We start from the raw sequence: 115,343 nt of genomic DNA on the forward strand, positions 1-115,343 counted from the left end.
GTTTTGCAGTCATGGGAGTTTTAACAGCAATAGAGTTCTAGGATATTTTACGAATGCAATTCTGGATAATTAGGGGCAACAAAACCGATACGAATCGACAGTAAAAAAAACGCCGCCGGGCATTTTTCGTCAGTCCCGGCGATTATTTTCTGCGGCTATGGTGAGCCGAGGCCAGTGGCGTCGGATGTTTCAGATTTCCCAGATCGGCAGTATGTGCGCTAGCAGTTTCATAGGCATCGACAATCCGGCCGACCAAGGGATGGCGTACTACATCGGCGCTGGTGAAACGATTGAATGCAATGCCGCGCACCTCACTCAATACCTGGCAGGCATCGACCAGGCCGCTGCGTTGTCCGCGCTGCAAATCGATCTGCGTGACATCGCCGGTGATCACGGCTTTGCTGCCGAAGCCGATCCGGGTCAGGAACATCTTCATCTGTTCCGGCGTGGTATTTTGCGCTTCATCCAGAATGATGAAAGCATGATTCAGCGTGCGGCCCCGCATATACGCGAGCGGCGCAATTTCTATCGCCTGTTTTTCAAACATTTTTTGGGTCCGATCGAAGCCCAGCAAGTCATACAAGGCATCGTATAAAGGACGCAGGTAGGGATCGACTTTTTGCGCCAGATCGCCCGGCAAGAAACCCAGACGCTCGCCGGCTTCTACCGCCGGACGGGTCAGGATGATGCGCTTGACTGCATCGCGCTCCAAAGCATCGACCGCGCAGGCCACCGCGAGATAAGTCTTACCGGTACCTGCAGGGCCGATACCGAAGGTGATGTCATGCTCGACAATCGCTTTCAGGTATAAATTCTGATGCGGCGTACGTCCGCGCAAATCGCTGCGACGGGTTTTGAGTATGGGGCTCTCGACATCCTCCGGCTCTTCTGCCTCTTCGGGCAGCTCTAATACTTCAGCCACCTTAACCAGCTTACGCGGCTTTTTTGCCTGATCTGTTGCGCTCGCCGGATCGCCGCCGACATCGGCAAGGGCCTTGGCAATAGCGTTGGCGCGTTGTTCTACCAGCGCTAACTGCACTTCATCGATCGAGATGATTTTTTTCGCCCTGACATAAAAATGTTCGAGCATCTCCAGCGCGCTTTGCGCATTGCTGCCGCTGACGATAAATTTGTCGCCGCGCCGGAAAATACTGACATCCAGAGCCGCCGAAATCTGGCGCAGGTTTTCATCCAGAGGCCCGCACAAATGGGCGAGCCTGGTGTTATCCATCGGTTGCGGGATAAAGTGCAAAACAGGCACTGGCGTTTTTGGTTTCATTAATTTTCTATCGGTTCGGCAACAAGTTCGCCACGCAGCGAGTAATTGTAAGACTCGGTAATCCTGGTGTTGACCAATTGGCCGATCAGGCTGGCAGGGCCGGCGAAGTTGACCACCCGGTTATTCTCGGAACGGCCTTGCAACTCGTTGACATCCTTGACCGACGGGCCTTCCACCAGAATGCGCTGTAGCGTGCCTATCATGGCATTGCTGTATTTCTTGGTATTGCTATCGATCACGGCTTGCAGTTGTTGCAGGCGTTTCAGCTTGAGTTCATACGGCGTATCGTCAGCCAGATTGGCGGCTGGCGTACCGGGGCGCTTACTGAAAATAAAGCTGAAGCTATTGTCAAAACCGATGTCGTCGATCAGCTTCATCAAGGCATCGAAATCTTCCTGGGTCTCGCCCGGGAAGCCGACGATAAAGTCCGATGAAATCGAAATATCGGGACGCACCGCACGCAGGCGGCGCAACACCGATTTGTATTCAATCGCGGTATAGCCGCGCTTCATGGCGGACAAGATACGATCCGAGCCATGCTGCGCCGGCAAGAATACATGGTTCGCAATCTTCGGGATCCTGGCAAATGCATCGATCAGACGCTGATTGAATTCCTTGGGATGACTGGTCACGAAACGGATGCGCTCGATCTGCGGGAACTCGGCGATGTATTCCAGCAGCAACGCGAAATCGGCAATTTCGCCGTCTTCCATGCTGCCGCGATAGGCGTTTACATTCTGGCCCAACAGGGAAATTTCCTTGACGCCCTGCGCGGCCAGGCCGGCGACTTCCGCCAGCACGTCGTTGAACGGACGCGAGACTTCTTCACCGCGGGTATACGGCACCACGCAATAACTGCAATACTTGCTGCAACCTTCCATGATCGACACAAAGGCCGTCGCGCCCTCGACCTTGGCCGGTGGCAAATGATCGAATTTTTCTATCTCGGGGAAACTGATATCGACCTGCGAACGACCGCTGGTGCGGCGATCGTTTAATAATTGCGGCAAGCGGTGCAAGGTCTGCGGACCGAACACCACATCGACATACGGCGCACGCTTGATAATCGCCGCGCCCTCTTGCGAAGCGACGCAGCCGCCGACGCCGATGATCAGGTCCGGCTTATCGCGTTTGAGTTCGCGCAGGCGACCGAGATCCGAGAACACTTTCTCCGAAGCCTTCTCACGCACGCTACAGGTGTTGAGCAGGATGACATCGGCATCTTCTGCACTGTCGGTTTTGATCATGCCTTCGGCGGCGTGCAACACGTCATTCATCTTGTCCGAGTCATACTCGTTCATCTGACAACCGAAGGTTTTAATAAATACTTTTTTTGGCATAAAACTTAATTCTTTTTAATGTGCGCTGAGATCGGATTTTTAGCTAGGCGATGTATGTATCCACAAAAAATCTTCTTATCAAGCGCATTAATTCTGCTTAATTTGCTTGCTGATATCTTGCCTGGCTTCTTCCGTTGTCAAAATCCAGATACGCTCAATCTCGCCGTAATCGTTTGCCAGATAATTGATCGTCAGGGTGGCCGATGGCAAGGTCGCCGGCAATACCAGCAAACCCACTTCATCATAGATCCGGGTCGAAGGCTGGGTTCTGCGGATTTTGCCGTCAATCACTATATCAGGGTAAGCCGAGGCCGTTAACACGCCGCGCTTGGTTCCGGCAGGAAAAGCACGCGGATCGGCATGAGCGACGCCGACGGTCAGGCTTAAACCAAGCAACAGCAACAGCGCGCAGTAACGTCGCAGTACGAGCATACAAGCCATACGATTACCTCCTTCAAAATAGACAAACAAATCAACAACTTATGCAATATCTGCAAGGTCTTTTGAGGGCGCAAGTTTAACACATGCGGGCCGAAGCGCTGAACGGACTCACGTTAGGCCGACTTATTTGGCATAATGCCCCAAATAATTGTGGAATCCTGATGCACACTCGCTCTCCCCGCGCCGCTACGCGCGCATTCGATACCCGCCATTTTCGTCAAGCTTTGTCGCAGTTTGCGACCGGCGTGACCGTCATTACAACGCGCCTCGGCGACGGGACTTTCCTGGGCTTGACGGCCAGTTCGTTCAATTCAGTATCGCTTGATCCGCCGCTGGTGCTGTGGAGTCTGGCGCATAGCGCGACCAGCATGCCGGTATTTAGCGGCAATTCGCATTATGTGGTGAACATCCTGTCTGCCGAACAAGCCTGGCTGGCGGAACAGTTCGCCGGCAAGAAAAAAGACCGTTTTGAAGGTGTCGAATACAGCTTGTCGCGCACCGGTCATCCGATTTTAGTTGGTGCATCGGCGTGGTTTGAGTGTCATAATCGCAGCCGCTATCCCGAAGGCGACCATGTGATCTTTGTCGGCGAAGTCGAGCATTGCGAGTTCACGCCGCAAGCGCCGCTGGTCTTCCACTCGGGTCAGTTTTTAGCGCCTTCCAAATAATTTTCTGAATCTTATGACCGCACCACTCACCGATCTCATCGGTTATCTCGCTGCCTGCATGACCACCAGCGCCTTTATCCCGCAAGCATGGCTGACCTGGCGACGCAAACGCGCTGAAGGCGTATCGCTCGGCATGTACGTGATCCTGGTCGGCGGCATTGCGATGTGGCTGGCCTACGGTTTGATGCTGCATGCACTGCCTATCATCATCGCGAATTTTATTACCCTGGTGCTGGCGATTTTTATTCTGGTGATGAAGCTGGTGTATAAATAAACTGTTTAAAAACTGCTTAAAAAAATAAACTACTTACACCGGCTTCTTCAGCAACTTCTGCAATACATCCCTGGAATCAAACGCTGCGCGGCGCAAGCGATCATTCACGCCTTGCCAGGCGTTGTCGTCGGGCAGCATTTCGACCAGGATCACATCGGCATGAGCATGATCCAGCTCGCGCAAACCCGCATACAGGTCGTGCGCATAGGCAGCCGGATCCGCTGCCAGAATTTTCAATCCCGCTAATGCCGGTACAGTTTGTGAACGATGGTCGTGGTAGCGCATCACGGCAACTTTTTTACCGGCATCCAGCAACTGCTGCACGGTGTTTTCCAAGACCGCATCGGCCACCAGCAGCACCGGTGTGTTCGGCGCGTAGTGCGCATCGAGCGTGCCGGATGCGCGCGGCGCGGCAGCGTCCGGCGCAGCGATCGGTACTCCCAAGACCGCGCTCAATTGGGCCGATGAAATATGCCCCGGCCGCAGCAATACCGGACCGTGGGTCGCCAGCCGCGTCAGGTCGACGATGGTCGATTCTATCCCGACCTCGCTCTGCCCGCCGTCGAGTACCGAGGCAATCATGCCGTTCGCGATTTCAGCCGGAAATTCATCGTGCACATGCTGCGCCATGGTCGGGCTGACGTGGCCGAATTTATTCGCAGATGGCGCAGCGACGCCGCCTTTGCCTTGTTTAAAAGCACGCAATACAGCCTGCGCTACCGGATGCGAGGGACAACGCACCCCGATCGAATCCTGCCCACCGGAAACGGCGTCAGGAATATGCGCGGCACGCTGCAAGATCAAGGTCAGCGGCCCGGGCCAGAAGGCGGCAATCAGTTGATGCGCTTCTGCCGGAATATCTTTGGCCCAATAGCCGATGTCCGCTTCCGGCGCCAGATGCACGATGACGGGATGGTTCGCCGGACGTCCTTTAGCCGCATAGATCGCTGCGACCGCCGCCGGATTTTCAGCGTCGGCACCCAGTCCATACACGGTCTCGGTAGGGAATGCGACCAGTTGTCCGGCCGCGAGTTGCTGCGCGGCGAGGGTAACCGGCTGCGCGATTGATTGGGATAATTCCGGACTTCCGTTGTTACTCATGCGTGGTGATTCATATCGGTTGAATGTTTCAATATCGGCGCTGCTCAGACAGCAATCCCAAGGATCGCGCAAGCCTGTGCCAGCGTCGCTTGTGCTGCATCCAGTGTTTCGGCAACAAAGGTAATATGGCCCATTTTGCGGGCAGGCCGTGCTTCTGCCTTGCCGTATAAATGCAGGTGCGCGCCCGGCAGGGCCAGCACCTGATCCCAGGCCGGTTCACGCGGTGTGCTGGCATCGCCTGCAAACCAGATATCGCCGAGTATATTCAGCATCACGGCGGGCGAATGCTGGCGCACTTCGCCCAGAGGCAATTGCGCGAGGGCGCGGACTTGTTGCTCGAACTGGCTGGTGATGCAGGCATCGATGGTGTAATGGCCGCTGTTGTGCGGACGCGGCGCCATTTCATTCACGACCAGCGAGCCGTCTTGCAGCACGAAAAATTCTATGCACAGCACGCCGACGTAACCGAGTTCCGCGATGATGTCGAGCGCTGCCTGTTGCGCGGCATGGGCAACGCCATCGCTGAGATTCGGACTCGGCACCGTGGTGGTAAACAAGATGCCGTCGCGGTGGACGTTTTCTGCAATCGGATACACCACGGCCTGGCCATCGACACCGCGCGCCACCAGTACGGAAACTTCATACGCTAGGGGCAGCATTTTTTCCAGCACGCAGACCTGACCGTTCATGCCCGCGAAAGCGCTCGCCAGTTCGTCGCGCGTGCGCACCCGTACCTGGCCTTTGCCGTCGTAGCCCATGCGTACTGTTTTTAAAATGCCGGGGAATAGATTTTCGCTGGCACTGGCAACCTCAGCCGGACCGGCGATCCTGCAATGCGGCGCCGGGAACACGCCGGTATGCGCAGCGCAACGGGTGAAAAATTCTTTCTCCTGCAAGCGGTCCTGCGCAACCGAGACGCACCCGCCGGCCGGAGCAACGAAGCCATGTTGCGCCAGCATCGTCAGACTATCTGCCGGAACATTCTCAAATTCTGTGGTCACGGCGCGACTGAGTTTGCTCAAGGCGACCAATGCATCCTGGTTGTCGTAAGCGGCTTGCAGATGATGCTCGGCGACCTGGCCGGCCGGACATCCGGCCTCAGGCTCCAGCACGGCCACCTGATAACCCAGGGACTGCGCGGCATGCGCGAACATGCGCCCGAGCTGACCGCCGCCTAAAATGCCCAGGCAACTTTGATCGGTGTTCGGCAGCAACGGCTGACGCGGGTGTGGTTGGGTATCGATAGTCATGATGTCAAACTGAAAGCGGCGCGCCCCTTGTACGGGCAAATAATCGCGCCGGATATTACGGGAGAAAACAGATACTCCCCATAAAATTGATAAAAACTGGCTTAATCCGCATTACTCTATTGCCGTATTTAAAAATACTCACTAGGAGTATCTTTATCAACGCTATTCGTCGGCAGGACAGTGCGAGCACAATGCTGACGCATCAGGCAATGTGTGCAGCCACGCCAATTACACCGGCAATACCATGTCGCGTGCGACTTGCGTTTGCCTGAGGCGGAAGTCGATCAGCTTTTGCGCCAAGGTCTCATCGGTGGTCGCCAGCATCGCAATCGCCGCCAGGGCGGCGTTCGCGGCACCGGCTTCACCGATCGCAAAAGTCGCCACCGGAATCCCTTTAGGCATCTGCACTATCGACAGCAAAGAATCTTCGCCGCGCAAATACTTCGACGGCACCGGCACGCCCAATACGGGCACAATGGTTTTGGCGGCGAGCATGCCGGGCAAATGCGCGGCACCGCCGGCACCGGCGATGATCGCACATACCCCACGTGCACGCGCGGTTTCGGCATAACGGAACATCTCGTCCGGCATGCGGTGCGCGGATACCACTTGCGCTTCAAAAGCGATGCCGAATTCTTTCAGCACCGCAACCGCATGTTGCATCACCTCCCAATCGGAAGAAGAACCCATGACGACACCGACCAACGCTGGAACAACTGCGGGAAGGACTGCGGCTTGATTTGCTTGCGTCATGATCAGGCCTTCAAGCTCTCACCGGTCAGGCGCTCCAGCGCTTCGCGGTATTTGGCAGCGGTTTTTTGCACAACGTCGTCAGGCAGATTTGGGGCCGGCGCGGTCTTGTTCCAACTGGTGATCGTTTCCAGATAATCGCGCACGAATTGCTTGTCGAACGAGGGCGGCGAGATGCCGGTGGCGTAAGAATCCGCAGGCCAAAAACGCGAAGAATCCGCCGTCAACACTTCGTCCATCAGATGCAATACGCCGTCGTCGTCGAGGCCGAATTCAAACTTGGTATCGGCGATGATGATGCCGCGCGTGGCGGCATAATTCGCCGCTTCGGTATAGAGCTGAATACTGATGTCGCGGATCTGGGCAGCGAGTTCCTTGCCGATCAATTCTTCAGTTTTGGCATAGCTGATGTTCTCGTCATGCGCGCCCATCTCAGCCTTGGCTGCCGGCGTGAAGATCGGTGCGGGCAACTTCGCCGCCTGCGGCAAACCCGCAGGCAAAGTAATGCCGCAAATCGCCCCGCTGTCCTGATAATCTTTCCAGCCCGAGCCGATGATATAGCCGCGCACCACCGCTTCGACCATGATCGGTTTCAGGCGCTTCGCCACCACCGCACGGCCACGCACCTGCTCAACTTCATCGGCGGCAACCACGGATTCCGGGGCGATGCCGGTCAGATGATTCGGCACGATATGACCGAGTTTTTCAAACCAGAAATTCGCCATCTGATTCAGCACCCGGCCTTTATCGGGGATCGGTTCATTCATGATCACATCGAACGCCGACAAACGATCGCTGGTAACGATCAGGAGTTTGTCTTCGCCGACGGCGTAGTTGTCACGGACTTTGCCGCGACCTAACAGCGGCAAGGAATGCAGAGTGGAATTGATTTGCGTCGTCATCATATTTACTTTTTAAAAGTACGCAGGGCGCACTGCGCGCCCCGTCTTTTTGAACTCAATAAAATCGTTGCTAATTTTGCTTAACATCACATGCCCATTAATCTTAGGCCCATCAAGTAAGCCTGAATTAATTCCCTCTCCCGCTGGCGGGAGAGGGAATGCAGCCTGGAGAACAGAATTAGTCAGATTTACTGCACATGACTTAATAACTAACTTACGTTTCCGCTGCAGTTGCTTAAGCAGCGACTTATTTCACCAACTGAGCCAGGCTACCTTTTTTGTATTGCTCCGCAACTTTTTCCAGCGGAACCGGCTTGATCTTGCCCGCCTGGCCTTCGCAACCGAAAGACAGGTAGCGCGCCTTGCAGACCAGTTTGGCGGCTTCGCGCGCAGGCTTCAGGTAATCGCGCGGATCGAACTTGCCCGGATTTTCAGCCAGGTAGCGACGGATTGCGCCGGTCATCGCCAGGCGGATATCGGTATCGATATTGATCTTGCGCACGCCATGCTTGATGCCAATCACGATTTCTTCGACCGGTACGCCATAGGTTTCTTTCATGTCGCCGCCGAATTGACGAATTTCTTCGAGCAATTCTTGCGGTACCGAAGAAGAACCGTGCATCACCAGATGCGTGTTGGGAATCCTTGCGTGGATTTCCTTGATGCGGTCTATCGCCAGGATATCGCCGGTAGGCTTGCGTGAAAACTTGTAGGCGCCGTGCGAGGTGCCGATCGCAATCGCCAGCGCGTCGCACTGGGTCAGCTTGACGAAATCGGCAGCCTGATCGACGTCGGTCAGCAATTGCTCGCGGGTCATCTTGCCGTCGGCGCCGTGGCCATCTTCCTTGTCGCCCATCATGGTTTCCAGCGAACCGAGCACGCCGAGTTCGGCTTCCACCGTCACGCCGATAGAGTGTGCGAACTTCACCACTTCGCGCGAGACTTCCACGTTGTACTCATAGCTGGCGACGCTCTTGCCGTCTTCCATCAGCGAGCCGTCCATCATCACCGAAGTGAAGCCGGATTTGATCGCCGCCATGCAAACTGCCGGCGACTGGCCGTGATCCTGGTGCATCACGACCGGGATGTGCGGATAGGCTTCAACCGCGGCTTCGATCAGGTGGCGCAGGAAAGCTTCACCTGCGTATTTGCGGGCACCGGCCGAGGCCTGCATGATGACCGGCGCGCCGACTTCATCGGCGGCTTGCATGATGGCGGTGACCTGCTCCAGGTTGTTGACGTTGAAGGCTGGCAAACCGTAGCCGTTTTCGGCGGCGTGGTCCAGCAATTGACGCATGGATACGAGAGGCATAATAAAACTCCAGAAGTACGATTAAAAATCTTTGCCGCTAATTGTCATCATCTAGTTGCCACCGATTTTGACGATCTTCAGCGCGTTAGTGCCGCCTATCTGCCCCATAGGTTCGCCCCAGGTAACGACGATCATATCGCCTTTACTGACAACACCGTTTTCAAGCAGGATATTCTCTGCCGATTTGAGCACAAGCTCACGATCATTAGAATGCGGCAAAGTATACGTTTGTACATTGCGATACAGAGCTACTTTGCGTTGCGTCGCAATGCTAGGCGTCAGCGCAAATAAAGGAATATCGATATTGTGACGGCTCATCCATAAAGCGGTAGAGCCGGATTCGGTCAATGCCACAATCGCTTTCACCCGTAAATGGTAAGCCGTGAACAGGGCGCCATAGGCGATCGACTGGTCGATGCGGGTGAAGGTTTGGTTCAGGAAATCCGCATCGAGCTTGCACTCCTGGAATTTCTCCGCTTCCACGCAAATCGCCGCCATCGCCTCGACCGTTTCGACCGGGTATTTACCGGATGCGGTTTCGGCGGATGTCATGACGGCATCGGTGCCGTCGAGCACCGCATTGGCAACGTCGGATACTTCGGCGCGGGTCGGTACTGCATTGACGATCATCGACTCCATCATCTGGGTCGCGGTGATCGCCAGCTTGTTGGAAGCGCGCGCCATTTTGATCATGCGTTTTTGTAAGGCGGGCACCGCCGCATTGCCGACCTCTACGGCCAGATCGCCGCGTGCCACCATGATGCCGTCCGACGCATCGAGGATTTCCTGTAGCAGCGGAATCGCTTCAGCGCGCTCGATCTTGGCGATCATCATCGGCTTGTGAGCGTAGGCTTCGCCCGCGATATTCGCCAGCTGACGCGCCATTTCCATGTCGGTCGCATTTTTCGGGAAAGACACGGCCACATAATCGGCCTGGAACGACATCGCGGTCTTGATGTCTTCCATATCCTTGGCTGTCAGGGCTGGTGCAGTTAAGCCGCCGCCTTGACGGTTGATGCCCTTGTTATTCGACAGCTCACCACCGATTTTGGTGATGGTATGAATTTCATTGCCGATGATTTTTTCAACGACCAGGACGATCAGGCCGTCATTCAGCAACAGCACATCGCCAGGCTTGACGTCGCGCGGCAAGGCTTTGTAATCGAGGCCGACGCGTTCCTGGTTGCCGAGCGTGCAGTCGGCATCGAGAATGAATTTGTCGCCGTTGGCGATCTCGATTTTGCCGTTTTCAAACTTACCGATACGGATTTTCGGGCCTTGCAGATCGGCCATGATCGCGATCTCGCGACCGCATTCCGCTGCGGCCTGACGGACCAGCGTGGCGCGATCGATATGATCCTGCGCCTTGCCATGCGAAAAATTCAAACGGACAACGTTGACGCCTGCCTGCAGCATGCGTTTTAGAATCGCTAACTCAGTAGAAGCTGGGCCTATCGTTGCAACAATTTTGGTTCCGCGTGACATCTGGTCTCCTGATATTTTTTATATTAATAACTGCTAGAACTGCTTTTTTACTGCGCTGCACGTTGCAACAGGATCTCTACCGCTGGCAATGTCTTACCTTCCAAAAACTCCAGGAAAGCGCCGCCGCCTGTCGAGATGTAGCCGACTTTATCGGTGATGTGGTACTTGGCAATTGCCGCCAGGGTATCGCCGCCGCCGGCAATCGAGAAGCCCCTGGACTCCGCAATCGCATGCGCCAATACCTTGGTACCGTGACCGAACTGATCGAATTCGAATACGCCGACCGGACCGTTCCAGACGATGGTGCCGGCTTGTTTGATTTGTTCCGCCAGGGTCGCTGCGGTGACCGGACCGATATCGAGGATCATGTCGTCGGCTTCGACGTCAGCGACGGCTTTGACAGTGGCCACGGCGGTGGGAGAAAATTCTTTGGCACAGACCACGTCCGTCGGGATAGGCACCGATGCGCCGCGCCTGGCCATCATGTCAATAATCGCTTTCGCCTCATCGACCAGATCGGCCTCTGCCAGCGATTTACCGATCTTCAGACCGGCGGCCAGCATGAAGGTATTCGCGATACCGCCGCCGACGATCAGTTGGTCGACTTTGTCGGCCAGGGATTTGAGGATGGTCAGTTTGCTCGACACCTTGGAACCGGCGACGATCGCCACCAAAGGACGGGCCGGTTGACCAAGCGCCTTGCCAAGCGCATCCAGCTCGGCGGACAGCAAAGGACCGGCACAAGCGACTTTCGCATATTTGGCGATGCCGTGGGTAGTGGCTTCGGCACGGTGCGCGGTACCAAAAGCGTCGTTCACATAGACGTCGCACAGGGCTGCCATTTTTTGCGCCAGGACGTCGTCGTTCTTTTTCTCGCCTTTGTTGACGCGGCAGTTTTCCAGCAAGACGACCTGGCCGGCAACAACATCGACGCCAGCCAGCCAATTTTGTTTCAGCTCCACTGGCATGCCCAGCAACTCGGACAAACGTACTGCCACCGGTGCCAGGCTATCCGCAGGTTTGAACTCGCCTTCGGTAGGACGCCCCAGATGCGAAGTCACCATCACGGCGGCGCCTGCTTTTAATGCCTGCAAAATCGCCGGGACTGAGGCGCGGATGCGGGTATCTTCGGTGATGTTGCCGCTATCGTCCTGCGGCACGTTCAAATCTGCACGGATAAATACGCGCTTGCCCTGGAGTTGGTTGGCGGCGATCAGGTCGCTGAGTCGATTAAATTGCATGGAGGTGGCGAATGAATGAGGTGGGAGAAAAAGCTAAGTCCCGTATTCTACCAAACACCCGTCCCGGACTACACCGTTTTTAGCAGGTTTTGCTTGAAATAGATGTGCATTTTACAATCCCAGGCGAATGTAGGTATATACCGCCATGCCAAAGAAAATAGTCAGCAACATATTCCGCTTGACCAGAAAAAACGCAGTCGCCGCCAGGCCTGCCAGCAATTTGGGATTCTCGATGCTGAACGCAATATGGCCGTTATTCATCAGCAAGTCCGGCACGATAATCGCTGCCAGGGCGCAGGCAGGTGCGTAGCGCAGTGCTTCCTGCACCCTTTTTGGCAAATTTATATGGTGCCCCACCAGCCAGAATGAACTTCTGGCAATGAAGGTCGCGACTGCCAGCAAGACGATCACCAGCCATATTTCTGCGTCACTCATGTGCGTCTCCGTTATCCTGTGTGCCGGCATCCTGCTTCCTGGACGCCCTGGCTTCCAGCCATTCTTCGGATGCCATCGCCGCCCCCATGCCAAGCACGACCGCCACCAGCAAGCCTAGCTTATAAGGGAAATTCACCAGCAACAGCGCCACCACGCCCGCCACTGCGACGCCGGCCATCGCCGCCTTATTCATCACCAGCGGCAGCATGATGCATAAAATAGCCAGAGTCCCGGCAAAACCCAGCCCCCAACTCATCGGCACCTGGCTGCCAAGCAAAATGCCCACCACGGAACCAATTTGCCAGGACGCCCAGTTCGGGATGATCAAACCTTTGAGGTAAGGCAATTTACCTTTTTCATGACCAAAACCGGGAAAACGCTGTATGAACAAGGCCACCGAAATATCGCCGGAAAAATAACCGAGGTAGGCCCGCGTACGCCACGGCAAATGCGCGAAGTGCGGCGCCAGAATTGCGGAAAAAATCACAAAACGCAAATTCACCACCAGAGCAGTGGCAAAAATCACCCAGGCCGGCGCATGTGCCACAATCAGCGGCAACGAGGCCAATTGCGCCGAACCGGCAAACACCAGGAAAGTCATGCCCAGCGCCTGTGGCACGGTAAGGCCCGCCTTGATCATGGCAACTCCCACCACCAGTCCCCAGGCGCCTATGCCAAACAGACTGGGGATGCCTACTGTAAATCCCTCTCGGAAAGCGGCCTTATCGGACTCGAAACTCATGAATAGCTTTGGAAATGCAGGAAAGTTGCCCATTTTACCGATGAAAGTGAATCGCTGCTGCCGCACGCCCTGCGCAATCCGTTAAAATCACGCTAAACCAAGATACTTCAAGCTACCCAAAAGAGATAACCGGAGAAATTCATGTCAGCTACCAGCACCTCAAACAACAACCTCGTCGAACTGCAGGCCAAGGATTTGCCAGCATATTGTCCGAATCCCGCAATGCCGCTGTGGTCTTCGCATCCGCGCGTGTACCTCGATCTGTCGCACGGCGGTTCAGCGACCTGCTCGTATTGCGGCACCCAATACAAGCTGGCGCCGGGCGCGGTCATCAAGGGACACTGAAGTAATTCACACAGGTTTCCGCATTAGGCGATATCCGTTTTATATGGGAGTATAGGCAGTTAAGATCGAATTTACCTTATGCAACTTGCGGCATCAGGTGAATTTACCAACTACTCCCACCCAGTATCATTAATATTCGCGACCCAATCAGTTTCAACGGCACACAGCCCGGAAGACATCCATCATGGCAGCAAAAACGCAGCTCAACGGCAGCGCCGACGAAGTAGAAAGCGCCTTTTACGACGCCATCAGTCGTGCCGACCTCGATGCTTTGATGGCGCTGTGGGCCGAGGACGAAGAGGTTGTCTGCATCCATCCCGGCTCAACCAGACAGATCGGCCATGCTGCGATCCGCCGTTCCTGGGAAGCGATTTTCGAGCGCGGCAGCGTGCATATCCAGCCGGTGCAATTGCATGCGACACATAATCTGATGACAGCGGTACACAGCATCATCGAGGAAGTCCATCGCACCAACGATGGCGCGCAAGAAGTCCATATCCTGGCGACCAATATTTATGTCAAAACACCGCATGGCTGGCGCATCGCCATGCACCATGCGTCTGTGGCAGCGGGCAAACCACCGATTGATTCATTTAAAGCAAGCGTATTGCACTGATCGTTTTTATTTATGCACTACATCGCACCACGATGGCTGCCTTCCGGCCATCTGCAAACCATCTACCCCGCGCTGTATATCAGCAAACCTGAAGTCGCATTCCGGCGCGAACGCTGGGATACGCCGGATGGCGATTTTATCGATGTCGATTTCGTCGATGGCGCCATCGATCAACCCTTTGTCGTGATGTTTCATGGATTAGAAGGATCCAGCGACAGTCACTATGCACGAGCCCTGATGGCATTGCTACAGGAACAAGGCTGGTCCGGCGCGGTGCCGCATTTTCGCGGCTGCTCGGGCGAACTGAATCAGGCGCCGCGTTTTTATCATTCAGGCGATGCGCAAGAAATTGCCTGGGTTGTGCAAAAACTGCATCAGCAATTCCGCGCTCGCCAGGGCAGCGGCAAATTTTATGCTTCCGGCGTCTCGCTCGGCGGTAATGCCCTGCTACGCTGGCTAGGCGAATCGCCGCAGCAGGCCAGCATCGTAGACGCAGCATGCGCAATCTCGGCACCGCTCGATCTGGCGCAAGGCGGCGCGTCGCTATCGAGCGGCTTCAACATGGTGTATACCAAAATGTTTCTAAAAACCTTGAAGCCCAAGTGCCTGCAAAAACTGCATCAGTTTCCGGGTTTGTTTAATCGCGATGCCATGCTGAACGCAAAAAATCTCTATGAATTCGACAATGTCGTGACGGCACCTTTACATGGTTATCTCGATACCGAGGATTATTGGAACCGCGCCAGCGCCAAGCATGTACTTGAAGATATCCGTGTACCGACCCTGGTGATGAATGCACAAAATGATCCTTTTTTGCCGGGGCAACATTTACCCCGCAAAGCATCGAAGCATGTCACACTCGATTATCCGAAACACGGCGGTCACGTTGGCTTTGCGGTTGGCAGCTTGCCGGGCAGCATTCGTTGGCTGCCGCAAAAAATCTTGCATTTCTTTGAACAAGATCGATAAGGCTCATAACGAAGCTAATGAGGAAAGTGCCGCATGGATGAGATCGTCAAAGCCGCTATCGCCAAATGGCCGAATGTACCGCATTGCTATGGCTGGCTGGGGCTCGATGCGCGCGGCCACTGGCGCATGCGCGATGAGCGCATTCAGGCGCTCGGGCAGCCGGGCGAGAAGATCACCAATCCGGCTTTACTGGGCTTTATCAACCGCAATTATCAATGCGACGATGAAGGACGCTGGTATTTTCAAAACGGCCCGCAACGCGTGTATATCGAACTGGAAGTCACGCCGTATATCGCCCGCGTCACACCGCAAGGTCTGGTGGTGCAATCAGGCGCAGTGCTGACCGATTTGCAGCATGTTTATCTGAGCCAACACGGTGCATTGTTGTTTGAAAACGCGGACATATTGGCGCAACTGGATGACAGGGATATGGCAATTTGCCTGGAGTGGATGCAACTGGATGACCGGCTCGTCAGCGATGACGCACTACTTGCCTGGCTGGATCATTCCACAGAAAAAACAACGTCATTATATTTACATCCGCCGGCCCAGGCTGCCGTGCCGATACAGAAATCTGAAGCAGCCGATTTGATGAAAAAGCGCGCTTATATTGCATCGCCGGCACAGGCTGAGGTCAGCGCAAAAACCGTGTGATTCCGGCGACCGCACAATCCACCCAAGCGATCTGCGCGCCAGAATTAATGAGAGACCGCAGCCTTATTTGCGATTTTTCTCATCCTTCAGTTCTTCCTTATGCTTTTCTTTCCATTCCCGCTCTTTCGCATCAATCACGGCCTGCTCGTAATACTGCGCATCCGGCGCACGACGAGCGATATCGAGTTGCTGCAAAGCAGCCGGCAACGCGCCATTCAGCGCATACGCCTCTGCCAGCGCAATATGCTGCAATGCCTGCTTGCCTTGCAGTTCATAAACCTTGCCTAACTGATTTTGCAGCTTGGGCTCCTGCCGGTAAAGCTGTACCTGATCGCGTAAAAAGCGCGCTGCATCCTCATTACGCTGCGCGGCCAATAAGGCATCCACATATTGATACACAATGCCGCGCGACAATGGCAATTGCTGCATGGTCTGCTCTGCCAACTTCACCGCCGCATCATATTGCCTGCTCGCCAGCTTGATATCGATATCGAGACTGGCAAACATACTGGTCGTTTTTAGCGCGGTTTTTTGTTTCGCAGAAGACGCAACCTGCTTGACGACTTTATCGAGCAATTCTTGCGCCTTCCCATACTCTTTTTGCTTGTAGGCCAAAAACGCCTGTCCATAACGCGCAGCCAGCTTGCCATCTTCCTGATCGGTCTTCAACTGCGTATCGAAGAAAGTTGCGGCATCCATATAACCTTGCGGCGTATCGGTCTGCAGCACGCGCACCCGCGCTTTGGCCAATGAGAACTCCAGGCTATCTACATGCTGTTTATAACGCTGATCTATCATGCGCGCCTGAATGTCCGCCATCCTCTCGCTGGTCAAAGGGTGGCTACGCAAATAAGCGGGCGCAGTGTCATTGTAATTACGCGTCGCAACTTGCAGGCGACCGAAGAAAGACACCATGCCGGCCGTATCAAATCCCGCATCCCGCAAGATCTGGAAACCGACACGATCCGCTTCGCGCTCCGCCTCACGGCTAAAATTCAATTGCCGCTGTATCGCCACGCCCTGCCCACCGATTGCCAAGGCCATCGCGGCATCCGGACTGGATTTTGCGGCCAATGCGGCCAGGATCATGGCCGCGATCGGGATCAGGGAATCGACCTTTTGACCGCCTATCATGCGTGCGATATGCCGCTGTGCGACGTGACCAATTTCATGCCCCATGACCGAGGCCAGTTCGGATTCCGATTGCGTCGCCAAAATCAAGCCAGAATGAAACCCGATGAATCCGCCAGGAAAGGCAAACGCATTCAAGACCGGATCACGCACTGCAAAAAATTCAAAGTTATACATCGCCTCGCCGCGCGCATCGGGACGCGTTTCCAGCATCAGATTGCCCAGTCGATTCAGGTATTCGGACACAGGCGCATCATCCATATAATCGGGATCACGCCTGACACTTTGCATGATCTGCTCACCGAGTTTGCGCTCCATCAAGGGCGATAAATCCTGCCGCTCCGTATCGCCAAGCGTGGGTAAATTCTGCGCCAGGGTAAGCGATGGTGCGATCGAAGCAGAAAAAAAACAGCTCGCAGTCAGTACCGCGAGACGCATGATTTTCAGTGGGGATGGTGGGAGATTCAGTTTCACAGTGCTATGATACTTCGCTATTCAATTTGTTCCCGGATTGTTTTCAAAACAATCCTGCGCAGATCTGGCCGGCATTTTTGTTGCTGCGTATAGTTTCTATCACTTCAGTTTTTTAATTTTCTCGCTATGACAAACGACAACTCCAAAGGATTGACCCATTTTGACGCCACTGGTCAGGCACATATGGTCGATGTCGCAGAAAAAAAGGATAGCCATCGCATTGCCATCGCCAGCGGCACTATCCGCATGAAAGCAGAAACGCTGGCAATCATCACCCAGGGCACGGCAAAAAAAGGCGATGTACTCGGCATCGCACGGATTGCCGCCATCATGGCCGCGAAACGCACCAGCGACCTGATTCCGCTATGTCATCCACTGGCGCTGACACGCGTTGCGGTCGATTTTAGCATCGACACGGACCAGCACAGCATCAGCTGCACCGCACAAGTCGAGACAGTAGGCAAAACCGGAGTAGAGATGGAGGCATTGACAGCGGTACAGGTAGGCTTGCTGACCATCTACGACATGTGCAAAGCCGTCGATCGCGGCATGGTCATGAGCGATATCCGGGTGTTGGAAAAACACGGTGGCAAGTCGGGCGATTGGGTCAGTCTGATCGACGCGTAAATTAACTCAGCCGCCACGACCAACTGGACAACTAAGGCGCATCACGCGGCGGCATCGCTTTGAAAATCGCCGCATACCGCGCATCCAAAGCCGCCTGCGCCTTCCAGTAATCATAGTACTCAGGGTACACAATCGGATGCAGGCGCTGCAAAGTCAACATGGTCCTGCTGGCTTTTTCAGGTTGACCGTTCAGCACATAAATTTCCGCCAATTTATTTAAGAAATGCGCATATCCAAAACGTTGACTAGTATGCTCGGCCAAGGAAATGTCAGAATCTAGCATTCTTTCATGAACCCTCAATTTACTAAACTTAAAATAATCAAAAAATTGAGGAAATGCCGTAAAACGAGGTTGATCCATCGCCTTTGTGTCGACCTGATAACCCATTTGCTCCCTTCGCATGACTTTAAACCCGAAAGAGACTCTCTGATAATCTAAGGTAACAAGCGCAAGTACAGTACAAGACAACATGAATCCAGTAGCGATGGGCCACTGTTTTACTATAACGCCAGTTGATGGCCAGCGTTGCTGATGAACCATGCCCATCAAAACGCCAATTGGTATAAGGAAGTAGGCATACCACAATGGAAATTCCACGAGACTATGTATAAATGCAGCAGCGAAAAACAAAGTGGCAAATCTTCCAGCAATAGTAATTTTGTTCATTAAAGAAGATTTAACGTACCACAATGTAAGGAACAAAAAAATTAATACCGTTGCAGGCCATCCCAATTCAGCTGCAAAATTCAAAAGAAGGTTGTGCGAATGCTCTGCATAAGTAGCTGCACTAAAGTCGGCCCCTATTCTTACCTGCTCTGCAGTAAATCCAAACCAGCCAATACCAAACCATGGATGTTGAGATGCCATACGCCAAGCTTGCTGCATCAAAACCATACGCTCAGAACGTCCACTTACATGCTCTTCTAGTGATCCACTTGTAAAACCAAGAAAATGCGACAAACTTGGCAAACTTATCACAAAACTGATATATATTAATACCATACAAAGCAAAAATTGTTTGTGGATTAGTCGATCCCCCTCTACTCTGAATAAACTAATTAGTCCGAAGATCGGGACAATTAACCAACCAATTCGTGACTGCGTCAGAGCTAGCCCCCATAAGATTACGGATACAAGCAACCCACTAGCCCATTTACTGAGCAATTGACGATGATATAGCCACCAAATGGAAGCAAGAGAAAAACATAATAACAATGCCAATTGATTTGGCTGAGCTACATTTGCATAGGGACGCATAAAGGGTTGCGCATCCCTTGAGATAAACATCACAAAAGGAATGGCATTAATGCCCATCACTTGCATCATTTCCATGACAACAGACAATAACCCGGCAAGCAAATGTGCGGCGGAAACTGCAAGGCAAATAGCGTCAATACCATTATTCTCTTTTGCATACGTAGCTCCGACAATGATCGCTAAACCAAACAGGAAGAAATACATAAATGGAAGCATCAGATCATTCGGGAATATCACAAACCCAAAAAGGATTTGAATCAATACAAAAAAAGCAATCCCAAGTGGCAAAAATAATAATTTAGGAAAAATTAGGACTGACTCTTTATTTTTAGCAAGATAACCAAATAAAATCAACAAACCAAACACTGTTAGCACATCGTGATAATAAGTTCGATATGGGTGAAAATGGAAAGGGTGAATGAATGACGCGAACAAAAAAAATGAGAAAGTTAACAAAATATTTTTAACTTGCTTTTTTGATAGCATAATAGATATCTAATAACGTGAGATTTAATAACCGAAATCAATATAGCATGAGGAGTTAAATTTTTTTAATCCTAAGCATTTAAGTGATGGGAACTATTTAGCGTTAGAAAAATTAGGTGACCATTATTTGTCAATCATGACGCAAAACGACAGTAGTATAAAATTTTTGTCTTAAGATAGCCCTTAAAAATGCGTGAAGTTGCTTAGGTTATTTGTTTTTTACAAAAATTTAATCTCGCGAGAGCCACTAAGTTCACAAAACGCACCCCATAAATTCTGGCATGCGATTTGCTCTTTAAAAATTGCAGTAACACACTTTGTTTTATTACATAACTGGAGTTTGACATGAATACACAAAAATCTAGCCTACAGCTTAAAGCATCAAAAGGTTTCACTCTGATTGAATTGATGATTGTCGTTGCTATTATCGGCATTTTGGCTGCGGTCGCATTGCCGCAATACAGTAACTACACCTCACGTACTCGCGCTGCAGCATCAAAACAAGAATTGGATCCAGTTAAAACTGGCGTTGCATTATGCCTACAAGAAACAGGCACGCTCACTGGCTGCAATTCTGGTTCGAACGGCGTTCCAACCGCAGTAGCATCCAAAAATCTTACGACAATTGGCTCCGTTACCAACGGTGTTATTAGTATGACTGGGGGCTCCACAACGGCAGCAGGTGCAAATCATACAATTATTGATACACCGACATTTTCTTCAGGTAACGCTGTTATGACCTGGACTGAGTCCGGCACAATTTGTGATCCAGTACGTGGCTTGAAACCTGGTCAGGGCGATTGTCCATAAAAACAGTAATGCTTTACTAAATTAAAGGGTCTTTTTGACCCTTTAATTTCATCGAAAGCAATCAAGTAACCCGCATTTATGCTTCTCTTTGCGGACTAAAACTAGTTCTAGCTTTAGTTTAAACAAAAAATTCACTTGTTCTAAAAGTAGATATAAGCCTTTTATCTTATATTTAACCAAATCGAATTCCTAAAGACGCGGTTTTTACTAATTTCATTGAAATAAATAATTTCAATTTAATCATGAGAAAGAATATTCAAGCCAGCTTAATACATTTATCTGTCAGCGTTTCAATTGTTTCTTTGGTTTTATTGTTTACGTTACTTGTATGCTATCCAACTCCCTATTTTCACGCTATGGGTGTCAAAAATATTTTGGTTATTTTGGCAATCGCTGATATTACAATCGGCCCAATAATAACGTTGATCATTTATGACCCGTTGAAACGTTTAATTAAATTTGATTTAGCAGTAGTTGCAATACTTCAATTGATAGCACTTGGATATGGTGTGTCTACCATACTAGCTGGCAGACCCGTTTATGTAGTCTATTTTGAAGATAGATTTATCCTGGAGTCAGCTTTCGATATTCCTAAAGTCGAATTAGACAAAGTTAATACCTCAATGCTTCCATTCACTGGTCCCCGAATTGTTGCTGTGCAACTTCCAAAAGATAAAACGAAACTAAAGAGTTTAATTCAAGAAGGTGCTAGCCAAAGTAAATGGCTTCCCCAAATGCCAAGTCTTTTTATTCCTTATGCATCTGTTGCAGAAAATGTAAAATCCAAACTAAAAGAACTAGATGAGTTGCGTTTTTCACAACCAACAGAAACGCTAGACAGCATGGAAGAAGAAGTAACAGAGGCATTAACCATTAACATGCTAAAAAGGGAGGAAGTCGGCTTTATTCCCGTAGAAGGCCAAACTACCAATCTGACAGCTCTGATCAAAAAAAGTGATGCAAGCGTTATCCGCATAATAGTGGTTGATCCTTTTATCAAAAAGACCTCTAAAAATTTGAATATTAATTGAATTTCTCAATTATCAAAAATCTCTTTCAGCATCTATCTTAAAAAATTAAAAATTGTTTTTAACCGTTATCAAAAATAAATTTCATTTTTGTCCCGGATAAATCAAGCATGTCATTGTTGGCAATTTGTTGTGGTTTAAGATCAATTTCAATATTATTAATTTTGGGTTTTGACATTCCGTCGACATGTGCAATAAAGTAATTCGGGCCTTGCTTTGTTATCGCGACAACTTGCACCCCTGGGCTACCGATCGTTGTAACAGGTTTAGTCAAGTGCAACTCCCTGCCGGCATTTGAGCCATTAATTACTTTAATTTTTGCAGAGGTAGTGAAATTAGGGGGTGTGACAGAAGTTTGTGCAGGTAGCGTGGGAGTAACTCCAATTATTGGAATTACTTCAGAAGTAAATCTCAACTTGTACTTACCAACATCAATCACATCCTCATTTTGCAATAAATGCTTCTTGATAGGTTGACCATTCACCATGGTGCCGTTGGTACTGCCTAAATCCAGGACAAATGAGCCGTTTGAGGTTGTGTCGATAGCAGCGTGCTGGCCGCTGACGGTTAGGTGATCAATCGCTATATCGTTGGTGGGACGTCGTCCGATTGTCAACCGCGGTTTAAGGATAGTGAGTTCTTTTTGGACCAGACCGTTAAAAGTGACGACAATTTTCGCCATAGTGTTCTCTTTAAAAAAACCTGATTAAAGTGAGTGATCTATTTTGACAGGATATAATTTTTTAGCGATTGTGATTCTAGTTTGGAGATCTTCATCAGAATCACGGAAATATTGTCGCGACCACCCTGCTCGTTTGCGCTATCAATAAGAACTTTGCAGCACAATTTTAAATTATCCGCATGCTGGCGTATCAGGTGATGGATTTGATCATGATTGAGCATATCGGTCAATCCATCGGAGCACAGCAAGTAAATATCGCCCTCTTCCATTGCATGCTCATGTATTTCTACCTCCACATCATCTTGGGCGCCGACGGCTCTGGTAATGAGATTTTTTATTGGTGAATGCTGAGCGTTCTCTTGACTGATCAGGCCTGCATCGATTTGCGCCTGCAACACCGAATGGTCGTGGGTGATCTGCAGCAGTTTGTCCGATCTGTATCGGTAAGCGCGGGAATCCCCGACGTGCGCAACCAATAATTTGTCGTAATGACAAAAAGCAACTACAACGGTTGTTCCCATGCCGATGAACTCTGCATTGTCTTGCGCTGCGCCCCATACCTGATGATTGGCTGAATCAATAGCATCTTTAATCCAGCGCATGGCGATCGAAGTTTTGTGTCCAAATAGGGACGAAAATGTGGAGGATTTTTTGCGCAATAGCTGCTGCTTAATGCTGTCGACCGTCATTTTGCTGGCCACTTCGCCAGCGTTGTATCCACCCATACCATCGGCCAGCACTGCGAAATCAGCTTCCGCGCATATTTCTATGGCATCTTCATTATGCGCTCGTACTAGTCCCGTATCCGAGAGGCCCGCAAACTCTAATACGCGTTGAAATGACATGGATATAAAATAGTTAAAAATCAGGCTGTGCGTTAAAGATAGGGAGCATTTATTAGCACTGAAAATGTTGTCAGTAAGCCTGTTGGACTAAGCTTAACACCAACCAAAGAAATTGTTGCGTAAAGATAAGTAATTCCCAACATTGTCCTACTCTGTTAATTGTTATCGCAAGAAATTTCCAGTAGTGCGCATTTCTGTCACTGATGAACAACATCGCCATCACCTGATCGCATTTCAATGCTTGCAATTGATTAAAACGATTTAGCTAATCCAACTATAGAGTGCTGTTATCAATTGCCAGATCATTCTATAAATTGATTTGGACGATTTTCCACATTTGATTATAAAAAAAGGGAGAGCTAAGCTCCCCCCTCTTTTTTCTCAAGCTTTTCAGATTACAGCATGGCTTTCAGCAAACGCGCCATTTCTGACGGGTTCTTGGTTGCTTTAATACCGCATTCTTCCATGATGTCGAGCTTCGCTTGTGCCGTATCGGCGCCACCGGAGATCAACGCACCGGCGTGGCCCATACGCTTGCCCGGAGGGGCCGTCACACCGGCGATAAAGCCGACCACCGGTTTTTTCATGTTGTCACGTATCCAGTAAGAAGCATTGGCTTCGTCAGGGCCGCCGATTTCACCGATCATGATGACGGCGTCAGTATCTGGATCATCATTGAACATCTGCATGATGTCGATGTGCTTCAGGCCATTGATCGGGTCGCCGCCGATACCAACGGCAGAAGACTGACCCAGACCCAGTGCAGTCAATTGACCCACTGCTTCATAAGTCAGTGTGCCGGAACGGGAAACCACGCCGATACGGCCTTTACGGTGGATGTGACCTGGCATGATGCCGATCTTGATTTCGTCTGGCGTGATCAGGCCGGGGCAGTTAGGGCCGAGCAATTTGGTCTTGCTGCCGGACTTTGCCATACGGTCTTTCAACATCATCATGTCACGGACGGGAATGCCTTCAGTAATGCAGATTGCCAGATCGAGGTCGGCTTCTACTGCTTCCCAGATGGCCGCGGCTGCGCCTGCCGGCGGCACATAGATAACCGACACGGTGGCACCAGTGGCGGCTTTTGCTTCAGCAACGTTTGCGTAGATTGGAATGCCTTCGAAATCTTCGCCGGCTTTCTTTGGGTTAACACCGGCGACGAAACAGTTTTTACCGTTTGCGTAGTCGCGGCACATGCGTGTATGGAACTGGCCAGTTTTGCCAGTGATACCTTGGGTGATGACTTTTGTGTCTTTATTGATCAGGATGGACATATCTGTTCCTTGCGATTATTAAGCTTTAGCAGCGGCGGCAACAACCTTCTGCGCCGCTTCTTCCATCGTGTCAGCCGCGATGATAGGCAGGCCGGAGTCAGCCAGCATCTTCTTGCCGATGTCTTCGTTGGTACCCTTCATGCGCACTACCAGCGGCACTTGCAGGGAAACTGCCTTGGATGCAGTAATCACGCCTTCAGCGATCACGTCACAACGCATGATGCCGCCGAAAATATTGACCAGGATTGCTTTCAGGCCGGGATTTTTCAACATGATCTTGAAGGCTTCTGTCACCTTCTCTGCCGTCGCACCGCCGCCTACGTCGAGGAAGTTGGCTGGTTCGCCGCCGAACAGTTTGATGGTATCCATGGTTGCCATGGCCAGACCGGCACCATTCACCAGGCAACCGATATTGCCGTCGAGGGAGATATAAGCCAGGTCAAATTTGGAGGCTTCGATTTCAGCTGGATCTTCTTCATCCAGATCGCGATAGGCAACGATTTCCGGTTGACGGAACAAAGAGTTAGAGTCGAAATTGAATTTCGCATCCAGTGCAATCACTTTGCCAGAGCCAGTCAGGATCAAAGGATTGATTTCCGCCAGGGAGCAGTCAGTTTCCATGAAGGCTTTGTACAAACCTTGCAACTGTACGCGCGCATCAGCGATGGAGCCTTCAGGCACACCGATTTTACGGGAGATGTCGTCAGCTTCTGCATCTTGCAGACCATTGGTTGGGTCGATTGCCAGGTTGTGGATCAGTTCTGGATGTTTTTCTGCCACTTCTTCAATATCCATACCACCTTCGCTGGAGGCCATCAAGACCACGCGCTGGCTGATACGGTCAGTGACCATACTGACATACAGTTCTTTTTTGATGTCTGCGCCTTCTTCGATCAACAGGCGACGGACCTTCTGACCTTCTGGACTGGTCTGGTGAGTGACCAGTTGCATACCCAAAATGGCAGTAGCATATTCACGCACTTGCTCCAGGGATTTAGCCACTTTAACGCCGCCGCCTTTACCGCGACCGCCTGCGTGGATTTGCGCTTTGACAACCCAGACCGGGCCACCCAAGGTTTCAGCCGCTTTCACGGCTTCATCTACGGACAAGCATGGAATACCGCGTGGCACTGTCACTCCGAATTTACGGAGGATTTCTTTACCCTGATACTCATGAATTTTCATACGACTTCCCTTCAGACACTGAGGTATTAGTTAATAAGTAAAACAACACAAAAACAAACTAGCTGGATGATTTTGCATCAGCCGACGCTTTTAAAGCCGTCGACCAACGCGGGTAATACTGCGCAACTGCCGGCCCATCCAGGCGCAGCGCATGGCAACGATTGAGTTGAAACGGTTGTTGTGTTTGCTCAGAGGCACTGGCGCCATCCCGGGTATCGATCACATCGCCGGCAAATGCCTGAACTGCGGCAGTCGGTAAAATTTGGGCTAACTCAGTGATATGCGTACATCCGTTGATACCAGACAGTCTTTCTTTTACGCCTTGTCGAAATTGCATAAACAAATTGAGACCGATCAATTTTTTATAATCAGGCACTATCGTGTTGCAAAATCCTGGATAAGGTACTGCATCGGAAACAGCAACGGCATCGACGATCGTCAGATTGGTATCAATCGTGATACGCAGACTAAGGTCGTGCAAAGCGGTACCCACAGGGCGAATGCCCGAAGCAAGCTTGATATCGCGGGTCTTGGAATCGGTGATATGGGCGTCGAGATCCCACAATCCGTCATCGCGAGCGAATGCGTCGATCTGGATTGAGCGCGTATGCTTCAGCGCACGTCCGATAGTTGTTGATGGTAAGGGCATAATGCCTACTGGCGGCTATTTCAGAATAAAGAGCCACAATTGCGTGTCGTTACCGCAGCTTCTACGATAACAGCCGCTCCTGCGGCCCTGCAAAAAACCACAGAAGTGTAGCACAAGTGGCTCATCAAACCGGGTTTACCGCAGCATTTACTATATAGATAGTTGAATTATTTCTGTAGATGGCCTACATATTCATAGATAAATTGACCATACATTAGAGAGATTTATACGATTAATTATCCAGTTCATCCTCTCTAGGAGCGCGCATTGCCAGTTGAATCGCTTTTTGCGAAAACCCCCGTTGCTGTAAAAACCGGGCTTGCTTAGCCTTTTCCGCATGATCTATTGCTTTATCAGGGAATTTTCTATGGAGTATCTCAATCGCTCTATCCGTTTCCGTCACGCTCAATGCACTTTTGATCCGTGCGATTTCCTGGCTATCCATCTGATGACTTTGCAATTCGGCCAGAATACGTTGATTACCAAACCGGGCAATACGACGATTTACCAGAGAATCAGAGAAACGTTCAGCAGATAAATACTTGGCAGCTTCCAGCGTATCCAATAAAGCCGCGACATCGTCACCATCTTGCGCATACCGTTCCAGCTTGCGCGCCAATTCGATACGGCTATGCTCACGCATCGACAAATACCGGAGCGCCCTTGCTTTCAAGCTGATTTGCAGTTTAGGCATAAATTCAGATGATCAATAAAAAAACGCCGGCACATTCATGAAGAGTGGATCCGGCGTTCTGGCTGCAAATTTGCAAAGCATTAAAATTAGCGAAGTGAATGATCAAAATCGTTAAGCGCTTAACTTAGCTTAGTTTCATTCGGCAGCTGGCGGCAACAAAGGAACATTCAAATGTGCGCGAACTTTATTCTCAATCTCGCGCGACAATTCTGGCCGCTCTTTCAGGTAAGTACGTGCATTATCCTTACCCTGACCTATGCGTTCGCCGTTATAGCTATACCATGCGCCAGCTTTTTCAATAATTTTGGCATCTGCTGACAAATCAAGAATTTCGCCTTCGCGTGATGTACCTTCACCGTACATGATGTCGAAATGCGCCTCTTTAAATGGCGGTGCGACTTTGTTTTTCACCACCTTCACTTTGGTTTCATTACCGACCACTTCATCGCCCGATTTGATCGAGCCGGTACGGCGAATATCCAGACGAACTGAGGCGTAGAATTTCAATGCGTTACCGCCCGTTGTGGTTTCAGGGCTACCGAACATCACGCCAATTTTCATACGGATCTGGTTAATAAAAATCACCAAAGTGTTGGTACGCTTGATACTGCCAGTTAATTTGCGTAAAGCCTGAGACATCAGACGCGCCTGCAAACCTGGGAGCGAGTCGCCCATGTCGCCTTCAATCTCGGCGCGAGGCGTCAATGCCGCGACCGAATCGATCACCACCAGATCAACGCTGCCGGAACGTACCAAGGCATCCGTGATTTCCAGCGCTTGCTCGCCGGTATCCGGCTGGGAAATCAGCAAATCAGATAAGTTGACACCCAACTTCTGGGCATAACCGACGTCCAACGCATGCTCAGCATCAATAAAGGCACAAGTACCGCCTAATTTCTGCATTTCGGCAATGACTTGCAAAGTCAGCGTCGTCTTACCAGAGGATTCCGGACCGTAGATTTCAACGACACGGCCGCGCGGCAAGCCGCCGACGCCCAGAGCCACGTCCAAACCCAAAGAACCGGTCGATACCACCTGAACTTCTTCTACCACCTCACCATCGGCCATCCGCATAACGGAGCCTTTGCCAAACTGCTTCTCAATCTGTGCCAGTGCGGCAGCCAATGCTTTGCTTTTGTCAGAGCTGGAATCGGATTTTTTGTCGTCCATGATTTCTTTCGGGAATGTTACGCCTGGTTGTCGTTTACTTAATCTTACTACCTGAGAATCGATAAATTCTCTGTTTTTATTCAGCCTGGCCATACTGTATAAAAAATCAGTGATTTATGCAAGCATGTTTTTAATATTCTTGATTTCGGTATATGGATCAAGGAGTTTGCCGAAATTGTCTGAAAAGAATACACAATAATTGTCGATTTTCGTTTAACTCTGAATTTTTTCCAGCTAACTCTGAATTCCCGACACATATAGCGAATTGTCTGTTCGCATACGAAAATTAAAAAGTCCAGATTGGGTATGAAGAAGTGAATATTTATTGAGTTTGCAATAAAATCCGTCGATGCTAAATAAGCCTTTAGGGCATTGCGCCCCCATCGGGGCCAGCGCTTACAAATCGTGGCACTTTTCCAAGAAAATACGTAAGCAATTCAATCGTCCGGTCGAACTAAAGGGGGGCTGAAAAACTGAATCCCTACTAGAAGGCCTGCGAGAAGACATCGGCTAGTCAAATGGCGGCGGCGCAAGGAGTAGCGCCCACACATTGAGTATGAGGACGACCTGGCTGACATCAATCAAGGAAGGTCCAGGTATCAGCCCCATCAAAATGACGCACCTTAACCACTTCTTTCAAACGTGGTTCAAAATTGCTCAAATTCACCCCGTGCCTTGCGCCCAGTTGCCCATCTATGGGTTCCCAGTGCGTCGCACAACCGCAGGTCTTACAACGAACCGTCCTCAGGGTCTTGTCGCCCCACACGTAATCGTTTGTATTCTCTGGGTGCCCCTCGATGCTTACCGTGCCGAATGGGTAATAGACCCATTGACCGCCCAGGCGCCGGCACAACGAGCAGTTGCATTTTGTCGACGTCTCCGGCATTGACGGCAGGGTCAGTCGCACCGCGCCGCAATGGCAAGAACCTTGTAGCGAAGGCAAGTTCGACGTTTCTTCTGTCATGAAGCGACTCCTTAGTATTGATGAGATTTTCCGTTCAACAATAAATCGGCTTATGAACGTGAAGCCATGAACAGGGGAGTGAGCGCAATTCCTGCTTGAATACCTATTGACTAGGCACACCGGCTAACGTTCCTTCCTGCTGCTTGAAACTACGATGCAAAGTATGATCTAAAAACAAACATATTGTCACGCAAAAAAGGGCATTTCAAAAAGCGGCTGGCCAGGTGCTTGCGCCGTAGACAGTGTAAATGAGTAAGGCAAGGCGGCTCTGCAAGCACGTCGGGCTCTTTTTTAAATAAAGCCTATCCCTGCGAATTCAGACTTTAATGAAAAAAAATCCTAGTGTATTCAAAGTTAAATGAATTTTCAGTTCAGACTTGAATTAGCACGTGCGCTATAAGTCATTGATTTAACGCGGCGTGCATTTCAGACTTAACTGAAAATCAACATTTGCCGAAATTGTCTGAAAAAAATACACACTAATCCGGCAATGCGATGCAATGTCCCACATAGTTAGCCTGAGCTTGTGACAAAAACCCATAAACCACATAGACTTAACTCCAGAGACAAACCATCGGATAACGACAAAACCAATTTTCCGGCGCATAGCTGTCTTGCAAAGCCATTGTAGCTGCGGCCAGATTGCAAACGGCTCTTTGCTCTGCATTGTCAAAATTGAGATTTTCATCGTGTCCCTCATAAGAAAATTCCACCATGCGTATATTGCTCGCTGAAGATGATAGTGTTCTCGCCGACGGCCTGACGCGCTCGCTGAGACAGTCTGGCTATGCCACCGATTGCGTGGCGAACGGCCAGGAAGCGGATTCCGCTTTATCCACTCAAGATTTCGATTTACTGATCCTGGATTTAGGTTTGCCCAAACTCAGCGGACTCGAAGTCTTGCGCCGCTTACGCGCGCGCAACTCCCATTTACCGGTGCTGATATTGACGGCCGCTGACTCGGTAGAGCAGCGCGTCAAAGGTCTCGATCTTGGTGCCGACGATTACATGGCAAAACCGTTTGCCTTATCCGAATTGGAGGCGCGGGTGCGCGCCTTGACCAGGCGTGGCGCCGGTGGCGGGCCAACGGTCATCAAACATGGTCCGCTGACGTATGATCAGGTCGGGCGTATCGCGTATATCCATGAACAGATGCTCGATCTCTCGGCACGGGAATTAGGTTTACTCGAAGTTCTCCTGCAAAGAACCGGACGGCTGGTCTCAAAAGAACAATTGGTCGATCATTTGTGCGAATGGGGTGAAGAAGTCAGTAACAATGCGATCGAAGTCTATGTTCATCGCCTGCGCAAAAAAATCGAAGTCGATGGAGTCAGGATCGCCACCGTCCGGGGCTTAGGTTATTGCCTGGAAAAATTCTTCGTGGCACCCGCTGCCCCTGCCGACCCAAGCAATACAACCAACATCGTGACGCCTACCGATACACCATGACTGACGACCACGGCGCCGATATGGCAATTCATTCGCAAGCGCCGGACCATCCTGTGCACAGCCAGCAGCCGGAAAAAATCCAGCGATCCTTGTTCGGTGAAATCCTGGACTGGATGCTGGCCCCGCTGCTGCTGCTGTGGCCTATGAGTATCGCGATCACTTACCTGGTCGCTAAATCGATCGCCAACCAGCCATTCGACCGCGCGCTTGAAGACCATGTCCTGGTACTGTCGCAACAAATAAAACAAGTCGATGGAAAAATCGTCACGCAAATGACGAATCCTGCACGGGATATCTTGCGCGCCGATGATCTCGATAGCATTTATTTTCAAGTCAAAACTGATCGCGGCGATTTGATTGATGGCGATAAAGATTTACCCAATCCGCCGGATGAAGAAAAGCCTGCCACAGGAACCGTACAGGTACGTAACGAAACCCTGCGCGGCATTGATATACGGATCGCTTACAGCTATATCAACCTGAATAAAATTACGGGCAGCTCAGGCACCCAAAATACAGAAAAATATGCGCCGAACCTGGTGCTGATCCAGGTTGCGGAGACCTTGGAAAAACGCAATATACTGGCGAATGAAATCATCAAGGGTGTGATTCTCCCGCAATTTATTATTCTGCCGATTGCGCTGGCGCTGGTCTGGTTCGCTTTGAGCCGCGGACTTTCGCCTCTGGCAGAATTACAGCACAGAATACGCGCGCGCCGTCCCGATGATTTAAGCCCGATTGATTCGCGCCAGGTGCCTGAGGAGATCACGCCTTTAGTGCGTTCACTGAATGAAATGCTGGAACGTCTGGCGCAAACCATCGATATCCAAAAACGCTTTATCGCCGATGCCGCGCACCAGATGAAAACGCCGTTGGCGGGTATGCGTATGCAATCCGAATTGGCATTGCGACAAACCGATCAGGAAGAAATTCATCGCTCGCTATTGCAACTTGCAAAAAGCTCAGAGGCGGCTACCCGCTTAGTCAATCAATTGCTGACGCTCGCCCGGGCAGAAAATCAAACGCCTGCGACCCGACCTTTAGAACCAGTTGAATTGAGCGAGCTGGTGCGCAGCACCGTACACGATTGGATACCGACCTCGTTCTCTTGCAAAATCGATCTGGGATTGGAGCAGCCTGATTTTCCGGTAATGATTTTTGGCAATCCGCTGATGCTCAGGGAATTGCTGAGCAACCTGATTGATAACGCGATCCGTTATACGCCGAAAGGCATGAGCGTGACGGTCAGGATACGCGTCAGCGAAGAGCAGGCGCTGGCAATCTTGGAGGTCGAAGATAACGGGCCGGGGATCCCGGTCGCCGAGCACGATCACGTGTTTGAACGCTTCTACCGCATCCTCGGCAGCAATGTGCAAGGCAGCGGTTTAGGCCTGTCTATCGTGCGCGAGATTGCCCAGCAACATAATGCGCCTATCGAGATCATGTACAACCCGCGCAATCAGGATGCCAAATATCCGGGATGCCTGTTCCGCGTCTCGTTTCAGATGAACCCGCATGCCAGCTTGCCTGGCGACTTGTCCTGACAGCCTTGTAAAGAACATCCGCTATGGAAGCAAGTACAGCAGCCCCATCCAGCACCAGCGTCTATTGGCGACACACCCGTCAATTGACGGTGATCTTGTTGGCAAGCTGGTTGCTGCTGACGTTTGGCGTGTTATTTTTCGCGCGTGAGCTGGCGCTGTATACCTTCTTTGGCTGGCCGTTTTCATTTTATATGGCGGCACAAGGCCTGACTCTATTTTATGTTTTGCTGTTAGCGGTGCTATCGTTTGTCATGCGCAGAATTGAACAAGCACATCAAACTCATCTGGCCAATCAAGCTGAGCATGCCGTCGATAGTTCGACCCCGATTAAGGATGGTGTCTAATGGTGCAACGTCGTTTTACCAAACGCCTGACGATCTATTACGCATGGTACACGCTGCTGTTCATCGTATTTTTGATCAGTCTGGCAGTGCTGGAAAAAGAAGGTGTGCCGCGGGCATGGATAGGTTATCTGTTCATGTTCTCCACCATCGTGATTTATGCCGGCATCGGCGTATTGAGCCGCACTTCGGACATCTCCGAATACTATGTCGCGGGACGCCGCGTCCCGGCCATTTTCAATGGCATGGCGACGGCGGCTGACTGGATGTCGGCGGCGAGTTTTTTAAGCCTGGCGGGCGGGCTGTATCTGCAAGGATTTGATGGTCTCGCTTACATCATAGGCTGGACCGGCGGCTTTTGTCTGGTCGCGCTGCTGATCGCACCTTACATACGCAAATTCGGTCAATACAGTATTGCCGATTTTTTAGGCACACGATTCGCCGGTGCGCAAGGTAGCAATACTGTCAGGGTACTGGCTGTGATTGCCACTATTTTTATTTCGTTTACCTATGTCGTCGCACAGATATACGGCGTCGGCCTGATTACTTCGCGGTTTACCGGAGTCGATTTTTCGGTCGGGATCTTTTTAGGACTGGCGAGCATTTTGGTCTGCTCATTTTTAGGCGGCATGCGCGCAGTCACCTGGACCCAGATCGCCCAATACATCATCATCATCATCGCCTACATGATTCCTGTCACCTGGCTATCGGTCAAGCACACCCAAACGCCGATCCCGCAAATTGCCTATGGTTCTAAATTATCCGAATTAAGCAGCAAGGAAAAACTGTTCGCCGCCGACCCTAAAGAACAGGAAGTGCGGGCGATTTTTAAGGAACGTGCCGACGCGTTTCAGCTCAGAATCGAGCAACTGCCCAACTCATGGGAACAGGGTCGCTATGAATTGCAGCATCAACTCGACGAGCTGAAGTCCGGCAATGCCTCGCTGATCGAGATCAAAGCGGCAGGCCGCGTTTTGGCGAATTATCCGAAGACGCCGCAAGACGCGCAGCAGCGCTGGGCCGAGGCCAAAAATAATAATCTGGCGCGTGCCGAACCCGGTATTACCAACTACATGCCGTATGCAGCAAAAGACCCGAACGAGTCAGACATCAAACGCAATAATTTTCTGGCGCTGGTGTTCTGTCTGATGATGGGTACGGCTGCCCTACCCCATGTATTGATACGCTACTACACCACGCCATCGGTGCGCGAAAGCCGGGAGTCGGTATTCTGGTCCTTGTTTTTTATCATGCTGCTGTACATCACGATTCCCGCACTGGCGATCCTGGTGAAATACGATATCTACACATCGCTGGTCGGCATGGAATTTTCCAAACTGCCATCGTGGGTTACCTATTGGGCCAGCATCGACAAGATTAATCCGCTGGTCAACATCACGGATATCAATCACGATGGCATCGTCCAGTTAGCCGAGATTGCGATTGATGGCGACATCGTGGTGCTGGCGACGCCCGAAATCGCCGGTCTGCCGTATGTGATTTCCGGCCTGGTTGCCGCCGGTGGCCTGGCCGCGGCTTTATCGACGGCGGATGGATTGCTGCTGACGATTTCCAATTCCTTATCGCACGATATCTATTACAAAATTGTCGATCCTAGCGCTTCGACGCAAAAGCGGGTGACGATTTCAAAACTCCTGTTGCTGGTAGTCGCCCTGGTGGCCGCATATGTCGCCTCGCTCAAGCCGGCCGATATTCTATCGCTGGTCGGTGCAGCCTTCTCCTTGGCCGCCTCTGCGCTGTTCCCTGCACTGGTATTGGGCATATTCTGGAAGCGTGCCAATTATCAAGGGGCGATCGCCGGCATCGTTGCCGGCTTTGTCGTCTGCGTGTTTTATATGCTCAATACGCATCCCTTATTCGGTGGCAGCGCAGGCAATCAGTGGTGGCATATTGCCCCCATTTCTGCCGGGGTATTCGGGGTGCCGGCAGGTCTGATCAGTATCGCGATTGTCAGCTTGATGACACCGAAACCTGACCGGCATACCTTGGAGTTGATTGATTTTATTCGCGCGCCTTAGGGCCTGTTAACATGTAAATCGGGAGTGCGAATGAGTCTAAACGGGTACAGGGCTAGGCGCAAAACGCGCCGTAGTGCGGGCACTATAAGCGATTTGCAACAACGCCATGACCCGTTTAGGCCATTCCCAGAGGGTTCACGCCCAAACGCACGATGGACTGCGTTGCCCCTCTTGCTGAGGCACCAGCCTCAGCGGCGATGCGCGCCTTGCCATCCTGCGTTTGGGCGTGAACGCATCTTCCGATTTACATGTTAACAGGCCCTAGAGAATATAAGCTATAAGCGATCTTTGAAAATGCTGGCATGCTTCTTGATAGTACCTACTTAAACAACAGCGAATTCACATCATGGCAAAATTTTTCAATGAAATGACGGCTGAGGGCAGCGATGCAGCAGGTAACGTCCGCGAACACTATCGTGAATTCAGCGCCTGGTTAAAGCAGCAATCGCCAGAAACTCTACAGCGCAAGCGCGCCGAAGCGGATCTGACTTTTCGCCGCGTCGGCATTACCTTTGCGGTGTATGGCGATGATGCGGGAACGGAGCGCCTGATCCCTTTTGACATCATTCCCCGCATCATCCCGGCGGCGGAATGGACCCAGTTGCAGAGCGGGCTGGTACAGCGCGTCAAAGCGCTGAACATGTTTATCCATGATATTTACCATGATCAAAATATCATCAAAGCCGGCATCATTCCCGCCGAACAGATTTATAAAAACGCCCAATACCGGCCTGAGATGCAAGGTATCTCCGTCGCTTCAGACATCTATGCGCACATTGCCGGCGTCGATATCGTGCGGGCCGGTGCCGGCGAATTTTATGTGTTAGAAGACAATCTGCGCGTGCCTTCCGGCGTCTCCTACATGCTGGAAGACCGCAAGATGATGATGCGATTGTTCCCGGAATTATTTGCGCGCAATAAGATCGCACCGGTCGATCACTATCCCGACATGCTATTAGACAATTTGCGTTCGGTCGCGCCGATGGGCGTCAACGATCCGACCATCGTCGTGATGACGCCAGGGATGTATAACTCGGCGTATTTCGAACATGCTTTTCTGGCCCAGCAAATGGGGGTGGAGCTGGTTGAAGGCAAGGACTTGTTCGTCAATGACAATGCGGTATATATGCGCACCACCCGCGGTCCCAAGCGGGTCGATGTCATTTATCGCCGGATTGATGACGACTTCATGGATCCGCTCGCCTTCCGCCCCGACTCTTCGTTGGGTGTACCTGGTTTGTTGTCGGTGTATCGCGCTGGCCGGGTTACATTGGCGAACGCCATCGGTACCGGCGTGGCCGATGATAAATCGATCTATCCTTTCGTGCCGGACATGATCAAGTTCTATCTGACCGAACAACCGATCCTGAACAATGTCCCGACCTATCAATGCCGCAAACCCGAAGACCTGGCCTACACGCTTGCGCATTTGCCTGAACTGGTCGTCAAAGAAGTCCACGGCGCGGGCGGCTATGGCATGCTGGTGGGACCGGCATCGAGCCAAGCGCAGATCGAGGATTTCCGGCAAAGGCTGATCGCCAAGCCGGACGGCTATATCGCACAGCCAACGCTGGCCTTGTCCGCCTGCCCGACTTATGTGGAAAACGGCATTGCGCCGCGCCACATCGATTTGCGGCCGTTTGTCCTGTCCGGCAAGAGCATCGCTATGGTACCGGGCGGATTAACCCGTGTGGCCTTGCAGGAAGGTTCGCTGGTGGTGAATTCATCGCAAGGCGGCGGCACTAAAGACACCTGGATACTTGAAAGATAACGGCTGGCGGGCTTATCGCTACATCCCGTCATTGTCGAAGTTAACACCCATATTGTGCAGGAGAAGAACTCATGTTGAGCCGCACCGCAGATCATTTATTCTGGATGGCACGCTACACCGAACGGGCTGAAAATACCGCTCGCATGCTGGACGTCAACGTGCAGACCTCGATGCTGCCGCAATCGGCAGAAGACGCCGAGCAGGGCTGGCGCGCGATGCTCGGCATCTCGGAATTGCAAAGCGCGTTCGATCATCAATATGGCTTGCTGAATGCCAAAGACGTACTCGACTTCATGGTGCGCGACCCGGACAACCCATCTTCGATCGCGGCCTGCCTGACTGAAGCCCGGGAGAATGCCCGTGCGGTGCGCGGCACCCTGACCACGGAAGTCTGGGAAACCCAGAACGCGACCTGGCTCGACATGCAGCAGCGACTGAGTAGCGGCCTGCTGGAAACCGATCCCAGCCAGTTTTTTGAATGGGTCAAATATCGCTCGCATTTATCGCGCGGTGTGACGCTGGGCACCATGCTCAAAGATGAAGCCGTGCACTTTATACGGCTGGGTACTTTTCTGGAACGGGCCGATAACACGGCGCGGATTCTGGATGTGAAATTTCATGCGGCAAAAGAAATCAGCCGCCGCGACGAAGCGGTGCAACGCGATTTTTATTACTGGGCGGCGCTGCTGCGCTCGGTCTCGGGCTTTGAGATTTATCGCAAAGTCTATCGCGATGTCATCACGCCGGAACGCGTCGCTGAACTGCTGATGCTGCGCGGCGATATGCCGCGTTCGCTGCTGGCCTGCATGGAGGAAGTGGTGCATAACCTCAAGGAAGTGCGTAACGACGTGTCGTCCGATACCGAGAGATTCGCCGGAAAATTGCATGCGGAACTGCAGTTCGGTCGCATCGAAGATATTCTCGCCGCCGGTTTGCACGATACACTGAGCGAGTTTTTAGAGCGCATCTTTGTGCTGGGTAACCGGGTCAGCCGCGACTTCCTGGTGCCGCTTGCCGCCTGATGAATCACCTTAAAAAACATACTCTCACTCAGTATTTTTAGCTAACGCAATATCAACCAGCGGATTCGGCTTGTTTTTATACGAAAAAGTGGGAGTATATTAATTTATGCAATTATCAATACGACACGAAACCACTTACCGCTACACCGCGCCGCTGGCTTATACCATCCAGCAACTGCGCCTGACGCCGCGCGTGGAGTCGCAACAACGCAGCCTGTCCTGGCAAATCGATACCACCGGCCATCGCCATGCGTATACCGACGCCTACGGCAATTTGTCGCACATGCTGACCATCAATGGCCAACTCGAGGCGCTGACGATCGTCGCACAAGGTGTCGTCGAGACCATCTTCCCGTATCAGGGCAGGCTGAATTTAATCGAACACTTGTCGCCGCTGATTTTTACGGTACCCACACCGCTCACCGAACCGACCGCTGGCATCGTCGCGTTTTCTGCGAATTGCCTGCCTGCCAAGCCTGAGCAAACCCAGACCAGGCATCTCATGAAAATGGCCGAGCACATCTTTGGTGCGGTAGCGTATCAAAGCGGTGCGACCGTGGTGACCACCACCGCGAACGATGCCTTGCTAATGGGGCGAGGCGTATGTCAGGATCATGCCCACCTATTCCTTGCCTGCTGCCATGCTCACGGCATTCCCGCGCGCTACGTCAGCGGCTATATCGATCCGGGCTCGACCGATCATGCCGCGAGCCACGCCTGGGTTGATGTCTGGGTCGAAGACAGCGACTTCTCCGGCTGGGTCAGCATCGACGTGACGCATGCACGTCTGATGACCGATGCGTATTGCCGCCTGGCGATCGGCCGTGACTACGATTCCGCCGCGCCCATTCGCGGCGTCAGACGCGGCGGCGGCGATGAACTACTCGATGTCAAGGTTCAGGTAGTGCCGATTTACGAGAGCTAACCTAGCTTCGCAAATCGCTTACAGAATTTAGCCTTAGGGTAAAATAAGCCTTTTACCAAAGACTCTTGCAACAATGACCTACTGTGTTGGCATGCGCCTCGATGCGGGGCTGGTTTTTCTCTCCGACTCCCGTACCAATGCGGGCGTCGATCAGGTCGGCACTTTCCGCAAAATGAGCGTGTTTGAAAATCCCGGCGATCGCATGCTGGTCTTGATGACCGCCGGCAATCTGTCGATCTCGCAATCGATCCGCCAATTGGCGTCTGAACATGTGTGCGCCGATGGCAGCACGATCTGGAACGCCCCGAATATGTATGAAGCCGCGCGCATCCTCGGCGAAGTCGTGCGCGCCGTGCATAAGAGAGATGCCGCCTCATTATCCGAATTCGGTATCGACTTCAATGTCAGCATTATTTTTGGCGGTCAGATCAAAGGCGAGCGCTGCCGCCTGTTCCAGATTTATGCGGCAGGCAATTTCATTGAATCGCACAATGAAAATACCTACTTCCAGATCGGCGAAGCCAAATACGGCAAGCCGATCATCGACCGGGTGGTCACGACCGCAACACCGCTCGATGAAGCGGCAAAATGCGCCCTGATTTCCATGGACTCGACGCTGAAATCGAACGTCTCGGTCGGCCTGCCACTGGATTTGCTGGTGTACGAAAATAATAGTCTGGCGGTGACCCGCTTTGTCACGATAGACGAAAAAAATCAATACTTCCAAATGATACGCAGCACCTGGGGCCGTCAGTTGAAAAGCGTATTCGAGGGCATCGATGATCCGGTATGGAATGCCGCACCGGAGGCAACCAGCAATGTGCTGTCATCCACCAATATGAATAGCAAACCCGTACGCGTTGCGATACCAAGCCATGTCAGTACGACTGGCATCGATGCAGCGCCGCTGCAAAGTCTGGCACAGCAATTCAATCCTAAGCAGCCATAAGCCACTGGCATCGAGATGCAAATGAGGTCGAAAAAATGGGCGCTACGATAGCGCCCATTTTCCTTTTCCCGCAAACAAACTGATTACGACTTACGCCAGGCGCAATCGGCCGCGTGATCCTGCACCATCCCGATTGCCTGCATATACGCATAAATAATCGTCGATCCTACGAACTTAAATCCACGTTTACCCAGATCTTTCGAGATCCGGTCTGACAAATCGGTTTTAATAATTCTCTCGCCATTATTACGGATCGGCTTACCGTCAACATAAGCCCACAAATACGCATCCAGGCCACCGGCTTCCTCGCATAATCGCAGATATGCCTGCGCATTCGTAATCGCCGCCGCGACCTTCAGGCGATTGCGTACAATGCCGGGATTCGCCAATAGTTGCGCGACTTTCTCTGCATCATACACAGCGATCTTCCGCGCATCCCAATGATCGAACGCCTTGCGATAATTTTCGCGTTTGTTGAGTATCGTCTCCCAGCTCAGTCCCGCCTGCGCTCCTTCCAGATTCAGCATCTCGAACAAACGTAATTCATCGTGACAAGGCACACCCCACTCATGGTCGTGATAATGAAGATAAAGCGGATTCGCTGGATTAGCCCAGGCGCAGCGTTGCGTAGTCATCATCGTTCCATCTTAAGATTTAGGCAAAATCTCATGCAATTCGTAACTCATCAAGGCCAGAAACGCGACCAGGCCCAGATACAGGACGCCATAATTGATACGCGTATTGGTCGGGACTTGATAGTAGTCGGCGGGCAAACCCTCTGGGGCTTCTTTGGAGAATGCCTGCTTTAACTGCGGATAAGCCAGAAGCGCAATCAAAATCAGCATGGGGCTTGGATTATAAAAAAATAAGGCAATCAGCAAAGGAATACCGGCTAACCAGACCTTAGGTGAAATAATGGCGGTGATGCGACCGCCGTCCAGCGGCGAAATCGGAATCAGGTTGAACAGATTAATCATGAATCCCGAATAGGCCAAAGCCAGCATCAGGTTACTGCCATAATTCCGTCCTATCCAGTAACAGGCCAGCGCCCCCATGCTGCCGGCAATCGGTCCGGCAAACCCGATATACGCCTCGGTCTCTACATCGTGCGGCAATTCTTTTAGCTGTATCCAGGCACCGACGAAGGGGATAAAGGTCGGCGCTCCGACATCCAGTCCGCGCTGGCGAGCCGCGATAAAATGTCCCATTTCATGCACGAAAATCAGCAACACAAAACCGACCGCATAAGGCCAGCCAAAAATCCATGAATACACCAGCATGGAGATAATCATGCTGCCGCCCGTCGTCAGCAACTTACCCAGCTTACCAACGGCGAACAGCCATGTGAACAACTTAAGCATGCAACGCTTCCTTAGTTATTGTGATGTGACACGCGAATCAAGCCAGGTCTTAAGCAGTATCGCCATCCTTCTTTTTACCGAACAGCTTGGCAAGCGCTGTACCTGCCGCTGCCAGGCCCACCAATAGTATTTTCTTGAACGCCAATAACATCGCAAAGATCTTCCCGAAGAAACCCAGTTTGGCAGCGACCCCGCCGGCGACCAAAGCCGCTAAACCGTACTCGGCGACCTTGTCGCTTTTTGCATCAAAATCGGCATAACGATTGCCGTCAACGAATTCAGTAAAGGCGACGACGTTCTGCATTTCTTTTTTCACTTCGGTGATTTGCTCCATCCCTGCCACCGCATTCAATACCAGGACGCCCTTGCGACCGAGTACGCGGATATTGTAGTTCAGTGAATTCTCGCCGGCCTTGCTACCGGAGAATTCCTTGGCCCAATAAAACTTGTGGCTCGCTTTATCGTAGCTGGGCTTCTCCGCCCAACCCACCAGCGTCATCGGCGCGTAACCGGCCTTCTTGCGCTCCTCGTTGGATGCGAGGTTAGCCTCTTTCATCTCCTTGAGCAAATCGTCGTAATTGATACTGTCGGCATCGTCGTCCTTGACATGACCGTCTTCATCATAGGTAACGACCACCCCCCAGCTTGCCGCACTCAGCGGACTGAGGTTGGCCGGAAAAATCATGCCCAGAGTTTTGGCGCCCGGCGGATTACCCCAGGCATCGACCAATACTTTTTCTGCATCTTCCGGTGATAAATAACGGAATGACGGGGATAAATTTAGGTGCGCGATACCGTTTTGCAAGGTGATTTTGCCTTGCTGGAATTTCAATGAAGCGACAAATTCTTCTGCTGTCATTTTCTTTTCCGGCGCATCGGCAGCGGCGGCAGCTTGCCCCATCTGTGCAAACAACAGCGAGACAGCAATGGCGACTACGACTCCTAATTTTTTAAACATGGTTTCCCTTGGCGACTTGATGATTTAGCGGATATTGATTTGCGTTCTGTGAAATAAGCCGGCAATATTATCAAATTAACCACTCCAATAATAGTGATGCATAAAAATATATTTCTGCATCGATGTAAGTTCGCACCGCCCATGGCGACTAATTATCTGCCAGCACCGGCTGCAACAATACCCCGAATCGACTCACCATACACCTCATAAGGTAAGCCATGAACAGACGGCATTTCATACAGACCCTGGCGCTATCGGGTTTATCCATTGCAGGCGCGAACAGCATGGCGCAGAACGGCAAAGACCCTGCGAAATATACGATGCAAGGGGTCGATATGTACGGCAAAAAATTCGACCTGAGCGATTTATCCGGGCAGACTGTGCTGGTCAGCTTTTTTACCGGCGGCTGCAATCTTTGCGCCCGTGATCTGAAATTGATGCGCGAATTTTATGTCGGCAATGCAAGGAGAAAATTCGTGTTGTTAGCCGTAAATGTCGATCAGGACAAAAAAGACTTTGACACCTACAATCAATTTGTGTCACTGGCGATTCCCAAGGAACAGCGCTTCCCTACCGTGTGGCGCAACGCACCGGGCCACAAAGATAATTTTGGCGCAATCGTGCGCCAGCCTACGCATTTTGTGCTGAATCCCCAGAGTGAACTGGTCTTCAGGAGGGAAGGCACATTTCAGCCCGACGACTGGGATAATCTATGGCTGTCATTGAGTTAAATTTCACGACATCGCGCCTACGGTTTATGATAAGGCTACTGCGCCGGGCAAGCTAGCGAGTTTTTCAAGCGCCATTCCACGATCTATTCACGACTTAGTCACTGTCATTACTTGATGAGGTTCTTATGAACAGAAGAGATTTTATGCAATCGACGACACTCGCCGGCCTGATGATGGCGTCGCCATTCGCGCTGGCCCAGGCAAAACCGGATGCGCTGACATATAAGCTGCAAGGCACCGATATCGCGGGCAAGAAACTCGATTTAAATCATTTTTCAGGCCGCACGGTGTTAGTCAGTTTCTTTACTTTCGATTGCGATCTATGCAGCCACGACCTGAAATTGATGCGCGAATTTTATGTCAGCAATGCCAAGAAAAAATTCGTTCTGCTCGGTGTGAATATCGATCAAAACAAAAAAGACCTGGACGAATACAACGACATTACGACCCATGCCTACCCTAAGGACCAACGTTTTCCTACGGTGTGGCGCAACGCGCCTGGGCACTCGGATAATTTCGGCAAAATCGTCACGCAGCCGACTCACTTTGTTCTGGACCCAAAGCATCAATTGGCGTTTAAACGGGAAGGTACGTTTCAGCCCGGCGATTGGGACAAACTGTGGTTATCACTGGAATAAACGATCACGATAATAACTGTGGCGATCACAGTTTTCCAGCCTCAAAGTTGATCAAGATTGGCACGCAGCATCTGCGCCCGCGCACTGAATCCCTCGATCGACTCTGCATCCATTTTATCTAATTGCCGATATACCATGCCGATACGCGGATTATTCGCCAGTCGATCCGCATTGCGATAAAAAAAGTCCCAGTACAGTGCGTTATAAGGGCAAGCCCGCTCACCGAGCCGGGCTTTTTTATCGTAGTGACATCCCTTGCAATAATCACTCATTCTATCTATGTAAGCGGCGCTGGACACATAGGGCTTGGTTGCCAGCAATCCGCCATCCGCAAACTGGCTCATGCCCAAGGTGTTCGGCATCTCGACCCATTCGAAAGCGTCGATATACACCCCCAGATACCAGCAATGAAGCGCATGCGGATCAAGCCCGGCCAGCAGCGCAAAATTACCGATTACCATTAGTCTTTGTATGTGATGCGCATGCGCCTGCTCCAGCGACTGCCCGATCGCATGAGACAGGCAACGCATCTTGGTTTGCCCGGTCCAGAACCAAGCCGGCAAGCCATTCGAGTGGCCGAATACATTGTGCTGTCCGTAGTCCGGCATGTTTGTCCAATACACCCCGCGCACATATTCACGCCACCCCAGAATTTGTCGGATAAACCCTTCCACCGCCGCCAGCGACGCATGACCGCTGCGATACGCCGCCTCTGCTTTACCGACGACTTCACGCGGGTTCAGCATTTTGACATTCAGTGCGAACGACAGCAGGGAATGAAATAAGCGCCAGGCATGGCTATTCATGGCATCCTGAAAATCGCCGAAATGCGGCAGCGCTTGTTCGATAAATGCATCTAGCTGCTGCAACGCTTCAGCACGATTCAGCGCCCATGCCAATTGATGTGCCTGCGGATTGCCAAAACTCTGCACACCTGCCGCGACGATGGCGTGCCACAAGGCGGAATGATCGTGGCAGATGCGCGCATCCACAGGCTCTGGTGGCGTGCCGCGCCAGGGCTTACGATTGTCATGATCGTAGTTCCACTGACCGCCGGCGGGCTTCGCCGCGTCCGCCATCAAGATATGATGTCGCACACGCATCTGCCGATAAAAATATTCCATCAGCCATTGACGGCGACCGGTAAAAATTTCTGCGGCTTCTGAGCGCGTCGTATAGAAATGCTCGCTATCGACCATCACCCAGGCCAATGCTGTACGCCGCCCATGTTCATACAATTGCTGATCGAGTCGCCACTCGTCCGGTGCCTGATATTCAAAACCGCTGGCCTGGTAATGCGCGATCAGATAATCAATATTGGCGGGCAGCGATTGGCGGTTCTCCACATCATCAATCGTCAGATAATGGACCCGGTGGCCGCGCTCCTTTAATTGACGCGCCATGTCGCGCATCGCGGCAAAAATTGCCAGAATCTTCTGCGCATGATGCAACACATAGTCGGTTTCCTGACGTATTTCCATCAAGACATAGACAATGTCGTCCGCCGTCTCGGAAAACCAGCGATGCTGGGGATTGAGCTGATCGCCGAGGATCAATCGCAGTGTAATCATAGATACCTTCAGGATGCTTTAGAGGGTCAGCCAAAGCCGCCGATAGGTACCGTCAGCGTCGTGATCATGCGTTTGCTTTGGCAGATTAAAGCGGCGGCCGTTACGCGGATCCGTTCCGCGACCAGCGATGTATAGCCAATTACCTTGATTGCTATACACATCGTAGTCAATTAATTGTGCTTCAAACCAGGCCGCGCCCGCCCGCCAGTCGCAAGCCAGTTCATGGATCAAATAGCTGGCAACAATTTGCCGCAATCTGTTCGATAAGTAGCCGGTTGCCGCTAATTCATCCATCCCTGCGTCCACCAGGGCCTCGCCAGTCTCTCCCCGACACCAGAGTGCAAATGCTGCCTCATCGTGCGGCGGCGCAGGCAAATTACTCAAGCCTGTGGCGCGGTATAAGCGCGACCCATATTTGAGATGGAGAAAGCGAAAGTAATCGCGCCACAATAATTCAAACCATATCCAATAACTACCATCGTTGGCACCGTGCTTATGTTCAAACGCTTTCAGCTCCGCATAGATGGTGCGCACCGATAACGCGCCGCAGGCCAGCCAAGGTGAGAATTTGGTTGAATAATCCACGCCTGTCAGGGCATTGCGCGTGAGCTTGTAGGAATGCGGTAATTTGCGTGCCAGATACTGTGCCAGGTGAGCGTTCGCAGCACTGGCGCCGCCGAAAAATTCAGCTTGCTCATAAGGGAATGAGGATCGCTCATCGGCTAGTGTTTGATGAGGTTTGGACAATAATCTGGCGAGCCTGTTTCTCTCCGGGATATCCAGATATCCGGGCAGCGGCGGGATAGATGCCGGCGCAGTCAGGGGCAACAGCGGAAAAATATCGGCGCGCTCGATCACCGTACGGAATTGCGTAAACACCTCAGGCAATGCAGATTCCGTAAATGGTAAATCGTCAGGATCAAGCAGGCTTGATTGCCAGGTAGTAATGACTTGCACACCCGCATCGCGCAAGGAGCTTAGCGCGGCCTCTTCTTCCGGTGCGGCGATGGCCTCACAAAAGATCGCGGCTACGCCGAACTCCCGTACTAGGGCAGGCAAAACTTCGTGCGGCGTACCGGTGAGCTCCAGCAAGCCGCTGCCATAGGATTGTAAGTGTGCATGAAGATCCGCTAACGCGGTCGCTAAAAACTGTTGGCGATGCAAGCCCCACCGCGCAAACCCCCACGCAGTTTTTTGCGACAAACCCGCCGGATGGCAAAAAACGGGAATCAGTCTGCTGGCTCTGCTAATGGCGTTCAACAGTGCTGGATTATCTGCCAGACGCAAATCATTGCGGAACCAATAAATAACCGTCGTCATGGGCTTCCTTTGCTTTCGTGACGGCAGCGTACCGAGCAATATTTGACTTCGTCCCAGACCTGTTCCCACTTCTTGCGCCAGCTAAATGGTCGCAGACATTGCGGACATACTTTGGTGGGTAAATCCGATTTTTTGCGCATTTTCATTTAAAACTCCCAACTCAGCTGGGATGAATTCTTCGCGGAAATTTGCTTGCTTGTCGAGCGAGTATGGTCTCTCCTCCGCGAACCATGTTTTTCGATAATCGGGGCTTTGGCAGATTTCACTGCAGCTTGTTCGCGCAGGGCAAACAAGCGCGCTTTAGCTGCACGGGTCGCCTGCTCCAGATCCACGACAGGGGATGGAATATCCTTACCGACAATCACCCCGCAATTGGCCTGCACCTCGGGCGGCATGCGCCACGGCTCAAACAGCCAGGAATCCGGTACCCGTCGCATCGCAGGCAACCAGTGGCGCACGAATCGACCATGCGGATCGTGGTCGCTCGCCTGTTTGATAGGATTGTAGATACGCGGGACATTGATGCCGGTAGTGCCTGATTGCATTTGCATCTGGCTCCAGTGAATGCCAGGCTCATAATCCAAAAACTGGCGTGCCAGCCAATGACCTACCGGTCGCCAGTCCAGCCATAAGGGATAGGCTGCGACGGACACCAGCATCGCCCGCATACGAAAATTCAGCCAACCTGTTTCACGCAACATCACAACGCAGGCATCGACCAGCGGCCAGCCGGTGCGGGCCGAGGTCAACGCGTCAAAATGAGCTTGATTCCAGTCGTGTTCACGCAGGCCGTCGTAAGCGCGATGTATATTGCGATATTCAATTTCTGGTTCGCTCTCTAATTTTTGTATGAAGTGGCAGTGCCAATACAGACGGCTGATGAAGGCGCTCAATCCTTGTTTTTGACGCGATGCAGTGAGCGGTAATTGGGTGCGCTGCCGCAAAGTCGCCTGCACAATTTCACGCAAGCTCAGACAACCGTAAGCAAGGTAAGGAGACAAACGGGAACACGCCGTCGGTGCAGATAACGGTGAGGAAATGCCGCCGCGATATTGATTGCTGCGATCGCTTAAGAAACTCTCAAGCACCGCCAATCCGGCCGCGCGGCCGCCTCGCTGGCGCTGAGGCGGATCGAATAATGTCAAACCCAGTTCTTGCGGCAGCGGGGGAAGCTGTTGCGCCAGCGGTGACGCCACAAAACTGACCGCACCCAATTCTGGTGTGGGCAGGCAGGCTTGTCCCACATGCGCATCCCAATGGGTATGCCAGCCATTACGGCTGGCCAGCCGTCGCACTACACCGAATTGGGCAAACTCTTGCCAGCTTACGCCTTGCGACTGGCACCAGCGTCCCAGCGCAAGATCGCGCTGGTAGCTAACCGCATTACCCGTTTCTTCATGGGAGTAGATGGCGCGAAACGGTGACGCAGCGTGCAGTTGTGCGAACACGGCGGGTACCTCGCCTGTCAGGACATGCAATTGACCACCCAGGCGGCGCAATCCGGCGTACAACTCGCGCAAACTTTCCAACACAAACTGATAATGCTGATTCGCCGCATCGGCCTGTGCCCAGATGCGGGGCTCTATCACGTAGACACACAACACAGTCCCATGAGAAGCGGCCGTGTGAAGCGCGAGGTGATCATGCCAGCGCAGATCCCGTTTAAACCAGACGATGCTGTAACTCATGCTTTGCATTATACAAAGCGAAACCAAGAGATCTCCGGCATATCAGCAACGAAGCGGAGAGCAACGGGTCAAGAGCGGGACGATGAAATTTGCCGATCTGCTACCTCAAACCAGAAAGCTGTCTGCAAGAGATAATAGGGTTATCCGCAAAGCGATCAATTGCTTACCGGCGTTCAGATTGAATCCGCAGGCTGGATGCGGCTTTCGGCAGCATTTCGTGCCAACAGGCGCACCCGGCTTGCGGGTTGGTTTTGAGAACGACCATCCCTATCGCCAATTCTTCTTGCCTTTTCACGCTGTCTCGGTGGCAAGGTAATGTGAGGTTTTATGTGAGATTTTGCTTGTTGCGTAAGCCTTAATAAAAAAGCGCATGACTACATGCGCTTTTCAGTTTGACGACGCAGATGTCTACACCACGATGGTCTGATGCTCATTGCCTTCACGCGCACGGATAGTGCCGATGCGGGCGACGGTCTCGCCTGCGGCTGTCAGTTGCGCCATCGCGGCATCGGCGTTTTCTTGCGCGACAATCACGACCATGCCGATACCGCAGTTGAATACCCGGTGCATTTCTGCATCGGCGACGCCGCCGTGCTGTTGCAGCCATTTGAACAAAGGCGGCAATTCCCAGGTGCTGCTGTCCAACACCGCAGTCAAGGTGTCGCCGAGCACGCGCGGCACGTTTTCCACCAGACCGCCGCCGGTAATGTGCGCCATGCCTTTGACTTCCATGCCAGCCATCAAGGCCAGCAAAGGTTTGACATAAATACGGGTGGGCGCCATCAGCGCATCGGCCAGGCTGCGGCCGTGGAAATCGGCGTTCAGGTCTGGATTGGCGACTTCGATAATCTTACGCACCAGGGAGAAGCCGTTCGAATGGATGCCGGAGGATGCCAAACCCAGGATCACGTCACCCGGCGCAATCTTGGTACCGTCGATGATCTTGGATTTTTCTACCGCACCGACCGCAAAACCTGCCAGGTCGTATTCACCATCCGGGTACATCGATGGCATTTCGGCAGTTTCGCCGCCGATCAGGGCGCAGCCTGCCTGTTCGCAACCGAAGGCGATGCCTTTGATCACGTCGGTCGCCGCGGCGACATCGAGTTTGCCGCAGGCGAAATAATCGAGGAAGAATAAGGGTTCGGCACCTTGCACCAGAATGTCATTGACGCTCATGGCGACCAGGTCGATGCCGACGGTGTCATGGCGATTCAGGTGGAAAGCCAGTTTCAGCTTGGTACCAACGCCGTCGGTGCCGGAAACCAGTACCGGTTCCTTATACTTCTTGCTGATTTCGAACATGGCACCGAAGCCGCCGATGCCAGCCATCACGCCTTCGCGCATGGTGCGTTTGGCAAAAGGCTTGATCGCGTCGACTAGCGCATCGCCAGCGACCATATCGACGCCGGCGTCACGGTAAGAGAGGGAAACATTGCTTGGTGTGCTCATGATAGTCGTCAATAGAGGCGTGAGGCGGTAAAATAGGAGGCTTGCCAGTGAATGCGGCAAATTTCAGCGGCAAAAGCGCTATTTTAACAAAACGCTCGCTCCGCTCCTAATTTTTAGGGAGCTAAATTAATACTTGCCCTGGAACTTACATGAGAGCTCAGGCAACATTGCTTCTGTTGCACTGTCAGTCTTGCTGATAATTTTTGACCGGAAACTACCTAGCCCGCCTATGCCATTTTCTTTTACTGCCGAGCAAAAACAGACCGCCCTGTGGCTGCTGATGGGATGCGCACTGCTGCTGTTGATGTCGATGCTGGGACCGATCCTGATGCCGTTCATCGTCGCGGCCATCCTCGCTTACATCCTCAATCCCTGGGTAGATCGCCTGTGCGCCTTGCGGATCAAGCGTTTCCAGTTACCACGCGCGCTGGCTGCGACCTTACTGATTCTACTGGTAATCATGCTGATCCTGACCATGCTGCTGATCATGACGCCGATTTTGCAAAAACAGATCCCCCAGTTGCAAGACCAGATTCCACGCTTTCTTGATAAGGCCAATGATTTGCTGGGACCGATGCTCAATGATCTAGGCGTCAAGGTTAAGCTCGATAGCGCCGGTATCAAGAGCATGCTGAGCGAGCAACTCGCGACCAGCGGCGATGTGATCGGCAAAGCCGTCCTGTCGTCGATCCGGGTCGGCGGTACGGCAGTGATAGGAATGGTGGCGAACCTGCTGTTGATTCCTATCGTCTTGTTTTACCTGCTGATGGATTGGCATGCGCTGATGGACAGACTGGAGCATTTCATCCCGCGGCGCTGGGTCGGCGGCGTAAAATCCGGCGTGATCGAAGTGGACAGCATCCTGGCGCAATATCTGCGCGGCCAGATCATGGTGATGATCGTGCTCGCGATTTACTATGCAGGCGGACTGGCGCTGGCCGGTTTTGATCTGGCGCTGCCGGTCGGCATCATCACCGGTTTTTTAGTCTTTATTCCTTACCTCGGCTTCGGCCTGGGTCTGGTGCTGGCCTTGATTGGCGCAGTTTTACAATTTGATGGCATGCATGGATTGGTTGCGGTGGCGATTGTGTATGGCATAGGACAGGTGCTGGAAGGATTCTTCCTGACGCCGCGCCTGGTCGGGGAGCGGATTGGCCTGCACCCGCTGACGGTGATTTTTGCCTTGATGGCATTCGGTCAGTTATTCGGCTTTATCGGCATCCTGGTCGCCTTGCCGGCGTCGGCGATCTTGGCAGTCGCGGTCAAGCATCTGCGCACTTCTTATTTCAATAGCTCTCTGTATCGTCAACCATGAGGCAATTACTGCTTGATCTGGATGCGGAAAAACCGCCTTCCCTAGATACCTTTGTGATCGGACAAAATGCCGAACTGGCGCAATTGCTGAGCCTGTTTTCTGATCGCACGCCCAGCCAGTACGGCGAGCGCTTTGTCTACCTGTGGGGCGAGACCGGTGCGGGCAAGACGCATTTGCTGCACGCCTTAGCGAGCAGCGGGCAAGCCCGCTATATCAGCGCCGACGCGCCGGGCAGCGCCTTTGACCACAGCCCGGAAATCAGCCTGTACCTGCTCGATGATTGCGAAAGCCTGCCGCCGCAATCGCAGATCGACGCCTTCAATCTGTTCAATGAAACCCGCGCCCATGGCGGCTTCCTGGTTGCCGCGGGCAATCATCCGCCGATGATCTTGAATCTCAGGGACGATCTGCGGACACGTCTCGGCTGGGGTCTGATCTACCAGGTGATGGAATTGACCGATGAGGATAAAATAGATGCCCTGGAGCGCGCAGCACAGGCGCGCGGCATGAGTATTTCAAGCGGCGTGTTACCCTACCTGATTACGCACTACCAACGCGATATGCGTTCACTGACCTCGATGCTGGATCAACTGGATCACTACTCGCTGGAAACCAAACGCGCGATCACTTTGCCCCTGTTGCGCGAACTGCTGCAGCAACAAGCCTATACCAATTAATGCCTACCAACGATCCTCAGTCTTCGCCTGCACCCATCATGCGCAACATCGCTTTATTCGATCTTGACCACACCCTGCTGCCGATCGATTCGGATTATGAATGGGGCCAGTTTTTAGCCCGCACAGGCGCGGTCGATGCCGAGGCATTCGCCCGACGCAATGCGGCATTTTTCGCGCAATACCAGGCCGGCACCTTGGACCCGGTCGAATATCTGGAATTTGCGCTCGGCACCCTGGCGCAATTCCCTAGCCATCAACTGGATCAGATGCATCAGCAATTTATGCAGGAAGTGATTCATCCGGCGCTGCTACCAACTGCCAGAGATTTGTTACGGCAACATCAGGAACAGAATGATTTAATCGCCATCATCACGGCAACCAATCGTTTTGTCACCGCCCCGATTGCCAGGGCGCTGGGAGTCGAGCACCTGATCGCGGCCGAACCGGAACTCGACAGCCAGGGCAGGATCACCGGCAAACTGCTGGGTGTGCCGACCTCCGGCCACGGCAAAGTCATTCATCTGCAGCAATGGCTGGCCAGCCAGGGCAAGCAGCTGAGCGATTTTCCGCGAAGTTATTTTTACAGCGATTCGCAAAACGATATTCCTTTATTGTCGATTGTGAGTCATCCTGTCGCCACCAATCCCAACACCAAACTACGTGCCCATGCCGAGCAATGCGGCTGGCCGATTATTCATTTATTTAACGCGCAATGATCAAGAAATTTATCCGCAAAATGTTGGGTGTCAAAAACCCGCCGGAACCCGCAGGAGCGAAGCGCAAACCCACTGTGCTGAGCGCCAAAGAACATGGCATCAATCCTGAATTGCTGTCAGCGAATGCCATCCGCGTAACCCAGACCCTGCAAGAAAACGGCTTTAAAGCCTTTGTGGTGGGCGGCGCGGTACGTGACCTGCTGTTAGGCGTCAAGCCGAAGGATTTTGATATCGCCACGAATGCCACGCCGGAGCAAGTCAAGCGTCTGTTCCGGCGCGCCTTCATCATCGGCAGACGCTTTCAGATTGTGCATGTCATGTTTGGCCAGGACTTGCTGGAAGTGACCACCTTCCGCGGCGCTGCGACCGATGGCGCACCCAAGGATGAGCATGGCCGCGTGCTGCGCGATAACACCTTCGGCGAACAGCATGAAGATGCGGTGCGGCGCGATTTTACGATCAATGCGATGTACTACGATCCGGCGACGCAAACCGTGCTCGATTATCACGGCGGGATTGCCGATATCCGTAAAAAGACCTTGCGCATCATCGGCGTACCGGAAGCGCGCTACCGCGAAGATCCGGTGCGCATGTTGCGCGTGGTGCGCTTTGCGGCCAAACTGCAATTCAGCATCGATGAAGCGACCCGCGCCCCGATTCCCGTGATGGCCCCCCTGATCAACAATGTACCGGTTGCCCGCGTGTTCGATGAAATGCTGAAGCTGTTGATGAGCGGGCATGCGATGGCTTGCCTGCAGCAACTGCGCAAAGCCGGTCTGCACCACGGACTGATGCCTTTGCTGGATGTGGTGCTGGAGCAGCCATTAGGTGAAAAATTCGTGACGCTGGCATTGGCCAACACCGATGAGCGGGTCCGTCAGGGCAAGCCGGTCTCGCCCGGGTTCCTGTTCGCATCCTTGCTCTGGCATCAGGTGCTGGAAAAATGGAAAGCCTATAAAGCAGCCGGGGAATTCGCGATTCCCGCCCTGCACCTGGCGGCCGATGATGTGCTGAACAAGCAAACCGACAGCCTCGCCCTGCAACGCAAGATAGGGTCGGACATGCGCGATATCTGGGCGATGCAGCCGCGCTTTGAAAAACGCGTGGGCAAATCGCCGTACAAATTGCTGGAACATCCGCGTCTGCGGGCTGGCTATGATTTCTTGCTGCTACGCTGCGCGTCCGGCGAACTCGATGCCGAAATCGGCGAGTGGTGGACGGCTTTCATGGAAGGCGACGGCAACGAGCGCGAGCATTTGCTGACGATCAAACCGACAGAGCAGGCAACAGAAGCAAAAAAACGTCGTCCGCGTCGCCGCGCACCGCGCAAAGCAGCGGTAGCCGAATAAATCGTGATGACGGTTCAGGCGAGTATCGGCATCGGCGCCAATCTCGGCGATGCGCGCGGCACCGTCGAGCAGGCGATCGCCCGGCTGGCGGCATTGCCGGCGTCCCGCCTGCTGGCGCAATCGAGCCTGTACCTGAGTGCCCCGATCGACTCGTCCGGCGACGATTACATCAATGCGGTGGTCCAGATCGGCACCGGCTTATCGGCGCATGATTTGCTCGCCGCCTTGCAACAAATCGAATTGGCATTCGGGCGCGAACGTCCGTACCGGAATGCGCCGCGCACACTTGATCTGGATTTGCTATTGTATGGATCGGAACAAATCAATCGTGACGGCCTGATCGTGCCGCATCCGCGCATGACTGAACGGGCTTTTGTGTTGCTGCCTTTACTGCAGGCCAATCCGCTCGCCCGCATTCCCGGCAAGGGCACGGTGCAGGACCTGGTCGGACTGGTAAAAGATCAGAGTATCCACGTTCTGAAATAATGCATTTTTATATACTACCTACCAGTACTGACAATTTTTTATTAAATCCGCAATATCCATGTGCGGAATAGGCCATCAATAAAACATACTCCCGTGCAAACTCCTGTTATCTTACAAACTACCGGCCTGCTGATTTTATCCAATATGTTTATGACGGTGGCGTGGTACGGGCATTTAAAAAATCTGTCCAGCAAGGCATGGTGGATCGCCGCACTGATCAGTTGGGGCATCGCCCTGTTTGAATATCTGCTGCAAGTACCCGCCAACCGTATCGGCTATACGCAATACAGCCTGGCGCAACTGAAGATTTTGCAAGAGGCCTTGACCCTGATCGTTTTTGTGCCGTTTGCTATGCTGTATATGGGACAGCCATTTAAGCTCGACTATGTGTGGGCCGGCTTATGTTTAATCGGTGCGGTGTATTTTATTTTCAGAAGCTGATCCTCGGCATGAGGATGAATCAACGTATCAATACTACTCTGGAGAATTATCTTGGCTGAATATTTACAAGATCGCAAGGCTGTCAGCATCCCGGGCCTGATCGAACAACGCCAGCAAGGCGACAAAATCACCATGCTGACTTGCTATGACGCCAGCTTTGCCGCCTTGATGGATCGCTGCGGCGTCGAGATGTTGCTGATCGGCGATTCGCTCGGCATGGTATGCCAGGGACACAATTCAACCTTGCCAGTCACCGTGCAGGATATCGCTTATCACACCGCGAGCGTCAGCCGCGGCAATAAGAGCGCGCTGGTGGTTGCCGATATGCCGTTCGGCAGTTATGCGACGCCTGAATCTGCCTTTAATAATGCGGTCCAGTTGATACAAGCCGGCGCGCAAATGGTCAAACTGGAAGGCGGCGCATGGCTGGCGCCGACGATTAAATTTCTGACCGAAAGAGCGGTACCGGTCTGCGCGCATCTCGGCCTGACACCACAATCCGTGCACCAGCTAGGCGGCTACAGAGTGCAGGGCAAAACCACTGCCGCGGCGGATTTGCTAAAAGCAGATGCCCAGAGTTTGCAGGCGGCAGGCGCCAGCGTCCTGGTGCTCGAAGCGATTCCTGCGGCTTTAGGCAAAGAAGTCACTAATTTGCTGGCGATACCGACCATCGGTATCGGTGCCGGCCCCGATTGCTCCGGCCAGGTATTGGTGATGCATGATCTGCTGGGGGTTTTCCCGGGACGCAAAGCGCGCTTTGTGAAAAATTTCATGGACGGACAAACCACGATTGATGCCGCTGTACAAGCTTATGTGGCGGCGGTCAAAGACAAGTCCTTTCCCGCTCCGGAGCATTGCTTCTAAACGCGCATGACGATCGGTGCCGCTGTCCACGATGCGTTTGGTTTGCTGTTCGCAGGTGACGGCACTCTGTGGCAAATCATCTGGGTATCGCTCAAAACCTCGCTCATCGGCCTGGGACTGGCAAGCGCGCCAGCCGTGGTGCTCGGCTACCTGATTGCCAGCCAGTCGTTTCGCGGACGGCGGCTGGTCATCTGGCTGGTGCAGGCGGCGTTGTCGCTGCCGACCGTATTGATCGGCCTGCTGCTGTATCTGTTATTGAGCCGCCAGGGCGCATTAGGAAGCTGGCACTGGCTGTTTTCGCAATCCGGCATTATCCTCGGTCAGGCTATCATCGCACTGCCGGTGCTGATCGCATTCACCCTGAGCGCAGTGCAGGCGGTCGATCCCAGATTGGCCGAAACGGCCTTCACTCTCGGCGCCAATCGCTGGCGCATTATGCTGACGGTGTTGCATGAAGTGCGTTTTGGCGTGTTTGCCGCCCTGATCAATGGCTTTGGGCGCGTCCTATCCGAGGTCGGTTGCGCCATGATGGTAGGCGGGAATATCGCCGGCGAAACCCGCACGATCACGACCGCGATTGCCCTGGAAACCAGCAAAGGCGAATTCGCGCAGGGGATTGCCCTGGGGGTGGTCTTGATCAGCCTGGCCTTGCTGATGAATGCCGTTTTACTATTGTTGCAGGGCGATACGCACAATGCGGGAAGACTGAGGTGAGCAATATGAGCAATCTGCTGAGCATGCAGGGTCTGCAAAAACAGCATGGCGATAAGCGCCTGCTCGACATCGAGCATCTCAGCATCGCCAGTGCCAGCGCCTATGTGCTGACCGGCATTAACGGCGCAGGGAAAAGCTCGCTGCTGCGCATTCTGTGCGGACTCGATAAAGCGACTATCCGGCAGGCCAGTTTGTTTGGCAAAGCTATTCACTGGCCGCCCGCCGCACCCGTACTGCGCGACACCGTCGTCTATGTGCACCAGCATCCGGTCATGTTCGCGGACACGGTCACTAGGAATATCGGCTATGGATTGAAATTGCGTGGCGGCGATCGGACCGAGCAAGCCGACGCGATACAGCAAGTCATGACTTGGGCCGGCATCAGCCATCTGGCAAAGCAGGCGGCTCAGACTTTATCCGGCGGTGAAAAGCAAAGAGTGGCACTGGCGCGCGCCAAAATTCTGCGGCCGAAATTATTACTGCTCGACGAACCGACCTCCAATCTGGACGGCGAAGCGAGAGAACAAGTGATTGCCCTGATCCCTGACCTGATCAGGCAAGGCAGCAGCATCATCATGGTCTGCCACGACCGGGATTTAATCGCGCTACCCAATGTACAACGCTGGAAATTAAGGGACGGCAAGCTGGAAACGCGCTAAATCAAAATTCAGCGCCTAGCCTGCCAAGGCTCATTATTCTTTAAACCGTGCCAGACTGGTTTCAAGATGCTGCGCCAGGGTATCGGGCGAATTAACCCGCATCCCCAGCTCACGCAACAAGCCGTCTTGCAGACCGTACACCCAGCCGTGGATAGTCAGATTCTGCGAGCGCTCCCAGGCGTCCTGCACGACTGTGGTCTGGCAAACATTGACGACTTGCTCAATCACATTCAGTTCGCACAGGCGATTGCTCTTTTCTCGCTCGGTATAGACATCACCGAGATACGCCTCATGTTTCTGATGCACATCCTGCACATGACGCAACCAGTTATCCGCCAGACCGACGCGCCGACGCGTCAAGGCCGCATGTACGCCGGAACAGCCGTAATGGCCGCAAATGATGACATGCTTCACCCGCAGCACATCAATCGCAAACTGCAATACCGACAGGCAATTGAGGTCGGTGTGAACGACGACGTTCGCGATATTTCGATGTACAAATAATTCACCGGGTAACAGGCCCAATAATTCATTGGCAGGGACGCGACTGTCAGAGCAGCCTATCCACAGATATTCCGGCGATTGCTGCGCCGCGAGTTTTTTAAAAAAATCAGCGTCCCTGGCATTGATTGCTGCAGCCCACTGACGATTATTCTGGAAAAGTTGCTCGGGAGAGAGGATGGATTGATCTTGTGTACTCATGTTAACAGGCCCTGGTCCTTCATTTTCAACAAGCGTGATTTTAACCGAGAATTTCCTCTAAATCCGGATACCCTTAAAAACGGTAGGCCGATTAAAAATCGCTCAGGACAAATCAAAAAGCGCGGCGAGTCAACTGACTGGCCGCGCTTTTTGCTCCATCTTATTTTGCCTGCCACATTGTTTAACAATGATTTGGCAGCGCGAAAAGTTAGCGGTAACCGCTCTTATCTTCACCGGCATCCGCCAGCATGGCTTTTTTCAGCGAAGTATCGACCGGCTTTTCCCCCAGCCAGATACGCAACAGCGCATTATTGAAAGCGATATCCGGATACGGCTCGCCCAATTTTTTACCGTTTAAATAAAAAGTCGTTCCCACTCCCGGCACCCAGTCGGTCAGCATGATGTCGCCCTTTTTCAACTCAGGCACAGAGGCAAATAATTCACCCAAGCGCAGAAATTGCATGGTCAATTTAGACTTTTCAGCTTTATCCGTATTTTGTTGGATACCGGACATAAAGCCGCGACCAAATTCTTCATTGCTAAGATCGCGCAGCATGACAATCGTGACGCGTCTTGGCCCCGTGGTAGCCAAAACATCAGGCACTGTGGTCTTTTTACTCGGTAAATAAAGACCGGCCGCATAGACTTTAAAAATCGCTTTGTAGCGAATGCCTGCGCCATTTAATTTTAAATCGGTATTCGCAAGATGGACTGTGTCTTCAAATTTCGCGCCTGCCACCTCGACCGTCGCTGCATGCGCGACCCAGCTTGCCGACGCGAACAATGCCGCGCACAACAAGCGTTTACTTGTATTCCAAATCATATTTGTCTCCATTAATTTTCTTTTTACCCTTATTTTCCGCACGGGCGTTTCATTATGCAATGCGAAGTTAGAGTAAGACGTCTAAGCGGCAGTGGTAAAAACAATTCGTTGCCGCCTCACCACAGTCTAAAGCTTACCTGAAATTAAGCATGAGATACGAACAGACAAAATTTGAACGTAAAAAAACCTGCCGGTTATCTGGCAGGTTGAATGTCCAGGACATGATGTCTTGTCCTTTATCCGTACCCGGATTTACTCGAAGAACTTTTTGACCTTATCCATCCAGGTCTTGCTTTGCGGATTATGTTTGGCGCCGCCTTCTACGGTGAGTTGCTCAAAATTGCGCAGCAGTTCTTTTTGTTTATCGGTCAACTTCACCGGCGTCTCAATCACCACGTGGCAAAACAAATCGCCAGCGTAACCCGAACGCACCCCCTTCACACCCTTGCTACGCAAACGGAAAGTTTTACCTGATTGCGTACCTTCCGGGATCGTGAATGAAGCTTTACCGCTTAAGGTAGGGACTTCAATATCGCCGCCCAGCGCCGCTTTCACGAAGGAGATCGGCATTTCGCAATGCAAATCATCACCTTCGCGCTGGAACACCGGATGTTGCTTGATATGGATTTCCACATACAGATCGCCGGGAGGACCGCCGTTCACACCTGGTTCGCCATTGCCCGATGAGCGGATACGCATGCCATCGTCAATCCCTGCCGGTATTTTGACTTCCAGTGTCTTGTTGCGCTTGATGCGGCCGACGCCGGAACAACTGGGACAAGGATCAGGAATCATCTTGCCTGTGCCGTGACACTTAGGGCAGGTTTGCTGAATACTGAACAGGCCTTGCTGCATACGTACCTGACCGTGACCACCGCAAGTGCTGCATGTAACAGGCTGTGTGCCGGGTTTAGCGCCGGAACCGTGGCAGGTATCGCATTCATCCCAACTTGGCACACGTATCGTCGTATCGAATCCGTTCGCCGCCTGCTCTAAACTGATTTCCAGGTTGTAGCGTAAATCGGCGCCGCGATACACTTGCGGACCGCCGCTGCGGCTACGGCCGCCACCGAAAATATCGCCAAAAATATCGCCGAAAGCATCGGCAAAACCAGCGCCGCCACCGCCTCCGCCGCCGCCCATATTCGGGTCAACGCCCGCGTGTCCGTAGCGATCATAGGCATCGCGCTTTTGCGCATCGGACAGAATCTCGTAGGCTTCTTTCGCCTCCTTGAATTTCTCTTCCGAGGTCTTGCTATCCGGATTGCGGTCCGGATGGTATTTCATCGCCAGCTTGCGATATGCTTTTTTGATTTCATCTTCCGCGGCGTTTTTTGCTACACCCAGAATTTCGTAAAAATCACGCTTCGCCATCTCTTTGCACCTTGTTTTATATCAGCGAATTAAGCAAAAACGCCGAGCAGGGAAATCGCGACTACGATCAACCTGCCCGGCGAGTCTTGGCGGGGATTGCCCGCCGGACTAATTACTTACCGTCTTTGACTTCTTTGAAGTCTGCATCGACAACGTCGTCATCTTTTGCATGTGCGTCAGCTGCGCCGGCACCTGCTGCGCCGCCCGCTGCCGCTTGCTGGGCTTGCATGTCGGCATAGACTTTTTCACCCAGTTTTTGAGACGCTGTAGACAGGGCGCCGATCTTGGTATCGATCTCGGCCTTGTCGCCATTCTTCAGAATATCTTCCAAATCCTTGATGGCGGCTTCGATTTTTTCTTTCTCGCCAGCTTCTAGCTTGTCGCCATGTTCGCTCAGGGCTTTTTTGGTGGAGTGAATCAAGGCATCGCCTTGATTGCGGGACTCAGCCAATTCCTTGACTTTTTTGTCTTCTTCCGCGTTCAATTCCGCATCTTTCACCATTTTTTGAATTTCTTCTTCCGTCAAACCGGAGTTTGCCTTAATGGTGATTTTGTTCTCTTTACCGGTTGCCTTGTCTTTTGCACCTACGTGCAAGATACCATTCGCGTCGATATCGAATGTCACTTCGATCTGCGGTGTGCCGCGTGACGCTGGCGGAATGCCTTCCAGATTGAATTCGCCCAGACCCTTATTACGCGCTGCGATTTCACGCTCGCCTTGGTAGACCTTGATGGTTACCGCAGGCTGATTGTCATCAGCAGTCGAAAATACCTGGCTGAACTTGGTCGGGATCGTGGTGTTCTTTTGAATCATCTTGGTCATCACGCCACCCAGGGTTTCAATACCCAGAGACAATGGCGTCACATCCAGCAGCAACACGTCTTTGCGATCGCCAGACAAGACCGAGCCTTGAATCGCTGCGCCAACGGCAACGGCTTCATCGGGATTCACGTCTTTACGCGGTTCTTTACCGAAGAATTCTTTGACCAATTCCTGGACTTTTGGCATGCGTGTCATACCGCCGACCAGGATCACGTCATCGATGTCAGAGGTTTTTACGCCCGCATCTTTGATCGCCATACGGCATGGTTCCATGGTTTTCTGGATCAGTTCTTCGACCAGCGCTTCCAGCTTGGCACGCGTGATTTTCAAATTCAAATGCACCGGTGCGCCGTTCGCCATGGCGATGTACGGCTCATTGATTTCTGTTTGCTGTGAACTGGACAATTCAATCTTGGCGCGTTCTGCAGACGCTTTGATACGTTGCAAAGCGATAGGATCTTTGGACAAGTCCAGGCCATTGATTTTTTTGAATTCGTCGATGATGTAGTCGATGATGCGCTGGTCGAAATCTTCACCGCCCAGGAAAGTATCGCCGTTGGTGGACAAGACTTCGAATTGCATTTCGCCATCAACGTCGGCGATTTCGATAATGGATACGTCAAACGTACCGCCGCCCAGGTCATACACCGCAATCTTGCGATCGCCTTTTTCTTTTTTGTCCAGACCAAATGCCAAAGCCGCTGCAGTTGGTTCGTTGATGATGCGTTTGACGTCGAGACCGGCAATACGGCCTGCATCTTTGGTAGCCTGACGCTGCGCATCGTTGAAATAGGCCGGAACAGTAATGACGGCTTCGGTGACTTCTTCGCCGAGGTAGTCTTCGGCAGTTTTCTTCATTTTGCGCAAAACTTCCGCAGAAATTTGTGGCGGTGCCAAACGCTTGTCGCGCACGGAAACCCATGCATCGCCGTTGTCTGCCTTGGAAATGGTATAAGGCATCAGACCGATGTCTTTTTGCACTTCTTTTTCATCGAACTTACGGCCGATCAGGCGCTTTACCGCAAACAAGGTATTTTTTGGATTGGTTACTGCCTGACGCTTGGCAGAAGCGCCGACCAAGATCTCGCCGTCTTCCTGATAAGCAATGATAGACGGCGTAGTGCGCGCGCCTTCTGCATTCTCGATGACCTTAGGCTGGCCGCCTTCCATAATAGCGACGCAAGAATTGGTGGTACCCAAATCAATACCGATCATTTTTCCCATGATATTTCCCTTTTAGTTTAATTATTTGATATTTATTGAGCTGCTTTACTGTGGAATTGCCGCTCTGTTGTTCTGGATATAGGGCAAAAACCCCGAGTTTCAAGCATTTTTTATCGTTTTTTTGCCTGTTTTTGCTATTTTCCTTGCGCCACAGTAATCAATGCTGGTCGCAACAAGCGGTCTGCGATCGTATAGCCTTTTTGCAAGACGGTCACCACGGTATTCGCCTCTTGCTCTGCAGGCACCATGGAAATTGCCTGGTGCTTAGCCGGGTCTAATTTTTCACCCTGAACAGGATTAATTTCAAGCAAGCGGTTTTTTTCAAAAGCAGAACTCAGTTGCTTCAGGGTCATCTCTACCCCTTCCTTCAGCGATTCTATCGAGGGTGTTTCCAGTTTTAACGCCATTTCCAAACTATCTTTGACGGGCACCATTGCCTCGGCAAAACCTTCTATCGCAAATTTATGTGCTTTAGCAATGTCCTCCTGAGCGCGGCGACGGATATTCTCCCCCTCGGCCTTAGCGCGCATAAACGCATCCTGCAGCTCCGATACTTTGGCTTCGAGTTGCGCCAGCGTATCGCTTGCAACGGTTTCAGTCAGGTCGGCTACCTGTGCTGTATCAGTCACAGTCTCTGTCGCGGGCACTGCGGTTTCTTCTGCATCCATGTTTTCTACAGGTTTTTCTTGGTCTTGCATTGTTTATCTCCAAATCAAATTACACATCTTTATGGAAATGGGGGGTAACCATACCATTTCAAGGGGTATTCATGAACTTTTTCGGGATTTAGTTCGACAGGCCAAGCTGGCACAGACAATATGCTAACGAATTAGACATTTCGTTACAAATTTTACATGATCCGTATCTGGTAAATCAGAAGAAAACTACTACCATTACATATGAGATCCATGAGTTAAAAGTCAACCTGACCCTGGATTACTCCTACCAGCTCATTTAGGAGGCAATTAAAATGAAACTGTCACTCATCTCTATCGTTGTTTGCGCGTACACCCTGATCGTGGTGGCATGGATCTGTATGTCGCAAGCAAATATTTAGCGTTCATCTGGACGAATAACTGAACCATTCCCCCGACGCTTTACCGCGCAGTTGCTCTCCGCTGGCAAATCCGCGGATCGCGTTTGTAAATGTAAATTACGCTTACAGTTACGATAAACACCCCTTGTGGCGTAAAATTGTGCTTTTTTCGTATGCGATTTTCGCAAAAGGAACACAAGCATGATTTTCGTCACAGGTGGTGCGGGTTTTATTGGTGCTAATTTCGTACTCGATTGGCTGGCGCAAAGCGATGAGCCTGTCATCAATTTCGACAAACTCACGTATGCTGGCAATTTGAGCAATCTCGTCAGCTTGCAAAACGATCAACGGCACATTTTTGTCCAGGGCGACATCAATGACGGCGCTAAAGTAGCAGAATTACTGTCGCAATACCAACCTCGTGCAATTGTGCATTTTGCCGCAGAAAGTCATGTAGATCGCTCTATTCACGGGCCCGCCGCTTTTGTTACGACCAATATCAACGGTACTTTTAGCCTGCTTGAAGCAACTAAAGCCTATTGGCAAAACCTGCCGGAACCTGAAAAATCCGCATTCCGCTTCCTGCATGTCTCCACCGATGAGGTGTACGGTACGCTGAGCGCCGAGGATCCGCCGTTTTCAGAAACCACCGCCTATGCGCCGAATAGCCCCTACTCTGCGTCCAAGGCGGCATCGGATCATCTGGTGCGCGCTTACCATCACACCTACGGACTACCGACGCTGACCACCAATTGCTCGAATAACTACGGTGCTTACCACTTCCCGGAAAAACTGATTCCCTTAATGATCACCAATGCCCGTGCCGGCAAGGATTTACCAGTGTACGGCGACGGCATGCAAGTGCGCGACTGGCTGTATGTCAACGATCATTGCTCGGCCATTCGCCGCGTGCTGGAAGGTGGCCGGGTCGGTGAAACCTACAATGTCGGTGGCTGGAATGAACAGAGCAATTTGAGCGTGGTGCACATCCTGTGCGACCTGCTTGACCAATTGCAACCGAAGGCCAATGGCAACTACCGCGACCAGATCAAACACGTGACCGACAGGCCGGGCCATGACCGTCGCTATGCAATCGATGCGCGCAAGATAGAAAAAGAACTGGGCTGGAAGCCGGCAGAAACCTTTGAAACCGGTCTGCGTAAAACCGTGGAATGGTATCTGGCCAACGATGCCTGGGTCAGCCAGGTGCAGTCCGGCGATTACCTGAAATGGGTCAACCTGCAATACAACAACAGCGCGGAGGTGGTGTAATGACGGCCAGCAATCGCAAAGGCATCATCCTGGCCGGCGGTTCCGGCACACGACTGTATCCGGTGACGCAAGCGGTATCCAAACAACTGCTGCCGGTCTATGACAAGCCGATGATTTACTATCCGCTGACCTCGCTGATGCTGGCTGGCATGCGCGACATCCTGATCATCTCGACGCCGCAAGACACGCCGCGCTTCCAGGAATTGCTCGGCGATGGATCGCAGTGGGGGATCAACTTGCAATATGCCGTCCAGCCCAGCCCCGACGGTCTGGCGCAAGCCTTTATCATCGGTCGCGAATTTGTCGGCAATTCGCCTTCGGCCCTGATCCTCGGCGACAATATTTATTACGGTCACGACTTCGAGCCGCAACTCAGGGCGGCTGATGCGAACCTGCATGGCGCCACCGTGTTTGCCTATCATGTGCATGATCCCGAGCGTTATGGCGTGGTCGAATTCGATCAGCAAAGGCATGCCATCAGCATAGAAGAAAAACCGGTGCAGCCAAAATCCAATTACGCCGTCACCGGTCTGTATTTCTACGATCAGCAAGTGGTGGATATTGCCGCCAGCATCCGGCCCTCGCACCGCGGCGAACTCGAAATCACCGATGTCAACAATGTCTACCTGAAACAAGGGCAACTGAAAGTTGAATTGATGGGCCGCGGCATGGCGTGGCTGGATACCGGCACTCACGAGTCCTTGCTGGAAGCGGGTCAATTCATTGCCACCATCGAAAAACGCCAGGGCCTGAAAGTCGCTTGTCCGGAAGAAATTGCCTACCGGCGCGGCTATATCAATGACGCACAGTTGGAAAAACTCGCACAGCCACTCAAAAAGAATGAATACGGTCGCTATCTGCTGCAATTATTGCAGCATAAAACCTATTGATTCCTGCGCCCATAGCATACTCATTTACTTCGTCGCCCAACTACCAGATCATGAACGTAATACCTACCAATTTGCCTGAAGTGATGATCATCGAGCCGCGCGTCTTCGGCGATGATCGCGGATTTTTTTATGAAAGTTTCAACGCAAAAAAATTTGCCGAACTGACTGGCATCAATACCGCCTTCGTGCAAGACAATCATTCCATGTCGGCTAAAAATGTGTTGCGCGGCATGCATTACCAGATCCAGCAGGCACAAGGTAAATTGGTACGCGTGATTTCAGGCGAAGTGTTTGACGTGGCCGTCGATTTGCGCAAAAGCTCGCCCCGTTTCGGGCAATGGACCGGCGTCACCTTATCGGCCGCCAACCAGCGTCAGCTATGGATACCGCCAGGCTTCGCGCACGGCTTTGTGGTCACCAGCGAGAAGGCCGAATTCCTCTACAAGACCACCGATTACTGGGCCCCGGAACATGAGCGTTGCCTACAGTGGAATGACCCGTCGGTCGGTATTCAATGGCCTATGCAAGACGCGCCTGTGATGTCTGACAAGGACCAGCAAGGCACATCGCTGGCAGATGCCGAGGTTTTTGCATGAGGATTTTATTGACTGGTACCAGCGGCCAACTCGGTCATGCCCTGCTGCAGACCCTGGATAGCATAGGCACGGTGATCGTACCGGAACGCCGTACCATGGATCTCAGTCAGCCCGAGCAATTACGGCAAGTGATCCGGACCATCCAGCCGGACCTGATCGTCAATCCGGCCGCCTACACCGCCGTCGACAAAGCCGAAAGCGAACCGGAACTGGCCCATACCATCAACGCAACGGCACCCGCAGTGATGGCCGAAGAAGCAAAAAAACTCGGTGCCGCCCTGATTCATTATTCGACGGATTATGTATTCGACGGCAGCAAGTGCGACGCTGCAGGTAATTTGTTGCCCTATGCAGAGCAGGATCCAACCGCACCGATCAATGTCTACGGCCAAACCAAGCTGGCAGGCGAGCAGGCGATCCGCCAAAGCGGCTGCCGTCATTTGATTTTTCGCACCAGTTGGGTGTACTCGCTGTTTGGTAAAAACTTCTTGCTGACCATGCTGCGCCTGGCCAAGGAAAGAGAAGAATTAAACATCGTCAACGACCAGTGGGGCGCACCCACATCGGCAGGCTGGCTGGCCGAAGCGAGCGCCAGCATCATCGCGCAAATCATCCATGCCGCCGACCAGGATCAATGGTGGGAGCAACATCAAGGCCTGTACCACATGACGCCACAAGGCAAAACCAGCTGGTGCGGCTTCACGCAAGAAATCATGGCGCAAGCCGGCAAGCTGGCATTATTCTCAAAAACAGCCCCCGTGGTGACAGGCATACCGGCCAGCCAATATCCAACCCCTGCCCGCCGTCCCGTCAATTCCTGTCTCGATACGCATCTGCTGGCACAGCATTTTGGCCTGGCCATACCGACCTGGCAAGCGGTACTCGAAAACTGCCTGCAACGGCAGCCTCAGAACAATCATCATTCGGGTAAATACAATTGAAACCACAAATCATTCCACTGCGCGTTATAGGTGATGATCGCGGCAGTCTGGTGGCGATAGAGGCTGAACAAAATATTCCTTTCGAGATCAAGCGCGTCTACTACATTTTCGGAACCAAGGATGGTGTTGAACGCGGATTCCATGCTCATCGCAACCTGCAACAAGTCGCCGTCGCAGTACGTGGTTCCTGCATCATGACGATTGATGACGGCAAGGAAAAAACAGAATTCAAGCTAGACAATCCAGCCAACGGTCTTTATATCAACTCCATGGTTTGGCGTGTCATGAAAGATTTTAGCGAAGATTGTGTGTTGCTGGTCATGGCTGATCAGCATTATGCAGAAAGCGACTATATTCGGGACTATAAAACATTTCTATCGGAGTTATCAAAAAAATGATACATCCCACGGCAATCGTCTCCCCGGCAGCAAAGATAGGGAAAAGCATAAAGATTGGTGCCTTTAGCATCATTCATGACAAGGTAGAGATTGGTGATGAATCCGAAATAGGAAGTCATTGCGAAATAGGTATAGCAACGCCTTTAAGTGATGGCTCGCCTTTAATTATTGGCGCTCACTCTACAATCCGTTCACATTCAATTTTCTACGCAGGATCAATTTTTGGAGATCGATTGGTGACCGGTCATCGAGTGACCGTAAGAGAAGGGACGCACGCCGGGCTGAATCTACAAATAGGCACGCTTAGCGATATCCAGGGTGACTGCACTATCGGTGATTATGTCAGATTGCATTCAAACGTACATATTGGAAAAAAATCCGTCGTTGGCAATTTCGTTTGGATTTTCCCTTATGTGGTTCTGACCAACGATCCAACGCCACCTAGTTCGACGCTGCTGGGTTGTGAGATTGGTGATTACACTGCAGTCGCCACAATGTCAGTTGTACTCCCGGGTGTAAAAATAGGTCAACATTGTCTAATTGGGGCGCACGCTTGCGTGGGAAAAAATGTGGCGGACGGAATGATCGCCGCTGGTATACCCGCCAAGACGCTAGGTCCAACGTCCAATATTCAATTACGTGACGGCAGCGGTTTGAGTGCATATCCTTGGACCACTCATTTTCACCGTGGCTACCCGGAAGAAATCATAAAGCAATGGAAAAAGGAAAACGATGACAATCCCCTTTCTTGATCTGAAAACGCCACATAGCGACTTACGTACTGAATTGACACAAGCATTCCATCATGTATTGGATAGTGGATGGTTTATTCAAGGAAAACAATTAAGCGACTTTGAGCAAGAATATGCCGCCTACTGTGAGTCAAAACATTGCATCGGTGTTGGCAATGGTTTAGACGCATTGCATTTAATTTTGCGCGCGTACGACATCGGCGCCGGTGATGAGGTCATTGTTCCATCCAACACCTATATAGCGACCTGGCTTGCAGTCTCTTATGCTGGCGCAAGGCCTGTACCTGTAGAACCAGATATAGCCACTTACAATATTTCAGCGGAACTGATTGAGGCAGCAATTACCTCACGTACTAAGGCAATTATGATGGTGCATTTGTATGGCCAGGTAGCGGATATGGATGCGATCAATCTGCTCGCAAATAAATACAATTTAAAAGTTATCGAAGACGCAGCTCAGTCACAAGGTGCCAAATATAAGGGCAGACTCTCAGGAGGTTTAGGTGATGCTGCGGGACACAGTTTTTATCCCGGAAAAAACCTGGGCGCTCTTGGCGACGGCGGCGCAATCACCACTAACGATGACAAATTGGCTGAAAAATTGCGCATGTTGCGCAACTATGGTTCAGAAATCAAGTATCACAATGAAGTTAAGGGCTACAACTCAAGGCTAGATGAGCTTCAAGCGGCATTTCTTCGTGTGAAGTTAAAAAAGTTAAACGACTGGAATCAACGGCGGCAAACTCTGGCAAAGCTATATCAGGAGGGCTTGCAAAATACGCCCGGCATTACACTTCCATTTGTTCCTGATTGGGCAGATCCTGTTTGGCATCTTTATGTTATCCGTGCTGAACAACGTGATCGTTTACAGCAACATTTACAGTCTGCGGGAATTGGCACGGTCATCCATTATCCAATTCCACCACATTTGCAACATGCATATGCAGAATTGAAGTTCGCTCAAGGAGCATTCCCCATTTCTGAAAAAATCCATAACGAAGTCATCAGCTTGCCGCTGGATCCTTACTTATCGGTTGAGGATGCAAAACGAGTCATTGCAGCAGTGCGTGAATTTACCGCCTAAGCACAAGTTGAATATGCGGATTAAGCGATTCATTTTGGTATTGACATGTCATTAGTCAGTACAGGTTTTTTAAATGCGATCGCGGTTGCCATGCGTTTGCTGGCCATGCTTGGTCTGAATAAATTATTGGCCATTTATGTTGGGCCAGCGGGTTATGCGGCATTAGGTCAATTTCAAAATGCAATCACGATGATCACATCGTTTGCTAGCGGAGCCATCAATACGGGTGTCACCAAATACACGGCGCAGTACCATGACGAAACGGCTAAACAACATAGATTGTGGCAAACAGCTGGCAGTATTTCACTGGCCTGTACCTTACTGGTATCCACTTTTATTGCTATTTTTCATCGACCTCTTGCAGGAATTTTGCTGCAAGATACAAATCTTGGTAGTGTCTTCCTCTGGTTAGCGGCAACATTAATTTTATTTGTATTCAATGCCTTTTTATTAGCCGTACTCAATGGAAAAAAAGCCGTTGGCCGCTACGTTATTGCCAATGTATCGACCAGCATTATCACACTGTTAGTGACCTGGCTACTATCGAGTGTATGGGGTTTATACGGCGCCCTCGTTGCACTGACAATCAACCAATCCGTTGTTTTTTTTGTGACCCTGGCGCTCTGCATGCGCACCAATTGGTTTCGTTTTTCCGATCTTGCCGGGCGTATCGATCCTCAGTTAGCGCGTCAGCTAGCGCAATACGGATTAATGGCATTAGTAACAGCGGTGGCTTTGCCACTAAGTCAAATGTTGATTCGTGATCATCTGGTAAGTGAGTTCGGTTGGTTCTATGCCGGATTATGGCAAGCTGTCACAAAAATCAGCGACATGTATTTGATGCTAATTACGACGACACTGACCGTGTATTATCTGCCGCGTCTCTCAGAAATCAGCGAACCTTTGCAATTGCGTCAAGAAATTTCAAAGGTATATCGATTTGCGCTTCCTGCAGCCGCAATCGGCGCTCTATTCGTTTATCTGTTACGTGAGTGGTTAGTCGCACTATTATTCACACAAGATTTTTTGCCGATGCTGGATTTATTGGCTTGGCAATTAATCGGAGATGTCGTAAAAATAGGTAGTTGGGTGTTAGGATTCGTAATGTTGGGACGCGCTATGGTCCGCGCTTATATAATCACCGAAGTCGTGTTTAATTTTTCCTTAGTTGGATTAACTTACTCGTTAACGCCATGGCTGGGATTAAAAGCGGCGGTCATCGCATTTTTAATTAATTATCTGCTGTACTGGTTATGCATTGCCATCATTCTAAAAAAAACTGGTTACAAATAAAACACTGAAACTACGTGAAAAACACATGTTGCAAGCCTACATAAAACAATCGCTGGCCGAAATTTGTAAGGCCGAAAAACTCGATGATGCGATTAAAAAATCGCGTTTTCTAGGCGAACTTTTATGGAAAAATAGTACGGGTCAATATGAATTGTCTGAATTAGAAAATACTTTAGTAGAAAAATTTGGTTCGCAATTTGTGCCGTTAGCGACATCAACAGTAAGTTGTGAATATGTGCATATCCTGACAAAAGCTTACGACAGTGGCGGACACACCCGTATCGTTGAACGTCTGATCAACGCGGCGTCTATGCAGCAATCGGCGATACTAATAACGGAAACAGCCCAAGCCAATGCGTTAAAAAAACTCTCTCACGCGAAATTTGGTTGCATCAAACTACCGAAAAGCCGCGACAGCAAAGACAAAATACAAAGACTCGTTAATGCCTTGGCACATTATAAAACCGTCATTCTCCATATTCATCCCTATGATATAGAAACGGTTCTTGCAGTGGCATTAGCCAAGAAATATTATGGTTTGCGGGTCATGTTATATAACCACGCCGATCATGTATTCTCGTATGGCTTCAGTGTCGCCGATCGCGTGTTGGAAATCAGCTATTTCGGCTGGGGTCTGCGTGCCAAACGTAAAACAGAAAACAAATCCGTCTTCGTCGGCATACCTATTAAATTGCCAGAACTACCGCAAAACCATCGCTGCGGCAAATCCATGAATGAAGCATATATAGCCGCCGCAGGTACTGCCTATAAATTTCGACCAGCCTGTGGCTATTCTTTTCCAGAGTTCGTTGACGATCTGTCAGAACGGATTAAAACCCGGTTTGTCTTGATAGGCCCCCAGCCAGTTTTTAATTGGTGGTGGTGGAAAAGCTATTTCAAAACCAGTTCTAAATTGGATTTTTATTCCACGATGCCGCATGAGAAATATCTTCAGTTCCTGACACATGCAACAGCTTTTATCGATAGTTTTCCGATGACTGGCGGAACAGCCTTTTCTGAAATATTTAGTATGGGAATACCATGTTTCGGCGTCCTCACCGGTGCTCACGGGTATACCCCTGCGGATCAGTTGAAGTCGCAAAGCACTGGGCAATTGATAGAAGACGTAAAACTATTTTTACAAACGGGAAAATTGGACGAGACACTACAAGAAAAAGTGACGCGACAACTGTACGAAGCGCACGATGTGACAGCAGTCGCCAACCGAATTGTCCACGCTTATGATATTGACCTAAAAGACCAACAACCTTTTTGGGTCAACCCAGCGGCAGTAGATACCACGTTCTATGAAAAAATCTGGATCATGAAACCTGGTTTCTCCATGCCGGTCCATGTCCCTCCAGTCTTCAAACTCCTGTACCTGTTTGTTCGCCACTGGACAAAACGCTGCTCGGAGCAGATGAAATTAGCCTAAGGGCAATGCCAACGATATCCATACCCATCTTTGTGATGGATATGGAATGACTTTAAAGACAAAGAATAAGCATGATCCATGTTGCCATCGTTAGCCACGGCCACGAAAACCTCCTCATCAACAGCCAGCTTGGAGGCTTACTCGCCAGCGGTACAGCACTCAAGATTTGGCTAAAAGACAATCAGCCGTCAGCCGACCTGAAAACCTATTGTGAACAGCACGGCGTGCACTATAGCGATGACTTACCTGGCCTGGGTTTTGGTGAAAACAATAATTTTATCTTTGAGCAGATTCGTCAAGAATACGGTTTTCAAACCGGCGACTATTTTGTGGTGATGAATCCCGACCTTAGTACCAGTGCCGAAACCATTTTGGCTCTGACGGCACAAATGACAGCGGATGCCTGCGCAGTAGCGACCATCGATCTGTTCAAGGATCCGCAGTACCGGGTGCATGACGCCAACATCCGGCATTTCCCTACGTATGCGTCTTTATGGAATCTGGTTACCGCACGTTCACTCACCGACAGCTATGACAAAATGGCGATCACCGATTCACGTTACGTTGATTGGGCCTCTGGTGCTTTCCTGGTATTCGATGCGGCACACTACAGGCAACTCGGCGGCTTCGATCAGGCTTATTTCATGTACTTTGAAGATGTCGATATTTGCTATCGTTCGCATCAACTGCTGAACCAGGGCGTCCTGTATTACCCGCAATTTAAAGCGGTGCATCTGGCTGCGCATCAGAATCGCAATTTGATTTCCAGGCATGCGTTCTGGCTGATCACCAGCTTTTTGAAATTTTTGTCACGCCGTTATTTCGTCTATGGCGTATCCAAGCAAATAAGCCATTTACCTCTCACAAAATAAGCGGCATGACTTTAGCAATCTTACTGACGGGCGCCACCGGTTTTGTGGGCCAAGCGCTGATGGGCCATCTCCAGCGACAAGGACACGACCTGCTTTGCCTCAGCCGTCAAGCAAGCAACCTGGCAAACACTGGCCAAAGCCCTCAAATTCGGCATGCGCGCATAGAAGACATGAATGCGGAAACCGACTGGAGTGCGCACCTGGCAGGGCGTACCCACGTGATCCACTGCGCCGCCCGCGTGCACGTCATGCATGAGACCACGGCCGACCCGCTGGCCTTATTTCGTCAGGTCAATGTCGACGCCACGCTCAAGCTGGCACGCCAGGCGGCAGCAGCGGGAGTCCGCCAATTTGTTTTTATCAGCTCGGTCAAAGTCAACGGTGAATCTACCATCAAAGGCCAGCCCTTCACCGAAGACAGCGCGCCTCATCCTGAAGATGCCTACGGCATCTCAAAATACGAAGCCGAGCAAGTCTTGCTGGCGCTCGGACGAGCAAGCGGTATGGCGATCACGATTATTCGCCCTCCTTTAGTGTATGGTCCGGGTGTCAAGGCAAATTTCCTGAACATGTTGCGCTGGGTCAAAAAAGGGCTGCCGTTACCGCTCGCCAGCGTAGATAATCGCCGCAGTTTTGTGTATCTAGGCAATCTGGTGAGCTTGATTCTGACCTGTCTTGATCATCCCAAGGCGGCGCAAGAAATATTTTTAGCCTCCGATGGACAGGACTTATCGACCGCGCAGCTATTACAATATTGCGCAGTTGCCCTGGACGTGCCATCGCGCCTGTTTCCTTTTCCGCCGGGCTGGCTGATGCATGCGGCCCGGCTGGCGGGCAAACAATCGGTGGCCGAACGTTTATGCGGTTCCCTGCAAGTCGATATCGGTAAGGCGCAAGGATTGCTCGGCTGGACGCCGCCGTGGAGCGTACAGCAGGGATTGCAGGCAACCGCTGACGCGTTGAACAGAACGCTGTTGCATAACCCAAAGGAGTTGGTTTGAAACGCGCATTTGATCTATTGTTGGCCTTGATCGCCGCTTGTATTTTACTGCTGCCAATTTTACTTACCGCGATCTGCGTGCGCCTAAGCTCGCCCGGCCCCGTCGTCTATTGGTCCGACCGGGTTGGCCGCTATAACAAAATTTTTAAAATGCCGAAATTCCGCAGCATGCGCATCGATACGCCTGCGGTCGCCACCCATCTGCTGAACAACCCGGACCAATACCTGACACCGATCGGCTCATTCCTCAGAAAATCGAGCTTAGACGAGCTACCCCAGTTGTGGAGCATACTCAAGGGCGATATGAGTTTTGTCGGTCCCCGTCCTGCGCTTTATAATCAGGCCGATTTGATTGCATTGCGATCGGCGCAACAAGTTGACCGCATCCTGCCGGGCTTGACCGGCTGGGCTCAAATCAACGGACGCGATGAATTACCTATCCCGGCTAAAGTCGAACTCGATGCGTACTATGTGCAGCACCGGTCGTTCTGGCTGGATATCAGGATTTTGTTCCTGACCTTGTACAAAGTCGTCAAGCGTGACGGCGTTACCCACTAAGCCGCTGCATTCATACACAATAAATAGCCGGACTATCAAGCCAGTTACTTCGAATAAGAATAAAAGATCGCATGCAATTTCTTCTCGCCTTACCCCGTCTGAAAAAGCAAGCCATTGCCGCGCTGGCCGATGCCGTCTGCCTGCCTCTGACCTTTATCCTGGCGATCTGGCTGCGTTATGACGGCCTGAGTATCGACGTGCTATCGCATTACGCGATCCTGATCATAGCCGTGCCGCTGGTATCGATTCCGACCTTTATCCGCATCGGCTTGTATCGCGCCGTAATCCGCTATCTGGACCAGAAAATTATTTACATCGTGGTGCTGGGCGTCACGATGTCCGTTCTCTTTTTGGCGTTCATCAGCGTGATGACCCACATCATGGCGCTGTCCCGTGCGGTGTTTGGCATCTATTGGGCTGGCGCGATTTTGTATGTCGGGGCGAGCCGCTTGCTGGCCCGTACCTATTTACTGGGTTTCAATCGTAACGACGATGCCATCAAGGTAGCCATCTACGGCGCGGGCAAAGCCGGTGTGCAACTGGCGACCGCCTTGCGCTCCAGTGATGAGTATGCCTGCGTTGCCTTCATCGATGACAATGTCAACGTGCAAGGCTCGCTGATCGGCGGTATCAAAGTCAGCCCGGCGCAGGCGCTGCATAAATTAATTCCCCAATACGAGATCAAGGAAATCCTGCTGGCGATGCCGTCGATTTCTAAAACGCGGCAAAAACAGGTGCTCGACGAACTCGAGCAATACAAACTTAAAATCAAAGTCACGCCGTCGATCAAGAGTTTGCTGAATGGCGAGTTGCGCGTGCAAGATGTGCGTGAAGTCGGGATTGAAGATTTACTCGGACGCGATGCGGTCGAGCCGGATACCCGCTTGCTGGCAACCTGCATCACCGATAAGAAAGTCCTGGTCAGCGGCGCCGGCGGATCGATCGGCTCCGAGCTGTGCCGTCAAATTTTAAACCAGCAGCCGACGCAACTCCTTTTGCTGGATATGTCCGAGTACGCTTTGTATGCGATTGAACATGAGCTGAGCAGCCTGTGTGCTGCGATGAATTCGCGCTGTGAGATTCTGCCCTTTCTCGGCTCTATCCACGATAGCGCGAAGCTAGACAAGATTTTTCAGACCTACCGGATCGATACGGTGTATCACGCCGCCGCGTATAAACATGTGCCGCTGGTCGAGCACAATCCTATCGAAGGCATACGCAATAATGTATTCGGCACCTTGCGCCTGGCAGAAGCGGCGATCAAGGCTGAGGTGAAAAATTTCGTGCTGATCTCCACCGACAAGGCTGTGCGTCCCACCAATGTCATGGGTGCCACCAAACGTCTGGCGGAACTGATTTTGCAAGCCTGCGCGCGCAAACAGACAAGCACCCAATTCTGCATGGTGCGCTTTGGCAATGTGCTCGGCTCATCCGGTTCGGTGGTCCCGCTGTTCCGTCGCCAGATCATGCAAGGCGGCCCGATTACCCTGACGCATCCTGAGATCACGCGCTATTTCATGACGATACCGGAAGCCGCCCAATTGGTCTTGCAAGCCGGCGCCATGACGACTGAAGGCGGCGGTGATGTGTTCGTGCTCGATATGGGTGAACCAATACGCATCATCGATCTGGCGCGCCGCATGGTGCATCTGAGCGGACTCGAGGTGAAATGCGATGCGACGCCCGACGGCACCATAGAAATCCATCACGTCGGCTTGCGCCCCGGCGAAAAGCTGTATGAAGAATTGCTGATTGGCGACAACGTCGAACGCACCACTCATCCCCTGATCATGCGGGCGCAAGAAAAAGAAATTCCGTGGAGCGAACTGCACAACTTATTGCAGCAACTCGATGCCGCCTGCGCCGCATTCCAGTACGAGCAAGTGCGTAGCCTCTTGCTAAAAACGGTGGCAGAATACGAGCCACAATGCGGTATCGAAGATTTTTTATGGCAAGCCCAGCACTATCAGCACACCCAGCACACCAGCGAAACGATTCAATAAAGAAATAGAAAGCCATCATGTCCCTACTCTCTCCCAGCATCTTTAAAGCCTACGACATCCGCGGCATCATCGGTAAAACCCTGGATGCCGATGTGGCATATTTAATCGGCCAGGCCTTCGGTAGCGCCGCGCTTGCCAAAGGCGAGCAAAGCGTCATCATCGGGCGCGACGGCCGCCTGTCCGGTCCGGACCTGATCAAGGCGCTGGCCAGCGGCCTGCAAGCGACCGGCGTGCATGTGATTGACCTCGGCATCGTCGCTACCCCTATGGTGTATTTTGCGACCAATACTCTGGGCGCGGCGTCCGGCATCATGGTCACCGGCAGCCACAATCCGCCTGACTACAACGGCTTCAAAATGGTGCTGGCGGGCGAGGCGATTTACGGCGATGCGATCCAGGCTCTCTACCAGACGATTCTGAGCAAAGACTTCAAGCAAGGCAGCGGCAGCTATAAGACGCATGACATCAAGGCCGCGTATCTGCAACGCATCATCGGCGACGTCAAACTGGCGCGCCCGCTCAAGATTGCGATCGATTGCGGCAACGGGGTGGCCGGTGCGTTCGCGGGCGAGCTGTACCGCGGCATGGGTTGCGAAGTGACCGAATTATTCTGCGAAGTCGATGGCAATTTCCCGAATCACCATCCCGACCCGGCTCATCCGGAGAACCTGCAAGACCTGATCCGCGCCCTGCAAACCAGCGATGCTGAAATCGGCCTGGCATTTGACGGCGACGGCGACCGGCTCGGTGTGGTGACCAAAGATGGCCAAATCATTTACCCGGACCGTCAATTGATGCTGTTCGCCGAAGAGGTGCTCGCCCGCAATCCCGGTGCCCAGATTCTGTACGACGTCAAATGCACGCGCCACATTTCGGCATGGGTCAAAGCGCGCGGCGGCGTGCCGCTGATGTGGAAAACCGGCCATTCATTGGTCAAGGCGAAGCTGCGCGAAACCGGCTCGCCGCTCGGCGGCGAAATGAGCGGCCACATCTTTTTCAAAGATCGCTGGTACGGTTTTGACGACGGCATGTACGCCGGTGCACGCTTGCTGGAAATTCTCAGCAAAGTCAGCGACATGACAGCCACGCTGAATAGCCTGCCGCAATCCGACAGCACGCCGGAACTGCAATTGCAACTCAGCGAAGGCGAGAATTTCGCCATCATCGCGCAGATGCAAAAGAACGCGAATTTCCCCGGTGCCGACGAAATCATCACGATCGACGGCCTGCGTGTCGAATACCCGGACGGCTTTGGTCTGGCGCGTTCATCCAACACCACGCCGGTGATCGTGATGCGCTTCGAAGCGGAAAATCCAGCCGCCCTGGCACGCATCCAGGCGGCATTAAAGCAAGCGGTACTGGCAGTGAAACCGGATGCCCGATTGCCGTATTGATCGCCCTGGTGCTACCACTGACTGCACGATGAAGGTCAGGTGATTCCTGCCTGCAAAGGAATCGCCTGCTTTTTATTGACATGCGAAATATAAAACATACTCCTACCCAGTAATTTTTAAATCCGCATTATTGATAAGCGGAATCGACGATATCTTATAAATTTATTGGGGAGTATATGCATTCACCTTCTTATCAAGCGATCTCGTTGCTGTGAAAATCCTGCTTATCCGCGTCTCCTCGCTGGGCGATGTCTTGCACAATATGCCGGTGGTGCATGATCTGCTGCGCCGCTTTCCAGGCGCGCAAATCGATTGGGTGGTGGAAGAAGCCTATGTGCATCTGGTGCAACTCCATCCTGGCGTGCAGCGGATTTTTCCGTTCGCATTGCGACGCTGGCGCAAGAGCCTGTTCAGCCAACCGACGCGCCAGGAAATCCGTCATTTCTTCAGCCAGTTACGCGCTCAGGAATACGACCTGGTGCTCGACACCCAGGGCTTGCTGAAGACCGGCATCATCATGGGCATGGCACGCATCACAGCAACCGGTAAAAAAGTCGGCCTCGCAAATGGCACTGAAGGTTCCGGCTACGAAGGGATGTCGAGGATCTTCCACACCGACAGCGTCGCGGTGGATAGCCGCACCCATGCGGTCTTGCGCGGCCGCCTGGTCGCGGCGCATGCGAGCGGCTATGCAGTCGATACGCCCGCCAGTTTCGGCCTGCAAGCGCTTTACAGCGCATCGCAAACCCGCCCGGCATGGATGCCGGGACAGCCTTACGCCGTGTTCTTCCACGGTAGCGCAGGCGCCTCCAAAAAATGGCCCGGAGAAAACTGGCTACAGATTGCCAAGATCTTACAAGCTGACGGCCTGCCCATCCTGCTGCCCTGGGGCAATCCCGCAGAAAAAGCCGAGGCAGAGCAGATGGCGGCGCAGATGCCGAACGCCATCGTGTTACCGCAACTGTCGATGCAAGACGCCATCATCCTGGCGCAGGCCGCCCGCATCGCAATCGGCGTCGATACCGGCCTGACCCACATCGCCGCCGCCTATGAAACCCCGACCATAGAAATTTATTGCGACTCGCCGCGCTGGAAAACCGAGGGCAACTGGTCCAACAAGATCAGGAATCTGGGGGATCAAGGGCAGCCCGCCAGTGTCGCGGAAGTCACGCAGGCAATCCATGAGTTGCTGCTACAAACAGCCTGATGACACTGATTTATTCATCCGGAAATTCAATAAGACCAAAGATTTGACGTATTGGGCGTCCAAGCGAAAATAGCGTTATCCGTAAAACGCATCATTCCTGCCTGCTTTTAGCAGGAATCCAGTGGCGTTGCTGGCGCAACGAGAGATAACGACAGACACTGGCCTCCTGCCTTCGCAGGAGTGACGAAGTGAGAACTAAATTGAATAGGACTTACGCAAAAACCAAACCTCTCACCACAGAGACTCGGAGACACAGAGAAAAGGCAAGAGAAGAAAGGCACTGTGGCGTTTCGATATTCAAATGGACCCGCAAGCTGGGTGCGCTTGTTGGCACGAAATGCCGCTGAAAGCCGCATCCAGCATGCGGGTTCAATGTACGTTTTGTAAGCAGCGTGTCGTTTTGCGTAAGTCCTGTTGAATTTATTACCCTATTTAATTGCCAGATCAATCGCTTAGACCTAGGTCTTAAGACGCCAGAAGCATGCGCCTCCTGGAACAAGATGAAGCCGGTACCCGCATCCATGCTGGATATCGAATTTCACCATAAAACAGATTTCGGCCCCAGTCGCCAGCCCACCCCTGTTTTAAGGTATATTCCAGCCTTGCCTTCGTTTCCGAAGAGGAAGTTTTTCCTCGTTTCTGATGATCTCCACTCGTAAAAATCTCGATGGCTTTGCTGTCGCTATCATGGTCTTGCTGTGCCTTTGCTGGGGCTTGCAGCAGGTTGCCATCAAAATCGCCGCACCGGTGCTGAGTTCCAGCATGCAACTCGGCTTGCGCTCCGCGATTGCTGCATTATTGGTCATGGCCGTGATACTGGTGCGCCGCATCCCATTTTCTTTGCGGGACGGCAGTTTATTGCCGGGCATCGCGGCAGGCGTGTTGTTCGCGGTCGAGTTCGTGTGTATCTCTATCGGCTTGAATTACACCTCGGCCTCGCATATGTCGGTATTCCTGTACACCGCGCCGATCTTTACGGTAATGGGCTTGCATTGGCTGATCCCTGCTGAACGCATGCAGGCCAGTCAGTGGCTGGGGATCGTCTCGGCTTTCCTGGGAGTGGCGATTGCTTTTTCGGCGGCATTTCAGAGCGATGCGCATGCGCTGGGCGAAATGCTGATCGGCGATGCCCTGGGTATCCTCGGCGGCATCTTGTGGGCAGCCACCACGGTGGTGATCCGCCGCTCCAAATTGTCTGAGGCACAGCCGACCACCACCTTGCTGTATCAGTTGGCGGGAGCCGCCGTCTTGCTGCTCTTGTTCTCGGGGGTGAAGGGCGAATTCCATTTGCAGGCCTGGGATGCCCGTATCTGGATCAATTTATTCTTTCAATCAGTGGTGATTGCGTTTGCCAGTTATCTGACCTGGTTCTGGCTGTTGCGCCGTTATCTGGCCTCGCGCTTATCGGTATTCTCGTTTTTGACGCCTTTATTCGGCGTCGCTGCGGGCGTTCTGTTCTTGCATGACCCTATCAGTCCGCGCTTTGTGATTGGAGCGACGCTGGTCCTGGCCGGGATTGTGTTGGTCAATTTTCGCCGGAACTGATACCCTGCCGCCATGCGCCTTCTTTATACTTTTGTCTGGATCCTGTCCCTGCCTGTCGTTCTGTTGCGACTATGGATGCGGGGCCGTCAGGAACCTGGCTATCGCCAGCACATTAGCGAACGTCTCGGCTTTTATCCTGCTTATCCACAGCAAAAAACCCTGTGGGTGCATGCCGTATCCGCTGGCGAAACCCGCGCTGCCGAGCCGCTGATACGCGCCCTGCTGGCACGCTATCCGCAGCAGCATCTGATCTTGAGCCATATGACGCCGACCGGCCGCACTACCGGCGCACTCTTGTTTGCCGATGTCTCCGGGCGGATTACGCAGGTGTTTGTGCCTTACGACATCACTTGGATGATCAAACGCTTTTTGCGCCATTTCTCGCCATCTGTCTGCGTCTTGATCGAAACCGAAGTCTGGCCCAATCTGGTGGCGCAATGCCAGCACTTTGCCGTACCGGTCGCGCTGGTGAATGCACGGCTGTCAGAGAAATCCTTAAAAAAAGCCCTGAAACTATCCTCCTTGATTTTGCCCGCGGCCCAGGCGATTACTTGCGTGGCAGCGCAATCCGGCCCCGATGCAGCACGCTTGCAAAGCCTGGGCGTGCATACGCTGGAGATTACCGGCAACATGAAATTCGATGTGACGCCGCCCGAGCATATGGCAGAACGCGGCGCACGTCTGCGGCACTGGCTCGGCGACCGGCAAATTTTCTTGTGCGCCAGCACCCGTGATGGCGAAGAAGAATTACTGTTGAATGCCTTTGTCGCCAATCGCAAAGCCAATACCCTGCTGGTCATCACACCGCGCCATCCGCAACGCTTTGAGCAGGTTGCCGCGATGTTGGCGCAGCATCAACTCAGCTTCGTCCGCCGCTCAGCGATGGACCTGGATGCCGGCGAAAACCCGCTGCCGGCGTCCGTGGACGTGGTGCTCGGCGACAGCATGGGCGAGATGTATATGTATTACGCGGCATGCGACCTAGCATTTGTCGGCGGCAGCCTGGTCAATCTCGGCGGCCATAATCTGATCGAAGCCTGCGCCATGGCGAAGCCGGTCATGACAGGACCGTATACCTTTAATTTTTCAGAAATCACCGAGCAAGCCATCGCGGCGCAAGCCGCATTGCGGATCGCCAATCCCGATCAGCTGTTTCAACAGGCCTGGTCATTGCTTGATGAACAGGCAACCCTGCGCAACATGGGGCAAAACGCCCATAGCTTCTTCCTGCAGCACCAGGGTGCAACCAGCAGAACCATGAATATGCTGGAAGATGTGATACGGATCGGTTAGAATCCGCCTCCTTCGACGCCACTCTCAATTTTATTGCACCGGGCCAAAGCAGATTTTTTTCCGGGGTCTATAATAAGACTTAGCTTTGTGCCCGGCTTTTCTGCTGCAGGTTTTATCCTCAATTTATTTACCAGACGGCAAGTAAAATATTTGCCTTCCAGACAATTTCTCAACAGTCATCGCAACCACAATGACTGCCCAGGAAGAACGGACTATCCATCACATGAACGCCAACGACAAAATACTCGGCATCACAGAAATGCCGCCGCAAGAAATCTCTCTCGACGTTTTGCTCGAAAAATATGCCAAAGGCGATGAATCGACCATCCTCGAAGTCCAGCAACGCGTAGCGAAGGCATTAGCCTCGGTAGAAGGCGCAGATTTCCACGGCTATTACGAAGAAAAATTCTTGTGGGCGCAGCAACACGGCTTCGTCCCGGCCGGTCGTATCAATTCTGCGGCCGGTATGGATCTGCACGCCACGCTGATCAATTGCTTCGTGCAACCTGTCGGCGACTCGGTGTCCAGCACCACGAATGGCAAACCCGGCATCTACACCGCCTTGTCCGATGCTGCAGAAACCATGCGTCGCGGCGGCGGCGTCGGTTACGATTTTTCCACGATACGGCCAAAAGATTCATTGGTGCGCGGCACGCGTTCGCGCGCATCCGGCCCGGTCTCGTTTATGCAGGTGTTCAATGCATCCTGCTCGACGGTGGAATCGGCCGGTGCGCGCCGTGGCGCGCAAATGGGAGTGTTGCGCGGCGATCATCCTGATATTCTGGAATTCATCCGCTCCAAGGACCAAGGCGGCCTGACCAACTTCAATATCTCGATTGGTGTCACCGACGAATTTATGGAGGCGGTCGCCAACGACAGCGATTATTGCCTGGTACACAAAGCCGAACCTGGCGATGAGAAAAAAGAGGCCGGTGCCTATCAACGCGAAGACGGCATCTGGGTGCACCAGACCGTGCGGGCGCGCGCGCTATGGGATGAGGTCATGCGCTCAACCTACGATCACGCCGAGCCTGGTATCTTGTTCTTGTCACGCATGAATACCGAGAACAATCTGTACTACTGCGAAAAAATCGAAGCCACCAATCCTTGTGCAGAACAACCGCTGCCAGATTACGGCTGCTGCTGCCTGGGCTCGATCAATCTGACCAGGTTTGTGACTGCGCCTTTCTCGGATGCTGTGAGTTTTGATTACGAGCAATTTAAAGCCGTCGTCGGCATCGCAATTCGCATGCTGGATAATGTCCTGGAAGCGACTGCCTGGCCATTGCCGCAACAGCAGGCAGAAGCGCAATCCAAGCGTCGTATCGGCCTGGGTTATCTCGGCATCGGCAGCACGCTGGTCATGATGGGCCTGCGTTACGATTCCGACGAAGGTCGCGCCGTCGCGCAAAAAATTTCCGAAGTCATGCGCGATGCCGCGTATCTGGCCTCATCCGAACTCGCCAAGGAAAAAGACGCGTTTCCTTTATTCGACAGCGACAAATATTTGGCAGGCCCGTTCGCCCAGCGCCTGCCAAAAAATATCCGCACAGCGATTGCCAAGAATGGCCTGCGCAATTCCCATCTGCTGTCAATCGCGCCGACGGGTACGATTACCCTCGCCTTTGCAGAATTTACTATATCCCATCAAACAGTTGACTACGGCTTTTTTTGCCTGCAGTATCGAGAATGACAAATGTTTATTAATTGGTTTCACTGAGAAACGCAAATGGGAACAAAAAGTAAGCCCCCAGTAGAAATCGATTTCACTTGTGGCGGCACAGAGGTACCGCCTCAGGACGGGTTGCCGCTGTTCAAGCGATACATAGACATCCAAGGTCAACAGCAGGGACAGCGAACACTTACTCGCTTATTCCTGACCATACCCTCTGATGAAGATATAGCTGATACGGTCAGACTGAAAAAATCCAAACAGTTCGAACTTGACGTCATAGCGGCAAAGATGCCGTACTTCAACAGTAGTGTAAAAACCAACTCCCCGCTTTTACAGCACTGCAAGGCTTTGGGATTCTCGGATTCCTTCGCTATCGAACTTGTAAGACTGATTATCAACCATCTACAACATAAACATCTTGCAAACGGTTCGGTATCGCAGAGAATTTTAGCATTGCGAGAATTTGTGGAATTCCTCGCCACCCAGCGCCAAAAGCCCGTAACGCTGGCTGACATCGACAAAGGCATTTGGAAGGAATTTTTGGCTGTCATGCAAGCCGATAAGCGGACGAGTGCAAAATTTATTTTCAATTACTCACGCGCACCTTTTGTCGCCTATGAGCCGACTTCCCAGACCGGTTGGCTCGCGAGCCTTCCTTTCCGAAAAAGCCGACGTGCCAAGCCTTCACCAGAACACAGCTCGGAATTGGCGGAAACAAGGGATTACTCCGATGTCGTCATGTATCAACTGCTCTCCTTATTCGTCTACGAATTCGATCGGCGTATTGCATACTTGAAGCGTTATGAACGAATTACCGAAGCAGATATGCCCAAGGACTGGCTTTACCCCGGCCTCCGAGGGCGTCAAGGCAAAGGGCATTCGATCGACACCGGTAAATTGTTGCGCGAGTGGCTGCGCGATGAAGAACGTGGTTATCAAGTTCTTATTGATCACCACCTCATGCATCACAAGACAGGAGTTATCAAAGAGAATCAGTCTGGAAGGCTCATAGGTGGTCTTAAGAGCGCGCTGCCGTCATTGCGTCTTAATGGAGACGATGAAACAAAAGAACTGGTATCCAAATTCCAGGCAGAAATGGGTCGTCGTCATGGTTACAAACATGCAAGCGGTAAGCTGACTTTTCTCAGTTTCTACTTGAAAAAGAAAACACCGACCGAGGCCAACGGAGTCATAAACCAAATTGGGTGGTGTTTAGCTAATTTGGTGATGATGCAAACAGGCATTAACAAGGAGGTCGTCTTGACCATTCCTTCCAAGGCCGAGGATGGAAGGTCGATCCTTACGCGAGGTGACACAATCTTTGTCAAGAAGGACAGTACTGAAACCGAGATCAATCTGTACGGAACTAAAGCGCGGACCGGGAACTCACCACTAAAAGTCATCCCAGTGATCATCGTAAAGGGTAGTCCACTTTACGAAATGCTGATCGATTATGAGCGATACCTCAAGGTCGGGGATGGCCCCTTTTTTGAATTCGACAAACCTTTCACAGGCGCTTGGTGCACGGCCGGCCAAGCCGGACGCAATCTTTGGGAGATATATCCGGTGATCGACGAAAGCGACCAGCAACTTTCGAGCATCGACAGCACCAAGTTTCGCAAAGTCTTTACATCTGGGCAACTGCTGGACCGGATGAAAAATATCAAGGATATGAACGAATTGGCTGAAATGCTGCGGGATGACTTGAACCACGGAAATCTGGATACAACGCTTTCCAACTACATCATGAAGTCGACCGTCGGTCGTAGCGTAATAGACATTGCCATCGCGACGATCACTGGACAAAAGTTGAATGAACTGAAGTGCAAAAGTAAGATCGAAAGCAGTAAGACAATCCCGTTCAAGAAGAAAGTCTTTCTATGTCACTGTGCTGACCCCCAAAACCCGAGCCACGAGGTGGCGATTGCCGATGAATGTCGCCATTACGATCTTTGCCTAGGCTGTGAGCAGAGCATCATCACAAAAGAACATCTGCCCTACGTTTGCCTGCGAATCCTCCAGTACCAGGCCGAGCAACAAAAAGACCCAATCATCTGGCCGGCGCTATTCGAGGACAAGTGGTGCATCGCCCATGATGCCTTAGCCCGCTACATCGAGAAAGACAAAAAGAATGGGCGGCAGCTTGTTGATCAGGCGTGGATTGCAGCGCATCAAGGGCGCGTATCCCTGCCACCAATCATCGCCCCGAACAGGATGTGACCATGAAAAACACTCTAAAAATTGATACCGCTTCCATCGTCAAACTTCAAGGCGGGAAGATTTCGCCTGCGGACTTGGCGAAGTCTCAGTGGGCGCTGATACACGACTTGGAGCGTCAATACAAAGGCAAAACAGTCCATGGAACAAATTGCAAATTCGAAGACGATAGATGGTTCAGTACAGATAATCCAGGTACAGGCTCGCGCACTGGCATCAATTGGAGACTTCTTGAAACTAGTGAAGCAGCACTGCAAGTCTTAACCAAAGCGTTTCTATTTGATGCTATCTCTGACAGAGATCTTGAGGTCGGGACGGCAATGGGGAAACTCGGTCGACTCAAGAACAGCATAATTCCGCTAATCGGCAACAAAAAACTACTTGTAGGAAAGGATGGCAGTGTCCTCCTTGGCTTGAGTCACCTAACCGATGAAGATCTGATGGTCATGCTGGATATTCAATTAGTATCGCAAAAAACAGAATCTCAATTCATCAACAATTGCACTGAGGTTGCTGCTTTCCTTATGTTTGCCACTCACGTCGCTGAGCAGGTTCCGGTGTATCAAATCCACGCCCGCCTGCCTTGGAAAAGGTCTGGTGATTCGATAACAAAATGGGTAAAGAAAAGGGCCGTCGACCTCAGCGTGACATTCTCGACAGCAGAAGGGTTTGAACCGTTGCCTACGGAGACCGTGCAGCCGTTGGTTGAGAACTCATTGAAGCTGATTGATGATCACTTCGATCACTTCGTCGCGATTACGCCGATCGTGGCCCAGCACTTTCACGATGTCAAATACAAAAGGGCGATCGTGATTGGCTTGCTTCAAAAGTACGAACCGATCTTTGGCCACATCATGGCCACACCCGACATCAGCGGAATATCCAAGACAAGGCTAATAGCCGGACGCATATTCCGTTGGTTGCGCGATCTGCTTTATCTTGCGCGTGGGGCGTGCGTAAATGTCATCCTTCTGACGACCGGGCTGCGCAACGTCGACGTGCGCGGGCTGCAAGTTAGCGCCTGCAGTGCGAGTGGACGGATCGATATGCTCTTCTACTTGCGAGCGGATATCCAGAAAACCAACAACGTGATCATCCTTCCAGTCCCTGACCAGACTAGCAAGGCAATCCGTTTGCTTGAAAAAATCAAGTTTACCGAATCAACGTACTTGATTGACGCAGGGACTTTCCACTTAGACCGTAACGCACGTGCCACTGCTGACGTAAAGAGAGGTACCGACGACGAAGTCGAAACACGACACTATTACGGAGACTCGCTGAACCTCATCATTCGAAACTTTGCAGCGCACTTCAACATCCCCTTTATTAGCCCAACCACCGGAGGCCCCTACTCCGCACACTGCTACCGCACGACCGTTGCGGGATGGTTGGGCTCTGCCTCCAACCTGTCGCTCCTCCTCGTGCGCCGGCTATTCGGCCACAGCAACAATGTTATGCCGACCGTCTACCTCCAAAACAACCTAGCGTTCGTTGCGGAACGCGAAGCTCAAAAGGTAAGTGCTTTCGCCGAAACGGCCCGCTCAATGGGACTCGCCGCATCGCAGGGACGGCTGGCCGGAATCAAGGGCGAACAACTGGAGCGCGGATACCAAGCGCACAAATCCCGTATGGAAGCAGGAAAGCAGAAATCGCACTCGCTGAGCGATGCGGAAATTCTGAAGTCATTTATTGAACTTCTCGAACAGAGAATCAGTAGCGGCTCTGTGTGCGCCTTCCTGACGCCGTTTGGTGTGCAGTGCATGAGGAACCCGTCCGACACCAGCCAGCCACCATGCGCGAAACGTGCAAACCGTGACAAGACCCAAGATATTGACCCCGAAATCCTCAAACACGTCTCCGACATCAATCCGCAGCAATGCATCGGCATAAGCTGCACCGAAGCCGTGCTCGGCCCTTGGTCGACTTCCGTTCTCGAAACATTGAACTGGTATCGCGCTCTGCTAAGTCACCAGCTCGGCGATGCATTTACCGAAGAACACTTCGTAGAAAGTGCAAAGCAGTTCATCCAACAGTACCGGGCGCCGCTCAGAAAAGTTTTTGGCATCGCCGCGTTGTTGAACGATCCTGAGTCAACGCCCAACGGTGAGAAACCGGTACTGAAAAATGTCTGACGAAAAGCGCACGCACAAACAGCGCCTCGCCAAACTGAGAGAAATCTTCGGCAGGCGGCAGGAAGTCGCCCGTCAGTCCGGCAAGAAGCATGACGTATCGATTGCAAAGATATGCACCGATGCTGGCGTCGACAAAGTCTATTTGCATGGCTTCCGGCTCAAGGAAGATTCACCGGATAGGGCTGAATACATCGCCTTCAGAGAGGAAGTCCTTGAGTTCCAAAAGAACCTAGGCGCGGGCGTTGAGCAGTCGGACGACAAGAGACAACTTGAAGAACTGAAAAAGCGATACACCACATTGTTGAGTGACTGCGAACCATTACAACGGGAATTGGCGTATTACAAGGCCCAGTCCTCGAATGATGGCGGTGAGCTGGATCACAACCGGCAGCGGATGACCCAGCTGCTCGCCAAAGTGGCCGAACTGGAAAACACCATTGCAAATACACCGAAGCAGGGTAAGGTCGCGGCCGCGATAGCGGCCCGCATTCAGAAGCACGTTGTCTCTCCGGATAATTTCCGAACTACCGGCGGGAGGTACAAGTTGGGCTCGAAGGCTTTGGAAAACGAGGCATGGGGAAATGCCTATAGGAAGTTGGAAGAACTGCTCTCTCGCAAGCTCAAAATGCGCCTCTATGTCTTGGTAGGTTTGCCTTGCTCGGGTAAGAGCACTTGGGCAGAGGAAGGGACTGTTGCGACAGACCGCCACCCCGTCATCTTTGACGCCATGAATCTATCGAACGTTGATAGATACCGTTTCGTTCACTCGCTTTCCCGATTCAACGACTTGCCAAAGGTCTGTGTCTATTTGGATACCGACATGGAGGTCATTCGCGAGCGTAACCGCACATTACGCACAGCGGGCAAGCAGATGACCGACGACGATCTGACGGTGCACCATTCCAAGCTCGAAAAGCCCGATCCCTACGAGGAGAGATGGATCGATGAACTCATTGTCGTACGCGATCATAGATAAGCAAGCCATAGGAAATACCTGAGTGGTATAGCTGGAGGCATTGCTTCAAGAATTGATCAGTCAGGATGTTATTGGAAAATTAAAGAACCGCAATACGGTGCTCATATTGAGCGGCTAATGGGGAACTCCCTGCCGTCGTACATGACGTACATGACGCCTGTGAAAAATTTCATACTTTTTCCTGATAAGGTCGGTTGAGTCTTTGCAAGGAAAAGCTACGCACTGGCCGATCGGCACGTGATCGGCTCCACACTGTGACTTAGGGCGATTTCTTGCGTGGGACTGTCAGCGTTTTTGTGTGTTCCTTGTGTTCCGGAATCGGCGCAGTTTCGAGCGGCTTTTTGTCAGCATCCTTGATGGCTATCTCGATCAGCTTTCCGGTTTCGGCGAGCATCGATTTTTTCCATGCCGCCCAATCGCCAGATCGAACATGCTGCGTTTCGGCTTCAGGCGCTGCCGCTAACAATTTTTCGTGGCGCAGGACTGCGACCAGAAAACCGGCGTTATTGCTGCTGCGACCGACGAAAGCCTCCTTGAAGGTTTTTGATGGAAAGGGCTTGGCAGATGTGGACGCGTCCAGGCACGCATCGATCTTCGTCATGTCCACGTGCTCTTTGCTAAAGTAGCCACCGCCCTTGTTGCCGGTGATGGCGATGAAAAGTTGTTGGCGGTCATTGTCGGCGAATACGTTGTAGTTGATGCTGCCTTCGGCGCGTGCGCCCAACTTGGGGGCCGTGCCGTCCTTGAGCAGCCAGAGCGATTGCAGGCTGGCGGCGTCCGGCGCAGCCGTGTCGGCGGGCGTCAATGATTCGGTAATCGTCGGCGACGTATCCGTGGGGTTTGTTTTTGTCATGTTGATCTCGTGTTGTATGTCGATGCTTCAGAAAATAAAAATCCCCATGACTTTGCGGTCATAGGGATTCAAGTGGATTGGGGCGAGGTGTTACTGGTCGGTCAGCGCCGGTACTTGAGCGAGAAGGCCAGATCGAGGCTGCGCGGTAGCAAGGTCTGTTTGATAACGATTGCGCCTGCATTGTTGCTTCGCGTGCTGGTCGAACGTGTATTGGCGTTCTTGCTTGACCACTGCCAGGTCGGTTTTGCCGTGATGTCTATCATTGGTGGGATTTCCTTTTTCTGTGTCTGGGTGAGAAGGCCCGAAGACATGTACAGGGTTTCGGGCTTTAGTCGGGTGCAACCATGAAAATCATATATACGCGAAATTCCCCTCGATTCGGGCCGAGGCGCGGGCGACGATGTTGATTCGCTTGGACCTCACCGATCAGCGCAGTTATGCGGAAATGCCAACCAGAAATCAATTGTATTCAGCAAAATATCGATGTATTATCTAATCAATTTGATGATCTATTGAGTAAATAATGAGCAGAATGCAGTGTGAATTTGGCCTTTTCGTTGATTTTCATGGATGAGGAGCGATTGCAGATGCATCCGCAGCGTGTCGGAAACCTGAGTCAGGGTCAGCGCGAACGACTAACTTACCTTGAGTTCCGCCTGTATTTTATGGGGGAGATAGGTCGTCCAGATCTTTCTGCTCGTTTCGGTGTAGCGCCAGCTGGCGCTACCCGTGACATCGCAATGTACCGAGAGCTGGCGCCGCAAAATATTGATTTTGACAATAGCAGCAAGACATACCGTATTAGTGGTGAGTTTGCCCCAATTTTTGAACACCCTCCTCAGCGCGTCTTGTCGGTGCTCTCGCTAGGTTTTGGCGATGGGGTGGATGGCGAGCCAAGGTCGCTACTTCCCTGCGAATTTCCAGCGACATTGAGTTGTCCTCGGATGGAGGTGCTTGCGCCGATCTGTCGGGCCATCCATGTTAAGCGTCCAGTGGCAATTCGCTATCAATCTATGAGCAGTGGAGAGTCGGAGCGCGTTATCGTACCCATCGCACTGGTTGATACTGGCTTGCGATGGCATGTCCGGGCGTTTGATCGCAAGTCCGGGGAGTTTCGAGATTTCGTTATTACGCGAATTCAGAATCCAACCATTCTCAATGAGGAATCTGTGGCCAACGAACGTATGGATGCCGACATTCAGTGGACCCGGATAGTGGAACTGGATCTTGTGCCCCACCCACGCCTCAGTCGTCCGGAGATTATCCAGATGGACTATGGGATGCAGGATGGGTCAATTCGATTGCGAGTCAGGGCTGCTGTAGCTGGCTACATGTTGCTTCGCTGGTGCATTGATGCTTCGCCAGATCACAGTCTCAAAGAAGAACAATACCGACTGTGGCTCAGAGATCCGCTGGCCTTATATGGTGTAAGCAGCGCAAAGCTTGCGCCGGGCTATCGCATGCCAGAGAAGTCTATTCAGGAAAAAAATAAATGAGCGAGCACCCGATTACGCTGAGTCAGCTCGAAAACCATCTATGGGAATCCGCAAATATCTTGCGTGGCCCAGTGGATGCTGCTGACTTCAAGACCTACATTTTCCCCTTGCTGTTCTTTAAGCGTATATGTGATGTTTGGGATGAGGAGTACCAAGAGATCGTCGATGAAACCGGCGATGAGCAACTAGCGTGGTACCCGGAATCGCATCGCTTCCAAATCCCAGAGGACTGCCATTGGAACGATGTTCGTACCAAGGCGAACAATGTCGGCACCGCGTTGCAACATGCGATGCGCGAGATCGAAAAGACCAACCCGGATTCATTGTACGGTGTGTTCGGCGACGCCCAGTGGTCGAACAGAGATCGGCTGTCGGATGCATTGCTCAAGGATCTGATCGAGCACTTCTCAATGTTGCCGTTTGGCAACAAGAACGTCAATTCCGATCTGCTTGGCGATGCTTATGAGTACCTGATCAAGAAGTTCGCCGACGCCACGAACAAAAAAGCTGGTGAGTTCTACACCCCGCGTAGCGTCGTCCGGTTGATGATCGATATGCTTGACCCGAAAGAAGTCGAGACTATCTACGATCCGGCTTGTGGTACAGGCGGCATGTTGCTAGCCGCCGTTCAGCACGTCAAAGAATTGCACGGCGAAGTGAAGCGCCTGTGGGGTAAGCTGTACGGACAGGAAAAAAACCTCACCACCTCCTCTATCGCGCGGATGAACCTGTTCCTGCACGGCATTGAGGATTTTCAAGTGGTGCGGGGCGACACCCTGCGTAACCCGGCTTTCTTCGATGGTGATCGGCTGGCCAGTTTCGACTGTGTAATTGCCAATCCGCCGTTCTCGCTGGAAAAGTGGGGCGAGGACCAGTGGGTAAACGATCCCTTCGGCCGCAATTTTGCCGGTCTTCCTCCATCGTCAAGCGGTGACTTCGCGTGGGTTCAGCACATGGTCATGTCGATGGCCGATGTGACTGGGCGGATGGCCGTGGTCCTGCCTCAAGGCGCGTTGTTTCGCAAAGGCGCTGAAGGTGATATCCGTCAGAAGTTGTTAGAAATGGACTTGGTCGAAGCCGTAATTGGGTTGGCGCCCAATCTGTTCTACGGTACCGGCCTTGCGGCGTGCATCCTAATCCTGCGCAAGCGCAAGTCAGCCAAGCAAAAGAGGAAAGTTCTCATCGCTGATGCCTCACGCCTATTCCGCCGAGGCCGGGCGCAAAACTATCTGGAGCTTGAGCATGCGAAGGACATTCTCGGATGGTATCGTGGCTTTGCCGATATACAAGATGCAGCTAGGGTAGTCACTCTCGATGAGATTAAGGCTGAAGACTGGACGCTAAACATCTCGCGGTACGTTTTGCCTCCCCTGCAGGAAGACATCCCGCCGTTGCCTGATGCTATTACGGCGTTTAAGGATGCGCTCATTCGTTGTCGCGAGGCCGAGGCACGGCTCGCGCAAGTCATGACGGAAGGAGGATGGCTGAAATGAGTCACCCAAGCAAACGCATAAGCCAGCAAGAACTGGAAAGTTACCTCTGGGGCGCAGCGGTGCTGCTACGCGGCCTCATCGACGCCGGTGACTATAAGCAGTTTATCTTCCCTTTGCTTTTCTACAAACGCGTAGCCGATGTATGGGAAGAGGAGTATCAGGCAGCGCTGGCCAACTCAAACGGCGACCTCTCCTATGCGCAATTCGCTGAGAATCATCGCTTTCAGATCCCTGCCGGCGCGCACTGGAACGATGTACGCCAAGTGCCCAAGAATGTCGGTGCAGCGATCCAGAAAGCGATGCGTGCGATTGAGACCGCCAACCCCGATCTGCTCGACGGCATCTTCGGTGACGCGTCTTGGACCAACCGTGAGCGTCTGCCTGACGAAACCCTGAAAAACCTCATAGAACACTTCTCGACGCAGACACTGTCGGTCATCAACGTGCCCGAGGATGAGCTCGGAAACGCCTACGAATACCTGATCAAGAAATTCGCGGATGACTCCGGCCACACGGCGGCCGAGTTCTACACCAACCGCACCGTTGTCCATCTGATGACGCAATTGTTGGCGCCACAGGCGGGCGAGTCGATTTATGACCCAACTTGTGGTACCGGGGGCATGTTGATCTCGGCACTGGACGAGGTGAAACGCTCCGGCGGTGAGTACCGCACGCTCAAGCTCTACGGGCAGGAGCGCAACCTCATCACGTCATCCATCGCCCGGATGAACTTGTTTCTACACGGTGTGGAGGATTTCGAAATCATCCGGGGCGACACCTTGGCCGATCCCAAGCACATCGAGGGTGACCGCCTTCGTCAGTTCGACGTTATCCTAGCCAATCCACCGTACTCTATTAAGCAATGGAACCGCGAGGCCTGGAGCAGTGACAAATGGGGCCGAAACTCCCTCGGCACACCGCCGCAAGGGCGGGCCGATTACGCATTCCAGCAGCACATCCTGACCAGTCTTACGGCCAAGGGCCGCAGCGCAGTGCTCTGGCCGCATGGCGTGCTGTTCCGCAACGAAGAGCAGCTCATGCGCTTAAAGATGATTGAGCAGGACTGGGTCGAGGCCGTCATCGGCCTGGGGCCCAACCTGTTCTACAACTCTCCGATGGAGTCGTGCATCCTCATCTGTAACTGTAAAAAGGCTTCTGATCGCAAAGGCAAAGTGATGTTCATCGACGCGGTGAACGAAGTCGCGCGGGAGCGCGCGCAAAGCTTCCTGAAACCAGAACACCAGCAGCGCATCCTGGCAGCCTTTAACACCTTTGCTGATGTGCCGGGTTTCGCCAAGGTCGCCACACTGGCAGAGATCAGCACCAACGTGGGCAACCTGTCGATCCCGCTTTATGTGAAGCGCATTGCTGCAGCTCCAGCAACCGACAACAATGGTGACGCGATATCGCTGCGCTCCGTCTGGGACAAATGGCAAACTGATGGCCGCGCATTTTGGTTGCAAATGGATGTCCTGGTGACAACACTGGATGGTTTGGTAGAGAAAGAGAACTCAGTATGAAACTAAACACTATTCGGCTATCAAATTTTCAGTCTTTTGGGGAAAAACCAACTGAACTCACACTAGAAGACATCACTTACCTGATTGGTCCCAATGGTTCGGGAAAAACTGCTGCATTGCAGGCCCTGTGTCGCCTCTTCGCTTTCGATCCCTCACTGCGCCGTGTCCTGCGTTCCGATTTTCACGTCCCGTTTGATGAAGAAGATGCGCCTAGTGAGCGGCAACTCTGGATAGAAGCAGATTTCATCTTTCCAGAATTAGATGAAGACGAAGATAGCAGTGCAGTTGCCCCGCATTTTGGGCACATGCGACTGGATGAGCAGGATGGAATCCCGCGCGTGCGCTATCGTTTCAGCGCCACTATGGGTTTGGATGGCGATATTGAGGAAAGTTTTGTGTATGTGCTGGACGTAAATCCAGATGGTTCACCACTCAGTACTGCACAAGTACCGCGAGCCGAACGTAACCATATCCACGTTCATTATTTGCCTGCAAGGCGGGATCCAGCTGACCATATCGCATATGGTGCTAATGCACTTCTAGGACGAATGCTCCGCGCTGTGCAATGGAAAGAGGAGCGCGACGCGATTAAGGGCCTCACCGACCAGATCAGTAACAGCTTGGCAGCCAATCCATCAGTCCACGCGCTCAGCGAGAGTCTGAAAACAGCATGGGGATCTCTGCACAAAGGTGATTTCTTTGCTGATCCGAAGATCACGTTTGTGGCCTCAGAAATTGAAGCTTTGCTGCGACACATGTCAGTATCATTTTCACCTGGGCACGATGAGAGTCTGGTCGATTTTTCTCGGCTGAGCGACGGTCAGAAGTCGATGCTCTATCTTTCCCTTGTGTTGTCGTCACAGGCTATCGGTCGCGCGGTCCTTGCCGGTGACGACAAGTCTTTCGACCCGGATAAGTTGAGGCCACCCGTATTTACGTTGGTTGCAGTTGAAGAGCCTGAGAATAGTCTTTCGCCCCATTACTTGGGGCGTATCGTAAGCGCGCTGAATTGTATGGCGAAGAACGAGGATGCTCAAGCCCTCATTGCCACGCATGCGCCATCTATGCTGAGGCGAGTTGATCCCGAACACATTCGCTACCTTCGACTCACAGATGTACGTCAATCACGAATTACAAGCATCCAATTGCCGGAGGAGACCGATGTAGCGCACAAATTTGTGCGCGAGGCTGTCCAAGCGTTTCCTGAAGTCTATTTTTCGCGCCTAGTCGTCCTGGGTGAAGGAGATAGTGAAGAAATCGTGCTGCCACGCGTTCTACGGGCAAAGGGCGCACCAATGGATGAATCAGCAGTCACGATAGCGCCACTGGGAGGAAGGCACGTCAATCATTTCTGGCGCCTGCTTTCTGTATTGCAGATCCCATATTTAACCCTGCTTGATCTAGATGTGGCTCGCTATCAAGCTGGATGGGGGCGGATCAAGAATGTCAATGATCAACTCGCAATGTTTGAACCGACAAAAGTGCTTCCTGCACATTGGCCGATTCCAAAATGGAATGCCGATGAAACGCCTATTCGCACTCATCATTTTTTCGGTGATGAGAAGCAGGATATCTTTGAAGAGCTTGAAAATCGCGGCGTATTCTTTTCATCCCCGCTGGATCTCGACTTTGCGTTGCTTGTTGCCTATCCGGATTCATATGGCGTTGAGGAAGAAGTGCCAGATGAACCGACAATTAAAGCCGTTTTGGGCAAGAGCCACAACAATTCATCGCAATACAGCGCCGATGAGCTGAAATTGTTTGGCACCTATCATCAACGCTTCAAGCTAGGCAGTAAGCCAGCCGCGCACATCGATGCGCTGGCTCAGTTGAGCGATAAAGAGTTGCTTGAGAAAATGCCTGAATCGCTTGGGAGACTGGCAGACGCCGTCATCGCCAAACTCGCGGAGTTGCCCGAGTGATTGCCGTCAAAACATGGCAGCCTGCGGACGGGCTGATACTTGAGCCAAATGCACTGCGCGCAGCTCAGGAGCAGGAGCGCTGCCTTGCCTTGACCGCAGGGCCTGGTGCAGGAAAAACCGAAATGCTCGCGCAGCGAGCTGACTTTCTCTTGCGCACCGGCACCTGTCACTATCCAAAGCGGATTCTGGCGATTTCGTTCAAGGCCGATGCCAGCAAAAACCTGAAGGAGCGTGTTCAGCGCAGGTGTGGTGCAGACCTCGCCGCGCGTTTTGATAGCCACACTTTTCATGCGTTTGCTAAACGAATTATCGACCGATTTCGTCCTGTGCTGACCGGCAATAGTGCTCTTGACGCAGGGTTCACGATTGGTAAACAGAGGATTGCGCGCAAACAAATCACATTTGATGAACTTATACCATTTGCAATCCAGATACTCAATGAATCTAAGGTCTGCAGAAACGCAATCCGTCAGACCTATAGCGACGTTTTCCTAGACGAATTTCAGGACTGTACCAATCTACAGTATGAGCTTGTAAAGATTGCTTTCCAAGGTACCGGCATTCGACTTACTGCTGTCGGCGATACGAAGCAAAAAATCATGGGCTGGGCCGGTGCTCTTGATGGTATTTTCCAGACCTTCGCGGCGGATTTTGGGGCAGTACCGCTCAACATGTATCGTAACTTTCGCTCGAAGCCGCGTCTGCTGCGAATGCAGAACGAAATCATTCGCGTGCTCGATCAAGCATCCGTCATGCCCGATGAACAAATCGAAGGAGATGAAGGGGAGGTTTTCGCTTGGGGCTTCGAGGATAGCTGTAAGGAGGCGGAACACCTAGCGGATCTGATTAATGGGTGGATTGAAAAGGAACAGGTTCCCCTTTCGGAGGTCGCCATACTCGTCTCCAAACAACTTGACCTTTATGCTGATCATCTAATGGCTGCATTGAAAGCGCGTGGGATACCCTTCCGCAATGAACAGCAAATGCAGGACATCACCACAGAGCCCGCTGCGCGCTTGGTGGTCGATTACCTGTCTTGCATCTTTGGCAAACGTGAACCCAAAGCCTGGGTTCGGTTGATGAACCAACTGGTCCCATTCGCAGACGATGAAATTCAGGCGAACACACGACGGGATTTTGACCGATTGATAAAGGCCCAGAGGAAGAGCACAGCGCTTCTTGAGTTGATTGATGAGCCATTCTCAAGCTGGTGGGAATCTGTGCGAGTTTTTTTGAACCAAGTCGGCATTGAAACCCTTGTAGCGCTTTCGCCGGACTATGAATCGCCTGATCGGCTCAAAGAGGTCATTCGAGAAACCAGGGCACACATCGAAGAACTACTCAAGCTCGAACCCGATTTACCCAAGGCGCTTGAACGCCTTTCCGATGACCAGGCGGTACGTATTCTGACCATCCACAAGAGCAAGGGGCTGGAGTTCGACTCCGTCATCATCCTTGGTGTTGAGGATCAGACTTTCTGGGGGAAAGCCGATGAAGAGCGCTGCGCATTTTTCGTGGGAATGTCGCGAGCTAAAAGGCGACTTGTACTGACGGTTGCCAAACACAGAGAAACGCCTCCTTCCAATCCATATAGATGGCGAGAGCAACGAACCCAACATGATGAGTTCGTTGGATACGCCATGCCATTTTTAAGCCAACACCAATGATAGAAAAAATACTTAAGCCAGGTTGGAAGGTCTGGCGCTTTGATCAGATGGCGACTAACGTTAATGTCCGTATCGACAACCCTTCTGAGTCCGGAATGGAGCACTACGTTGGCCTGGAACACCTCGATGCTGACTCGCTGAAGATCCGCCGCTGGGGCACGCCGCATGATGTGGAGGCAACCAAGCTGATGTTCAAGAAGGGGGACATCATTTTTGGTCGTCGCCGCGCCTATCAACGCAAGCTCGGCGTTGCGCAATTCGACGGTGTCTGTTCGGCGCATGCAATGGTGGTGCGTGCCAAACCCGAGGTCGTGCTTCGAGAGTTCTTGCCCTTCTTTATGCAGAGCGATCTGTTCATGGATCGAGCAGTTGAGATATCTGTTGGATCTTTGTCGCCGACAATCAACTGGAAGACAATGGCAGTGCAAGAGTTCGCGTTGCCATTGGTGGACGAGCAGCGTCGCCTCGTCGGCATCTTTGATGCACTTGAAGAGATTTCTGAAAGCTTGGGCGATGCAACAGCCGCCTCCACAGTGCTGAAGTCTTCACTTGCCGAAAGAACATTCCCGATATCTGAGGTAAGGACTTTCTTGGAAGCTCCCGATGCCTATCGAGGCAGGCCGCTGGTAAGGCTCGGTGATATAGCAACTCTGCAAGTGGGCTTTCCGTTCAAAAGCGCCGAATACGCGCCACACGGAGACCGACTTCTCCGAGGGTCTAATGTTGGAGTGAATCGATTGATCTGGGACGACGCCATCACCTGTTACTGGCCTGTTGCCCGACGCCATGAGGTATCCAACTACGTCCTGAATGCTGGTGATCTAGTAATCGCAATGGATCGCCCTTTCATTGCCGAGGGCTTCAAGATCGCTCGAATCGCTGAGTCCGATTTGCCGGCATTACTCCTTCAGCGGGTTGGCCGCTTTCGTCTGACTGGCGAAATCACACCTGAATACCTTTGGGCATTCTTACACTCGGAGTCCTTCAAATGGCAACTACAGCGAATGCAAAAAGGAACGGACCTGCCTCACATAAGCAGATTTGACATTGAGGGGACTTTGATTCCTGTGTTGACGCTGGATGAGCAAACTGCCGTTGCTGACCACTTTGCCGCCATTGAGTCTGCGGGATCCATGTTGCTGAGTCGATGGAATTTAGGTTGCAAACAAAAGAAGAACGCACTTAGAGAACTTATTGCGCCGGGGGCATCGAATGTTTAATGAGTCCAACACTGTAGAAGCCTACGTCCGCGATCTGCTCGCTGGTCCGGTCAAGGCACTGTCTGTCAACGCCGTTCAGCAGCCGCTGGCCAGTTACGGCCCTAGCCACAAAGGCATCGGCTGGCGTTATGTGGCACCAGCTGACGTGCCGCGTCAGATTCAGGAAGTAGTGGTCGAGTCGTGGCTGCGGGAAGCGCTAATTCGACTGAACCAGGAAATCGCCACACAGCCCGATCGCGCCGACGAAGTGCTCTATAAACTCCGCGCTATCGTGTTGTCGGTGCGCTCGGATGGCCTGATCCGTGCCAATGAGGAGATGACCGCTTGGATGCGTGGTGAGCGCTCCATGCCTTTCGGCCTGAATAACGAGCATGTGCCGGTACGGCTGATCGATCTGGATGACTTGTCACAGAACCAATACATCGTCACCCAGCAGTTCACCTATCGTGCCGGCCCCACCGAGCGGCGCGCTGATCTGGTGTTGTTGATTAACGGTTTGCCCTTGGTGCTTATCGAGGCTAAGACACCGGTCAAAAAGTGCATTAGCTGGGTTGATGGTGCGCTACAGGTGCATGCCGACTACGAGAAGTTTGTCCCCGAGCTGTTCGTCTGCAATGTGTTCTCCGTCGCGACCGAGGGAAAGGAGTATCACTATGGCTCGATTGGCTTACCGGTCAAGGACTGGGGCCCATGGCATCTGGACGGTGGAGATGCTCAGCACCATCCGCTGAAAACACTCAAGTTGTCGGCTGAGAGCATGTTGCGGCCGAACGTGGTGCTGGATATCCTGGGCAGCTTCACGCTGTTTGCCACGGATAAGAAAAAGCGCCGCATCAAAATAATCTGCCGCTATCAGCAATACGAGGCGGCCAACAAACTGGTTGAGCGCGTGCTGGCGGGCTATCCCAAGAAGGGGCTGATTTGGCACTTTCAGGGGTCGGGCAAGTCGCTGCTGATGGTGTTTGCGGCGCAAAAGTTGCGCATGCATTCCGGTCTGAAGAATCCCACGGTGCTGATCGTGGTGGACCGGATCGACCTCGACAGCCAGATCACCGGCACCTTCACCGGGGCAGATATCCCCAACTTGGAGAAGGCTGAGACCCGTCAGAAGCTGCAGCAGTTGCTGATGCAAGACTCCCGAAAGATCATCATCACAACGATCTTCAAGTTCGGCGAGGCCAGCGGCAGCCTGAACGATCGCAGCAACATCATTGCCTTGGTAGACGAAGCGCACCGCACGCAGGAAGGCGATTTGGGTCGCAAGATGCGCGAGGCATTGCCCAATGCGTTTCTATTTGGCTTAACTGGTACGCCGATTAATCGCGCTGACCGTAATACTTTCTACGCCTTTGGCGCCGACGAGGATGAAAAAGGTTATATGAGCCGCTACGGCTTCGAAGAGTCGATCCGCGATGGCGCCACGTTGAAGTTGCACTTCGAGCCACGGCTGGTGAATCTTCATATCGACAAAGTTGCTATCGATGCGGCCTACAAGGATCTGACCGGCGGACTGTCGGATCTCGATAAAGACAATCTTGCAAAAACTGCAGCTAAGATGGCCGTTTTGGTAAAGACGCCAGAGCGAGTTCAGCGCGTATGCGAGGACATCGTAGAACATTACCAGACCAAGGTGGAGCCCAACGGCTTCAAGGGGCAGATTGTCACTTTTGACCGTGCATCCTGCCTGCTATTCAAGGCTGAGTTGGACAAGCTGCTACCGCCAGAAGCCACTGACATCGTGATGTCGGTCCAAGCGTCCGACAAGAAAGAACATCCAGAGTACGCAGTCTACGATCGTTCGCGGGATGAGGAAGAGCGACTGCTTGATCGCTTTCGCGATCCAGCCGATCCACTGAAACTAATCATCGTCACGGCTAAACTTCTGACTGGCTTTGATGCGCCTATTCTACAGGCGATGTACCTGGACAAGCCGCTACGCGACCATACTCTGTTGCAGGCGATTTGCCGGGTAAACCGGACCTACTCAGAGCAGAAAACGCACGGGCTGATCGTAGATTACCTCGGCATTTTCGATGATGTGGCTGCGGCCCTGGAATTTGATGATCAAAGCGTCAAGCAGGTGGTCAGTAACATCCAGGAATTGAAAGAGAAGTTACCGAAAGCGATGCAAAAATGCTTGGCATTCTTTCCCGGTATCGACCGAGCCCAACAGGGTTACGAGGGCCTAATCGCGGCGCAACAGTGTCTACCCAATAACGATGTTCGCGATAATTTTGCCGCTGAGTTCAGCATACTTAATAAAATTTGGGAAGCACTATCACCTGATAGTGTGCTTGGGGCCTTTGAGAAGGACTACAAATGGCTGTCGCAGGTTTATCAGTCGGTACAACCATCAAGTGGCCACGGCAAGCTAATTTGGCATTCGCTTGGTGCAAAAACGATTGAGCTGATTCATCAAAACGTGCACGTGGATGCGCTGCGCGACGACCTTGATACGCTCGTCCTAGACGCTGACTTGCTGGAAGCGGTACTTTCGAATCCAGATCCCAAAAATGCCAAAGAGATCGAAATCAAGTTGGCACGGAGGATGCGCAAGCATTTAGGTAATCCAAAGTTTAGGCAGCTTTCAGAAAGGCTTGATGCATTGAAGGATCGGTTCGAATCCGGGCAGATCAATAGTGTCGATTTCCTGAAGCAGTTGTTGGAGATCGCCAAGGAAACGTTGCAGGCTGAACACGAGGTGCCTCAGGAAGAAGATGATGATCGTGGCAAGGCGGCACTGACCGATTTGTTTAATGAAGTCAAGACTGCGGAAACTCCAATTATGGTTGAACGAGTCGTAACCGACATCGATGAAATTGTGAGACTTGTTCGTTTCCCCGGTTGGCAAGGTACTCAGGCCGGTGAGCGAGAGGTAAAAAAAGCGCTGCGGAAAGCGCTTTTCAAATACAAGCTGCACGCCGAAGAGGAATTGTTTGAGAAGGCTTATAGTTATATTCGACAATATTATTAAAGTAAAACTAATTAATGTTTGTAAATTGGATTTATTTAATTTTAACTTTAACGAATGGATCGATATGCCTATTTCCCAATCTGACCTGACAAGCGCATCGCAACGTGGAGTGATACATAAGAGCCTGACGGCGCGTGCGGGACAGACAACAGCATTCTTGTGCCACAGTCATATTGACAAGTTACTTGCTATCGGGCTTCAAACACTTCTACATGAAGCTGGTTGGGATATCTACATTGACTGGCAGGATGCCGAGATGCCCGAGTCACCGGATCGCGTCACCGCAAGCAGAATACAAAGCCGCATTGCTTCTGCCGATTGGTTCCTGTTCCTAGCGACAGGGAATTCTACTCAGTCTAGATGGTGCCCTTGGGAAATTGGTTATGCTGACGGAAAGAAGGGCGACGGTCGAATTATTGTGATTCCGACGAAAGATTTATCCGGGAAACATTATGGGAATGAATATCTTCAGTTATATCCCCAGATTACTCCGGCGGATGTAGGTGGGCTCGCGTACTTCCCTTCCGGAAAAACGACAGGCGGAACTTACGTGAAGGGGCTTAGATAGGGACGCCAGTGATGGCGCAGGTACCTATTGGTCCGGTTGCAACCTTTTTTTTGTGTATTATTTTTGCTAAATTTGTGCATGCGTGGCGAAGCAGATCGACGGTTTTCGTACATGGGCGCACATGTCGCAATTCAATCTCGCATGGAGGAAAAATGCCCCTTTATGAACTTGCGGTCTTCGGTGCGCCGACGGCAGAGCAACTGAAAAAATTGCAGGAGCAACTTGCTGATGCGTGTGATCGCTTCAAGTTGAAATTAGGTGAAGAGATTTCCTTAGTTGTCCAGCCAGCTGAATTTAGGCCTGGCACTAGAGCCGCAGCGGCAGCTATCTTTTTCGGGGGTAAAGACTCAGTAGAGATTGATATTTCTAAGTCTATGGACTGTGAGTCGATCTCAATTCTTCCAGTAGCTTCCAACGATGCAAGCGTCGCAACAGAAATTCCCGCGAGCCTGCGGCGACTGAATTGCCTTTTCGTTGATAAGGTTTCTCCTGAACGTATTTTCAATGCTTTGCTGGAGTGCGTCGGACTCTTGCCGAGGCAAAGGCGAGTTTTTTTAAGTTATCGCAGGAATGAAGCTACGGCAGCTGCAGTGCAGCTTTTTTCCGAGCTGTCAGCGCGGCAATTTGATGTTTTTTTGGATACGCAGGGAATCGGCCCGGCTGTGGACTTTCAGGAGACGTTGTGGCATCAACTTTGCGACGTTGATGTGCTGATCATGCTGGAGACGCCAAAGTATTTTGAGAGTCGCTGGACAAGCGCCGAATATGGTCGCGCTTTGGCAAAAGGCATTGGCGTTTTGCGCGTGCAATGGCCCGATACTACGCCGTCAATTCATACGGGAACCGCAAGTCTTGTGGAGTTGGTTAAGGATGAGCTAGACGAACTAGGGCAGCTTGGGTTGCCTGCCGTCGAAAGAATTTGTTCTCAGCTTGAGAACGTGCGGAGCTTAAGTCATGCTACTCGGCACTTAAGTATGGTAACTGCTGTTCAGGATGCCATAGAGCAGGTAGAAGGGAAAATTGATTGCGTCGGCTCTAATCGTTCGATGTATCTGACACTTCGATCTGGTCGAAAACTCGTTATTCAACCGACAATTGGGGTTCCAACATCACTTCTTCTGCAAGAAACATTTGAGCGGGCCGCTGGCGAGGAAAGTGCGGTTGTGTACGACCATTTCGGATTGAAACGCAGTTGGCAGGTGCATATGGACTGGCTTGCACAAAAAGTGCCAGGCACAAGATGGGTCAAGAAAACTGAAGCTGTTTGGGACTTCGGCGGCTGGGAGGCGATGTGATGCGTAGAATATTTCTCTCGGCAAGTGTTCCTGTTGCCGGTCAAGGCGACTATCACCAGACTGCGAATCCATTTTTGATTCAGTTTGCAGTACGTGAGTTGCTGACAGTCTGTCTGGGGCGGCGATTGCTCGTGTGGGGTGGGCATCCTGCAATTACGCCCATGGTATGGGCTGTATGTGAGGATCTCGGTATTGAATATGCGAAAGCGGTGATTTTGTACCAGAGTCGATTATTTGAAGACGTTTTTCCGGATGAAAATGCACGCTTCGGTAATGTGGTCTTTATTGACGCAGTCGAAGGCGATCGCGCTAAGAGCCTAGCGCGCATGAGGACAGAGATGCTTTCTGGCCCGTTCGATGCGGCAGTGTTTATCGGTGGAATGGACGGAGTTATCGATGAATATCAGTTATTTCAGAAAATGCACCCTAATGCGAAGGTGCTTGCAGTGCGCTCGCCGGGCGGTGCGGCGATGAAATTGGCGGATCAACTCGGCCAAATTGATGACAGGATCGATTTTGCAAGATTGTTTCATGAGGAGCTGGGTATCGCGGTGACGGAGAAGCGAGATCAAGTGAAGTATTGAATTTTATCCGTACGGCTGCTCGATTTCTCACTGGGGCACGGTGTTAATGCAATGTGAGTGTTTTATAAAGGAGGAAATATGACAAGGAAGGTTTTTTTTAGCTTCAAATATGAAGACGTTTCTCGGGCAATGGTTGTTCGAAATAGTGCAATCACAAAAGGCGAGGACACGGCCGGGTTTATTGATAAGGCTGATTTTGAAAAAGTAAAAAAGGCTGGTGATCAAGCGATCAAGAATTGGATCGACAATCAACTAAAAGGCACATCGGTCACTGTGGTGCTTGTGGGCGAGCAGACATGCAAAAGCAGATGGGTGAAATACGAAATCGAACAGAGCATCGCGAGGGGCAACGGCTTGTTGGGTATAGATATCAGTAAAATCAAGGACTTGAATGGGAACACGTCGGAGCGATGCGGGCAACTTCCTGCCGGTTACGACTTCTATCTTTGGGTAAAGGACGACGGATATAACAACCTTGGAACTTGGGTCGAGAAGGCTGCGAAGGCAGCAGGGAAGTAGTGCCGAGGAAGAGATGCGACAGCGCGCGAGAAAAAGCAGGGGGAGAAGTGGTGGGAGATTCCTGCTTTCGGCCGTAAACCGGAAATAGACCGGACACGAGGACTTTTTGTTCGACAAACAAAAACGCCAACCGGCGAGGGTTGGCGTCTTGTAAGGTAATTCCTTGGTGGCCCGGGGCGGAATCGAACCACCGACACAAGGATTTTCAATCCTGCTGTCATTTTGCGAGCGAACATCGACATAGCAAATTAACACATAACCATCGGCAACTATGTTACGAGTTCAATTTCTGTCATATAGGTTGCTCTAAATATACGGTAGCATACAATCAGTCTACTAGTTAGATGGTGAATATGAACAATCAAGCGTCAACGACTACTTCTACTGGCACCGAGAAATATAATCAGATCCCGGCTGATTTCCCGATGACTGCACTGCAGGGAGCAATTTCAGGCGTTCAAGAAAAATTATTGCTAACAGAACATGACGGCAAATTCTATCCGTTGGGAACCTCACCTCAGGAGAGGTTTCAGCGCTGGGAGATATGTGATGATTTAGTCAGACAGTTTAGCGAAAAATCTCTAGGGTCCAAGACAGGCAAACGAGCACATATGTCGGAAGTCGAGATCCTTCAGCAATACTATGAAAGGTTGTTAAAGATAGGATGGGTGTCAGATGCAGAGAGTGTTTGGGTGATAAATAGCGTTTCTGACCTACTTTCCTGGTCAAAGCTCGCTATTCGTGTCCAACGCGCCAAAAAGGTGAATCAGTCTAAAACGTAAATTAAAATAAGTATATCGGCCGCTTTCCTTATAACGACCTCATTATTAAAATCATTTTTAGGCATATAATTAACTTCATGCTCAAAAAATTCGTTCTCATGCTAATTCTTGCATTCACCATCCAGTTAGGCTGGGCGGTGGCGAATACCTATTGCATGCATGAAACGGGCAAAGCCTCGCAACATTTTGGGCATCATGATCATCAACACGAAGCTACGCCTGAAACGCAGCAATCGAGTAAGAGTAAAATTAGCGCAAATGATATTGATTGCGACTTTTGTCACCATTCTTATACGAACGTTGTGACTGTTCAATTCATGGATTACCTATTTCTTAGTATTTCAGGTAACGCAGAAATCCAACCGTTTACCTACCAATCCTACATCCCCGACAGTCTGACTAAACCGAACTGGCTCCGCATCAACTAAGCCTGGCGGGACTGTCTTCTCATATTGAGCGCAGCAAGCGCTGTCGCGACCTCTCGCCAAATATCCCCATATTTTTCTTTGGAGAATTTGATGCGCCCATTGATCTTGCCGCTCAGTATTGCGGCACTGCTGGTTGCCCCTGCCATTTCGCTGGCAAGTGACAGCACAGCTAATAAAAACGTAGTTTCCATCTCGACGAGCGCCACAGCTGATACAAGCTCGGCGGTACCACTCACACTAGAACAAGCCTGGCAGTTCGCTGAACATGCTAATGCCAGGCTGCGCCAAGTCCAGGCGCAACTTAGCACCGCACAAGGCGAATTTAGCGATGCCCGCTCTCTGCTATGGAACAATCCCAAGTTAACGGGAGAAAGAGTAAGACGTGAGGTGCCGCAGATTGGCATGCCCGCAGAAAATAGGCGGGAATGGTCGACCGGTATTGAGCAAACCTTTGAACTCGCTGGGCAGCAAAGCTATCGCCGCAAAGCGACTGAGCAACAACTGCAAGCACTCGATGCGTTAATCGAAGATACCCGTCGTGAGATCCGTGCCGAAGTTGAGCAACGTTTTGTGCAGGTGCTCTCGTTGCAAGAACGCATCTTGACCGAACGTCAGTCACTTAAAATCATCGAAGACACTGCCAGCTCGGTTAAAAAGCGCGTTGCCGCAGGTGAAGATAGCCGACTCGATGGTAACCTCGCTAGCGTAGAAGCCGTGCGAGCCAGCAACCAAATTGGCGTCCTGGAAGAGCAGTTAATTCAGGCACGCACCGAACTGGCGCAGACCTTACAACTACCTGGCAATGGGCTTCCTAGGGTCGTCGGCACGCTCAGCGCCCCAACACCGACCGATACGCTAGAAACATTATTATCGAGTGCGGCAAACCGCCCCTTACTGCGTGCGCTTGATTACCGTGAACAGGCTGCAAAGAGTCGTCTCGCTCTGGAACGTGCAACACGTTACCCTGATCTCACGGTAGGTGTGACGACCGGTAGAGAGGGGGCGACCAGTGCCCACGAACGACTGACCAGTTTAACAGTGTCACTACCACTTCCCTTATTTCGCAATAATGCTGGAGGGATCGGACGTGCCGCAACAGAACTAAGTCAGGCGCAAATCGAGCGTGAAACTTCTGTGCGCAATACGGCCAGCAGTGTGACCTCACTCTGGCAAAAACTGCAAAGCCTGACGCTGCGGGTCAATGCATTGCAACAAAGCGTTCTTCCCGCGCTGGAAGAAAATCAACGTTTATCGGTCAAGTCTTTGCAGTCCGGTGAAATCGGCTTATTTCAATTGCTGGTGGTGAATCGCCAGGTGCTTGATGGCAGACGCGACTTGATTGATGCGCAAACCGAGTGGCGACTGACTCGTCTCTCTTTGCATCTGACTGCAGGTTGGAATGAAGCCTCGACGTCCCGATGAGTGCGTCTCTTTACCTTTTAAAAAACAATGCTAACGAAATGACTTCTATGATCCCCATCAAATCGCGCAGTAGCTGCGTGCTGCTCCTGTCTCCACTCCTATCCCTGTTATTGCTCACAGGCTGCGGAAAAGACGATGCAGCCAAAAAGGCTGAACCAGCCAAAGAAAAACCTGCGGCCTCTGCTTCAGCCCATACCAAAGAACCAGGATTACAGCTGTCTAAAGAAGAAATAGCGGCTGCAGGCATCACCATCGCCCTGTTGCAAGAACAGGAACTCCATGAACAGATCAGCGTAACGGCGACGATTCAGGCTAATCAGGATAAATTGGCCCGGGTCGCCCCCCGCGTTGCCGGCAGAGTGACGCAAGTCATGGCCAATCTGGGCGACAAGGTCAAGCAAGGCCAAGCGCTTGCTTTGGTCGATAGCGTTGAAGTGGGTGAAGCCCAATCGTCCTACGTGCAGGCGGTCTCCGAACATGCATTGGCAAAATCCGGCATGGAACGCGCTGAAAAACTGTATGCCGACCAAATCATTCCGCAGAAAGACTATTTGCGCGTGCGAGCCGATTTTGAGAAAGCCAAAGCGGTGTTGCGTGCAGCTGGCGAGAAACGGCAGATACTTGGTATCGCTGGCAAACAGGATTCAGCTGGCACCTCTGTATTCGCGGTCTCGGCACCATTTGCCGGTACGGTCATAGAAAAGAAAGCGGTTTTGGGTGAACTGGCGCAATCCGAGAAGGAAATGTTCAGCATTGCAGATTTATCCAACGTCTGGATCGAGACCAACTTGTACGAAAAAGATGTAGGCAAAGTCAAGATCGGAGCCGAGGCGCAGATCACTACTGCGGCCTATCCAAGCGAGATCTTTAAAGGCAAGGTCACCTATATCAGCAGTACGATGGATAAAGAGTCACGCACAGTCAAAGCACGCGTAGAAGTACCCAATACCGATGGCAGGCTCAAGCTGGAAATGTTTGCCACTGCGGCGATTGCCACTTCTGGAACCAGCAAGGCATTGCTCTTGCCTGAGCAAGCGGTGGTACTGGTACAGGGGCAGCCTACGGCGTTTATCCAGGATGCAGACGGCTTTGAGGCACGCGCAGTCGAGCTAGGTGATAAATTGCAAGGCCAGGTCATTCTCAAGTCTGGCATAGCACCCGGTGAAAAGGTGGTGACCAGTGGTGCTTACGCCTTGAAAGCCAAGATGCTGAAATCGCAGATCAGTGCGGATTAAGGGACATCGCCATGTTAAATAAAATAGTGGATTTATCCCTCCGATACAAGGTGCTGGTACTGGTGGTCTTTGTCTTAGTCATCTTGTTGGGCGCTAAAGCCTGGATGGAGTTGCCCGTCGATGCCTTTCCTGATGTCACACCTATACAGGTGAACATTTATACAGAATCGCCTGGCCTTGCCGCCGAGGATGTGGAAAAACTCTTGACCGCACCGATTGAAACCTCGATGGCCGGTCTTGCCGGCGTTGAAGCGATACGTTCGGTATCCTTATTCGGCCTGTCCTACGTCAGCGTCAACTTTAAGGATAATGTCGACATCTATTTCGCCAGAAGATTGGTCGGTGAAAAACTCCTGGAAGCCAAGGAACGAATTCCCGCTGGCTATGGTGAACCGGCAGTCGGGCCGAATAGTTCAGGTTTAGGACAAGTCTTTTGGTACACCATCGAATCTGCGGATAAGAAAATGTCGACCATGGACCTGCGTACTTTACAGGACTGGAACGTGCGTCTCAAGCTGCGCACCGCGCCCGGTGTGGACGATGTCACTTCCTGGGGGGGCGATGAAAAACAATATCAGGTACTGATCAATCCCAATCAGTTGATCAAGTATGGCCTGAGCCTGAAAACGGTGATGGAAACCTTGACCGCGAACAATCGGCAAGTCGGTGGACAATACCTGAACATAGGTCAGGAACAATATCTGGTGCGCGGTCTTGGCCTGGTGGCCAATGCCAAGGATATCGGTAACGTCGTGCTGGCTACACGTGAAGGCACACCGGTCTATGTGCGTGACGTGGCCGAAGTTAAGGAGGCCCCTTCGTTGCGTTTCGGTGCTGTCACCAAGGATGGTAAAGAGGTCGTACTCGGCATGGCATTGCAACGTATTGGCGAAAACGCCAAGGGCGTGGTGGAAGCCGTTAAGCAAAAGATCAAGGTGGCGCAACAGGCGCTACCTAAGGGCATCACGATCAACCCGGTCTATGATCGCACCGACCTGGTCGACAAAGCGGTCAAGACAGCCGAAAGCGCGCTAGTGGAAGGTTCGGTGCTGGTGGCGATCATCCTGTTCTTGTTCCTGGGAGAGATCCGTTCCGCGATTGTCGTGATCGTGGCCTTGCCGCTGGCGATGCTGATCAGCTTCATGCTGATGCAGCAATGGGGCTTATCAGCGAACCTGATGTCTCTGGCCGGGCTGGCGGTGGGCATTGGTATGATGGTGGACGGTGCTGTGGTAATGGTGGAGAACGGCTTTAGGTTGTTGTCGCATCAGGCGGGCAAAAAGGTCAATAAAACACACGTCATCCTCGAAGCTGCGCGAGAAGTCATGAATCCGGTCGCCTTTGCGATCTTGATCATTATCGTGGTGTTTCTGCCCTTGTTTTCATTAACAGGCCTGGAAGGCAAGATGTTCAAACCGATGGCGCTCACCATTACCTTTGCGATGATAGGCTCCCTGTTGCTGACCATGACCCTGGTGCCGGTTTTGTCCGCCTTGATCCTTAAGCCCAAGGAAGAGAAAGATACCTTGGTCGTTCGCTGGGCGAAGAAACTGTATTTGCCGTTGCTGGACTGGGCCTTGGATAGCAAGAAAAAGGTCATCACAGGCGCCATCGTGACGTTGATCGCTGCACTGGCCTTGATCCCTTTCCTAGGTAAGGAATTCATGCCGACCTTGCAGGAAGGTGGAATCATGTTCCGGGTCACCAGCATCCCATCAACATCGCTGGAAGAGTCGATTCGTCTTTCCCAGCAATTAGAAAACGCGCTGAAACAATTCCCCCAATCGACGTCCTCAATTGCGATGATAGGTCGTGCCGAAAAAGGTGAAACGGCGGACGTCAACTATATGGAGTTGCTAGTCAACCTGAAGCCGCAAGGCGAGTGGTCAAAAAAAATCTCGGTTCCAGACCTCGCAAAGGAAATGCAGCAGAAGCTGGAAACTGTTGTGCCAACAGCGGTGATTGCTGCCAGCCAGCCTATCCAGAGTCGCATCGAAGAGTTGATTTCCGGCGTGCGTGCCACTCTGGCTTTAAAATTGGTTGGCGAAGACCTCAACACTCTAGACCGTCTGTCAGAGCAAATGAAGGGGGTGCTCGACAAAGTACCGGGTGTGGCAGACCTATCTCTGGAGGCGAACAAGGGTAAGCCTCAATTGGTGATCAAGGTCAACCGCGACGCCGCAGCACGTTACGGTATCAATGCAGATGAAATTCTGGAAGTCGTACAAACCGGAATCGGCGGCAAAGCGGTATCGACACTGATCGATGGCACCAAGCGTTTCGATATTCAGGCCTGGCTAGCACCGGAGTTCCGCAATAATGTGCAATCCATCGGCAATATTCCGATCCGCTCGCAAAGTGGCGCGCTAGTCCCACTCAGTAATGTGGCAAGCATCGAGCTTGATGAGGGATATTCCTTCATACGGCGCGAGGAATTGCAGCGTTATGCGGTGATCCAGATGGACGTACAAGGCCGTGATATCGATAGCTTCGTCAAGGAAGCTGAAGCAAAAATACGCCAACAGGTGAAACTGCCTGAAGGCTATGTCATCGAATGGGGCGGCGCTTTTGAAAACCAGCAGCGTGCCATGAACAAGCTGCTGGTGATCGTACCGCTCACTATCGGTTTGATTTTTATTCTGTTATACACCGCCTTCAATTCACTAACTTATGCCACGCTAATTATCGCCAACGTGCCGTTTGCAACGATAGGTGGTGTCGTCGGCCTCTTTATCACAGGGCAGTATTTGTCGGTGCCGTCGGCGATTGGTTTCATTGCCGTGTTCGGGGTGGCGATGCTGAATGGTATTGTGCTGGTTACGTTTCTCAATGAACAACGTGAGCGCGGTATGTCGGTGCGTGAGGCGGTACGGCAAGGCGCAGCATTACGCTTGCGTCCGGTATTGATGACGGCGTCGATTGCGATCTTTGGACTGGTACCTATGTTGCTGTCCAGTGGAGTCGGTGCGGAAACGCAAAGACCGCTCGCTACAGTCGTAGTCGGTGGCTTGTTCACCTCGACCGCATTGACCTTGTTGCTGTTGCCCCTGTTGTATGAATGGGTAGAAGAGCGTAAAGAGCGCAAGGCTAAAGCAAAACTTGCTGACTGATCGATGCGCCGCTCGTCGTGAGCGGCGCATTTTTTTTAAGGAGAATTTCATGAAACAAATCAAGGCATTCATACATCCGCATCGTATCAACTCAGTCACCGAGGCGTTGCGCGATTTAGGTCTTTGCGATATCAGCAATGGGACGCGTTGCTACAATCTCACCGTTTCCACTTTACGGCGCCTCTTCACTAGCGCCTATCAATCCCAGCACCGTTTTTGTTGACCAGCTTAAAATACATATCATCTACTTCTGTCAGGTTTGGCAGCAGAAAGGATCACTACGCAAAAAATGCTTCGTTTCATTTGATACTCCAGTAAAGATGTGACTTCGTGGGCGTCGTAACAAAGACCCTTTGAATCTGCTTCAGTGCGAGTGACGATGATGAATATCCGGAAAATGAGGATGAGTATGTGTCATGGGAGCATGCCGGTGTGTGTGCACATGCGGCTCCTTGCCATCCCATGTAAAGTCATGTTCATGCTGATGATGCTCGTCATGGCTATGTTCGTGCGCATGATCTAGCTCCTCATGATCATGCAGATGTCCATGGTTCTCAGTCAGGTGCAACCAGATGCCTGCCCCCATCAGTGCTGCGGCTATCCAGAAAGAGATGCCAGGCCTGTCACCCAACATCAGCAAAGAAATGACTGCACCTACAAACGGCGCTGCCGAGAAATAAGCACCAGTCCTAGCAGTACCTAGATGCCTGAGTGCAAGCACAAACATCACCAAGCTCAGGCCATAACCACAAAAGCCCACTATACCAGCCGTCAGTATCGTCCTGGTTTCAGGAAAGGAATACCCCAGCCCCATCGCGATCAGCAAGTTAACCGTACCAGCCACCAACCCTTTGACACCGGCAATCTGGACTGCATCACTGGCAGACACTTTGCGGGTCAGGTTATTGTCTATTGCCCAGCACAGACAGGCACCAATGATGGCGAATGCGCCCCATGGCACACCAAGTACAGGAATTTGCTCCCAGGACAGCAAGATACCCGCCGCGACAATCAGCAACATACCGAGGAAGATGCGTTTATCAAAGTTCTCCTTGAAAACAAACCAGGCCAGCATGGCGGTCAGTACACCTTCCATGTTCAGGAGCAACGAAGCCGATGAAGCTGGCGTCAAGGTCAGCCCTAACATCAATAAAACAGGACCGGCAATACCACCAGCTACCACAGCGCCACTGAGCCATGGCAGGTCTTTTGCCTTTAATCCAGCGATCTCTCCCTGATCCTTACGGGTCAAGACGGCACGCAAGACATACCAGAACAACAGTCCCAGGCCGCTGCCCTGGTACAGCATGCCAGCCAGGGTGACAGGTGCAACCTGGCCCACCAGGGTCTTGGCAAATGGGGTGCTGGCACCAAACAAGGCTGCCGCCAGCAAAGCGTAAATCACACCTTTATGCATCACGGTCTTCTCCTGAAGAATCAAGGAAGTTGATTGCCATATTCACTTTATGCACTGAATTCATTTTCTGACGATATCAGTATAGAAACCGCTGGCGTTGAGCACCACGGTGACTGGCGTTTTGTTCTTGTTTTTCCAGTACCAGCCATGGACACCAGTAAATGGGGCGATCAGCGATCCGCGTGATTCGCTGACATTGTCTTCCAGGATGAAGCTTTCAAACTCGTCATGCTTGGCGTTCAGTGGCTCGCCATGGAAATCATGGTTCAGCACTTCGCCACCCGTGGTTTTCCAGGAGTAAATAAGGGTGGCACCCTTGGCAAGACTGGTTTTGACTTCCAGACCTTTGCCCGGAGCCAGTATGATTTCCATGGTATCAACACGATAAGGCGCAGTTTCTGCCGAAGCTATAGTGATGGCCCTCTCTTCACCAGGTGCGGCAACTGTCGATGGCTTCCGTGCCGGTGCTGACGGGTTCGCTGCTGTTGGCTTAGCCACAGTAGCAGACGTAGCCGATACTGACGCTGGTGCTGCTTCAGGTAAAGTGGCTGCGGCAGCATTATGCATTGCTGTCAGCCCCAGCTTCTTGCCTATGCCAGTAGGGTCTATGCCATATTCGGCAGGTAATACCGCAATTGCCAGGATCACACCTGCGACAATTGCCGCAATAGCGGTGCCACGTAATAACTCTTTTTTAGGGGCGGAGATAGCGCCGTTCTGTGTTGTTTGAGACATGGATAGAACTCCTATTTAATGAGGAAGCCGCTAAACTGAAAACCGGCCAGCACAAATCCTGCTGTCATGAGGGCAAAGTTGCCTTTGACGGCATGGTGGGCAAAGCTTGCTGAACTGCGCCAGTAACGCATGGCGATGAGTATCATGCTCAATGCCAGCAACTGACCAATCTCTACACCGACATTGAAAGCAATCATGTTGGGGATCAGGCCATCCGGTGACAAGGAAAAGTCTTGCAGTTTCGTCGCCAGCCCCAGGCCGTGGAAGAAACCAAAGATCAGTACAGCAGCTTTCTTGTTGGGTTGCACCTTCAAAAAAGTCTGGAAACCACCCAGATTGTCGAATGCACGATAGACGATGGACAGGCCAATGATGGCATCGACCAGGTAGGCATTGATGTGCCAGCCATTCAATACGCCCAGTAACAGTGTAGTGCTGTGGCCGACTGCGAACAGCGTGACATACAAGCCTATATCCTTCATCCTGTATAAGAAAAAGATCACGCCAACCAAAAATAGCAGATGGTCATAGCCTGTCACCATGTGTTTGGCTCCCAGATACAGATAGGGCACGATCTGGACGCCAGCCGCCCCTTGCAGGAAACCTTTATCCGACTCTGATACACCATGCGCCAGAGCCGCCCCGGCCAGCAAGCTCAGCATCAATGCCAGCAGCCATCGCCAGGTGTTCGGCCCACTTTTTACAAATATCATTACTCACTCCCTCAATTCGAAATTGTCGATGCTTCCAGCTGGCTGACTGGCGCTGCTACCTGCCTGCTTCTGCGGCGGCGCAATACCATGCCGGTAATGGCAGGTAATACAAACAGAGTCAGGATGGTTGATGTGATCAGCCCGCCTATCACCACAGTCGCCAGTGGTTTTTGCACTTCCGCACCGGTGCCTGTGGCAATTGCCATAGGCACGAAGCCCAGTGAAGCGACCAGCGCAGTCATCAATACGGGCCGCAGGCGTTCCAGCGCACCGTCTATCACTGCCGTCGCTGCATCAATGCCATCTGCCAGCCGTTTATTGATGGCAGAGATCAGTACCAGTCCATTCAGGACGGCCACGCCTGAAACTGCGATAAAGCCGACCGCAGCCGAGATGGAAAACGGCATGCCGCGCAATGCCAGGGCGAACACACCGCCTGCCAGTGCCAGAGGCACTGCCGTCAGCACAGTTGCGGTCAGCATGACATTCCCGATTGCCATGTACAGGGCCGCGGAGATCAGTACAAAGCAGATAGGGACGATGATCATCAGCCTTTCCGTTGCCGCACGCAAGTTCTGGAATTGTCCGCCCCATTCTATCCATGAGCCGGATGGCAGCTTGATTTTCTTGCTCAAGCTGGCTTGTGCCTCATCCACATAACTGCCAAGATCACGACCAACGACATTGGCTTCGACATAAATACGGCGCTTGCCATTGTCGCGGCTGATTTCGTTCAAGCCTTGGCTAAACCTGAACTGTACCAGTTGACTCAGAGGCACTGAGGTACGCGCCTGTTCACCAGTAACTGGCAGCATGACGGGCAGCGCTCCCAGTTCATCGAGATTGTTACGCAACGCCCCAGGTAGGCGAACTACGATATCAAAGCGGCGATCCCCTTCAAAAATCTGGCCAGCTGAGCGACCTGCCAGTGCAATCGAGACGGTATCTGCCACTTCCTTGACGGTCAGACCATAGCGGGCAATTGCAGCACGCTCAAAGACGATATCAAAGGTCGGAAAGCCTTCTGTCTGTGCCACACGCACGTCGGCAGCACCTGGCGTCTTGCGCAGCACTGCCGCAATGCTCTTGGCCGTATCCGCCAACTGGTCCAGGTCGTCACCAAATATCTTGACGGCCACATCGCTGCGCACGCCACCGATCAGCTCATTAAAACGCATCTCGATAGGCTGGGTAACATCATAGTTGTTGCCCACCAGTGAAGCGGTCTTGGCACGGATACGCTCGATCACCTGTTCCTTGGTCGTCACGCCTTGCGGCCATTCGCTCTTCGGCTTGAGGATAATGTAATTGTCCGAGGCATTGGGTGGCATGGGGTCAGCGGCCAGGCTGGCCGTACCCGCTTTGGAGTAAACCGTTTTGACTTCCGGCAATCCCATGACAGCCAGTTCCAGCGGCAAATCTATCGCCACCGACTGGTCAATCGAAGTCGATGGTATACGCACCGAAGACAAGTTGAGGTTTTGTTCATCCAGCGTAGGCATGAATTCCCGTCCGACGAAGCTGAAGGCTATCGCTGCCAGGGCTAGTACACCCAGGCCGGTACCAATAAATGGCAGCGGATGTGCCACGGCACGGCGCAGCCAGGGTTCATAGCGGTTCTTTGTGGCGACAATGACCCTGACTTCTTTCTCTGCCACTGGCTTGTTCATCAGCACAGCTATCAGTGCTGGTACGAAGGTCAATGACAATACGAAAGCCGAACCCAGTGCCAGCATCAGCGTAATGACCATGGGCGAAAACATCTTGCCTTCCACGCCTTGGAAAGTCAGGCATGGCAAGAAAACCAGGAA

At 52.0% G+C, this 115,343-nt stretch carries 108 protein-coding genes and 1 pseudogene (2 of these 109 cut by a window edge); 67 read left to right on the forward strand and 42 right to left on the reverse strand.

The genetic code is table 11. The annotated features are described in order from the left end of the window. The 4 genes from ybeY to LPB67_RS12230 all read right to left on the reverse strand — a co-directional run. Nucleotides 1-13: the 5' portion of an rRNA maturation RNase YbeY gene (gene ybeY / locus LPB67_RS12215; RefSeq protein ID WP_262837536.1), read on the reverse strand. It extends 440 nt beyond the left edge of the window; only the first 13 of its 453 coding nucleotides appear in the window; its start codon is at nucleotides 11-13; its stop codon lies beyond the left edge, outside the window. A 129-nt stretch (nucleotides 14-142) separates the two neighbouring features. Continuing rightward, complete coding sequence (locus LPB67_RS12220; RefSeq protein ID WP_262837537.1) at nucleotides 143-1,279, reverse strand: PhoH family protein; 1,137 nt, start codon at nucleotides 1,277-1,279, stop codon at nucleotides 143-145. Continuing rightward, entirely contained in the window at nucleotides 1,279-2,619 is a 1,341-nt protein-coding gene (gene miaB / locus LPB67_RS12225; RefSeq protein WP_262837538.1) for a tRNA (N6-isopentenyl adenosine(37)-C2)-methylthiotransferase MiaB, read from the reverse strand. Before miaB ends, LPB67_RS12220 begins: the two co-directional genes overlap by 1 nt. 87 nt (nucleotides 2,620-2,706) lie before the next feature. After that, the gene (locus tag LPB67_RS12230) at nucleotides 2,707-3,060 is read right to left on the reverse strand and encodes a hypothetical protein (RefSeq protein WP_262837539.1); all 354 of its coding nucleotides are present in this window, start codon (nucleotides 3,058-3,060) and stop codon (nucleotides 2,707-2,709) included. 161 nt (nucleotides 3,061-3,221) lie between these two features. Between LPB67_RS12230 and LPB67_RS12235 the strand changes: the two genes are divergently transcribed. Both LPB67_RS12235 and LPB67_RS12240 read left to right on the forward strand, forming a co-directional pair. Then, the gene (locus tag LPB67_RS12235; protein ID WP_262837540.1) at nucleotides 3,222-3,728 is read left to right on the forward strand and encodes a flavin reductase family protein; all 507 of its coding nucleotides are present in this window, start codon (nucleotides 3,222-3,224) and stop codon (nucleotides 3,726-3,728) included. Nucleotides 3,729-3,741: 13 nt separating this feature from the next. Then, nucleotides 3,742-4,002, forward strand: a complete 261-nt coding sequence (locus tag LPB67_RS12240) for a SemiSWEET transporter (RefSeq protein WP_262837541.1) — start codon at nucleotides 3,742-3,744, stop codon at nucleotides 4,000-4,002. A 33-nt stretch (nucleotides 4,003-4,035) separates the two neighbouring features. Here the strand turns inward: LPB67_RS12240 and LPB67_RS12245 are convergent, their stop codons facing one another. The 9 genes from LPB67_RS12245 to LPB67_RS12285 all read right to left on the reverse strand — a co-directional run bounded on the left by LPB67_RS12245 (nucleotide 4,036) and on the right by LPB67_RS12285 (nucleotide 13,220). Next, nucleotides 4,036-5,103 carry an L-threonylcarbamoyladenylate synthase gene (locus LPB67_RS12245; RefSeq protein ID WP_262837542.1) on the reverse strand — a complete coding sequence of 356 codons (1,068 nt, stop codon included), beginning with the start codon at nucleotides 5,101-5,103 and terminating at the stop codon, nucleotides 4,036-4,038. Between the two features lie 44 nt (nucleotides 5,104-5,147). Then, complete coding sequence (locus LPB67_RS12250) at nucleotides 5,148-6,353, reverse strand: 5-(carboxyamino)imidazole ribonucleotide synthase (protein WP_262837543.1); 1,206 nt, start codon at nucleotides 6,351-6,353, stop codon at nucleotides 5,148-5,150. 228 nt (nucleotides 6,354-6,581) lie between these two features. Beyond that, entirely contained in the window at nucleotides 6,582-7,106 is a 525-nt protein-coding gene (gene purE, locus LPB67_RS12255; protein WP_262837544.1) for a 5-(carboxyamino)imidazole ribonucleotide mutase, read from the reverse strand. A 2-nt stretch (nucleotides 7,107-7,108) separates the two neighbouring features. Next, the gene (locus LPB67_RS12260) at nucleotides 7,109-8,005 is read right to left on the reverse strand and encodes a phosphoribosylaminoimidazolesuccinocarboxamide synthase (RefSeq protein WP_262837545.1); all 897 of its coding nucleotides are present in this window, start codon (nucleotides 8,003-8,005) and stop codon (nucleotides 7,109-7,111) included. Between the two features lie 247 nt (nucleotides 8,006-8,252). After that, nucleotides 8,253-9,317: a class II fructose-bisphosphate aldolase gene (gene fba, locus LPB67_RS12265; RefSeq protein WP_262837546.1), complete on the reverse strand. Its 1,065-nt coding sequence runs from the start codon at nucleotides 9,315-9,317 to the stop codon at nucleotides 8,253-8,255. Between the two features lie 51 nt (nucleotides 9,318-9,368). After that, a complete protein-coding gene (gene pyk, locus LPB67_RS12270; RefSeq protein ID WP_262837547.1) occupies nucleotides 9,369-10,802 on the reverse strand; it encodes a pyruvate kinase in 1,434 nt (477 codons plus the stop codon). Between the two features lie 47 nt (nucleotides 10,803-10,849). Beyond that, nucleotides 10,850-12,043, reverse strand: coding sequence for a phosphoglycerate kinase (locus LPB67_RS12275; RefSeq protein ID WP_262837548.1), 1,194 nt, complete (start codon nucleotides 12,041-12,043; stop codon nucleotides 10,850-10,852). A gap of 111 nt (nucleotides 12,044-12,154) precedes the next feature. Continuing rightward, on the reverse strand, nucleotides 12,155-12,478 hold the full coding sequence (locus LPB67_RS12280) for an AzlD domain-containing protein (protein ID WP_262837549.1): 324 nt from the start codon (nucleotides 12,476-12,478) through the stop codon (nucleotides 12,155-12,157). Further along, a complete protein-coding gene (locus LPB67_RS12285) occupies nucleotides 12,471-13,220 on the reverse strand; it encodes an AzlC family ABC transporter permease (RefSeq protein WP_262837550.1) in 750 nt (249 codons plus the stop codon). The genes LPB67_RS12280 and LPB67_RS12285 overlap by 8 nt, the downstream gene beginning before the upstream one ends. A gap of 141 nt (nucleotides 13,221-13,361) precedes the next feature. Here LPB67_RS12285 and LPB67_RS12290 point away from each other — a divergent pair, with 141 nt between their 5' ends. The 4 genes from LPB67_RS12290 to LPB67_RS12305 all read left to right on the forward strand — a co-directional run bounded on the left by LPB67_RS12290 (nucleotide 13,362) and on the right by LPB67_RS12305 (nucleotide 15,804). Next, complete coding sequence (locus LPB67_RS12290) at nucleotides 13,362-13,565, forward strand: zinc-finger domain-containing protein (protein ID WP_262837551.1); 204 nt, start codon at nucleotides 13,362-13,364, stop codon at nucleotides 13,563-13,565. Nucleotides 13,566-13,749: 184 nt separating this feature from the next. Then, nucleotides 13,750-14,181, forward strand: a complete 432-nt coding sequence (locus LPB67_RS12295) for a YybH family protein (protein WP_262837552.1) — start codon at nucleotides 13,750-13,752, stop codon at nucleotides 14,179-14,181. A gap of 12 nt (nucleotides 14,182-14,193) precedes the next feature. Next, the gene (locus LPB67_RS12300) at nucleotides 14,194-15,150 is read left to right on the forward strand and encodes a YheT family hydrolase (protein ID WP_262837553.1); all 957 of its coding nucleotides are present in this window, start codon (nucleotides 14,194-14,196) and stop codon (nucleotides 15,148-15,150) included. 33 nt (nucleotides 15,151-15,183) lie between these two features. Beyond that, nucleotides 15,184-15,804, forward strand: a complete 621-nt coding sequence (locus LPB67_RS12305; protein ID WP_262837554.1) for a DUF2946 family protein — start codon at nucleotides 15,184-15,186, stop codon at nucleotides 15,802-15,804. Between the two features lie 63 nt (nucleotides 15,805-15,867). Here LPB67_RS12305 and LPB67_RS12310 read toward each other — a convergent pair whose 3' ends face one another. Continuing rightward, nucleotides 15,868-17,373: a M48 family metalloprotease gene (locus tag LPB67_RS12310; RefSeq protein ID WP_262837555.1), complete on the reverse strand. Its 1,506-nt coding sequence runs from the start codon at nucleotides 17,371-17,373 to the stop codon at nucleotides 15,868-15,870. Between the two features lie 162 nt (nucleotides 17,374-17,535). Between LPB67_RS12310 and moaC the strand changes: the two genes are divergently transcribed. After that, entirely contained in the window at nucleotides 17,536-18,036 is a 501-nt protein-coding gene (moaC, locus tag LPB67_RS12315; RefSeq protein ID WP_262837556.1) for a cyclic pyranopterin monophosphate synthase MoaC, read from the forward strand. Between the two features lie 31 nt (nucleotides 18,037-18,067). Here moaC and LPB67_RS12320 read toward each other — a convergent pair whose 3' ends face one another. Next, nucleotides 18,068-19,780, reverse strand: coding sequence for a PglL family O-oligosaccharyltransferase (locus LPB67_RS12320; RefSeq protein ID WP_262837557.1), 1,713 nt, complete (start codon nucleotides 19,778-19,780; stop codon nucleotides 18,068-18,070). 345 nt (nucleotides 19,781-20,125) lie between these two features. Here LPB67_RS12320 and LPB67_RS19115 point away from each other — a divergent pair, with 345 nt between their 5' ends. Then, entirely contained in the window at nucleotides 20,126-20,590 is a 465-nt protein-coding gene (locus tag LPB67_RS19115; protein ID WP_316685205.1) for a prepilin-type N-terminal cleavage/methylation domain-containing protein, read from the forward strand. A gap of 242 nt (nucleotides 20,591-20,832) precedes the next feature. Next, nucleotides 20,833-21,621 (forward strand): hypothetical protein, encoded by a 789-nt coding sequence (locus LPB67_RS12330; RefSeq protein WP_262837558.1) that lies wholly within the window; start codon nucleotides 20,833-20,835, stop codon nucleotides 21,619-21,621. A 58-nt stretch (nucleotides 21,622-21,679) separates the two neighbouring features. On the opposite strand, the gene LPB67_RS12335 is transcribed toward LPB67_RS12330, so the two are convergent. The 8 genes from LPB67_RS12335 to LPB67_RS12370 form a co-directional block, all read right to left on the reverse strand. Further along, a complete protein-coding gene (locus tag LPB67_RS12335; RefSeq protein WP_262837559.1) occupies nucleotides 21,680-22,300 on the reverse strand; it encodes an FHA domain-containing protein in 621 nt (206 codons plus the stop codon). Between the two features lie 38 nt (nucleotides 22,301-22,338). Beyond that, on the reverse strand, nucleotides 22,339-23,145 hold the full coding sequence (locus LPB67_RS12340) for a Stp1/IreP family PP2C-type Ser/Thr phosphatase (RefSeq protein ID WP_262837560.1): 807 nt from the start codon (nucleotides 23,143-23,145) through the stop codon (nucleotides 22,339-22,341). 395 nt (nucleotides 23,146-23,540) lie between these two features. Next, nucleotides 23,541-24,422 (reverse strand): succinate--CoA ligase subunit alpha, encoded by an 882-nt coding sequence (gene sucD, locus LPB67_RS12345; RefSeq protein ID WP_262837561.1) that lies wholly within the window; start codon nucleotides 24,420-24,422, stop codon nucleotides 23,541-23,543. 18 nt (nucleotides 24,423-24,440) lie between these two features. After that, nucleotides 24,441-25,622, reverse strand: coding sequence for an ADP-forming succinate--CoA ligase subunit beta (gene sucC, locus LPB67_RS12350; protein WP_262837812.1), 1,182 nt, complete (start codon nucleotides 25,620-25,622; stop codon nucleotides 24,441-24,443). Nucleotides 25,623-25,665: 43 nt separating this feature from the next. Beyond that, nucleotides 25,666-26,256: a DUF2889 domain-containing protein gene (locus tag LPB67_RS12355; protein ID WP_262837562.1), complete on the reverse strand. Its 591-nt coding sequence runs from the start codon at nucleotides 26,254-26,256 to the stop codon at nucleotides 25,666-25,668. A 232-nt stretch (nucleotides 26,257-26,488) separates the two neighbouring features. Next, entirely contained in the window at nucleotides 26,489-26,950 is a 462-nt protein-coding gene (gene recX, locus LPB67_RS12360; protein WP_262837563.1) for a recombination regulator RecX, read from the reverse strand. Between the two features lie 135 nt (nucleotides 26,951-27,085). Then, nucleotides 27,086-28,120 carry a recombinase RecA gene (gene recA / locus LPB67_RS12365; RefSeq protein ID WP_262837564.1) on the reverse strand — a complete coding sequence of 345 codons (1,035 nt, stop codon included), beginning with the start codon at nucleotides 28,118-28,120 and terminating at the stop codon, nucleotides 27,086-27,088. Nucleotides 28,121-28,697: 577 nt separating this feature from the next. Beyond that, on the reverse strand, nucleotides 28,698-29,084 hold the full coding sequence (locus LPB67_RS12370) for a GFA family protein (protein WP_262837565.1): 387 nt from the start codon (nucleotides 29,082-29,084) through the stop codon (nucleotides 28,698-28,700). A gap of 714 nt (nucleotides 29,085-29,798) precedes the next feature. Here LPB67_RS12370 and LPB67_RS12375 point away from each other — a divergent pair. From LPB67_RS12375 to LPB67_RS12410, 8 genes are all read left to right on the forward strand, one after another. After that, nucleotides 29,799-30,533 (forward strand): response regulator transcription factor, encoded by a 735-nt coding sequence (locus tag LPB67_RS12375; RefSeq protein ID WP_262837566.1) that lies wholly within the window; start codon nucleotides 29,799-29,801, stop codon nucleotides 30,531-30,533. Then, nucleotides 30,530-32,077: a sensor histidine kinase N-terminal domain-containing protein gene (locus LPB67_RS12380; protein ID WP_410482734.1), complete on the forward strand. Its 1,548-nt coding sequence runs from the start codon at nucleotides 30,530-30,532 to the stop codon at nucleotides 32,075-32,077. The genes LPB67_RS12375 and LPB67_RS12380 overlap by 4 nt, the downstream gene beginning before the upstream one ends. Nucleotides 32,078-32,100: 23 nt before the next feature. Then, nucleotides 32,101-32,421 (forward strand): DUF4212 domain-containing protein, encoded by a 321-nt coding sequence (locus LPB67_RS12385; RefSeq protein WP_262837567.1) that lies wholly within the window; start codon nucleotides 32,101-32,103, stop codon nucleotides 32,419-32,421. Further along, a complete protein-coding gene (locus tag LPB67_RS12390; protein WP_262837568.1) occupies nucleotides 32,421-34,457 on the forward strand; it encodes a sodium:solute symporter family protein in 2,037 nt (678 codons plus the stop codon). Before LPB67_RS12385 ends, LPB67_RS12390 begins: the two co-directional genes overlap by 1 nt. A 346-nt stretch (nucleotides 34,458-34,803) precedes the next feature. Then, nucleotides 34,804-36,228, forward strand: coding sequence for a circularly permuted type 2 ATP-grasp protein (locus LPB67_RS12395; protein WP_262837569.1), 1,425 nt, complete (start codon nucleotides 34,804-34,806; stop codon nucleotides 36,226-36,228). 71 nt (nucleotides 36,229-36,299) lie between these two features. Continuing rightward, entirely contained in the window at nucleotides 36,300-37,250 is a 951-nt protein-coding gene (locus tag LPB67_RS12400) for an alpha-E domain-containing protein (RefSeq protein ID WP_262837570.1), read from the forward strand. Between the two features lie 106 nt (nucleotides 37,251-37,356). Next, nucleotides 37,357-38,175 carry a transglutaminase family protein gene (locus tag LPB67_RS12405; protein ID WP_262837571.1) on the forward strand — a complete coding sequence of 273 codons (819 nt, stop codon included), beginning with the start codon at nucleotides 37,357-37,359 and terminating at the stop codon, nucleotides 38,173-38,175. A 73-nt stretch (nucleotides 38,176-38,248) separates the two neighbouring features. Beyond that, complete coding sequence (locus tag LPB67_RS12410; protein ID WP_262837572.1) at nucleotides 38,249-39,124, forward strand: proteasome-type protease; 876 nt, start codon at nucleotides 38,249-38,251, stop codon at nucleotides 39,122-39,124. Between the two features lie 83 nt (nucleotides 39,125-39,207). Here the strand turns inward: LPB67_RS12410 and LPB67_RS12415 are convergent, their stop codons facing one another. Genes LPB67_RS12415 through LPB67_RS12425 form a run of 3 tightly spaced genes read right to left on the reverse strand, consistent with a single transcriptional unit; the run spans nucleotide 39,208 to nucleotide 41,443 of the window. Further along, on the reverse strand, nucleotides 39,208-39,759 hold the full coding sequence (locus LPB67_RS12415; protein WP_262837573.1) for a DNA-3-methyladenine glycosylase I: 552 nt from the start codon (nucleotides 39,757-39,759) through the stop codon (nucleotides 39,208-39,210). Nucleotides 39,760-39,771: 12 nt separating this feature from the next. After that, the gene (locus LPB67_RS12420; RefSeq protein ID WP_262837574.1) at nucleotides 39,772-40,485 is read right to left on the reverse strand and encodes a site-2 protease family protein; all 714 of its coding nucleotides are present in this window, start codon (nucleotides 40,483-40,485) and stop codon (nucleotides 39,772-39,774) included. A gap of 49 nt (nucleotides 40,486-40,534) precedes the next feature. Beyond that, nucleotides 40,535-41,443 carry a DUF2167 domain-containing protein gene (locus LPB67_RS12425; RefSeq protein WP_262837575.1) on the reverse strand — a complete coding sequence of 303 codons (909 nt, stop codon included), beginning with the start codon at nucleotides 41,441-41,443 and terminating at the stop codon, nucleotides 40,535-40,537. A 218-nt stretch (nucleotides 41,444-41,661) separates the two neighbouring features. Between LPB67_RS12425 and LPB67_RS12430 the strand changes: the two genes are divergently transcribed. Beyond that, on the forward strand, nucleotides 41,662-42,174 hold the full coding sequence (locus LPB67_RS12430) for a TlpA family protein disulfide reductase (protein WP_262837576.1): 513 nt from the start codon (nucleotides 41,662-41,664) through the stop codon (nucleotides 42,172-42,174). A 143-nt stretch (nucleotides 42,175-42,317) separates the two neighbouring features. Continuing rightward, nucleotides 42,318-42,812, forward strand: coding sequence for a TlpA disulfide reductase family protein (locus LPB67_RS12435; RefSeq protein WP_262837577.1), 495 nt, complete (start codon nucleotides 42,318-42,320; stop codon nucleotides 42,810-42,812). A gap of 41 nt (nucleotides 42,813-42,853) precedes the next feature. Here the strand turns inward: LPB67_RS12435 and LPB67_RS12440 are convergent, their stop codons facing one another. The 4 genes from LPB67_RS12440 to LPB67_RS12450 are packed head-to-tail and all read right to left on the reverse strand — an operon-like array spanning nucleotide 42,854 to nucleotide 47,391. Continuing rightward, nucleotides 42,854-44,383 carry a cryptochrome/photolyase family protein gene (locus LPB67_RS12440; RefSeq protein WP_262837578.1) on the reverse strand — a complete coding sequence of 510 codons (1,530 nt, stop codon included), beginning with the start codon at nucleotides 44,381-44,383 and terminating at the stop codon, nucleotides 42,854-42,856. A gap of 18 nt (nucleotides 44,384-44,401) precedes the next feature. After that, nucleotides 44,402-45,703: a DASH family cryptochrome gene (locus LPB67_RS12445; RefSeq protein ID WP_262837579.1), complete on the reverse strand. Its 1,302-nt coding sequence runs from the start codon at nucleotides 45,701-45,703 to the stop codon at nucleotides 44,402-44,404. After that, the gene (locus LPB67_RS19195; protein WP_410482735.1) at nucleotides 45,700-45,849 is read right to left on the reverse strand and encodes a DUF2256 domain-containing protein; all 150 of its coding nucleotides are present in this window, start codon (nucleotides 45,847-45,849) and stop codon (nucleotides 45,700-45,702) included. Before LPB67_RS19195 ends, LPB67_RS12445 begins: the two co-directional genes overlap by 4 nt. Next, the gene (locus tag LPB67_RS12450; RefSeq protein WP_262837580.1) at nucleotides 45,850-47,391 is read right to left on the reverse strand and encodes an FAD-binding domain-containing protein; all 1,542 of its coding nucleotides are present in this window, start codon (nucleotides 47,389-47,391) and stop codon (nucleotides 45,850-45,852) included. It lies immediately after the preceding gene. A gap of 82 nt (nucleotides 47,392-47,473) precedes the next feature. Between LPB67_RS12450 and LPB67_RS12455 the strand changes: the two genes are divergently transcribed. Next, nucleotides 47,474-47,707, forward strand: coding sequence for a hypothetical protein (locus LPB67_RS12455; protein WP_262837581.1), 234 nt, complete (start codon nucleotides 47,474-47,476; stop codon nucleotides 47,705-47,707). 92 nt (nucleotides 47,708-47,799) lie between these two features. Here LPB67_RS12455 and purM read toward each other — a convergent pair whose 3' ends face one another. After that, complete coding sequence (gene purM, locus LPB67_RS12460) at nucleotides 47,800-48,843, reverse strand: phosphoribosylformylglycinamidine cyclo-ligase (protein WP_262837582.1); 1,044 nt, start codon at nucleotides 48,841-48,843, stop codon at nucleotides 47,800-47,802. A 229-nt stretch (nucleotides 48,844-49,072) separates the two neighbouring features. Between purM and LPB67_RS12465 the strand changes: the two genes are divergently transcribed. The 9 genes from LPB67_RS12465 (at nucleotide 49,073) to LPB67_RS12505 (ending at nucleotide 56,064) form a co-directional block, all read left to right on the forward strand. After that, nucleotides 49,073-50,158 (forward strand): AI-2E family transporter, encoded by a 1,086-nt coding sequence (locus LPB67_RS12465; protein WP_262837583.1) that lies wholly within the window; start codon nucleotides 49,073-49,075, stop codon nucleotides 50,156-50,158. Further along, entirely contained in the window at nucleotides 50,155-50,835 is a 681-nt protein-coding gene (hda, locus tag LPB67_RS12470; protein ID WP_262837584.1) for a DnaA regulatory inactivator Hda, read from the forward strand. The genes LPB67_RS12465 and hda overlap by 4 nt, the downstream gene beginning before the upstream one ends. A gap of 38 nt (nucleotides 50,836-50,873) precedes the next feature. Continuing rightward, complete coding sequence (locus tag LPB67_RS12475) at nucleotides 50,874-51,551, forward strand: HAD family hydrolase (protein WP_262837585.1); 678 nt, start codon at nucleotides 50,874-50,876, stop codon at nucleotides 51,549-51,551. Continuing rightward, nucleotides 51,548-52,900 carry a polynucleotide adenylyltransferase PcnB gene (pcnB, locus tag LPB67_RS12480; protein ID WP_262837586.1) on the forward strand — a complete coding sequence of 451 codons (1,353 nt, stop codon included), beginning with the start codon at nucleotides 51,548-51,550 and terminating at the stop codon, nucleotides 52,898-52,900. The genes LPB67_RS12475 and pcnB overlap by 4 nt, the downstream gene beginning before the upstream one ends. A 6-nt stretch (nucleotides 52,901-52,906) precedes the next feature. Further along, nucleotides 52,907-53,386, forward strand: coding sequence for a 2-amino-4-hydroxy-6-hydroxymethyldihydropteridine diphosphokinase (folK, locus tag LPB67_RS12485; RefSeq protein ID WP_262837587.1), 480 nt, complete (start codon nucleotides 52,907-52,909; stop codon nucleotides 53,384-53,386). 93 nt (nucleotides 53,387-53,479) lie between these two features. Continuing rightward, nucleotides 53,480-53,827, forward strand: coding sequence for a DMT family protein (locus LPB67_RS12490; protein WP_262837588.1), 348 nt, complete (start codon nucleotides 53,480-53,482; stop codon nucleotides 53,825-53,827). Nucleotides 53,828-53,878: 51 nt separating this feature from the next. After that, a complete protein-coding gene (gene panB / locus LPB67_RS12495) occupies nucleotides 53,879-54,691 on the forward strand; it encodes a 3-methyl-2-oxobutanoate hydroxymethyltransferase (RefSeq protein WP_262837589.1) in 813 nt (270 codons plus the stop codon). A 6-nt stretch (nucleotides 54,692-54,697) separates the two neighbouring features. After that, nucleotides 54,698-55,405, forward strand: coding sequence for an ABC transporter permease (locus tag LPB67_RS12500; RefSeq protein WP_262837590.1), 708 nt, complete (start codon nucleotides 54,698-54,700; stop codon nucleotides 55,403-55,405). A 5-nt stretch (nucleotides 55,406-55,410) separates the two neighbouring features. Beyond that, nucleotides 55,411-56,064: an energy-coupling factor ABC transporter ATP-binding protein gene (locus LPB67_RS12505; protein ID WP_262837591.1), complete on the forward strand. Its 654-nt coding sequence runs from the start codon at nucleotides 55,411-55,413 to the stop codon at nucleotides 56,062-56,064. 33 nt (nucleotides 56,065-56,097) lie between these two features. On the opposite strand, the gene can is transcribed toward LPB67_RS12505, so the two are convergent. The 5 genes from can to grpE all read right to left on the reverse strand — a co-directional run bounded on the left by can (nucleotide 56,098) and on the right by grpE (nucleotide 61,708). Next, complete coding sequence (gene can / locus LPB67_RS12510) at nucleotides 56,098-56,766, reverse strand: carbonate dehydratase (RefSeq protein WP_262837592.1); 669 nt, start codon at nucleotides 56,764-56,766, stop codon at nucleotides 56,098-56,100. Nucleotides 56,767-56,974: 208 nt separating this feature from the next. Further along, nucleotides 56,975-57,589: a chalcone isomerase family protein gene (locus tag LPB67_RS12515; RefSeq protein WP_262837593.1), complete on the reverse strand. Its 615-nt coding sequence runs from the start codon at nucleotides 57,587-57,589 to the stop codon at nucleotides 56,975-56,977. A 252-nt stretch (nucleotides 57,590-57,841) separates the two neighbouring features. Further along, nucleotides 57,842-58,963, reverse strand: a complete 1,122-nt coding sequence (gene dnaJ, locus LPB67_RS12520; protein ID WP_262837594.1) for a molecular chaperone DnaJ — start codon at nucleotides 58,961-58,963, stop codon at nucleotides 57,842-57,844. Between the two features lie 112 nt (nucleotides 58,964-59,075). Further along, on the reverse strand, nucleotides 59,076-61,010 hold the full coding sequence (gene dnaK, locus LPB67_RS12525; RefSeq protein ID WP_262837595.1) for a molecular chaperone DnaK: 1,935 nt from the start codon (nucleotides 61,008-61,010) through the stop codon (nucleotides 59,076-59,078). Between the two features lie 134 nt (nucleotides 61,011-61,144). Beyond that, nucleotides 61,145-61,708, reverse strand: a complete 564-nt coding sequence (gene grpE / locus LPB67_RS12530) for a nucleotide exchange factor GrpE (protein WP_262837596.1) — start codon at nucleotides 61,706-61,708, stop codon at nucleotides 61,145-61,147. 539 nt (nucleotides 61,709-62,247) lie between these two features. Here grpE and rfbB point away from each other — a divergent pair. The 21 genes and pseudogenes from rfbB (at nucleotide 62,248) to LPB67_RS12635 (ending at nucleotide 87,579) form a co-directional block, all read left to right on the forward strand. Beyond that, nucleotides 62,248-63,318: a dTDP-glucose 4,6-dehydratase gene (rfbB, locus tag LPB67_RS12535; RefSeq protein ID WP_262837597.1), complete on the forward strand. Its 1,071-nt coding sequence runs from the start codon at nucleotides 62,248-62,250 to the stop codon at nucleotides 63,316-63,318. Next, nucleotides 63,318-64,208: a glucose-1-phosphate thymidylyltransferase RfbA gene (gene rfbA / locus LPB67_RS12540; RefSeq protein ID WP_262837598.1), complete on the forward strand. Its 891-nt coding sequence runs from the start codon at nucleotides 63,318-63,320 to the stop codon at nucleotides 64,206-64,208. The genes rfbB and rfbA overlap by 1 nt, the downstream gene beginning before the upstream one ends. A gap of 50 nt (nucleotides 64,209-64,258) precedes the next feature. Then, the gene (gene rfbC, locus LPB67_RS12545) at nucleotides 64,259-64,804 is read left to right on the forward strand and encodes a dTDP-4-dehydrorhamnose 3,5-epimerase (RefSeq protein WP_262837599.1); all 546 of its coding nucleotides are present in this window, start codon (nucleotides 64,259-64,261) and stop codon (nucleotides 64,802-64,804) included. Continuing rightward, on the forward strand, nucleotides 64,801-65,745 hold the full coding sequence (rfbD, locus tag LPB67_RS12550) for a dTDP-4-dehydrorhamnose reductase (RefSeq protein WP_262837600.1): 945 nt from the start codon (nucleotides 64,801-64,803) through the stop codon (nucleotides 65,743-65,745). Before rfbC ends, rfbD begins: the two co-directional genes overlap by 4 nt. Then, nucleotides 65,742-66,143: a sugar 3,4-ketoisomerase gene (locus LPB67_RS12555; RefSeq protein WP_262837601.1), complete on the forward strand. Its 402-nt coding sequence runs from the start codon at nucleotides 65,742-65,744 to the stop codon at nucleotides 66,141-66,143. The genes rfbD and LPB67_RS12555 overlap by 4 nt, the downstream gene beginning before the upstream one ends. After that, entirely contained in the window at nucleotides 66,140-66,895 is a 756-nt protein-coding gene (locus LPB67_RS12560; protein WP_262837602.1) for an acyltransferase, read from the forward strand. The genes LPB67_RS12555 and LPB67_RS12560 overlap by 4 nt, the downstream gene beginning before the upstream one ends. Beyond that, a complete protein-coding gene (locus LPB67_RS12565; RefSeq protein ID WP_262837603.1) occupies nucleotides 66,876-67,979 on the forward strand; it encodes a DegT/DnrJ/EryC1/StrS family aminotransferase in 1,104 nt (367 codons plus the stop codon). Before LPB67_RS12560 ends, LPB67_RS12565 begins: the two co-directional genes overlap by 20 nt. Before the next feature lie 45 nt (nucleotides 67,980-68,024). Beyond that, nucleotides 68,025-69,272 carry an O-antigen translocase gene (locus LPB67_RS12570; protein ID WP_262837604.1) on the forward strand — a complete coding sequence of 416 codons (1,248 nt, stop codon included), beginning with the start codon at nucleotides 68,025-68,027 and terminating at the stop codon, nucleotides 69,270-69,272. A 25-nt stretch (nucleotides 69,273-69,297) separates the two neighbouring features. Next, the gene (locus LPB67_RS12575) at nucleotides 69,298-70,707 is read left to right on the forward strand and encodes a hypothetical protein (protein ID WP_262837605.1); all 1,410 of its coding nucleotides are present in this window, start codon (nucleotides 69,298-69,300) and stop codon (nucleotides 70,705-70,707) included. A gap of 71 nt (nucleotides 70,708-70,778) precedes the next feature. After that, the gene (locus tag LPB67_RS12580) at nucleotides 70,779-71,579 is read left to right on the forward strand and encodes a hypothetical protein (RefSeq protein ID WP_262837606.1); all 801 of its coding nucleotides are present in this window, start codon (nucleotides 70,779-70,781) and stop codon (nucleotides 71,577-71,579) included. Nucleotides 71,580-71,584: 5 nt separating this feature from the next. Next, nucleotides 71,585-72,580: a UDP-glucose 4-epimerase family protein gene (locus LPB67_RS12585; protein WP_262837607.1), complete on the forward strand. Its 996-nt coding sequence runs from the start codon at nucleotides 71,585-71,587 to the stop codon at nucleotides 72,578-72,580. After that, a complete protein-coding gene (locus LPB67_RS12590; RefSeq protein ID WP_262837608.1) occupies nucleotides 72,577-73,137 on the forward strand; it encodes a sugar transferase in 561 nt (186 codons plus the stop codon). The genes LPB67_RS12585 and LPB67_RS12590 overlap by 4 nt, the downstream gene beginning before the upstream one ends. Before the next feature lie 71 nt (nucleotides 73,138-73,208). Next, the gene (locus LPB67_RS12595) at nucleotides 73,209-75,140 is read left to right on the forward strand and encodes a polysaccharide biosynthesis protein (RefSeq protein ID WP_262837609.1); all 1,932 of its coding nucleotides are present in this window, start codon (nucleotides 73,209-73,211) and stop codon (nucleotides 75,138-75,140) included. A 17-nt stretch (nucleotides 75,141-75,157) separates the two neighbouring features. Beyond that, a complete protein-coding gene (locus LPB67_RS12600; RefSeq protein WP_262837610.1) occupies nucleotides 75,158-76,534 on the forward strand; it encodes a phosphomannomutase/phosphoglucomutase in 1,377 nt (458 codons plus the stop codon). Between the two features lie 211 nt (nucleotides 76,535-76,745). Then, complete coding sequence (gene waaC / locus LPB67_RS12605; RefSeq protein WP_262837611.1) at nucleotides 76,746-77,741, forward strand: lipopolysaccharide heptosyltransferase I; 996 nt, start codon at nucleotides 76,746-76,748, stop codon at nucleotides 77,739-77,741. A 642-nt stretch (nucleotides 77,742-78,383) separates the two neighbouring features. Further along, nucleotides 78,384-79,286 carry a DMT family transporter gene (locus LPB67_RS12610; protein WP_262837612.1) on the forward strand — a complete coding sequence of 301 codons (903 nt, stop codon included), beginning with the start codon at nucleotides 78,384-78,386 and terminating at the stop codon, nucleotides 79,284-79,286. Between the two features lie 12 nt (nucleotides 79,287-79,298). Next, a complete protein-coding gene (gene waaA / locus LPB67_RS12615) occupies nucleotides 79,299-80,579 on the forward strand; it encodes a lipid IV(A) 3-deoxy-D-manno-octulosonic acid transferase (protein WP_262837613.1) in 1,281 nt (426 codons plus the stop codon). A 223-nt stretch (nucleotides 80,580-80,802) separates the two neighbouring features. Continuing rightward, nucleotides 80,803-82,212 (forward strand): annotated as a pseudogene (locus LPB67_RS12620) (adenosylcobalamin-dependent ribonucleoside-diphosphate reductase); the annotation flags it as partial. A gap of 96 nt (nucleotides 82,213-82,308) precedes the next feature. Then, nucleotides 82,309-84,474: a hypothetical protein gene (locus LPB67_RS12625; RefSeq protein ID WP_262837614.1), complete on the forward strand. Its 2,166-nt coding sequence runs from the start codon at nucleotides 82,309-82,311 to the stop codon at nucleotides 84,472-84,474. A gap of 2 nt (nucleotides 84,475-84,476) precedes the next feature. Next, on the forward strand, nucleotides 84,477-86,603 hold the full coding sequence (locus LPB67_RS12630) for a hypothetical protein (protein WP_262837615.1): 2,127 nt from the start codon (nucleotides 84,477-84,479) through the stop codon (nucleotides 86,601-86,603). Next, entirely contained in the window at nucleotides 86,596-87,579 is a 984-nt protein-coding gene (locus LPB67_RS12635) for an ATP-binding protein (protein WP_262837616.1), read from the forward strand. Before LPB67_RS12630 ends, LPB67_RS12635 begins: the two co-directional genes overlap by 8 nt. Nucleotides 87,580-87,838: 259 nt before the next feature. On the opposite strand, the gene LPB67_RS12640 is transcribed toward LPB67_RS12635, so the two are convergent. Both LPB67_RS12640 and LPB67_RS12645 read right to left on the reverse strand, forming a co-directional pair. Beyond that, complete coding sequence (locus LPB67_RS12640) at nucleotides 87,839-88,432, reverse strand: hypothetical protein (protein ID WP_262837617.1); 594 nt, start codon at nucleotides 88,430-88,432, stop codon at nucleotides 87,839-87,841. Between the two features lie 101 nt (nucleotides 88,433-88,533). After that, entirely contained in the window at nucleotides 88,534-88,695 is a 162-nt protein-coding gene (locus LPB67_RS12645; RefSeq protein ID WP_262837618.1) for a hypothetical protein, read from the reverse strand. A 324-nt stretch (nucleotides 88,696-89,019) separates the two neighbouring features. On the opposite strand from LPB67_RS12645, the gene LPB67_RS12650 reads away from it, so the two are divergent. The 17 genes from LPB67_RS12650 to LPB67_RS12730 all read left to right on the forward strand — a co-directional run bounded on the left by LPB67_RS12650 (nucleotide 89,020) and on the right by LPB67_RS12730 (nucleotide 110,890). Continuing rightward, nucleotides 89,020-89,928 carry a helix-turn-helix transcriptional regulator gene (locus tag LPB67_RS12650; protein WP_262837814.1) on the forward strand — a complete coding sequence of 303 codons (909 nt, stop codon included), beginning with the start codon at nucleotides 89,020-89,022 and terminating at the stop codon, nucleotides 89,926-89,928. After that, nucleotides 89,925-91,421, forward strand: a complete 1,497-nt coding sequence (locus LPB67_RS12655) for a class I SAM-dependent DNA methyltransferase (protein ID WP_262837619.1) — start codon at nucleotides 89,925-89,927, stop codon at nucleotides 91,419-91,421. Before LPB67_RS12650 ends, LPB67_RS12655 begins: the two co-directional genes overlap by 4 nt. Further along, nucleotides 91,418-92,941: a class I SAM-dependent DNA methyltransferase gene (locus tag LPB67_RS12660; RefSeq protein WP_262837620.1), complete on the forward strand. Its 1,524-nt coding sequence runs from the start codon at nucleotides 91,418-91,420 to the stop codon at nucleotides 92,939-92,941. The genes LPB67_RS12655 and LPB67_RS12660 overlap by 4 nt, the downstream gene beginning before the upstream one ends. Continuing rightward, nucleotides 92,938-94,863 (forward strand): ATP-dependent nuclease, encoded by a 1,926-nt coding sequence (locus LPB67_RS12665; RefSeq protein WP_262837621.1) that lies wholly within the window; start codon nucleotides 92,938-92,940, stop codon nucleotides 94,861-94,863. Before LPB67_RS12660 ends, LPB67_RS12665 begins: the two co-directional genes overlap by 4 nt. Next, nucleotides 94,860-96,530, forward strand: coding sequence for a UvrD-helicase domain-containing protein (locus LPB67_RS12670; RefSeq protein WP_262837622.1), 1,671 nt, complete (start codon nucleotides 94,860-94,862; stop codon nucleotides 96,528-96,530). Before LPB67_RS12665 ends, LPB67_RS12670 begins: the two co-directional genes overlap by 4 nt. Then, nucleotides 96,527-97,750, forward strand: coding sequence for a restriction endonuclease subunit S (locus tag LPB67_RS12675; protein WP_262837623.1), 1,224 nt, complete (start codon nucleotides 96,527-96,529; stop codon nucleotides 97,748-97,750). Before LPB67_RS12670 ends, LPB67_RS12675 begins: the two co-directional genes overlap by 4 nt. Continuing rightward, nucleotides 97,743-100,724 carry a type I restriction endonuclease subunit R gene (locus LPB67_RS12680; RefSeq protein ID WP_262837624.1) on the forward strand — a complete coding sequence of 994 codons (2,982 nt, stop codon included), beginning with the start codon at nucleotides 97,743-97,745 and terminating at the stop codon, nucleotides 100,722-100,724. The genes LPB67_RS12675 and LPB67_RS12680 overlap by 8 nt, the downstream gene beginning before the upstream one ends. After that, a complete protein-coding gene (locus LPB67_RS12685) occupies nucleotides 100,687-101,292 on the forward strand; it encodes a toll/interleukin-1 receptor domain-containing protein (protein ID WP_262837625.1) in 606 nt (201 codons plus the stop codon). Before LPB67_RS12680 ends, LPB67_RS12685 begins: the two co-directional genes overlap by 38 nt. An 11-nt stretch (nucleotides 101,293-101,303) precedes the next feature. After that, nucleotides 101,304-102,587 carry a toll/interleukin-1 receptor domain-containing protein gene (locus LPB67_RS12690; protein ID WP_262837626.1) on the forward strand — a complete coding sequence of 428 codons (1,284 nt, stop codon included), beginning with the start codon at nucleotides 101,304-101,306 and terminating at the stop codon, nucleotides 102,585-102,587. After that, complete coding sequence (locus LPB67_RS12695) at nucleotides 102,587-103,171, forward strand: hypothetical protein (RefSeq protein WP_262837627.1); 585 nt, start codon at nucleotides 102,587-102,589, stop codon at nucleotides 103,169-103,171. The genes LPB67_RS12690 and LPB67_RS12695 overlap by 1 nt, the downstream gene beginning before the upstream one ends. A 78-nt stretch (nucleotides 103,172-103,249) precedes the next feature. Next, complete coding sequence (locus LPB67_RS12700) at nucleotides 103,250-103,690, forward strand: TIR domain-containing protein (protein ID WP_262837628.1); 441 nt, start codon at nucleotides 103,250-103,252, stop codon at nucleotides 103,688-103,690. A gap of 353 nt (nucleotides 103,691-104,043) precedes the next feature. Continuing rightward, entirely contained in the window at nucleotides 104,044-104,472 is a 429-nt protein-coding gene (locus LPB67_RS12705; RefSeq protein ID WP_262837629.1) for a hypothetical protein, read from the forward strand. 77 nt (nucleotides 104,473-104,549) lie between these two features. After that, nucleotides 104,550-104,900, forward strand: coding sequence for a hypothetical protein (locus LPB67_RS12710; RefSeq protein WP_262837630.1), 351 nt, complete (start codon nucleotides 104,550-104,552; stop codon nucleotides 104,898-104,900). Between the two features lie 90 nt (nucleotides 104,901-104,990). Further along, the gene (locus LPB67_RS12715; protein ID WP_262837631.1) at nucleotides 104,991-106,322 is read left to right on the forward strand and encodes a TolC family protein; all 1,332 of its coding nucleotides are present in this window, start codon (nucleotides 104,991-104,993) and stop codon (nucleotides 106,320-106,322) included. 38 nt (nucleotides 106,323-106,360) lie between these two features. Beyond that, the gene (locus LPB67_RS12720) at nucleotides 106,361-107,557 is read left to right on the forward strand and encodes an efflux RND transporter periplasmic adaptor subunit (RefSeq protein ID WP_262837632.1); all 1,197 of its coding nucleotides are present in this window, start codon (nucleotides 106,361-106,363) and stop codon (nucleotides 107,555-107,557) included. 11 nt (nucleotides 107,558-107,568) lie between these two features. Next, nucleotides 107,569-110,667: an efflux RND transporter permease subunit gene (locus tag LPB67_RS12725; protein WP_262837633.1), complete on the forward strand. Its 3,099-nt coding sequence runs from the start codon at nucleotides 107,569-107,571 to the stop codon at nucleotides 110,665-110,667. 49 nt (nucleotides 110,668-110,716) lie between these two features. Beyond that, entirely contained in the window at nucleotides 110,717-110,890 is a 174-nt protein-coding gene (locus LPB67_RS12730; protein WP_262837634.1) for a hypothetical protein, read from the forward strand. A 141-nt stretch (nucleotides 110,891-111,031) separates the two neighbouring features. Here the strand turns inward: LPB67_RS12730 and LPB67_RS12735 are convergent, their stop codons facing one another. The 4 genes in view from LPB67_RS12735 to LPB67_RS12750 are tightly spaced (at most 60 nt apart) and all read right to left on the reverse strand, a layout consistent with a single transcriptional unit that may run on beyond the window. Next, nucleotides 111,032-112,084, reverse strand: a complete 1,053-nt coding sequence (locus tag LPB67_RS12735) for a DMT family transporter (RefSeq protein WP_262837815.1) — start codon at nucleotides 112,082-112,084, stop codon at nucleotides 111,032-111,034. Between the two features lie 60 nt (nucleotides 112,085-112,144). Continuing rightward, nucleotides 112,145-112,819: a transmembrane anchor protein gene (locus tag LPB67_RS12740; protein ID WP_262837635.1), complete on the reverse strand. Its 675-nt coding sequence runs from the start codon at nucleotides 112,817-112,819 to the stop codon at nucleotides 112,145-112,147. Nucleotides 112,820-112,830: 11 nt separating this feature from the next. Next, entirely contained in the window at nucleotides 112,831-113,532 is a 702-nt protein-coding gene (locus LPB67_RS12745; RefSeq protein WP_262837636.1) for a HupE/UreJ family protein, read from the reverse strand. Between the two features lie 11 nt (nucleotides 113,533-113,543). After that, a protein-coding gene (locus LPB67_RS12750; RefSeq protein ID WP_262837637.1) for a CusA/CzcA family heavy metal efflux RND transporter crosses the window boundary here: on the reverse strand, nucleotides 113,544-115,343 show its 3' portion. The gene runs 1,449 nt beyond the window's last position; only the last 1,800 of its 3,249 coding nucleotides appear in the window; the start codon falls outside the window, past its right edge; it ends in the stop codon at nucleotides 113,544-113,546.

Source organism: Undibacterium sp. Jales W-56, from assembly GCF_025548535.1.
Classification (GTDB): Bacteria; Pseudomonadota; Gammaproteobacteria; order Burkholderiales; family Burkholderiaceae_D; genus Undibacterium.

What these genes read in the sequence shown, in the direction of transcription:
- LPB67_RS12220 (WP_262837537.1), bottom strand. Translation starts at nt 1,279, where the DNA reads ATGAAACCAAAAACGCCAGTGCCTGTTTTGCACTTTATCCCGCAACCG.
- miaB (WP_262837538.1), bottom strand. Translation starts at nt 2,619, where the DNA reads ATGCCAAAAAAAGTATTTATTAAAACCTTCGGTTGTCAGATGAACGAG.
- LPB67_RS12230 (WP_262837539.1), bottom strand. Translation starts at nt 3,060, where the DNA reads ATGGCTTGTATGCTCGTACTGCGACGTTACTGCGCGCTGTTGCTGTTG.
- LPB67_RS12235 (WP_262837540.1), top strand. Translation starts at nt 3,222, where the DNA reads ATGCACACTCGCTCTCCCCGCGCCGCTACGCGCGCATTCGATACCCGC.
- LPB67_RS12240 (WP_262837541.1), top strand. Translation starts at nt 3,742, where the DNA reads ATGACCGCACCACTCACCGATCTCATCGGTTATCTCGCTGCCTGCATG.
- LPB67_RS12245 (WP_262837542.1), bottom strand. Translation starts at nt 5,103, where the DNA reads ATGAGTAACAACGGAAGTCCGGAATTATCCCAATCAATCGCGCAGCCG.
- LPB67_RS12250 (WP_262837543.1), bottom strand. Translation starts at nt 6,353, where the DNA reads ATGACTATCGATACCCAACCACACCCGCGTCAGCCGTTGCTGCCGAAC.
- purE (WP_262837544.1), bottom strand. Translation starts at nt 7,106, where the DNA reads ATGACGCAAGCAAATCAAGCCGCAGTCCTTCCCGCAGTTGTTCCAGCG.
- LPB67_RS12260 (WP_262837545.1), bottom strand. Translation starts at nt 8,005, where the DNA reads ATGACGACGCAAATCAATTCCACTCTGCATTCCTTGCCGCTGTTAGGT.
- fba (WP_262837546.1), bottom strand. Translation starts at nt 9,317, where the DNA reads ATGCCTCTCGTATCCATGCGTCAATTGCTGGACCACGCCGCCGAAAAC.
- pyk (WP_262837547.1), bottom strand. Translation starts at nt 10,802, where the DNA reads ATGTCACGCGGAACCAAAATTGTTGCAACGATAGGCCCAGCTTCTACT.
- LPB67_RS12275 (WP_262837548.1), bottom strand. Translation starts at nt 12,043, where the DNA reads ATGCAATTTAATCGACTCAGCGACCTGATCGCCGCCAACCAACTCCAG.
- LPB67_RS12280 (WP_262837549.1), bottom strand. Translation starts at nt 12,478, where the DNA reads ATGAGTGACGCAGAAATATGGCTGGTGATCGTCTTGCTGGCAGTCGCG.
- LPB67_RS12285 (WP_262837550.1), bottom strand. Translation starts at nt 13,220, where the DNA reads ATGAGTTTCGAGTCCGATAAGGCCGCTTTCCGAGAGGGATTTACAGTA.
- LPB67_RS12290 (WP_262837551.1), top strand. Translation starts at nt 13,362, where the DNA reads ATGTCAGCTACCAGCACCTCAAACAACAACCTCGTCGAACTGCAGGCC.
- LPB67_RS12295 (WP_262837552.1), top strand. Translation starts at nt 13,750, where the DNA reads ATGGCAGCAAAAACGCAGCTCAACGGCAGCGCCGACGAAGTAGAAAGC.
- LPB67_RS12300 (WP_262837553.1), top strand. Translation starts at nt 14,194, where the DNA reads ATGCACTACATCGCACCACGATGGCTGCCTTCCGGCCATCTGCAAACC.
- LPB67_RS12305 (WP_262837554.1), top strand. Translation starts at nt 15,184, where the DNA reads ATGGATGAGATCGTCAAAGCCGCTATCGCCAAATGGCCGAATGTACCG.
- LPB67_RS12310 (WP_262837555.1), bottom strand. Translation starts at nt 17,373, where the DNA reads ATGCGTCTCGCGGTACTGACTGCGAGCTGTTTTTTTTCTGCTTCGATC.
- moaC (WP_262837556.1), top strand. Translation starts at nt 17,536, where the DNA reads ATGACAAACGACAACTCCAAAGGATTGACCCATTTTGACGCCACTGGT.
- LPB67_RS12320 (WP_262837557.1), bottom strand. Translation starts at nt 19,780, where the DNA reads ATGCTATCAAAAAAGCAAGTTAAAAATATTTTGTTAACTTTCTCATTT.
- LPB67_RS19115 (WP_316685205.1), top strand. Translation starts at nt 20,126, where the DNA reads ATGAATACACAAAAATCTAGCCTACAGCTTAAAGCATCAAAAGGTTTC.
- LPB67_RS12330 (WP_262837558.1), top strand. Translation starts at nt 20,833, where the DNA reads ATGAGAAAGAATATTCAAGCCAGCTTAATACATTTATCTGTCAGCGTT.
- LPB67_RS12335 (WP_262837559.1), bottom strand. Translation starts at nt 22,300, where the DNA reads ATGGCGAAAATTGTCGTCACTTTTAACGGTCTGGTCCAAAAAGAACTC.
- LPB67_RS12340 (WP_262837560.1), bottom strand. Translation starts at nt 23,145, where the DNA reads ATGTCATTTCAACGCGTATTAGAGTTTGCGGGCCTCTCGGATACGGGA.
- sucD (WP_262837561.1), bottom strand. Translation starts at nt 24,422, where the DNA reads ATGTCCATCCTGATCAATAAAGACACAAAAGTCATCACCCAAGGTATC.
- LPB67_RS12355 (WP_262837562.1), bottom strand. Translation starts at nt 26,256, where the DNA reads ATGCCCTTACCATCAACAACTATCGGACGTGCGCTGAAGCATACGCGC.
- recX (WP_262837563.1), bottom strand. Translation starts at nt 26,950, where the DNA reads ATGCCTAAACTGCAAATCAGCTTGAAAGCAAGGGCGCTCCGGTATTTG.
- recA (WP_262837564.1), bottom strand. Translation starts at nt 28,120, where the DNA reads ATGGACGACAAAAAATCCGATTCCAGCTCTGACAAAAGCAAAGCATTG.
- LPB67_RS12370 (WP_262837565.1), bottom strand. Translation starts at nt 29,084, where the DNA reads ATGACAGAAGAAACGTCGAACTTGCCTTCGCTACAAGGTTCTTGCCAT.
- LPB67_RS12375 (WP_262837566.1), top strand. Translation starts at nt 29,799, where the DNA reads ATGCGTATATTGCTCGCTGAAGATGATAGTGTTCTCGCCGACGGCCTG.
- LPB67_RS12380 (WP_410482734.1), top strand. Translation starts at nt 30,530, where the DNA reads ATGACTGACGACCACGGCGCCGATATGGCAATTCATTCGCAAGCGCCG.
- LPB67_RS12385 (WP_262837567.1), top strand. Translation starts at nt 32,101, where the DNA reads ATGGAAGCAAGTACAGCAGCCCCATCCAGCACCAGCGTCTATTGGCGA.
- LPB67_RS12390 (WP_262837568.1), top strand. Translation starts at nt 32,421, where the DNA reads ATGGTGCAACGTCGTTTTACCAAACGCCTGACGATCTATTACGCATGG.
- LPB67_RS12395 (WP_262837569.1), top strand. Translation starts at nt 34,804, where the DNA reads ATGGCAAAATTTTTCAATGAAATGACGGCTGAGGGCAGCGATGCAGCA.
- LPB67_RS12400 (WP_262837570.1), top strand. Translation starts at nt 36,300, where the DNA reads ATGTTGAGCCGCACCGCAGATCATTTATTCTGGATGGCACGCTACACC.
- LPB67_RS12405 (WP_262837571.1), top strand. Translation starts at nt 37,357, where the DNA reads ATGCAATTATCAATACGACACGAAACCACTTACCGCTACACCGCGCCG.
- LPB67_RS12410 (WP_262837572.1), top strand. Translation starts at nt 38,249, where the DNA reads ATGACCTACTGTGTTGGCATGCGCCTCGATGCGGGGCTGGTTTTTCTC.
- LPB67_RS12415 (WP_262837573.1), bottom strand. Translation starts at nt 39,759, where the DNA reads ATGACTACGCAACGCTGCGCCTGGGCTAATCCAGCGAATCCGCTTTAT.
- LPB67_RS12420 (WP_262837574.1), bottom strand. Translation starts at nt 40,485, where the DNA reads ATGCTTAAGTTGTTCACATGGCTGTTCGCCGTTGGTAAGCTGGGTAAG.
- LPB67_RS12425 (WP_262837575.1), bottom strand. Translation starts at nt 41,443, where the DNA reads ATGTTTAAAAAATTAGGAGTCGTAGTCGCCATTGCTGTCTCGCTGTTG.
- LPB67_RS12430 (WP_262837576.1), top strand. Translation starts at nt 41,662, where the DNA reads ATGAACAGACGGCATTTCATACAGACCCTGGCGCTATCGGGTTTATCC.
- LPB67_RS12435 (WP_262837577.1), top strand. Translation starts at nt 42,318, where the DNA reads ATGCAATCGACGACACTCGCCGGCCTGATGATGGCGTCGCCATTCGCG.
- LPB67_RS12440 (WP_262837578.1), bottom strand. Translation starts at nt 44,383, where the DNA reads ATGATTACACTGCGATTGATCCTCGGCGATCAGCTCAATCCCCAGCAT.
- LPB67_RS12445 (WP_262837579.1), bottom strand. Translation starts at nt 45,703, where the DNA reads ATGACGACGGTTATTTATTGGTTCCGCAATGATTTGCGTCTGGCAGAT.
- LPB67_RS19195 (WP_410482735.1), bottom strand. Translation starts at nt 45,849, where the DNA reads ATGAAAATGCGCAAAAAATCGGATTTACCCACCAAAGTATGTCCGCAA.
- LPB67_RS12450 (WP_262837580.1), bottom strand. Translation starts at nt 47,391, where the DNA reads ATGAGTTACAGCATCGTCTGGTTTAAACGGGATCTGCGCTGGCATGAT.
- LPB67_RS12455 (WP_262837581.1), top strand. Translation starts at nt 47,474, where the DNA reads ATGAAATTTGCCGATCTGCTACCTCAAACCAGAAAGCTGTCTGCAAGA.
- purM (WP_262837582.1), bottom strand. Translation starts at nt 48,843, where the DNA reads ATGAGCACACCAAGCAATGTTTCCCTCTCTTACCGTGACGCCGGCGTC.
- LPB67_RS12465 (WP_262837583.1), top strand. Translation starts at nt 49,073, where the DNA reads ATGCCATTTTCTTTTACTGCCGAGCAAAAACAGACCGCCCTGTGGCTG.
- hda (WP_262837584.1), top strand. Translation starts at nt 50,155, where the DNA reads ATGAGGCAATTACTGCTTGATCTGGATGCGGAAAAACCGCCTTCCCTA.
- LPB67_RS12475 (WP_262837585.1), top strand. Translation starts at nt 50,874, where the DNA reads ATGCGCAACATCGCTTTATTCGATCTTGACCACACCCTGCTGCCGATC.
- pcnB (WP_262837586.1), top strand. Translation starts at nt 51,548, where the DNA reads ATGATCAAGAAATTTATCCGCAAAATGTTGGGTGTCAAAAACCCGCCG.
- folK (WP_262837587.1), top strand. Translation starts at nt 52,907, where the DNA reads ATGACGGTTCAGGCGAGTATCGGCATCGGCGCCAATCTCGGCGATGCG.
- LPB67_RS12500 (WP_262837590.1), top strand. Translation starts at nt 54,698, where the DNA reads ATGACGATCGGTGCCGCTGTCCACGATGCGTTTGGTTTGCTGTTCGCA.
- LPB67_RS12505 (WP_262837591.1), top strand. Translation starts at nt 55,411, where the DNA reads ATGAGCAATCTGCTGAGCATGCAGGGTCTGCAAAAACAGCATGGCGAT.
- can (WP_262837592.1), bottom strand. Translation starts at nt 56,766, where the DNA reads ATGAGTACACAAGATCAATCCATCCTCTCTCCCGAGCAACTTTTCCAG.
- LPB67_RS12515 (WP_262837593.1), bottom strand. Translation starts at nt 57,589, where the DNA reads ATGATTTGGAATACAAGTAAACGCTTGTTGTGCGCGGCATTGTTCGCG.
- dnaJ (WP_262837594.1), bottom strand. Translation starts at nt 58,963, where the DNA reads ATGGCGAAGCGTGATTTTTACGAAATTCTGGGTGTAGCAAAAAACGCC.
- dnaK (WP_262837595.1), bottom strand. Translation starts at nt 61,010, where the DNA reads ATGGGAAAAATGATCGGTATTGATTTGGGTACCACCAATTCTTGCGTC.
- grpE (WP_262837596.1), bottom strand. Translation starts at nt 61,708, where the DNA reads ATGCAAGACCAAGAAAAACCTGTAGAAAACATGGATGCAGAAGAAACC.
- rfbB (WP_262837597.1), top strand. Translation starts at nt 62,248, where the DNA reads ATGATTTTCGTCACAGGTGGTGCGGGTTTTATTGGTGCTAATTTCGTA.
- rfbA (WP_262837598.1), top strand. Translation starts at nt 63,318, where the DNA reads ATGACGGCCAGCAATCGCAAAGGCATCATCCTGGCCGGCGGTTCCGGC.
- rfbC (WP_262837599.1), top strand. Translation starts at nt 64,259, where the DNA reads ATGAACGTAATACCTACCAATTTGCCTGAAGTGATGATCATCGAGCCG.
- rfbD (WP_262837600.1), top strand. Translation starts at nt 64,801, where the DNA reads ATGAGGATTTTATTGACTGGTACCAGCGGCCAACTCGGTCATGCCCTG.
- LPB67_RS12560 (WP_262837602.1), top strand. Translation starts at nt 66,140, where the DNA reads ATGATACATCCCACGGCAATCGTCTCCCCGGCAGCAAAGATAGGGAAA.
- LPB67_RS12565 (WP_262837603.1), top strand. Translation starts at nt 66,876, where the DNA reads ATGACAATCCCCTTTCTTGATCTGAAAACGCCACATAGCGACTTACGT.
- LPB67_RS12570 (WP_262837604.1), top strand. Translation starts at nt 68,025, where the DNA reads ATGTCATTAGTCAGTACAGGTTTTTTAAATGCGATCGCGGTTGCCATG.
- LPB67_RS12575 (WP_262837605.1), top strand. Translation starts at nt 69,298, where the DNA reads ATGTTGCAAGCCTACATAAAACAATCGCTGGCCGAAATTTGTAAGGCC.
- LPB67_RS12580 (WP_262837606.1), top strand. Translation starts at nt 70,779, where the DNA reads ATGATCCATGTTGCCATCGTTAGCCACGGCCACGAAAACCTCCTCATC.
- LPB67_RS12585 (WP_262837607.1), top strand. Translation starts at nt 71,585, where the DNA reads ATGACTTTAGCAATCTTACTGACGGGCGCCACCGGTTTTGTGGGCCAA.
- LPB67_RS12595 (WP_262837609.1), top strand. Translation starts at nt 73,209, where the DNA reads ATGCAATTTCTTCTCGCCTTACCCCGTCTGAAAAAGCAAGCCATTGCC.
- LPB67_RS12600 (WP_262837610.1), top strand. Translation starts at nt 75,158, where the DNA reads ATGTCCCTACTCTCTCCCAGCATCTTTAAAGCCTACGACATCCGCGGC.
- LPB67_RS12610 (WP_262837612.1), top strand. Translation starts at nt 78,384, where the DNA reads ATGATCTCCACTCGTAAAAATCTCGATGGCTTTGCTGTCGCTATCATG.
- waaA (WP_262837613.1), top strand. Translation starts at nt 79,299, where the DNA reads ATGCGCCTTCTTTATACTTTTGTCTGGATCCTGTCCCTGCCTGTCGTT.
- LPB67_RS12625 (WP_262837614.1), top strand. Translation starts at nt 82,309, where the DNA reads ATGGGAACAAAAAGTAAGCCCCCAGTAGAAATCGATTTCACTTGTGGC.
- LPB67_RS12630 (WP_262837615.1), top strand. Translation starts at nt 84,477, where the DNA reads ATGAAAAACACTCTAAAAATTGATACCGCTTCCATCGTCAAACTTCAA.
- LPB67_RS12635 (WP_262837616.1), top strand. Translation starts at nt 86,596, where the DNA reads ATGTCTGACGAAAAGCGCACGCACAAACAGCGCCTCGCCAAACTGAGA.
- LPB67_RS12640 (WP_262837617.1), bottom strand. Translation starts at nt 88,432, where the DNA reads ATGACAAAAACAAACCCCACGGATACGTCGCCGACGATTACCGAATCA.
- LPB67_RS12645 (WP_262837618.1), bottom strand. Translation starts at nt 88,695, where the DNA reads ATGATAGACATCACGGCAAAACCGACCTGGCAGTGGTCAAGCAAGAAC.
- LPB67_RS12650 (WP_262837814.1), top strand. Translation starts at nt 89,020, where the DNA reads ATGCATCCGCAGCGTGTCGGAAACCTGAGTCAGGGTCAGCGCGAACGA.
- LPB67_RS12655 (WP_262837619.1), top strand. Translation starts at nt 89,925, where the DNA reads ATGAGCGAGCACCCGATTACGCTGAGTCAGCTCGAAAACCATCTATGG.
- LPB67_RS12660 (WP_262837620.1), top strand. Translation starts at nt 91,418, where the DNA reads ATGAGTCACCCAAGCAAACGCATAAGCCAGCAAGAACTGGAAAGTTAC.
- LPB67_RS12665 (WP_262837621.1), top strand. Translation starts at nt 92,938, where the DNA reads ATGAAACTAAACACTATTCGGCTATCAAATTTTCAGTCTTTTGGGGAA.
- LPB67_RS12675 (WP_262837623.1), top strand. Translation starts at nt 96,527, where the DNA reads ATGATAGAAAAAATACTTAAGCCAGGTTGGAAGGTCTGGCGCTTTGAT.
- LPB67_RS12680 (WP_262837624.1), top strand. Translation starts at nt 97,743, where the DNA reads ATGTTTAATGAGTCCAACACTGTAGAAGCCTACGTCCGCGATCTGCTC.
- LPB67_RS12690 (WP_262837626.1), top strand. Translation starts at nt 101,304, where the DNA reads ATGGCGCAGGTACCTATTGGTCCGGTTGCAACCTTTTTTTTGTGTATT.
- LPB67_RS12695 (WP_262837627.1), top strand. Translation starts at nt 102,587, where the DNA reads ATGCGTAGAATATTTCTCTCGGCAAGTGTTCCTGTTGCCGGTCAAGGC.
- LPB67_RS12700 (WP_262837628.1), top strand. Translation starts at nt 103,250, where the DNA reads ATGACAAGGAAGGTTTTTTTTAGCTTCAAATATGAAGACGTTTCTCGG.
- LPB67_RS12705 (WP_262837629.1), top strand. Translation starts at nt 104,044, where the DNA reads ATGAACAATCAAGCGTCAACGACTACTTCTACTGGCACCGAGAAATAT.
- LPB67_RS12710 (WP_262837630.1), top strand. Translation starts at nt 104,550, where the DNA reads ATGCTCAAAAAATTCGTTCTCATGCTAATTCTTGCATTCACCATCCAG.
- LPB67_RS12715 (WP_262837631.1), top strand. Translation starts at nt 104,991, where the DNA reads ATGCGCCCATTGATCTTGCCGCTCAGTATTGCGGCACTGCTGGTTGCC.
- LPB67_RS12720 (WP_262837632.1), top strand. Translation starts at nt 106,361, where the DNA reads ATGACTTCTATGATCCCCATCAAATCGCGCAGTAGCTGCGTGCTGCTC.
- LPB67_RS12725 (WP_262837633.1), top strand. Translation starts at nt 107,569, where the DNA reads ATGTTAAATAAAATAGTGGATTTATCCCTCCGATACAAGGTGCTGGTA.
- LPB67_RS12730 (WP_262837634.1), top strand. Translation starts at nt 110,717, where the DNA reads ATGAAACAAATCAAGGCATTCATACATCCGCATCGTATCAACTCAGTC.
- LPB67_RS12735 (WP_262837815.1), bottom strand. Translation starts at nt 112,084, where the DNA reads ATGCATAAAGGTGTGATTTACGCTTTGCTGGCGGCAGCCTTGTTTGGT.
- LPB67_RS12740 (WP_262837635.1), bottom strand. Translation starts at nt 112,819, where the DNA reads ATGTCTCAAACAACACAGAACGGCGCTATCTCCGCCCCTAAAAAAGAG.
- LPB67_RS12745 (WP_262837636.1), bottom strand. Translation starts at nt 113,532, where the DNA reads ATGATATTTGTAAAAAGTGGGCCGAACACCTGGCGATGGCTGCTGGCA.